The sequence below is a fragment of the Roseateles sp. genome, from assembly GCF_047654805.1.
Taxonomy (GTDB): Bacteria; Pseudomonadota; Gammaproteobacteria; order Burkholderiales; family Burkholderiaceae_C; genus Pelomonas.
In genome coordinates this window covers 4,314,870-4,430,212 of record NZ_JASGIV010000001.1, presented here as the reverse complement: position 1 = coordinate 4,430,212, position 115,343 = coordinate 4,314,870, and the positions used below count along the sequence as shown (strand labels likewise).

General features: G+C 67.7%; 80 protein-coding genes and 1 riboswitch (2 of these 81 cut by a window edge). Of the genes, 50 read left to right on the top strand and 30 right to left on the bottom strand.

The window, feature by feature from the left end:
• A protein-coding gene (locus QM732_RS19955) for a TRAP transporter substrate-binding protein (protein ID WP_415657837.1) crosses the window boundary here: on the bottom strand, positions 1 to 592 show its 5' portion. 422 nt of this gene lie to the left of the window's left edge; the window shows 592 of its 1,014 coding nt (coding positions 1–592); its start codon is at positions 590 to 592; its stop codon lies beyond the left edge, outside the window.
• A gap of 111 nt (positions 593 to 703) precedes the next feature.
• Here QM732_RS19955 and QM732_RS19950 point away from each other — a divergent pair, with 111 nt between their 5' ends.
• The 7 genes from QM732_RS19950 to QM732_RS19920 all read left to right on the top strand — a co-directional run bounded on the left by QM732_RS19950 (position 704) and on the right by QM732_RS19920 (position 7,291).
• The gene (locus tag QM732_RS19950) at positions 704 to 2,617 is read left to right on the top strand and encodes a sensor histidine kinase (RefSeq protein ID WP_415657836.1); all 1,914 of its coding nucleotides are present in this window, start codon (positions 704 to 706) and stop codon (positions 2,615 to 2,617) included.
• The gene (locus QM732_RS19945) at positions 2,610 to 3,230 is read left to right on the top strand and encodes a response regulator transcription factor (protein WP_415657835.1); all 621 of its coding nucleotides are present in this window, start codon (positions 2,610 to 2,612) and stop codon (positions 3,228 to 3,230) included. Before QM732_RS19950 ends, QM732_RS19945 begins: the two co-directional genes overlap by 8 nt.
• A gap of 295 nt (positions 3,231 to 3,525) precedes the next feature.
• Complete coding sequence (locus QM732_RS19940; RefSeq protein WP_415657834.1) at positions 3,526 to 3,927, top strand: GreA/GreB family elongation factor; 402 nt, start codon at positions 3,526 to 3,528, stop codon at positions 3,925 to 3,927.
• 78 nt (positions 3,928 to 4,005) lie between these two features.
• Positions 4,006 to 4,956, top strand: a complete 951-nt coding sequence (locus QM732_RS19935) for a hypothetical protein (RefSeq protein ID WP_415657833.1) — start codon at positions 4,006 to 4,008, stop codon at positions 4,954 to 4,956.
• Positions 4,949 to 5,878, top strand: coding sequence for a hypothetical protein (locus QM732_RS19930; protein WP_415657832.1), 930 nt, complete (start codon positions 4,949 to 4,951; stop codon positions 5,876 to 5,878). The genes QM732_RS19935 and QM732_RS19930 overlap by 8 nt, the downstream gene beginning before the upstream one ends.
• Complete coding sequence (locus tag QM732_RS19925) at positions 5,875 to 6,759, top strand: hypothetical protein (RefSeq protein ID WP_415657831.1); 885 nt, start codon at positions 5,875 to 5,877, stop codon at positions 6,757 to 6,759. Before QM732_RS19930 ends, QM732_RS19925 begins: the two co-directional genes overlap by 4 nt.
• 181 nt (positions 6,760 to 6,940) lie before the next feature.
• Positions 6,941 to 7,291, top strand: coding sequence for a hypothetical protein (locus QM732_RS19920; protein WP_415657830.1), 351 nt, complete (start codon positions 6,941 to 6,943; stop codon positions 7,289 to 7,291).
• A 64-nt stretch (positions 7,292 to 7,355) separates the two neighbouring features.
• Here the strand turns inward: QM732_RS19920 and QM732_RS19915 are convergent, their stop codons facing one another.
• The 9 genes from QM732_RS19915 to QM732_RS19875 form a co-directional block, all read right to left on the bottom strand.
• Positions 7,356 to 9,296 carry a serine hydrolase domain-containing protein gene (locus tag QM732_RS19915; RefSeq protein WP_415657829.1) on the bottom strand — a complete coding sequence of 647 codons (1,941 nt, stop codon included), beginning with the start codon at positions 9,294 to 9,296 and terminating at the stop codon, positions 7,356 to 7,358.
• 42 nt (positions 9,297 to 9,338) lie between these two features.
• Positions 9,339 to 11,126, bottom strand: coding sequence for a S53 family peptidase (locus QM732_RS19910; RefSeq protein ID WP_415657828.1), 1,788 nt, complete (start codon positions 11,124 to 11,126; stop codon positions 9,339 to 9,341).
• Positions 11,127 to 11,177: 51 nt separating this feature from the next.
• A riboswitch (cyclic di-GMP riboswitch) is annotated at positions 11,178 to 11,271 on the bottom strand.
• 138 nt (positions 11,272 to 11,409) lie between these two features.
• Positions 11,410 to 13,614 (bottom strand): molybdopterin-dependent oxidoreductase, encoded by a 2,205-nt coding sequence (locus QM732_RS19905; protein ID WP_415657827.1) that lies wholly within the window; start codon positions 13,612 to 13,614, stop codon positions 11,410 to 11,412.
• Positions 13,615 to 13,705: 91 nt separating this feature from the next.
• Positions 13,706 to 14,803 carry an esterase/lipase family protein gene (locus QM732_RS19900; RefSeq protein WP_415657826.1) on the bottom strand — a complete coding sequence of 366 codons (1,098 nt, stop codon included), beginning with the start codon at positions 14,801 to 14,803 and terminating at the stop codon, positions 13,706 to 13,708.
• 22 nt (positions 14,804 to 14,825) lie between these two features.
• The gene (locus QM732_RS19895) at positions 14,826 to 15,599 is read right to left on the bottom strand and encodes a LytR/AlgR family response regulator transcription factor (RefSeq protein ID WP_415657825.1); all 774 of its coding nucleotides are present in this window, start codon (positions 15,597 to 15,599) and stop codon (positions 14,826 to 14,828) included.
• Complete coding sequence (locus QM732_RS19890; protein WP_415657824.1) at positions 15,596 to 16,648, bottom strand: histidine kinase; 1,053 nt, start codon at positions 16,646 to 16,648, stop codon at positions 15,596 to 15,598. Before QM732_RS19890 ends, QM732_RS19895 begins: the two co-directional genes overlap by 4 nt.
• Entirely contained in the window at positions 16,645 to 17,742 is a 1,098-nt protein-coding gene (locus QM732_RS19885) for a sensor histidine kinase (RefSeq protein WP_415657823.1), read from the bottom strand. Before QM732_RS19885 ends, QM732_RS19890 begins: the two co-directional genes overlap by 4 nt.
• A gap of 97 nt (positions 17,743 to 17,839) precedes the next feature.
• Positions 17,840 to 18,223, bottom strand: a complete 384-nt coding sequence (locus QM732_RS19880) for a PilZ domain-containing protein (protein ID WP_415659421.1) — start codon at positions 18,221 to 18,223, stop codon at positions 17,840 to 17,842.
• Between the two features lie 42 nt (positions 18,224 to 18,265).
• Positions 18,266 to 18,697 carry a hypothetical protein gene (locus QM732_RS19875; protein ID WP_415657822.1) on the bottom strand — a complete coding sequence of 144 codons (432 nt, stop codon included), beginning with the start codon at positions 18,695 to 18,697 and terminating at the stop codon, positions 18,266 to 18,268.
• Positions 18,698 to 18,786: 89 nt separating this feature from the next.
• On the opposite strand from QM732_RS19875, the gene QM732_RS19870 reads away from it, so the two are divergent.
• From QM732_RS19870 to ltrA, 3 genes are all read left to right on the top strand, one after another.
• Positions 18,787 to 19,356, top strand: coding sequence for a DUF1134 domain-containing protein (locus tag QM732_RS19870; protein ID WP_415657821.1), 570 nt, complete (start codon positions 18,787 to 18,789; stop codon positions 19,354 to 19,356).
• Positions 19,357 to 19,474: 118 nt separating this feature from the next.
• On the top strand, positions 19,475 to 22,384 hold the full coding sequence (locus QM732_RS19865; protein WP_415657820.1) for an adenosylcobalamin-dependent ribonucleoside-diphosphate reductase: 2,910 nt from the start codon (positions 19,475 to 19,477) through the stop codon (positions 22,382 to 22,384).
• Positions 22,385 to 22,983: 599 nt separating this feature from the next.
• Positions 22,984 to 24,192, top strand: coding sequence for a group II intron reverse transcriptase/maturase (gene ltrA / locus QM732_RS19860; protein WP_415659420.1), 1,209 nt, complete (start codon positions 22,984 to 22,986; stop codon positions 24,190 to 24,192).
• On the opposite strand, the gene QM732_RS19855 is transcribed toward ltrA, so the two are convergent.
• Entirely contained in the window at positions 24,151 to 25,617 is a 1,467-nt protein-coding gene (locus QM732_RS19855; RefSeq protein ID WP_415654708.1) for an IS5 family transposase, read from the bottom strand. The two genes, ltrA and QM732_RS19855, sit on opposite strands and share 42 nt — an antisense overlap.
• Positions 25,618 to 25,888: 271 nt before the next feature.
• Between QM732_RS19855 and QM732_RS19850 the strand changes: the two genes are divergently transcribed.
• The 14 genes from QM732_RS19850 (at position 25,889) to QM732_RS19785 (ending at position 47,238) form a co-directional block, all read left to right on the top strand.
• Complete coding sequence (locus QM732_RS19850; protein ID WP_415657819.1) at positions 25,889 to 32,041, top strand: FG-GAP-like repeat-containing protein; 6,153 nt, start codon at positions 25,889 to 25,891, stop codon at positions 32,039 to 32,041.
• A gap of 97 nt (positions 32,042 to 32,138) precedes the next feature.
• Positions 32,139 to 36,164 carry an RHS repeat domain-containing protein gene (locus tag QM732_RS19845; protein ID WP_415657818.1) on the top strand — a complete coding sequence of 1,342 codons (4,026 nt, stop codon included), beginning with the start codon at positions 32,139 to 32,141 and terminating at the stop codon, positions 36,162 to 36,164.
• A 649-nt stretch (positions 36,165 to 36,813) separates the two neighbouring features.
• Positions 36,814 to 37,308, top strand: a complete 495-nt coding sequence (locus tag QM732_RS19840) for a hypothetical protein (RefSeq protein ID WP_415657817.1) — start codon at positions 36,814 to 36,816, stop codon at positions 37,306 to 37,308.
• On the top strand, positions 37,305 to 37,907 hold the full coding sequence (locus tag QM732_RS19835) for a hypothetical protein (RefSeq protein ID WP_415657816.1): 603 nt from the start codon (positions 37,305 to 37,307) through the stop codon (positions 37,905 to 37,907). The genes QM732_RS19840 and QM732_RS19835 overlap by 4 nt, the downstream gene beginning before the upstream one ends.
• A complete protein-coding gene (locus tag QM732_RS19830) occupies positions 37,867 to 40,251 on the top strand; it encodes a hypothetical protein (RefSeq protein ID WP_415657815.1) in 2,385 nt (794 codons plus the stop codon). The genes QM732_RS19835 and QM732_RS19830 overlap by 41 nt, the downstream gene beginning before the upstream one ends.
• Positions 40,248 to 40,754 (top strand): prepilin-type N-terminal cleavage/methylation domain-containing protein, encoded by a 507-nt coding sequence (locus tag QM732_RS19825; RefSeq protein ID WP_415657814.1) that lies wholly within the window; start codon positions 40,248 to 40,250, stop codon positions 40,752 to 40,754. The genes QM732_RS19830 and QM732_RS19825 overlap by 4 nt, the downstream gene beginning before the upstream one ends.
• Complete coding sequence (locus QM732_RS19820; protein WP_415657813.1) at positions 40,754 to 41,206, top strand: type II secretion system protein; 453 nt, start codon at positions 40,754 to 40,756, stop codon at positions 41,204 to 41,206. The genes QM732_RS19825 and QM732_RS19820 overlap by 1 nt, the downstream gene beginning before the upstream one ends.
• A gap of 28 nt (positions 41,207 to 41,234) precedes the next feature.
• Positions 41,235 to 41,696: a hypothetical protein gene (locus QM732_RS19815; RefSeq protein WP_415657812.1), complete on the top strand. Its 462-nt coding sequence runs from the start codon at positions 41,235 to 41,237 to the stop codon at positions 41,694 to 41,696.
• Positions 41,693 to 42,163: a type II secretion system major pseudopilin GspG gene (gene gspG / locus QM732_RS19810; RefSeq protein ID WP_415657811.1), complete on the top strand. Its 471-nt coding sequence runs from the start codon at positions 41,693 to 41,695 to the stop codon at positions 42,161 to 42,163. Before QM732_RS19815 ends, gspG begins: the two co-directional genes overlap by 4 nt.
• Before the next feature lie 13 nt (positions 42,164 to 42,176).
• A complete protein-coding gene (locus QM732_RS19805) occupies positions 42,177 to 43,403 on the top strand; it encodes a type II secretion system F family protein (protein ID WP_415657810.1) in 1,227 nt (408 codons plus the stop codon).
• Entirely contained in the window at positions 43,400 to 45,277 is a 1,878-nt protein-coding gene (locus tag QM732_RS19800) for a GspE/PulE family protein (protein WP_415657809.1), read from the top strand. Before QM732_RS19805 ends, QM732_RS19800 begins: the two co-directional genes overlap by 4 nt.
• A gap of 10 nt (positions 45,278 to 45,287) precedes the next feature.
• The gene (locus QM732_RS19795) at positions 45,288 to 46,130 is read left to right on the top strand and encodes a hypothetical protein (RefSeq protein WP_415657808.1); all 843 of its coding nucleotides are present in this window, start codon (positions 45,288 to 45,290) and stop codon (positions 46,128 to 46,130) included.
• Entirely contained in the window at positions 46,127 to 46,699 is a 573-nt protein-coding gene (locus QM732_RS19790) for a hypothetical protein (protein WP_415657807.1), read from the top strand. The genes QM732_RS19795 and QM732_RS19790 overlap by 4 nt, the downstream gene beginning before the upstream one ends.
• Before the next feature lie 338 nt (positions 46,700 to 47,037).
• Positions 47,038 to 47,238: a hypothetical protein gene (locus QM732_RS19785; RefSeq protein ID WP_415657806.1), complete on the top strand. Its 201-nt coding sequence runs from the start codon at positions 47,038 to 47,040 to the stop codon at positions 47,236 to 47,238.
• On the opposite strand, the gene QM732_RS19780 is transcribed toward QM732_RS19785, so the two are convergent.
• Complete coding sequence (locus QM732_RS19780) at positions 47,227 to 48,690, bottom strand: peptide MFS transporter (protein WP_415657805.1); 1,464 nt, start codon at positions 48,688 to 48,690, stop codon at positions 47,227 to 47,229. The genes QM732_RS19785 and QM732_RS19780 overlap by 12 nt on opposite strands.
• 284 nt (positions 48,691 to 48,974) lie before the next feature.
• On the opposite strand from QM732_RS19780, the gene QM732_RS19775 reads away from it, so the two are divergent.
• Positions 48,975 to 50,522, top strand: a complete 1,548-nt coding sequence (locus QM732_RS19775; RefSeq protein WP_415657804.1) for a methyl-accepting chemotaxis protein — start codon at positions 48,975 to 48,977, stop codon at positions 50,520 to 50,522.
• Here the strand turns inward: QM732_RS19775 and cfa are convergent.
• From cfa to QM732_RS19755, 4 genes are all read right to left on the bottom strand, one after another.
• Positions 50,512 to 51,672: a cyclopropane fatty acyl phospholipid synthase gene (cfa, locus tag QM732_RS19770; RefSeq protein ID WP_415657803.1), complete on the bottom strand. Its 1,161-nt coding sequence runs from the start codon at positions 51,670 to 51,672 to the stop codon at positions 50,512 to 50,514. The two genes, QM732_RS19775 and cfa, sit on opposite strands and share 11 nt — an antisense overlap.
• 92 nt (positions 51,673 to 51,764) lie before the next feature.
• Complete coding sequence (locus tag QM732_RS19765; RefSeq protein WP_415657802.1) at positions 51,765 to 52,706, bottom strand: 4-hydroxyproline epimerase; 942 nt, start codon at positions 52,704 to 52,706, stop codon at positions 51,765 to 51,767.
• Positions 52,703 to 53,617 carry a dihydrodipicolinate synthase family protein gene (locus tag QM732_RS19760; RefSeq protein ID WP_415657801.1) on the bottom strand — a complete coding sequence of 305 codons (915 nt, stop codon included), beginning with the start codon at positions 53,615 to 53,617 and terminating at the stop codon, positions 52,703 to 52,705. Before QM732_RS19760 ends, QM732_RS19765 begins: the two co-directional genes overlap by 4 nt.
• An 86-nt stretch (positions 53,618 to 53,703) precedes the next feature.
• On the bottom strand, positions 53,704 to 55,449 hold the full coding sequence (locus tag QM732_RS19755; protein ID WP_415657800.1) for a methyl-accepting chemotaxis protein: 1,746 nt from the start codon (positions 55,447 to 55,449) through the stop codon (positions 53,704 to 53,706).
• A gap of 140 nt (positions 55,450 to 55,589) precedes the next feature.
• Between QM732_RS19755 and QM732_RS19750 the strand changes: the two genes are divergently transcribed.
• Both QM732_RS19750 and QM732_RS19745 read left to right on the top strand, forming a co-directional pair.
• Positions 55,590 to 56,165, top strand: a complete 576-nt coding sequence (locus QM732_RS19750) for a hypothetical protein (protein WP_415657799.1) — start codon at positions 55,590 to 55,592, stop codon at positions 56,163 to 56,165.
• A gap of 30 nt (positions 56,166 to 56,195) precedes the next feature.
• Complete coding sequence (locus QM732_RS19745) at positions 56,196 to 56,690, top strand: hypothetical protein (RefSeq protein WP_415657798.1); 495 nt, start codon at positions 56,196 to 56,198, stop codon at positions 56,688 to 56,690.
• Between the two features lie 31 nt (positions 56,691 to 56,721).
• On the opposite strand, the gene QM732_RS19740 is transcribed toward QM732_RS19745, so the two are convergent.
• The 5 genes from QM732_RS19740 to QM732_RS19720 all read right to left on the bottom strand — a co-directional run bounded on the left by QM732_RS19740 (position 56,722) and on the right by QM732_RS19720 (position 62,046).
• Positions 56,722 to 58,230 carry a malonate--CoA ligase gene (locus tag QM732_RS19740; RefSeq protein WP_415657797.1) on the bottom strand — a complete coding sequence of 503 codons (1,509 nt, stop codon included), beginning with the start codon at positions 58,228 to 58,230 and terminating at the stop codon, positions 56,722 to 56,724.
• A 4-nt stretch (positions 58,231 to 58,234) separates the two neighbouring features.
• Positions 58,235 to 59,185: a Bug family tripartite tricarboxylate transporter substrate binding protein gene (locus QM732_RS19735; protein WP_415657796.1), complete on the bottom strand. Its 951-nt coding sequence runs from the start codon at positions 59,183 to 59,185 to the stop codon at positions 58,235 to 58,237.
• Between the two features lie 44 nt (positions 59,186 to 59,229).
• The gene (locus QM732_RS19730; RefSeq protein WP_415657795.1) at positions 59,230 to 61,230 is read right to left on the bottom strand and encodes a PAS domain S-box protein; all 2,001 of its coding nucleotides are present in this window, start codon (positions 61,228 to 61,230) and stop codon (positions 59,230 to 59,232) included.
• A 40-nt stretch (positions 61,231 to 61,270) separates the two neighbouring features.
• On the bottom strand, positions 61,271 to 61,702 hold the full coding sequence (locus QM732_RS19725; protein WP_415657794.1) for a globin family protein: 432 nt from the start codon (positions 61,700 to 61,702) through the stop codon (positions 61,271 to 61,273).
• Positions 61,703 to 61,848: 146 nt separating this feature from the next.
• A complete protein-coding gene (locus tag QM732_RS19720; RefSeq protein ID WP_415657793.1) occupies positions 61,849 to 62,046 on the bottom strand; it encodes a hypothetical protein in 198 nt (65 codons plus the stop codon).
• Between the two features lie 131 nt (positions 62,047 to 62,177).
• On the opposite strand from QM732_RS19720, the gene QM732_RS19715 reads away from it, so the two are divergent.
• The gene (locus tag QM732_RS19715; protein WP_415657792.1) at positions 62,178 to 62,900 is read left to right on the top strand and encodes a response regulator; all 723 of its coding nucleotides are present in this window, start codon (positions 62,178 to 62,180) and stop codon (positions 62,898 to 62,900) included.
• A 250-nt stretch (positions 62,901 to 63,150) separates the two neighbouring features.
• Here the strand turns inward: QM732_RS19715 and QM732_RS19710 are convergent, their stop codons facing one another.
• On the bottom strand, positions 63,151 to 63,660 hold the full coding sequence (locus QM732_RS19710) for a response regulator (protein ID WP_415657791.1): 510 nt from the start codon (positions 63,658 to 63,660) through the stop codon (positions 63,151 to 63,153).
• A 224-nt stretch (positions 63,661 to 63,884) separates the two neighbouring features.
• Here QM732_RS19710 and uvrA point away from each other — a divergent pair, with 224 nt between their 5' ends.
• The 3 genes from uvrA to QM732_RS19695 all read left to right on the top strand — a co-directional run bounded on the left by uvrA (position 63,885) and on the right by QM732_RS19695 (position 72,833).
• Entirely contained in the window at positions 63,885 to 69,506 is a 5,622-nt protein-coding gene (gene uvrA / locus QM732_RS19705) for an excinuclease ABC subunit UvrA (RefSeq protein ID WP_415657790.1), read from the top strand.
• Between the two features lie 6 nt (positions 69,507 to 69,512).
• Positions 69,513 to 70,022: a hypothetical protein gene (locus tag QM732_RS19700; RefSeq protein WP_415657789.1), complete on the top strand. Its 510-nt coding sequence runs from the start codon at positions 69,513 to 69,515 to the stop codon at positions 70,020 to 70,022.
• 162 nt (positions 70,023 to 70,184) lie between these two features.
• Positions 70,185 to 72,833 carry a S9 family peptidase gene (locus tag QM732_RS19695; protein WP_415659419.1) on the top strand — a complete coding sequence of 883 codons (2,649 nt, stop codon included), beginning with the start codon at positions 70,185 to 70,187 and terminating at the stop codon, positions 72,831 to 72,833.
• Positions 72,834 to 73,020: 187 nt separating this feature from the next.
• On the opposite strand, the gene QM732_RS19690 is transcribed toward QM732_RS19695, so the two are convergent.
• Entirely contained in the window at positions 73,021 to 75,870 is a 2,850-nt protein-coding gene (locus QM732_RS19690; RefSeq protein ID WP_415657788.1) for a protein kinase domain-containing protein, read from the bottom strand.
• A gap of 13 nt (positions 75,871 to 75,883) precedes the next feature.
• Positions 75,884 to 76,426, bottom strand: a complete 543-nt coding sequence (locus QM732_RS19685; protein WP_415657787.1) for an ECF-type sigma factor — start codon at positions 76,424 to 76,426, stop codon at positions 75,884 to 75,886.
• 37 nt (positions 76,427 to 76,463) lie between these two features.
• Between QM732_RS19685 and QM732_RS19680 the strand changes: the two genes are divergently transcribed.
• The 8 genes from QM732_RS19680 to QM732_RS19645 all read left to right on the top strand — a co-directional run bounded on the left by QM732_RS19680 (position 76,464) and on the right by QM732_RS19645 (position 90,788).
• On the top strand, positions 76,464 to 78,845 hold the full coding sequence (locus QM732_RS19680) for a PAS domain S-box protein (protein ID WP_415657786.1): 2,382 nt from the start codon (positions 76,464 to 76,466) through the stop codon (positions 78,843 to 78,845).
• Positions 78,846 to 78,888: 43 nt separating this feature from the next.
• Positions 78,889 to 82,998 (top strand): GAF domain-containing protein, encoded by a 4,110-nt coding sequence (locus tag QM732_RS19675; protein WP_415657785.1) that lies wholly within the window; start codon positions 78,889 to 78,891, stop codon positions 82,996 to 82,998.
• Positions 82,999 to 85,191 carry a response regulator gene (locus QM732_RS19670; protein ID WP_415657784.1) on the top strand — a complete coding sequence of 731 codons (2,193 nt, stop codon included), beginning with the start codon at positions 82,999 to 83,001 and terminating at the stop codon, positions 85,189 to 85,191.
• Positions 85,192 to 85,264: 73 nt separating this feature from the next.
• On the top strand, positions 85,265 to 85,606 hold the full coding sequence (locus QM732_RS19665; RefSeq protein WP_415657783.1) for an Hpt domain-containing protein: 342 nt from the start codon (positions 85,265 to 85,267) through the stop codon (positions 85,604 to 85,606).
• Complete coding sequence (locus QM732_RS19660) at positions 85,599 to 86,642, top strand: adenylate/guanylate cyclase domain-containing protein (RefSeq protein ID WP_415657782.1); 1,044 nt, start codon at positions 85,599 to 85,601, stop codon at positions 86,640 to 86,642. Before QM732_RS19665 ends, QM732_RS19660 begins: the two co-directional genes overlap by 8 nt.
• Positions 86,639 to 88,459, top strand: coding sequence for a cyclic nucleotide-binding and patatin-like phospholipase domain-containing protein (locus QM732_RS19655; RefSeq protein ID WP_415657781.1), 1,821 nt, complete (start codon positions 86,639 to 86,641; stop codon positions 88,457 to 88,459). The genes QM732_RS19660 and QM732_RS19655 overlap by 4 nt, the downstream gene beginning before the upstream one ends.
• Positions 88,456 to 89,079: a Crp/Fnr family transcriptional regulator gene (locus tag QM732_RS19650; RefSeq protein ID WP_415657780.1), complete on the top strand. Its 624-nt coding sequence runs from the start codon at positions 88,456 to 88,458 to the stop codon at positions 89,077 to 89,079. Before QM732_RS19655 ends, QM732_RS19650 begins: the two co-directional genes overlap by 4 nt.
• Complete coding sequence (locus QM732_RS19645) at positions 89,076 to 90,788, top strand: diguanylate cyclase (RefSeq protein ID WP_415657779.1); 1,713 nt, start codon at positions 89,076 to 89,078, stop codon at positions 90,786 to 90,788. Before QM732_RS19650 ends, QM732_RS19645 begins: the two co-directional genes overlap by 4 nt.
• Before the next feature lie 22 nt (positions 90,789 to 90,810).
• Here QM732_RS19645 and QM732_RS19640 read toward each other — a convergent pair whose 3' ends face one another.
• Positions 90,811 to 91,500 carry a response regulator transcription factor gene (locus QM732_RS19640; protein WP_415657778.1) on the bottom strand — a complete coding sequence of 230 codons (690 nt, stop codon included), beginning with the start codon at positions 91,498 to 91,500 and terminating at the stop codon, positions 90,811 to 90,813.
• A gap of 162 nt (positions 91,501 to 91,662) precedes the next feature.
• Here QM732_RS19640 and QM732_RS19635 point away from each other — a divergent pair, with 162 nt between their 5' ends.
• Positions 91,663 to 92,016 carry a hypothetical protein gene (locus QM732_RS19635; protein ID WP_415657777.1) on the top strand — a complete coding sequence of 118 codons (354 nt, stop codon included), beginning with the start codon at positions 91,663 to 91,665 and terminating at the stop codon, positions 92,014 to 92,016.
• On the opposite strand, the gene QM732_RS19630 is transcribed toward QM732_RS19635, so the two are convergent.
• The gene (locus QM732_RS19630) at positions 92,006 to 92,557 is read right to left on the bottom strand and encodes a DUF1415 domain-containing protein (RefSeq protein WP_415657776.1); all 552 of its coding nucleotides are present in this window, start codon (positions 92,555 to 92,557) and stop codon (positions 92,006 to 92,008) included. The two genes, QM732_RS19635 and QM732_RS19630, sit on opposite strands and share 11 nt — an antisense overlap.
• Positions 92,554 to 93,750: a M20 aminoacylase family protein gene (locus QM732_RS19625; RefSeq protein ID WP_415657775.1), complete on the bottom strand. Its 1,197-nt coding sequence runs from the start codon at positions 93,748 to 93,750 to the stop codon at positions 92,554 to 92,556. Before QM732_RS19625 ends, QM732_RS19630 begins: the two co-directional genes overlap by 4 nt.
• 49 nt (positions 93,751 to 93,799) lie before the next feature.
• Here QM732_RS19625 and QM732_RS19620 point away from each other — a divergent pair, with 49 nt between their 5' ends.
• From QM732_RS19620 to QM732_RS19585, 8 genes are all read left to right on the top strand, one after another.
• Complete coding sequence (locus QM732_RS19620) at positions 93,800 to 94,114, top strand: hypothetical protein (protein WP_415657774.1); 315 nt, start codon at positions 93,800 to 93,802, stop codon at positions 94,112 to 94,114.
• Between the two features lie 70 nt (positions 94,115 to 94,184).
• Positions 94,185 to 96,164, top strand: a complete 1,980-nt coding sequence (locus tag QM732_RS19615; protein WP_415657773.1) for a TonB-dependent receptor — start codon at positions 94,185 to 94,187, stop codon at positions 96,162 to 96,164.
• 149 nt (positions 96,165 to 96,313) lie between these two features.
• Entirely contained in the window at positions 96,314 to 97,747 is a 1,434-nt protein-coding gene (locus QM732_RS19610) for a circularly permuted type 2 ATP-grasp protein (RefSeq protein WP_415657772.1), read from the top strand.
• Positions 97,748 to 97,909: 162 nt separating this feature from the next.
• On the top strand, positions 97,910 to 98,845 hold the full coding sequence (locus QM732_RS19605) for an alpha-E domain-containing protein (protein WP_415657771.1): 936 nt from the start codon (positions 97,910 to 97,912) through the stop codon (positions 98,843 to 98,845).
• A gap of 9 nt (positions 98,846 to 98,854) precedes the next feature.
• Entirely contained in the window at positions 98,855 to 102,271 is a 3,417-nt protein-coding gene (locus tag QM732_RS19600) for a DUF2126 domain-containing protein (RefSeq protein WP_415657770.1), read from the top strand.
• Positions 102,272 to 102,359: 88 nt separating this feature from the next.
• A complete protein-coding gene (locus QM732_RS19595; protein ID WP_415657769.1) occupies positions 102,360 to 103,208 on the top strand; it encodes an alpha/beta fold hydrolase in 849 nt (282 codons plus the stop codon).
• Between the two features lie 104 nt (positions 103,209 to 103,312).
• Positions 103,313 to 106,039 (top strand): circularly permuted type 2 ATP-grasp protein, encoded by a 2,727-nt coding sequence (locus QM732_RS19590; protein WP_415657768.1) that lies wholly within the window; start codon positions 103,313 to 103,315, stop codon positions 106,037 to 106,039.
• Positions 106,036 to 106,986 carry a transglutaminase family protein gene (locus QM732_RS19585; RefSeq protein ID WP_415657767.1) on the top strand — a complete coding sequence of 317 codons (951 nt, stop codon included), beginning with the start codon at positions 106,036 to 106,038 and terminating at the stop codon, positions 106,984 to 106,986. Before QM732_RS19590 ends, QM732_RS19585 begins: the two co-directional genes overlap by 4 nt.
• On the opposite strand, the gene QM732_RS19580 is transcribed toward QM732_RS19585, so the two are convergent.
• Entirely contained in the window at positions 106,983 to 108,113 is a 1,131-nt protein-coding gene (locus QM732_RS19580; protein WP_415657766.1) for an ABC transporter substrate-binding protein, read from the bottom strand. The genes QM732_RS19585 and QM732_RS19580 overlap by 4 nt on opposite strands.
• A gap of 44 nt (positions 108,114 to 108,157) precedes the next feature.
• Positions 108,158 to 110,851, bottom strand: coding sequence for a CHASE domain-containing protein (locus tag QM732_RS19575; RefSeq protein ID WP_415657765.1), 2,694 nt, complete (start codon positions 110,849 to 110,851; stop codon positions 108,158 to 108,160).
• Positions 110,852 to 110,955: 104 nt separating this feature from the next.
• On the opposite strand from QM732_RS19575, the gene QM732_RS19570 reads away from it, so the two are divergent.
• A complete protein-coding gene (locus tag QM732_RS19570; RefSeq protein WP_415657764.1) occupies positions 110,956 to 111,501 on the top strand; it encodes a DinB family protein in 546 nt (181 codons plus the stop codon).
• A 12-nt stretch (positions 111,502 to 111,513) separates the two neighbouring features.
• Here QM732_RS19570 and QM732_RS19565 read toward each other — a convergent pair whose 3' ends face one another.
• Positions 111,514 to 115,050: an indolepyruvate ferredoxin oxidoreductase family protein gene (locus tag QM732_RS19565; RefSeq protein ID WP_415657763.1), complete on the bottom strand. Its 3,537-nt coding sequence runs from the start codon at positions 115,048 to 115,050 to the stop codon at positions 111,514 to 111,516.
• A 109-nt stretch (positions 115,051 to 115,159) separates the two neighbouring features.
• On the opposite strand from QM732_RS19565, the gene QM732_RS19560 reads away from it, so the two are divergent.
• A protein-coding gene (locus QM732_RS19560; RefSeq protein WP_415657762.1) for an Lrp/AsnC family transcriptional regulator crosses the window boundary here: on the top strand, positions 115,160 to 115,343 show its start. It continues 287 nt past the right edge of the window; only the first 184 of its 471 coding nucleotides appear in the window; it begins with the start codon at positions 115,160 to 115,162; its stop codon lies beyond the right edge, outside the window.

Sequence of the window (115,343 nt, the reverse complement as noted above, 5' to 3'; positions counted from 1 at the left end):
GCTCGGAGAAGGCCATCACCTGCGGGATGGCGCCCAGTGCGCGCATCTGCGCGTCCAGCACCTTGCTGGACTGGATCCGCATCTTCATGCCCTTGAAGTCCGCCACATGGTGCAGCGGCTTGTTGGCGCTCATGATGTGGAAGCCGTTGTCCCAGTAGGCCAGGCCCTTGATGCCCTTGGGTTCGAGCTTCTTGAACAGATCTGCGCCCAGCGGTCCATCGGTGAGGGCGCGGAAGGCTTCCGTGTCCTTGAAGATGAACGGCAGATCGACGACCTCGAATTCCTTGGCACCCAGCGGGCCGAACTTGGCCAGCGACGGGGCCAGCATCTGGACCGAGCCCAGCTGCAGTGCCTCCATCTCTTCCTTGTCCTTGTAGAGCTGGCTGTTCGGGTAGACCTCGATCTTGACGCGGCCGTTGGTGCGCTGCTCTGCCAGCTCCTTGAAGCGTTGCGCGCCCTTGCCCTTGGGCGTGTCGGGCGCCACCACGTGGCTGAACTTGATGACGATGGGTGCCTGGGCATGGGCGGCAAAGCCGGCCAGCGTCGACAGGGCGGCGACGGCGGAAGCGAGGACGAGACGGCGCAGGGCCATGATGTGTCTCCGAATGGTTGGTATGGCCTGGATTCTTCCGAGCGGCTGGCGCGGCGGGTAGTTGTGGAGTTCCACATTTCGCGCGGCCGACGCTCTTCTTAGACTCTGGGAATGAACCCGCGCGAGTTTCTGCACCGCTGCCTGTGGCTGGCCCCTTTGGCCCTGTCCCTGGCCTTCGTGCTGGGCGTACTGGCCTGGGTGCGCGCCAACGAGGCCGACGAGCAGGAGCAGCAGCGCCAGACGCTGATCTCCGACGCTCTCAGCACCGAGGCTCAACTGCGCGACCGCATCGCCGACGAGCAGCGCCACCTGCGCCAGCTCGCCGAAGCGCTGGTGGGCGAGACGCCCGGAGAGGCGGTGCTGGCTGCCCAGGCAGAGGTCAACGGAGGCCTGCGGCGGCTGTGGCAGTCGGTGACCTGGCTGGATGTGCGCAACCGCGTGTTGGCCGAGGTGTCGGGCCGTGGCGATGACGGGCGGCTGGATGACGGCCTGTCTCTGCACCTCACGGCGCCGGTCGGCAGCGAGGGCACGCTGGTGGTGCGCTATCCGCCGGCGCTGTTGCTCAAGCGCGGCGTGCCCTGGTGGCTGGCGCGCAAGTACGACGTGCAACTGGTCGACAGCGCCGACCAGGTCATTGCCTCCAGCACCGAGTCGCCGTTGCGCGCGGCCCAGGCGCCGCGGCCCAGCTACCGCGTCGCATTGACCGGCCCGCTGCGAGCCAGCCCGCTGACGCAGGAAGCGCTGACCGACGCTGCGCTGGAGCTGACCGTGCGCGACCCGGTCGTCAATGGCGTGCGGCCGCTGGCCTGGGTGTTGGTGGCTGGCTTCCTGCCACTGATCGCCGTGACGAGTTGGCTGCTGCGCCGCCAGATGCGCCAGGTGCAGCGCGCCGAAGTGGCCGGTCGTACCGAGGCCGCCTGGCGCCGCGCGATGGAGGATTCGGCGCTGGTGGCACTTCGCGCACGTGATTTCGACGGCCGGTTGCTCTACGTCAACCGCACCTTCTGCGACATGGTGGGCCTGGCGGCCGGGCAACTGGTGGGCTTGCTGCCGCCCATGCCCTACTGGCCGCCGGACGCTTTCGAGGAGATGAGCGAGCGCAACCGCCGCAACCTGGCGGGCCACGCGCCGCGCGAGGGCTACGAGGCGCGCTGGCAGCACAGCAGCGGCCGGCTGGTGGATGTGATGGTGTTCGAGTCGCCCCTGGTGGATGCCGGCGGCCGCCAGATCGGTTGGATGGGCAGCATCATCGACATCACTGAGCGCAAGCGCCTCGAGGACCGTGAGCGCCGCCAGGTCGAGACCCTGGCCCACAATGCGCGCCTGACCATGCTTGGCGAGGTCGCGTCCACGCTGGCCCATGAACTCAACCAGCCGCTGACGGCCATCGCCAGCTACGGCGCCGGCATCACCAACTCGCTGACCAAGCTCGGCGTGGAGGACGCCCTTGTGCTTGGCGCGCTGCAACGACTGGGCCAGCAGGCTGCGCACGCCGGCCGCATCGTCGCGCGCATCCGCGAGTTCCTGACCCGGCGAGAGCCCCGCCACGAACCCTGCGACCTGCACGAGGTCATCACCGCCGCCGTGGAGCTGCTCAAGCGCGACTGCCAGCGCCGCGGCGTCACTCTGGACGTGACGCTGGCGCCGGGCGTGCCGGCCGTGCTGGCCGATGCGGTCCTCATCGAGCAGGTCGTCATCAACCTCGTGCGCAATGCGGCCGATGCGCTGCAGGCGCGCGCCAGCGGCCGCCGCATCGCCGTCAGCAGCCGCGTGGCGGGCGACTTCGTGCGTGTGGACGTGCAGGACAACGGCCCCGGCCTGGCGGGGCGGCGCATCGAGCAACTGTGCGCGCCTTTCTATTCCACCAAGTCCGACGGCATGGGCATGGGGCTGGCCATCTGCCGCTCCATCGTCGAGGCGCACCAGGGCGTGCTCGACGCCAGCGATACGGCTGGCGGCGGCGCGCTGTTCTCCTTCAGCCTGCCCCTTAACCGCGAACACAACCGGGAGAGCGCGCATGCCTGAACCCCGCCTGGGCACCGTCCATTTCGTCGACGACGACGCTGGCGTGCGCGACGCGCTGACCTTCCTGATGCGCTCGCGCGGCCTGGACGTGCGCGCCTTCGCCAGCGGGCCGGCGTTGCTGGAGGCGCTGGACGGCGAGGGACCGCCCAGGGGCGTCTTCCTGCTCGATGTGCGCATGGAGCCCATGAGCGGTACGCGGCTGCATGACGAGCTGCTGGCGCGCCAGCTGAAGAACCCGGTGCTGTTCCTGACCGGTCATGGCGACATCCCCATGGTCGTGGAGGCGCTGAAGAAGGGGGCTTTCGACTTCCTTGAGAAACCCTACAGCGACAACGCGCTGGCCGACCGCATCGAGCAGGCGCTGGCGGTGGACGCCGCCATGCAGGCTGAAGGCGCCCAGGCGGCGGAGCGCAGTGCGCGGCTGGCCAGCCTGACCGAACGCGAGCGTGAAGTGATGACGCGCGTGGCGGCCGGCAAGCTCAACAAGGTCATCGCCGACGAGCTGAACGTTTCGGTGCGGACGGTGGAGGTGCACCGGGCACGCGTGTTCGCCAAGCTGGGGGTGAGGTCGGCGGCGGAGGTGGCGACCTTGCTGGCGGGCAAGCCCGGCTGAGGCCGCGCGAAGCCCCCGGGACATTTGACGGAATCCCCTTCCGTTTTAGAATGGGGCCATGTTCTGCCGCGCCATCCCAGCCACTCTCGACTGCTTCGCCCAGAAGCGGCTCCTGGCTGCGTGCATGACGTCGACGCTTCAGACCGGCGATGACTGCGCCCGTCCTACGGACGCAGATTCCTAAGCCCGGCGATACCCCCTCTTCCTTTTGCGCACCACTCCTATCGCCGGGCCCTCAGCCCAGCGCGATTGACGCTGCCTGCCATTCGCTGCGGCAGCCTGTCCAGGAGTTCCGATGCCCACCATCCTCAGCGGTGAGTTGCTACTCACCGAGCTCGACCACGCACGCCTTCTGAAGCTCAACGGCGGCGCGCTGCCCGCGCCCCTGCTCGCGCTTCTCGAGGACGCCAGCGTCGTTCCGTCGCCGGCCATCCCCCAGCACGTTGTCACCATGTACAGCCAGGTCGCCGTGTCGCACAACGACGGCGAGGCCCGCCAGAAGCTGACGCTCTGCTATCCCGGCGATGCGGAGCCCGTCGAAGGTTTCATCTCGGTGTTGTCCCCCGTCGGCGCGGCACTGCTTGGCCGGGAAGTTGGAACGACTGTCGCGTGGACCTCGCCGGCCGGCACGCAGCGGCGCATGACCATCGACGCCATCCTGTTCCAGCCCGAGGCGACCGGCGACTACTCGACCTAGTCGCGCTGCACCCTTGCGTCTTTCGCTGATCCGCGCGAGCCCGCTCGCACGGAGGCATGGCTTCGTCTGGACCTGACCGTGACCATCAAATTCGTATTGACCGTAGCGACGTTCTCCCAGGCCTCGGAGAACGCCGTCGAACGGGCAGCGGAGATCGCTGCCCATCATCGTGCCTTGCTCTACGTGGTGCACCGTCCCACGAGCGATGCGCGCCGTCCCTCCGACTTCCATTACCGCCTTTCGCTGAGATCGTCACAGCTTGAGCGGCGGCATGACATCGCGGTAAAAAACCCCGTCCTCAGCGAGGGGCGGCTGCTGCAGATGCTGGAGCGGGCCGCCCAGGAGATCGTCGTGGTCATCGACCGCGTGACGGCGCGCCAGCTCACGGCTGGGCAGGGGGTCGTGCGCAACCTGTCCGCGGGCCTGCTGCGGGGCAGCAGCTTCCTGGATGTGCAGGACTGTCCGATCCTGGTCGTCAACCGGCCCAGCGGCGAGCCGTACAAGGCCGCGTTGCTGCCCTACGAGACGGCCCAGGACGCCGAGCGTTCGGTGGCGCTCGCGCGGCAGGTGCTGGCGGGTGCAGCACGTGAGATGTTCTTTGTCGGACCGCAGCGTGCGGCCGCGTCGGCGAGTCTTCTGCGGCGCGAGCCGCTGCTCCAGAGCGAGTGGCCGCCACCAGGCTTGCGTACCCCGCAGGCGGAGCGGGTCGTGCACTCGAACTATCTGAGCACCCGGCTGAATCGCGCGATCCTGGCGTTCGACACCGCGAGCATGGCGCGCCGCATCACGAACCAGGCGAACTTCAGCGACACGGACCTGGTGATCGTGCCCTATGTCTCGCCCACGCTGGCGGAGCGGGTCCTGCGGAGCTCGCTCCGCGAGCGCCTGACCCGTGATCTGACGTGCGATCTGGCATTCCTGCCCGATCCCGATTGCCATCGAACGGCACCAGTGGCTTGCGCGCGCCTGGCGCAGGGCAATGTGGCCCTCTTTCCTCTGCCCACCCCCAAGGAGAGGCGCCATGGGTGAGGCGCGACGACACGACCCTGCCGAGGAGCTCGCGAGCCTGCCAGCAGCGCGGTCACCGCAGGTGGAATCCGTCGGGTCGGGGCCCAGCCTAGCCGGCCGGGTCATCCTGGTGATCACGAGCCCGGGCGTGGAGGAGAGCGGCTACCTGGAGAAGGTCGCCGCGCTGGCCCAGTTCAGCGGCGCCCGGCTGCGGCTGGTCGACTGCTCGAACCAGGTGGCGAGCTTCGACCTCCCTCTGGCAAGGCTGAAGCAGCGCGCCCGCCACCTGGGCCGGATGCTGGACCGGCCCGTCGAAACGGTGGACGCCGAGATACGGACACGTGAGGCACTGCGCGAGCAGGTCGAGGACTGTGCACTGGTCTGCATCGCGAGGTCGGCGCGCGCCTGGCACCCGGGCCCGAGGGAGCGGGACTTGCTGCGTACCCTGATCGCGCTGCGCGCCCGTCCCGTGCTGGTCATGGGCAGCGGCAAGCTGCGCGGGCAGGGCGGATACGCCAGCAGCCTGGTGCCTGTGTCCCTGGGGCCTAACTCGCCGGAGCTGTTGGCCTGGGCGCGCGGGCTTGCACCGCAGGCTTGGCTGGAGGTGCTGCACGTTACCGAGATCCAGGAGCACACGCGGCGTAGTACATGGGGAGCGCTTCACCGACGCCTGCGCGCGCTGGCCGGGGGACAGGACGAGGGCGCGCGAGGCGTGACCCACACCCTGGCCCACGGTGTCGTGCCGGACGTGATCGGCCGGCGCCACATCGGCGAGCGCCATGACCTGGTGGTGGTGGGCATCGGCTCGCGCAAGCGCTGGCTGCCATGGCCGACCCTGGCCCAGTACCTGGCGCGCTGGTTGAACGGCGACGTGCTCGTGATTCCGCAATCACCCGGGCAGGACAACACGCCCTTCAAAGGGCAATGGGGCTTCTGGACATGATGAACAACGCACTCAGGGTCGATGTGGACCGCACGCTGATCCGCGCCAAGCGCCCGTGCAGCGATGGCTACCGCTGGTTCCTGCGCCGGCAGGCGCCCATCAGCGATTACCAGACCTTGCTGGATGATCTGGTGGCGGCCGGCCGGGTGGGCGATGCCTGCTGGCTGCTCGACCAGCTGGGCCCCACCGACGATGTCCTGCACATCGACAACCTTGCCGCCGAGGCGCTGGTGTTCGCCGGCTCCATCCATTGCAGGGGCCACGTCGAGGTGTCTGGCCTGCTGAGGACCGGCGGCGACCTGCACGTGGGCGGCGGAGCCCAGGTGGGCGGCGTGCTGCAGGTCGGGCGCGAGCTGAAGGTGGAGGGTGGCCTGCGTTGCGAGGGGGCGCTGGACCTCGGCTCGGGGGCTCGCGTCGGCTGGAGCCTCGAGGTGCTGCAGCGCCTGGGCTGCCGCGGCGAGCTCCGCATCGGTGGCGCATTGGGCGTGGGTGAGGCGGTGGACGTGAGCGGCCAACTCACGGTGGGCGGCGATGTCACGGTGCAGGGTGATCTGCGCTGCGATGCCGGGCTGAAGCTCCAGGGCGATCTGCAGGTCGCGGGTGATGCGTTCATCGCCCGCGGCCTGGATGCCGCGGGCGCGGTCCAGTGCGATGGCCACCTGCGCGCAGGATGGGGCGTGCGAGCGTGCGGTGACATCCGTGCCGCGCGGGCAATCCGCGTCGGCGAAAGCCTGAATGCGGGCGGCGTCATTGAATCGGGACAGGACTACGGCATTTTCGCGGGACTTGAGGTCCCGATGGGCAGCTGGTCATCCTGCGCGTTCGTCAGGGCCGCGCAACGCCCTGACAGACTCATGAGCGGCGTCTGGAGCGACGAGTAGGGCGCGAAGGCCGGGCGCGCCATCGCGAGGCATTGCGGCGCGATGCGGGGCGTTCAGGCCCAGCACTGGGGCGCCGGACGCGCAAAAAAACCCTCCTGGGCCGGTTTTGAGGCTGGCATGGGGTTTGCACTAGGGATGCTGCCGAGGCGACTGGCCTCGGGAACCCAAGGAGTACCACACCATGAAGACCTGGACGAATCTGCGACCCCTCACCCTGACGGCCGCTCTGCTCGCATCGACGACGCTCATGGCGCCCGCGAGTGCCCAGGAACCCACCGTGCCCGCCGTCGCCGAGCGCGCCATGCTGCGTAGCGCCCAGGGCGAGTATCTGCTGGAGGATGGCCGCACGCTGAAGGTCCACGTCGGCGCACACCGCCTGGGCGTCAGTGTGGACGAGAGGCCGCTGGAAACCTGGCGTGCCGAGAACGCCGAGCTGCTCGTCAGCCCCGATGGCCTGCGCCGTGTGCGCCTGTATCGCAACGGCGATGGAACGGTGGACCGCATCGCGTTCGAAACGGACCGGATGCGCTGAGTGGTGTTGTTCGCGAAGGCCGGCGGCCGTGCCTGCCGGCCGGCCACCGCGATGTGAACCGGCCTTAGCGCGCCGCCACGAAGCGGTATTCGTGCTGGGCGTCTCGCAGCACCAGCGCCGCCGGGCTGGACTGGTCATCGCGCACCAGCTCGATGCCGGAGATGCCGGGGTCGATGGTGATGTAGCTCTGCGTGCCATCCTCGTTCTTGCGCAGCGCGACCTCGCTATTCCAGTGCGCGAAGGCAAAGCGCATCTTGCCGGCCTTGCGTTCGACGCGCATCGTGCCGAGGTCGGGGCTGCGATAGTGGGTGGCGAGCTTCTTCATCGCATCGGCCGGGATGGGCAGCGTCAGCAGTTCGCGCTGTTTGTCGGCCTCGGACTTGCGGTTGGCGATGGCAACCTTCAGCCGCTCATCGGCCTCGGGACGGCCGTCGAACAGGACCTCCAGCAGCTTGCGCTGCAGCGGACCCCGCAGCAGCAGGCCAGCGTCGGAGTTGGTCAGGATGGTCACGCCCGCGCCGTATTCGGGCAGCCAGATCATGTTGGAGTGAAAGCCCAGCATGTCGCCGCCGTGCGAGGCGACGGTGATGCCGTACTGCCGGTCCACGAACAGGCCCATGCCGTAGTTGACGTCCTCGCTGACCATGACCTGGGGCTTGTAGCGCTCGGCCCAGTTGGCCTCGCCGATCAATGGCTGGCCCTCTGGCGTCCTGCCCTTGTTGAGCTCCATCAGCACCCAGCGGCTGAAGTCATGGGGCGAGGTCCACACGGCACCAGCCGGACGGGCCGGGATGATGGTGTAGTTCAGCGCCATGCTGGCGCGACGCGTGCTGCCGTCGAAGGCGTCGCCGTGCGGCATCGCATGGTTGCCGCGCAGCGCCTTGGCGTAGTCGAAGGTCGTGCTCTTCATGCCCAGCGGGCCGAACAGCAGCTCTTGCATGGCCTCGTCGTACGCTGCCCCGATCTCCTTGCCGGGCTTGAGTGCGGCCGCAGCGACATAGCCGCCGGCGCCGACCATCAGGTTGCTGTACTGGAAGACCTCGCCGAACCTGCTGGTCGGCTTCATCGTGCCCAGCTGGTCGAAGGTTGACTGGGCTGGCGCCTTGCCACTGGCGAACAGCCACTCCAGGTCCTGGCGCGGCATGCCTGTGCAGGCACAGACGAGGTGCTTGATCTGCACGTTCTTGGTCACCTCCGGGTCGGCCAGGCGAAAACCCGGATAGGCCTCTGCGGCGGGCTGGTCCCAGCGCAGCTTGCCGGCATCCACGGCACGGGCGAGCAGGGCGGTCGTCATGGATTTGGTGTTGCTGGCCGCCATGAAGAGGGTGTCGGCGTCCACCGGAGCGGGCTTGCCCAATTCGCGCACACCCAGGCCGCCGGCCCAGACCAACTTGCCGCCATCGATGAAGCTCAGGCCCACGCCGGGGACGTCGAGCTTCTTCATGCCGTCGGCGACGAAGGCCTTGAGCTGCTCGATGCGCTCAGGCGTGAGCGGCCGTGCCGCCTTGCCGGCAAAACTCTCTCGCTCGTAGCCCTTGGGCCGCAGGCTCGCGAAGAACTTGCCGATGGGCGCGGCGCGCTTCTCCAGCGTGGCATCGGATGCCTGAAGCAACTGCACGACCCAGGCCTTGCCGTCGCCGGTGCTGGCGCGGCGAGCGACGGCCTGGATGGAGAGCTTCTCGTTGGGCGATGTCTCGTACTCGAAGACCTGCTGGTCCAGCCAGCCGTTGCGGGCTGGACGCAGTGTGGCCAGGCGCAGCGTGCGCTTGAAGCCGGGCTGCGCCATGGCCCAGGCCTGGGCGACGGCGTCGGCCGCATCCTTGGCAGACGCGAGGTCGATCGAGTAGATGCTGGCGTCGCCTTCGGGTGCCGTGAACTTCAGGACGGCGCCCCCGCCGCTGGCGACGAAGGCCTCTGGAGGCGAGTAGCTGTGGCCGGTGGAGGTGGTGTCGGCGTTCGCCGCGAAGGTGGCGGCCAGCAGGGAGGCAATCACCAGTCTGCGCATGCGGGGGCTCCTGGATGAGGAGCCTGCATGCTATGCCGGGGGTCAGGAGCTGCTGATGGTCACGGCCACCGTGCCCGTCGCCGTCTGCCCGAGGTTGTCCTTCAGTGTGATGACGAGGTTGCTGCGGCCGGCCACCGGCTTGGCCCAGATCACGGCGAGGCCGCTGCCGGTTGCTGAGAAGCTCATGCCGCTGGGGGCACCGCTGATGGTGATGCTCAGTGAGGTGGCGCCGGGCGCCGTGTAGCCGATGCTGCCGCTGAAGGCCTTGCCCGCGACGCCGCTCAGGCTGGTGGTCGTCAGCGTGGGGGCCCCGGTCGTACTGGCCACCGACCCGCTGCTGCTGGTGGCCGTGACCGTCGCACCGCCGAGGCTGGAAAGCAGGGCGTCGACGTTGGGTGTGCCCCAGCCGGTTGGCGTGTCATAGCCGGTCCTGGCCGCGCAGGTGCTGCAGCTGCCGTTGCTGCCGCTGACCACGTCCTTGAAGGCGCCCGCATACTGGGTCGGTACGGCGCCGATCTGCTGGTAAAGGGCTGCGTGAGGCTGGCCGAGCAGCGACTTGGACGCGGCGACTCGCATCGCATTGGCGACGGCCAGCAGGCCTGCCCATTGCGGCGTTGCGAGGCTGGTGCCGCCGGCGCTGACCCAGCGCACCGTCGTCGAGCCCGGCGCGATCACCGCGACGTACTGGCCGGTGTTGGGGTCCGCGTTGAAGGCCACGTCGGCGACGGCGCGCCTGGCGTAGCCGCCAATAGTGCCACTCTGATAGCTGGGCAGGGCCACGTAGGCACTGGTGCCGCCGCCAGTGCCAGTCCAGGTTGTCTCGCTGCGCGCGCCGCTGCCGGCGTAGGTCAGCGTCGTGCCGCCGACGGCGACGACCCGGGTCGACACCGAGGGCCAGGAAACGGCAGCGCCGTTGTCGCCGGTGGCCGCCAGATAGCTCATCCCGGCGGTGGCGAAGTTGGTGTCGTAGCTCGCCGTCCAGCTGCCCTCGGGCGCGCCGAAGCTCATGGACACGATGCCGGGGCCCATCTTGTTGGCCAGGGCGACTGCCTTGGACAGGTTGGCCACGCTGGCGTCCGGTGCCTCGATGAGGACCAGGCGGGCCAGAGGCGCCGTGGCATGGGCCCACTGCACGTCCAGTGCGATTTCCGTGGCCCAGCCGCTGTCGTAGGCGGGCGCGGTGGCGCTCAGCGTGCCTGCCGTCGTGCTGTAGGCGATGACCAGCTCGCAGCTACTCGCCGAAGCGGCTGCCAGCGGCAGGCTCGCCGTGGCTGCCAGCGTGCGCGAGCTGCATGCCGGCAGGCCGAACTTGGCGTTGAAGGCGGCCAGCTCGGCGGCGATGCTGGGATCGTGCTTGGCGTTGACGAGGTAGATGGTCTGGCCCGCGCCCAACTGGGCGGCCTGTGCGGCGCTGAGGCCGGCAAGACTGGCCGGAACAGCCGGCTGGCCATAGGCGGCGCGGATCTGGGCCGGCGTGTAGGTGGTGACCACCGTGGATGCAGCCATGGGCGCGGCTTCGCCGCCGCCCGAGGCCAGCGCGCGGGGGCGCAGCGCTTCGTCCAGGCGATCGCGCGTCAGGCCCCGGGTGGCGATGCCGGACCAGGCCATCGCGCGGTGTGGCGCTGTTCGGCCATCGGGCTCGTCGAGGTCAACGGCGGCGGTATGGAAGCTGGGCTGGGCCACGGTGGCTGCGCCTGGGGCGAGGTCCACGCTCAGGCTGACGGCCAAGCTGGCCTGAAGGGGCGGGCTGTCAGCTCCGCCACCGCAGGCGGACAGCGCCACGGTGGCCAGCAGGCCTAGATGCCAGGAGAGGGGGCGGATACAGCGCATGGCCGGGACTCTTCTCGCGAACGAGGGCTGCGCCGATCAGGACCTGCCGGTCCTGGCGGCCCCGCTGCCGTGGCGACTGCGATGCAGGCGCGGTAGGCCGGTGGCTTTGCGTCCCCGCCTTTCGACGGGTTTGCCCTCTGGGTTTGAAACGGATCCAGTCTAGGTGTTGCGAATCATTCCTGCGCGCCTCGTCGGAGGTGGTGCGTGATTTCTGACGCATCGGCAGGCTGCTGAAGGCTCAGCGTCAGTCAGGGTCGCGTCGTCGTCGCCGATACCGTCGCGCTCAGGCCGGAGCGATCTCCACGGCGACGCCGGACAGCACCGCGTTGCCGCTCAGTGGGTCGCGTGCCGCGTCGTCCAGTAGGGCGTTCATGTTGACGCCCGGGCGCTCGCGGGCCACGCCCAGCTGCACTCCGTCCAGGTCATGTCCCCAGCCATGTGGCAGGCTGACCACGCCGGGACTCATGTCGGCGCTGCGCTCCACGCGCGCCACCAGCTCTCCGACGGCACTTCTCACCCTGGCGAACTCGGCCAAGCCCAACTGTTCGGCGTCGCCGGGGTTGACCAGCAGCGTGCAGCGTTCCGGCCCCTTGGCGAGGACGGGCAGGTTGTGCATCCAGCTGTTGCCCGAGCGAGTGTCGCGGCGGCCGATGAGGCTGAACGCGGGCGCCGGCTCGGTCTTGACCTGGGCCAGGTCGGCCAGTACCGAGGATGGCGCCAGCTCCACCTTGCCGCTGGGCGTGCGCAGCAGCTCGGGGATGCGGGGCGTCAGTGCGCCCAGGTCCACGCCGCCGCCTTCCACCGTGCTGGCAGCCTTGACCTTGGCGAGGTTGAGACCGTCGGGCTTGCGGCCGAACTGATCGCCGTAGGGACCGGCGCGCAGTTGCAGGTCGATCAGTCGCTCCGGGCCGCGCCACGGCTGCAGCGCGGCGAGGACTGCGGGCGTCTGGTCGCCGGCGAAGCGGCGCACGTCGGCTTCCACGGCCTCGTCGTCGAGCTGCTGCACGTCCGTGTCGAGGCCGCGGCCCTCGAGGAGTGCGCACAGGCGAAGGATCGTCTGCCATTCCTGCGGCGTGCCGGGCGCGGCGTCGAAGACCGGGCCGGAGACTCTGGCGTGGTTGCGGTGGCTGAGTTGCGGGAAGGCGACGTCGAAGTGCAGGTCCTCCAGCGGCGACAGTCCTGGCAGGATGACGTCGGCGTGGCGCGTGGTTTCGTTGACGTAGATGTCCAGGCTCAGCATGAAGTCCAGTCCCGCCAGCGCCTTGGCAATGCGCGGGCCACCGGGAGCCGACAGCACGGGGTTGCTGGCGATGGTGATCAAGGCCCTGACCTGGCCCGTGCCCGGGGTCTCCATCTCCTCGGCCATGACCGTGATGGGCAGTTCACCGAAGACCTCCGGCGCGCCGGACACGCGGCTCCTGCGCCGGCCCGTCGTCACACCCTTGCCACTGCCAGGGCGGCCCTGCGTGTTCGGCGCGAAGGCTGCCGCCTTCGCGAACATCGCTCCGCCTTCGCGGTCGAGGTTGCCGGTCAGCACGTTGATGAGGTCCACCAGCCAGGAGTTCACCGTGCCGAAGCGCGTCGTGCAGGTGCCGATGCGCCCATAGACGGCGGCGCGCGGTGCGGCGGCCAGTTCGCGCGCCAGCCGGCGCTGGGCCTGGGCTGGGATGCCGCAGCCGGCGGCCGTGAGCTCGGGCGCAAAGGGCTGGAGGGCTGCGCGCGCAGCCTCCAGGCCGTTCACGTGCTCGGCCAGCCGGCCCATCTTGACGAGGCCCTCGTCGAACAGCGTGTGCGCGATGCCGGCCAGCAGCAGTGCATCGCCGCCAGGGCGTATGGCCAGGTGCTCGTCGGCCGCGGCGGCCGTCTCGCTGCGGCGCGGATCGACGACGACGATGCGTCCGCCGCGCGCGCGCATGGCCTTGGCCTTGCCGCGGTAGTCGGGCACGGTCCACAGGCTGCCATTGGACACCATGGGGTTGCCGCCGAGGATCAGCAGGTAGTCGCAGCGCTCGATGTCGGGCAGCGGGATGCTGAGCCAGTGACCGAACATCAGGCCGGCGCTGAGCTGCTTGGGCATTTGGTCCAGCGTGGAGGCGCTGAAGAAGTTGCCTGAGCCCGACGCCCGCACCAGGCGCGGGATGTAGGCCAGCAGGCTGACCTTGTGCGCGGCCGGATTGCCCGTGGTCAGCCCTACCGCATCGGCGCCATGCTCGCGCCGGATGGGCAGCAGGCGCCTTTCGATCTCGGCGAAGGCCTCGTCCCAGCTCGCCTCGACAAAGACGCCGTCGCGCTTGATCAACGGCACGCGCAGGCGGTCGGGGTCTTCGTGCAAGTCCTTCAGGCTCACCCCCTTGGGACAGAGGTAGCCTTGGCTGAGAACGTCGTTCTCCGCCCCGCGAATGGCGACGACCTTGTTGCCCTCGGTCTTCACTTCTAGCCCGCAACAGGCTTCGCACAGTGGGCAGATGCGGTAGTGGCTGGCAGGCATGGCGTGTCTCCTGGTCTTTCGGCGGATTCTCCCGGGCAGAGTGTGAGCTGCGCGTCAATCCGGCGACATGACCTTGCGGGTCATCGGGACCTCAGGTCGGCGGCGCACCGAGCCATCGTTGCAGCTGGCCCAGTACGGCGGCGTCGGTCTGCAGTGCGAGGTGCCCCAGGCCCGTGAACAGTGCAGTGTCGGAGAAGGCCAGGCGGCGGGCCGGCGAGCGATGCTGGCCCAGTGCGCTGGCAACAGGCACCAGGCCGTCGCCCAGCCAGCGTGCGGGCGGACCATCGGGTTGGCGGGCGGTGGTGGCGGCGACGGCGTAGCAGGCCACGCCGGCTGGCAGCGGCAGCACGCTGGCCCGGCCTGCATCGGCTTCGAGCAGGCTGGCTTGCGCCAGGTCGCGGATGCCGGCGCTGCGCCGGGCCGCCAGCCCGGCCAGCGGGCGCGAGTAGGCGCTGAGGGCCAGCAACTGCTGCAGCTGGTGGCCGCCGCGCTCCAGCGGCGCGCCCTGATGAGGCGTGCCCAGCGTGACGAGGCCGTGTAGCTGCTTGCGCCAGCGCCGTCGGCCGGCCAGGGCGATGGCGCTGCGCGCGACCAGACCGCCCATGCTGTGGCCGAGCAGCGTCAGCGGGCCGGGCACGTCGTCAAGCAACGCGGCCAGCTCGGCGCCGTTGCGCCAGATGGCGCGGCCGCTGTTGTAGCGCAGGCCCAGGGGCTGGTAGCCGAGGGCCGCCAGGGCTGCTGGGAAGTCGGCGCCTTTTGCGCCGGCATCGCGGCGCCACTGTGCCTCGTTCATGCACAGGCCATGCAGCAGCACGAGGGGCGGCCCGGTGGCGCCATCCACCAGCGGGCGCAGGCTCATGGCGGTGGCCAGCGGGTTGTCGGTCTCCTCAAGGTAGTCGCCCAGAACACCGTTCAGCGCCGCGAGCGCGGCGCTGGCGCGCTCGGGCCGGGCCTGGCCGAGCAGCGGGGCGAGTGCGCCAAGGGCCGCGTCCAGTCCGCCACCCACCATGCGGGTTACGCCGCGCACGCTGCCATAGACGAGGCCGGCGACGCCTCGCGTCCGAGTGCGCGGCGTCGTCAGCGGCAGCCGTGCGATCTCGGCATGCATGGCCTCGACGAGGTCGGTGACGCCGGTCGTGGCGGCGATGGCGAGGCGGCTGGCACCGCGCAGTTGCTGGACGCTTGGCATGGCCCAGTGTCGGCCACGGCGGCTACATCTGCCGGAACAGGTGGGCGCAGCTCTCCGCCACCAGCAGCGTCTCGCTGCCGTGCTTGAGCTTGATCTGCATGCGGCCGCGGAAGTCACGGCTCACGCTGGCGATGGCGTTCACGTTGACCAGGGTGGAGCGGTGGATCTGCCAGAACTGCTGGGCGTCGAGCTCGTCGATGAGTTCCTTCAACGGCTTGCGGATCAGCGCCTCTCCGTCTTTCAGCGCCAGCCGCGTGTACTTGTTGTCGCTCTGGAAGAACATGACCTCGTCGACGGTGATGAGGCGCAGCGTCTGACCCACCGAGGCGTTGATCCAGCGCAGCGGCGCGCGCCCGCCCGAAGGTGCGGCGGCCACGGGGCGGACGGCGAGCTGGTCCAACACGCCGCCGAGCGGGGCCGGAGACTGTCCCAGCCGAGCCTTCAGTCGCGAGATGGCCGTGAACAGGCGCGCGCCGGCCAGCGGCTTGAGCAGGTAGTCCACCGCGCCCTGGTCGAAGGCCGCGATGGCGTACTGGTCGTAGGCGGTCACGAAGACGACGTGGGCACGGCCTCCGACCTGGCGGGCGACGTCGATACCGGTGGCGCCGGGCATCTCGATGTCGAGGAAGAGGATGTCGGGCTGGTGCCGGTCCAGCAGGCGCAGCGCCTCCAGGCCATCGGCGGCCTCGCCGACGACGCTCAGCTCGGGCCAGAGCCGGCCGAGCTGCTCGACGAGTTCGCCGCGCAATGCGGCTTCGTCCTCGGCGACCACTGCGGTGGGTGCAATCAGGCTCATGACGGGAGCTCCAGGATGAATTCGGTGCGGCCCCCACCGCTGTGACACAGCAGCTTCGCGCCCAGCACGGCAAGACGCTCGTGCAGCGACGCGAGATCGGCGTCGTCGCTGCACAGGCCTTCCTGGTCGAAGCTCAGCGTGATGCGGCCATCGGCGCTGAGCCAGCAGCGCTGTGGATGGCCCAGGCGCACGGCGCGCTGCACCAGCGGCAGCAGCAGCATGGGCGGCAGCGGCGTGGCGCCACGCGCGCCGAGTTCGCATTCGAAGGCGGGCGGCGTGCCGCCGAGGTCGCGCAGCAGGTCGAGGTAGCTGGCGATCAACTCCGCCTCGCCGCCCAGCGTCGCGCCCGCGTCGCGCAGCCGCGGCAGTGCCACGCGCAGATGGCGGATCAGTCGCTCCAGCCGTGCGCTGGCGTCGGGGTCCTGGCGGCTGTAGGCCTGCTCGACGGAGACCAGGGCGTCGAACAGCAGCGCTGGGTCGACCTGGGCCTGCAGCGCGGCCAGGCGCGCGGCCAGCGCGTGGCGGCGCAACTGGCTGTGCTCGCGCAGCAGGTCCTGGGCCGCCTGATCCTGGCGACGGCGCAAGCTGCGGAATTCCAGCACGCCGACGATCATCAGCGCCGGCATGAAGACCCATAGCGTGTCGCCTATGACCGCCGTCGGGCGGAACATCATGCAGCGGGGCTTCCCATGCGTCTGGGCGTAGATGTCGCACAGCGACGGCCATGGCAGGGCGGAGGCCAGCGGATAGATGACGGCCATGGCCAGGACCGAGCCTGCCGCCGTCGCCGCGACCAGCCGCCAGCGCCGACGCGGGTGGACCGGGCTGCTGCGTGCGGCCGGCAGCCAGCACAGCAGCAGCACTGCACAGCTGACCAGTGGCAGGCTGATGTGGCGGGCGAGCACCTGGGGCAGTTGGTCACCGACGCGCAGCTCCAGCAGCGAGGTCAGGTCGATGGCAGCGAACAGCAGCGCCGCACTGGCGAATACCCCGACCTCGCTCGCGCGCAGCGAGCGCCAGGAGCGCAGCACATGGCTCACGAAGTTCATGCCAGGGCCTCGGCGGGCAGGCGCACGCGGGCAACCACACCGTGCGGATGGGCCGCTTCCAGTTCCAGCGCTGCCGCGTCGCCGAAACGGGCCGCCAGCCGCGCCCGCGTATTGGCCAGGCCCACGCCCGCGCCGCCGCTGGCTGTGCCGAAGCCCTGGCCGTTGTCGGCCACTTCGACGGTGAGGCCGCCGTCCGCCGTGTGGTCGGCGCGGATCTCGATGCGCCCGCCCTCCGGCAGTGGCGACAGGCCGTGCTTGATGGCGTTCTCCACCAGGGTCGGCAGCACCAGCGTGGGCAGGCGGGCTTGCAGCAGTTCGGGCGGCGCGGCGATGTCGAAGGACAGGCGTTCACCCATGCGCATCTGCAGGATGGCGAGGTAGTGGCGTACCAGCTCCAGCTCGTCGGCCAGCGTCGACTCGTGGCGGCGCATGCCGGGCAGGGCTGCGCGCAGGTAGGCGATCAGCGCCACCAGCATGTCGCGGCCCCGTCCAGGCTGGGTTTCGTACAGCCGCTTGACGTTGGCCAGCGTGTTGAACAGGAAGTGCGGCTCGATCTGCGCGTTCAGCGCCGACAGCTGGGCCTCGGTCTGCTGCGTCTTGAGCGCCTCACGCTCGCGGAACAGTCGCGTCAGTTCCTCGCGGCCGGCGCGTTGGGCACGACTGACGAGCAGCAGCGCATAGGCCATGCCGCCCAGCACGGCCCACAGAGCGATGGTGGACACCACCCAGCCAGCTTTGAGCCGTGTGCCAGGGTTGTCCATGGTCGCAGCCTGGTAGCGCAGGAAGGTGCCGAGGGCCGCGCCCAGGCCCACGGCACCCGCCTGGACCACCAACGCCACGGGCAGCCTCCAGCGCCGCCTGGCCAGCAAGGCCTCGGCTAGCGCCACCATCAGGAGCAGCGACAGACCGGTCAGCAGGCACTGACGGCTGAAGCGGACCAGGTCGAACAGCGCGGCGCGCAGGCCGTCGTCGCTTTCGCCATACCAGGTCAGCGTGCGCGAGATGGCATAGAGCAGGCAGAAATAGTAGACGCCCGCCAGCATGCGCAGATTGCAGACGCGGCGAAAGGCTTGCAGCGGGCTGAGGTCCTCCATCCCGGCATTTTCGGCGGGTGGGCGCTACCGAGGGCGGGATGCGACGAAATCCGCAATACAAGGCGCCAAGCCCGGTATCGCAGCCTCGGCGGCCGGTTCAGCCGAGGTGGGCTGCGGCAATCAGTGCCTTGAGCTCGCGTTCCGAGGCCTCGGGGTCACCGAGGTTGACCTCGATGAGGCGGCGCAGATGGGTGATGGACTCGAGATCGATGCTGCGGCACTGCACCCCGGCATGGCTGCCCTCGACGTGGGCGAGTTCACCGGCCATCGCGATGACCGGGTCGTCTGGCGCGCCCCCCGCCAGGGGCAGCTTGACGAGGCAGGGCATGCCGACCTGCGGTGACAGGCCTGGAGGCAGTTGCAGCAGCACGCCCTTGAGCGAGATGTCCAACACCTGGCAGCCCAGGCGCTCCTGGGTGGTGATCAGCTCGGCACCGGATGCAAATGCGACACGGGCGAATTGGCGGCGTTCGGTGCTGATGATGGTCTCCGTCGGGCTGGCCGTGGGGTGGTCGGCACTATCCTAGACGAAGGGTTCGAGCTCGGCGCCGCTGCCGAACACGGTACTGTGCTCGACGGCTTGCTGCAGCCGCTCGGGAGCCAGCGAGGCCAGGCCCATGGCTTCCAGCATGAACCAGGAGGCTCGCAGGAAAGCGATGGTGTCCTCGCGGGTGCCGTCTGGGCTGGCGGGCGGAGCGTCCCAGTCGCGCTCGGAGGTCTCGCGCGGCGCGACGACGGCCGGCCGATGCGCCCGGGCCACGCGGGCAAGCAGCTCGCGCGTGTCCACCGTGGCGCTGGGCGCGTCGATGAGCCGCACGAGGTCGCCCAGCTGCTGCTCGGCCGCAGCTGCCAGCAGTCGTGCGGCCTGGTCGGCGCCGCCAGCGAGATACAGGCCGGCCGCGAGGTCGACGTATTCGAGGGCGGCCGACAGCCGCTGCAGGTCAGGGTTCGACATGACGGGCAAGTCTAGGTTGTGTGCAGGGGCAACGGGCGGCCAAACTTCACACTCCATTGTTTATGCTGGCCCCACAAGGAGTGCCCATCATGCTTGATCGCCGCCACCACCTGCAGCAGCTCGCTGCCCTCGCCGCCGCCACTGCCCTGCCCGCCGTCGCCGCGGACGACAAGGACAGCACCTACGACGAGGACTCCATCCTGAAGGCCGCCACGGACTTCTTCGGCCAAACCACCGAGGGGCTGGCCAAGGTCATAGAGAAGGCCTTCAAGGAGCAGGGCCGTCCCAATGCCTACGTGAAGGGCGAGGAAGCCTCGGCCGCCATTACCGTGGGCCTGCGTTACGGCGAGGGCGAACTGCTGATGAAGGGTGGCGGCTCGTCCAAGGTCTACTGGGCCGGCCCGTCGATCGGCTTTGACCTGGGCGCCAATGCCTCCAAGGTCTTCACGCTGGTCTACCACCTGCCCAAGGCCAGCGCCATCTATCAGCGCTTCCCCGGCGTGGACGGCAGCCTGTACTACATCGGCGGCGCGGGCATCAACTACCAGCGCCTGAAGGGCATCACGCTGGCGCCCATCCGCCTGGGCGTTGGCCTGCGCGCTGGCGCGAGCGTGGGCTACATCCACTACCGCCGCGAGAAGAGCATCAACCCCTTCTGACCCGGGCGGCGTTGGTGTCTGCGCTCCATCAAAGCGCGCCGCAAACCCGGCTGGCAAGCTCACCATTCGCCTCGGCAAAGGCGTAGACTGTAAATTCATCCAGTATTCGAGGCCCATCGTGAGCACCACCGCCGACCTGCCCGTGCAGGACATCTCCAGCGAAGTCCTGATCGAGAAATACGCCAAGGGCGGCGAGCAGACGCCCGACGAGTTGCGCGAGCGTGTCGCCCGCGCGCTGGCACAGGCCGAGAAGCCGGCCGACCGCGCGCGCTGGGCGGCTGCCTTCCTCGAAGCGCAAAAGCGCGGCTTCGTGCCGGCCGGCCGCATCATGTCCGCGGCCGGTACCGAGCTGTCGGCCACGCTGATCAACTGCTTCGTGCAACCCGTGGGCGACTCCATCGCCACGGCCGAGGACGGCGTGCCTGGCATCTACACCGCGCTGACGGAGGCCGCCGAAACGATGCGCCGTGGCGGTGGCGTGGGCTACGACTTCAGCCGCATCCGCCCGGCCGGCGCCTGGGTAGGTTCCACGCGCAGCCATGCCTCCGGCCCCATCAGCTACATGCGCGTCTTCGACCGCAGCTGCGAGACGGTGGAGAGCGCGGGCAGCCGCCGCGGTGCGCAGATGGGCGTGCTGCGCTGCGACCATCCGGACATCGAGGCCTTCATCCACGCCAAGGACGAGGGCGACCTGCGCAACTTCAACATATCCATCGGCGTGACCGATGCCTTCATGGAGGCGGTGCAGGCCGATGGCCAGGTCGAGCTGGCGCACCGCGCCCAGCCCAGCGCCGAGCAGATCGAGGCTGGCGCGTACCAGCGCGGCGACGGCCAATGGGTCTATCGCAAGGTGCGTGCTCGCGAGCTATGGGACCAGGTCATGCGCTCCACCTATGACCACGCCGAGCCGGGTGTGCTGTTCCTGGACCGCATCAATGCCGACAACAACCTGCACTACTGCGAGACCATCGCGGCCACCAACCCGTGTGCCGAACAGCCCCTGCCCCCTTACGGCTGCTGCTGCCTGGGCTCCATCGACCTGACGCGCTTCGTGCACGATCCCTTCAGTGCCAAGCCCGTGTTCGACGACGTCGGGTTCGCCGAGGTCGTCGCCGTGGCAACGCGCATGTTGGACAACGTGCTTGACGTGACGCCCTGGCCGCTGCCCGCGCAAGCCGCGGAGGCCGGCAACAAGCGCCGCGTGGGGCTGGGTTTCACGGGGCTTGGCGACGCTCTCGTCATGCTCAATCTGCGCTACGACACCCAGGAGGCCCGCGACATGGCCAGCCGCATCAGCGAGGTCATGCGCGATGCAGCCTATGCGGCTTCCAGCGACCTGGCCGCCGAGCGTGGCAGCTTCCCCCTCTTCAATGCAGACCTGTACCTGTCCGGCGGCAGCTTCGCGTCGCGCTTGCCGCAGGGACTGAAGGACAAGATTCGTTCGCAAGGCCTGCGCAACTCCCACCTGCTGTCCATCGCGCCCACCGGCACCATCAGCCTGGCCTTTGCCGACAACGCCAGCAACGGCATCGAGCCGGCCTTCTCCTGGACCTATACGCGCAAAAAGCGGCTACCGCAGAGCGAGGGCGGTGGATTCAAGGAGTACCAGGTCGAGGACCATGCCTGGCGCCTGTACCGCCACCTGTTCGGCGCCGATGTGCCGTTGTCAGACGCCTTCGTCACGGCGCTGGAGTTGAGCGCAGCCGACCATGCGGCCATGGTTGCGGCGGTGGCGCCGTACATCGACACGTCCATCAGCAAGACCGTCAACGTGCCGGCGGACTATCCTTACGAGGACTTCCAGGATCTCTACGTCCAGGCTTGGCAATCCAAGCTCAAGGGACTGGCCACCTACCGGCCCAACAGCGTGCTGGGTTCGGTGTTGTCGGTAACGCCCGAAGTCAAGCAGCCCGAGCCGCTGCGCGCGGAGGTGGACGGCACCAATCAGCGCCTGAAGCTGGAGCGCCTTCCCCAGGCCGTCGTCGCCTCGCTGCGCTGGCCCAGCCGTCCGGAGATGCCCGGCGGCAACCCGGCCTGGAGCTATCTGATCCAGCATCCGCACGGCGACTTCGCGCTCTTCATCGGCGAGCTGCCGCTGGAGGGGCCGGATGCCGGCCTGTTCGGCCGCAACCTGCCGTTCGAGGTCTGGGTCAATGGCGCCGAGCAGCCACGCGGCCTGTCGGCACTCGCCAAGACGCTGTCCACCGACCTGCGCACCAACGATGCGGCCTGGCTGCGCCTCAAGCTCGACGCGCTGGCCACCGTGGCCGAGGAGCGCGCCTTCGAGATGCCCATGCCGCCGGGCGGCGAGCCGCGCCTCTTTCCCGGCGTCGTCGCCGCCACGGCGGCCGTCATCCGCTGGCGCTGCGAGCAACTCGGGGCGCTGGGCGAGGGCGGCGCCACGCCGGTCGTCGACGCGATGTTCAGCCGCAACGAGCCGCGCACGGGCGTGTCCGGCACGCTGGCCTGGGCCGTCGACGTGGACAACCCGGCCACCAACGAGCAGTTCACGCTGACGCTGAAGGAGGTGGTGCTGCCCGCGCCAGGATCTGAAGGTTCGGGTGGCACGGTCACGCGCCCCTGCGCGATGGGCTTCTCGGGCAACTATCCCAAGGCGCTGGACGGTCTGGCGCGGCTGCTGTCCCTGGACATGCGCGTCATGGACCCCGGCTGGATCGCGATGAAGCTGCGCAAGCTGCTCAACGTCGGCGAGCCGCTGGGCCATTTCATGGCGCCGGTGCCGTCACTGAACGGCGAGCGCCGCCAGCAGGTCTGGCCTTCGACGGTGGCCTATGTCGCGCGGCTGGTCATTCACCGCTACGCGATGCTGGGCATCCTCGACGAGGAGGGCCAGCCGCTGACCGACATGGGCCTGTTGCAGACGCCGGCGCCAAAGCTTGCGGCCGTGGCGGGCTCGCTGCAGCTACAGGCCGGCAAGCCCTGCCCGGAATGCGGCAACGCGACGATGATCCACAAGGACGGCTGCGACTTCTGCACCGCGTGCGGGTATGTGGGGCAGTGCGGGTAATGATCTTCGTCGTTGAAACGGAAGCGAGTGTCCGGGACCCCATAAGCTGCAAGTTGGACCCCATAAGCTGCAAGTCCGGACTCCATAAGCTGCAAGCTTTTCAGGGTGGCCGAGGGTCCCAGCAGCAGAAATAACAGCCCGCCGCGGCTTTTTCAAAACCAGGCCGTCAGCATTATTTTGCTGACGGCCTTATTTTTTGTGCGCCCAGCATGGGCGCACTCCTACGGGTGCAAGTCCCGTCGTAAGTTGATCACGACGAACGAAGCGAAGCGCAACTGCGTGAGGGCGACCGAGCGTGGGAAGGAAGCGTGGAGCGCAAACCGCGAGCCGATGAACAAGAACCGCATAGAAGGCGCTGCCGAGCAGGGCGAGCGGGCTGAAAACCGCGAAGCTCTCGTGATCAAGGCGAGGCGGCGTAGATGCGGCGGTTGTGCGGTGAAGGAGCGCGTGCCTTACCTGGGGACGCCTCGCCTTATGGCTGAAAGGCCGACGGCGCTGCCGGAGCGAGGTCTCAGCAGAGGTCGTAGTAGCTGGGTAGCGGGGCCGCCGAGGCCGCCAGCGAGAGGCGAAGGACCGAACGGGAGTGAGTGACCAAGGACGTGGGAATGCCAAAGGCCATGCGTCAGATGCCGGCAGCGTCCGGGCGGGTAGGCGTAGCGCACGGTGAAGCCGGGCGTGATCCTGCCAGTGACGAAGCCTGCGGCCCGTCCCATGAACACCAGGGCACAGGGTCGGCAAAGCAGACGGTGGGGGCTGGCACCCTGCTGGAAGCGGCGCTGACGAGAGAGAACCTGCAAGCGGCCTGGAAGCGGGTCAAGGCCAACAAGGGCGCAGCGGGCGTGGACGGGCTCGACATTGAGCACACCCAGCGCCTGCTGCAAACGAAGTGGCCGCAGATCCGCCAAGAGCTGCTGGCGGGGCGATACCGGCCATCGCCGGTACGGCGGGTGATGATCCCCAAACCGGACGGCAGCCAGCGCGAGCTGGGCATCCCGACGGTGACGGACCGGTTGATCCAGCAGGCACTGCTGCAAGTGCTGCAACCGCTGATCGACCCCAGCTTCAGCGACCACAGCCACGGGTTCCGCCCGGGCCGGCGAGCGCACGACGCGGTGAAAGCCGCGCGGGCGTATGTCCAGTCCGGCAAGCGCGTGGTGGTGGACGTAGACCTGGCGAAGTTCTTCGACCGGGTGAACCACGACATCCTGATGGACCGGCTCAAGAAACGCATCCCGGATATGGCCGTGCTGCGGCTCATCCGCGCGTACCTGAACGCCGGGATCATGGAGGGCGGGGTCAAGGTGGATCGAGACCAGGGCACGCCGCAAGGCGGGCCACTGAGTCCGCTGCTGGCCAATGTGCTGCTCGACGAGGTGGACAAGGCACTGGAGGCGCGGGGCTACAGCTTCGCGCGCTATGCCGACGACGCCAACGTCTATGTGGGCAGCGTGAAGGCCGGCGAGCGGGTGATGGCGTGGCTCAGGAAGCTGTACGGCAAGCTGAAGCTTCAGATCAACGAAGCCAAGAGCGCGGTCTGCAGCGTCTTCGGACGCAAATTCCTGGGCTACACGCTGTGGGTGGCTAAGGGGCGCGAGGTGAAATGCAAAGTGGCTCACAAGGCCCTGAACAACTTCAAAGCGCGCATCCGGCAACTCACCGGCCGCTCAGGCGGGCGCAGCATGGCGCAGGTGGTGCAAGGGCTGCGGCCCTATCTACTGGGTTGGAAGGCGTACTTCGTCGGCCCTGCAAATTTCTATTCCACCAACTCAGCGCAGCGTGAAGGCGAGCCGGTGATCGATGGCCGTTGATCGGCCTGAGGCGGTCGCGGAGCGATGCAGGGCCAGCCAGGCCAATGCAGCGAGGCTGCGCAAGTACAAGAGAAGGGCCGCCAGGCCCAGACGCACGATGGCACGCAGCAGCCAGCGGATGTTGAAGCCGGCCGCGCACAGCACGGCGTGCAAGGCGTCGCCCTCGCTGCCCTTGAGCCAGCAGCGATGCATCCCGTTGTCGTGCTTGGTGTGGCCGATCACCGGCTCGATCGCCTGACGACGCTTCAGCCAGCGGCGCTGCGTGTTGGTCAGCGTCTTGTGCTTGCCGCGATGGATCACCTGCACCGGCGCGACCTCGTGATCCACGCCGCGGTAGCCCAGATCGACGATGGCCGTCGTGGGCTTCACACCGAGGTCCTGCAGCAGCACCGTGGTCTGCTCGATTTGTGCGGCCAGGGTGTGGCCGTCGAACGGGTTGCCGGGGAAGCTCCTGGCGCCCACCATGAGGCCTTGCCTGTGCGTCACCGCCAGGCTCACCTTGCAGCCGAACTCGTAGGGTTGGCGGGCCTTGCCCTTGCCGATGCACTCCGCCTCCGGCGCGTGCAAGGCGTAGAGCTTGCCCTTGTCGTGCGGACGCTGTGTGCGGATGCGCTCGGCCCGCTGCAGCCAGATGTTCAGCTGATCCTGGGCCTGCTGCGGCAGCGTCACCATCTTGCGCTGCACGTCGCGCAGCAGCGCCCCGAGGATCGTTCGCTGGCGGCGCAGCACGCGCTTCAAGCGCTTGAACTGCTTGGCGTGGGCATAGCCGGCCGCGCGCCGGCGCAGCGTCTTGCCCTCGCGCTGATGCGTCTGCTTGAGCTGCAAGCCCGCGCGCTGCGCCAGCCGCGCGATCTTCTCGCGCGCCACCTCCAGCAGCCGGCTGTCGGTCGGGTGAGCGATGGCCTTCTCCTGCACCGTGCTGTCGACGATCACGCGCTCGAACTCCGCGGGCCGGATCGCCTTCATGCCCACGGCCGCCTCGATCGTGGACTTCAGCAACTGCTCCACGCCGGCCTCGCCGAGCACCCGCCGGAAGCGCCCGATCTGCGTCGCGTCGCAGGGCAGCCGCGGTTCGAAGTACACCTGTCCGCTGAAGAACTGGAAGTACACGTCCTGGGCCCAGCGCTCGACCACCGACTCGTCGCTCTCGCCATAGGCGTGCTTCAAGTACAGCAGCGCCACCATCAGCCGGATCGGCAGCCGTGGGCGGCCACGCTGGCTCACGCCGGCTCCGGCCACCGCCAGTGTCGGGCCGAACAGGTCGGTGTCCTCGATCACACGGCCGGAGCGATCCTGGTGCGCGAACAGCGGCGCCAGCGACGCCTCGATCTGCGCCCACGGCATGCGCGTGGCCAGCACCGCCAGCGCGTGGCGCATGTCGATCATTTGCTCCAGGCGCGCGCGGAAGAAGTCGTCGGTGGCCATCGGCGGTGGTCTCCAAACTCCCAGGAACTGCGCGTCATTGCAACGCAAACTGGGAGTTCGGACTATCGGCGATCACCCGCAATGCCAGTGTTCATGCGGGTTCCAGGCGTTTTGCAGGCCTGACTAGGTAGTTCCCTGGTGAGTAGGTGAAATCTCCCATGTATGGAGCACATGCGTCTCACTGAAAATCTGGTTAGCATGATCCGCAATAAGTCGATGCCTAGGCGGAGGTGAACTCATCTCAGCTATGCACGAAGCCGAGGGAGTTGAGATGCCCAAGCGACGCCTGGCGCGATTCGTGCGCCGTGGACTGGTGTGTTCTGCCGTTTTGTTGAGTGGTTTGGTCGCGGGGCCGGGCGCCGTGGCCCAGGTGGCCGTGGGGGACGGCGGGACGCCGAGTTACAGCCAAGCCATTGCGGTGCCGCCCGGTGTTGGGGGGATGACGCCCAAGCTCAGCCTGCTTTATGCGGGCGGTGGCGTGAACGGTCCCCTCGGGCATGGTTGGAGTGTTCAGGGCTTGTCCGTGATCACGCGGTGCGCGGCGACGCTGGCGCAAGACGGCAAGACGGCTGGGGTTGCCTATGTCGCAAGCGATAAGTTGTGCCTGGACGGGCAGCGGCTGATTCAGACCGATGAAGCCGGGAGCGCAACGCCCATCGGTGGCAGCAACGCGGTGGGCGTGCCGGTCACGGCACAGGTCAATGATGCCCAAGGCCTGGGAGCCAATGTCTATCGGGAGTTCCGTACGGAGAAGGACATGTACGCGCGCATCCGCGCGTACGGCTATGCCAATGGCGACTCGACTGGCGCAAGCGGGCCGGCCTACTTCAAGGTGTGGACCAAAGCCGGCCTGGTCTACGAATACGGTGACGCCTCGGCCAGTCCCGCAGCGACAACGGGTCTGATTGCGCCACCTGGCAAGGCGCCCATGGCCTGGGCTGTGGCGCGCATCAGCGACACCCTGGGCAATGCCATCGACTTCAAGTACGAGCAACGAGACGTGCCCTGGGGGAGTGGGCCCACATCTGGCTCGCCCACGGCTGGGCACGAATGGAACATCCGAGAGGTTCAGTACAGCGGGAACAAAGTCGTCTTCAACTACGACTTGGATACGCAGGGGAACGACGCACGTACAGACAAATCCGAGGCTTACCAGCAAGGCCGCAAGAACGTCAGCTTGCGCCGCCTGAAGTCGATCACAACCTACGTCAACAGTCCGACCACGGCGTTGGGGGCGAATGGCGGCACGGCGGTTCGCACCACACAGCTGACGTATGACTACGGCCCGGTGACCGGGCGAAGCCGGATCGTCAAGATCCAGGACTGCGCCGGCGGCCCGAGCAGCACACGGTGCCTGCCGGCCACCAACCTCACCTACACCGCGGGCACCAGTGACGGCTACCAGCCCAATTCCACTTTCGCCTCCAGCAACCTGGCAACGCAGGATCTGCTCGGCAACGGCACTTATGGCGCATTGACCGGTGACTTCAACGGTGACGGCAAGACCGACATCCTTTATTGGTCAGACACCCCGTCCAACAACAAGCTCTACACCAGCAATGGTGATGGCAGTTTCTCGACATCGTCGGCGTTCAATATCAAGACAGTCAATCTCTTCAAGAGCGACGGCTGCTACTACACGATTGCGGCGGACTTCAACGGGGACGGCATTACCGATCTGCTGCGGGTGATGCGAGCCACCTCCACCAGCAATACCAATGTGTCGTGCGGCACGCCGCTCACGCAGTACCTGTATCTGGGCAAGCCCGACGGCAGCTTTACCAGCGTGAGCTTGCCCAGCGGCATTGACTTCACACAAACCGCAAGCGTCAAGACGCGCCAGTTCAACTGCTCGTCTCCAGCCTCGACGAACTACGTCCCGGGTTGTCAGGAACCCGGAGACACCTACCTGGGCACGGTCCAGACGCCCGGCGCCAACTTCCACCTGATCGACGTCAACGGCGATGGCTACCTGGACATTGTCACTACGCAGTTGCCCGGCTACAGCCGGACGATGACCATCCCGAGTGAAGCCACGCAGTGCGCCAGCATCATTTGCACGCGCGTGTATCTGGGCAGCGCATCCGGTGTCTTCACCGAGTTGACGACCACCAACCTGGCGCACCACAGCGTCTACGGCGCCCCTGCGAGGGGCTACTACGACTACTTCCGCAAGCCTTACGTGCTCGATGTCAATGGCGATGGCTTGGCCGATTTGTTGGTTGGCACCGGCTTGTGGACATCCCAAGGAAACGGAGACTTTGCCGCGCCGTCTGTTGATGCCAGCACTGCTGGATGTGCCACTGCGATCGATTTCAACGGTGACGGTCGCGGAGATTGCATTTACGGATGGGCAACCCCGAGTGTGCAAACACTGACGGTCGGCGACGGTACGCTCGTTCCATCCAACACAGCCTCCTTCAATCTGACCTCTGCAGGGCAAGAGTTGCTCGTGACGAGCAATGCGTTTCCGTTCCCACAAAGCGTAGGCACCATCATTGCCGACTTCAACGGTGATGGCCGACAGGACATTCTGCGCTGGAAAGACGACGCGACGCAGAATGCCCTTTACTTGAGCAACGGAGACGGCAGCTTTGCCACGGTTGCCAACTTCAGTTTGACCGGTGTCCAGCTGCAGAACAGCAATGGCACGGCCAATGCGCTGCTGGGCGACTTCACGGGCCGCGGCTCCGTGGAGATCCTGCGACTGCAGACAGTGGGCGGCACCGCCACCAACCGGCTCTTCGTCAAAACCGATCCGACGCCTCCCGATCTGCTGGTCAGCGTCACAGGTCCCTCAGGGCTCACGTCCCGGCTGTACTACGTCCCACTGAGCAACTCGGCCGCGGCCGGGGCGCTCCCTGCCAACTCGGCGAGTGACCTCAACCTCGGCCTTCGCTACCAGAGCGATCTGGGCCAATCCGCGTATGCCGTGACCGACGCCGTCGATCTGAGCATGCCCATGTACGTTGTGGCCACGCAGGTGGACGACACCGGGGTGGGCAGCAGCACCGTCACCACGGAGATGAGCTACCGAGGCTTAAAGGCAGATCGCAAAGGCCGCGGCATGCTGGGCTTTCGTGAAGTGCTGCGCCAGCGCACGGGCGCCGACGGCACGCCGTTGACAGTGGACACGACCTACGTACAGACCCACCCCTACACCGGTGTCGCAGCCAGCACCTCGACCTACCGCAGCAAGCTTAACGCCATCTCCGCGTCGACCTTGCTCAGCACCACAAGCAACGCCTACTGCGATCAAGGCAACGCCGCTGCTGCATCTGCCAGCGCCAACTGCCCTGCGATCGGCAAGGTCGCCCGACCGTATCTGTATCAGAGTACCGAGGGCGGCCAGGATCTGGCCGGCGTGGCACTGCCCACCGTGGTCACCCAGAACGTCTTTAATGGCACAGGTGATCCGGCCACCATCAGCGTCACCACGACTGGGACGACTGCCGGTGTTGCGCAGACCTTCACCAAGTCGGTGAGCAACACCTACTACACGGACAACACCAGCTGCAGCAACTACCAGACCTGCTACTGGATCCTCGGGCGCCTGAACCAGGCTACCGTCACGAACACCGTGCCCAACAGCTTGGCCAGCATCCCCAGCAGCGCTGGCACCGGCCCGTATGCGAGTGCGACCTCGGGCTCGGGGCCTGCCGTCAGCAGCCCGCTGAACCTGGTGCTGAGCAACTGCTCCAGCACCACACCGACACTCAGCCCAGTGGCGGCTTCGTACCAGTGCCAACTGGGTAACAGCGGCACCGCCAATGCCACCAACCTGAGCTATGCGACGAGCTCGGCAGCCCTGGTCATCAACGGGCCGGCCAGCTGTGCAGCTAACACCACGAACTGTGGCACGGTCACGATGCAGACATCGGCTGTTGCAGGCGCCTACACGGGCTACTTCACGGTCTCCAGCGCGGGCGCTACCATCACCAGCACCAGCGTACCGTTGACGGTCACCGCCCCCAACGGGTTGGGCGTGAGCGCCGCGAGCTTCAGTCCCGCAACTGTTACAGCCGGCACCAGCAGCACCTTCAACTGGAGCACGACCAACGCCGCGTCGGCCAGCGTGAGTTGCGCAGGCACCGGCGTGACGGTGACCGGCACTGCCACAGGCACTGCCGGCAACATCACGGTCGGGACCACGGTGGCCACCACAGCCGCCAATTGCACCGTCATCGCCACCGGCGCCAGCGGCGCCATGGTCAGCGGCAGCGCCGACCTCGCGATCGCGCCAGCAGGTAACGTGAGCGTCACCTCCGCCAGCTTCAGCCCGGCCAGCGTCTCGGCAGGCACCAGCAGCAGCTTCAGCTGGAACACTGCCAACGCCGCCTCGGCCAGCGTGAGCTGTTCTGGCGCTGGCGCCACGGCGACTGGGTCTGGCACGAGCGGTTCCATCAGCGTGGGCACCAGCAGCGCGGGCACGGCGACTTGCACGGTGACGGCTGCCGATGCGGCCGGTACTACCGCGACCGGCTCGGCCAACCTCACGGTGAATCCTGCCACGGCACCAAGCATCAGTAGCAAGGGCTTCAGCGCGGCCAACGTCACCGCGGGTGGCTCCTCGACGTTCAGCTGGAGCGTGAGCAACGCAACCAGCAGTTCGGCCAGCTGCAGCGGCGCGATCAGTGGCAGCGGTAGCGGCACGGCCACGGGCGGCAGCTTCACGACGACGGCGGGCTCCAGCGCTGGGACGGGCACCTGCATCGTGACGGCAACCGGCGCTGGTGGGACCACCACGGGCTCCAGCACCATCGAGGTGGTGCTCGCGCCGAGCACGACCGGTGCTGGCTTCAGCCCGGCGACGGTGACTTCAGGGGGGACGTCGCAGCTGTGCTGGAACTCGGCGAACACCACGCGCACGACGGTCAGCTGCACGTCGCAGTACACCTACGGTTGGGACAGTGTCCAGAATGGTCAGGTTTGCAGTCCGTCAAATACACAGACGTTCGGTACGGGTTTGGGCAGCTGCACGATCACCAGCTACAACGCAGCAGGGGCTACGACCACGACGAGCGCAAGCATCAATGTGGTTGCAGCTCCGAGCGTGAGCAGCGCATCGTTCAGCGCGAATCCCGTGACGGCAGGCGATGCGCCAATCTTCAGCTGGAGCACTGTCAACGCCGCCTCGGCCAGCGTGAGCTGTTCTGGCGCCGGCGCCACGGCGACTGGGTCTGGCACGAGCGGCTCCATCAGCGTGGGCACCAGCAGTGCGGGCACGGCGACTTGCACGGTGACGGCTGCCAATGCGGCCGGCACTACCGCGACCGGCTCGGCCAACCTCACGGTGAATCCTGCCACGGCACCAAGCATCAGTAGCAAGGGCTTTAGCGCGGCCAACGTCACCGCGGGTGGCTCCTCGACGTTCAGCTGGAGCGTGAGCAACGCAACCAGCAGTTCGGCCAGCTGCAGCGGCGCGATCAGTGGCAGCGGTAGCGGCACGGCCACGGGCGGCAGCTTCACGACGACGGCGGGCTCCAGCGCTGGGACGGGCACCTGCATCGTGACGGCAACCGGCGCTGGTGGGACCACCACGGGCTCCAGCACCATCGAGGTGGTGCTCGCGCCGAGCACGACCGGTGCTGGCTTCAGCCCGGCGACGGTGACTTCAGGGGGGACGTCGCAGCTGTGCTGGAACTCGGCGAACACCACGCGCACGACGGTCAGCTGCACGTCGCAGTACACCTACGGTTGGGACAGTGTCCAGAATGGTCAGGTTTGCAGTCCGTCAAATACACAGACGTCCGGTACGGGTTTGGGCAGCTGCACGATCACCAGCTACAACGCAGCAGGGGCTACGACCACGACGAGCGCAAGCATCAATGTGGTTGCAGCTCCGAGCGTGAGCAGCGCATCGTTCAGCGCGAATCCCGTGACGGCAGGCGATGCGCCAATCTTCAGCTGGAGCACTGCCAACGCCGCCTCGGCCAGCGTGAGCTGTTCTGGCGCCGGCGCCACGGCGACTGGGTCTGGCACGAGCGGCTCCATCAGCGTGGGCACCAGCAGCGCGGGCACGGCGACTTGCACAGTGACGGCCGCCAATGCGGCCGGCACTACCGCGACCGGCTCGGCCAACCTCACAGTGAACGCAGCCGTCTCTGTGCCTTTTTCGGTTTCAGGTCCTTCGGCGACAACCTGGACATTCAGCAACCCTAACTCGACTGTGCAGACCATCACCGGGTTGCGTCTGCAGTTCGGATGGAATGGAGATCCGATGGGGGCCGGGCTCAACGGCGGCACCTGTTCGGTGAATGGCACCGTAGCCCCGGGTGGCAGTTGCACAGTGATCGTGTATGCACCGGCTTCGGATTGCACGCAGAACAACTACAGCGTTGCCCCTGTGTTGTCGACTGCCGCCGGCTCTACTGTGGGCAGTTCATTGAACCGGGATGCGCCGGCAAACAGCATGTGCAACTGAGCAAGCGTGAGGCAGATCGCCAGGTGAGCGAGCCAAGAGAGCCACGAAGCAGCGCAGATTCCGACGGCAATGGCGGAGAAGCAGGGAGAAGGCAAAGATGAGCAGAAATTACTGCGGCACCATAAACCAGGGCGTCAGGTTCCTGTGGCGATCCTCGTTGCTTGGATTGGTTGTGCTGCTTTTCGTGGCTCATGCCTCGGCACAAGTTCCCTCAAACATCTACAGCTACAGCCGCACGAGCAGTTTTGTGTACTACGGCGTGGGCGATGGCGCCAAGGCGGGGCTGCTCAAGAGCGAGACGATTGAGCCGAACAACGCGCAGCTGTGCGTGATCACGACCTACGACTACGACGCCTACGGCAACAAGACCAGCGCCACGACGGCCAACTGCGTCGGTGCCACGGGTCGGGCGCTGTTCACCACGCGCACGAGCACCAGCACCTTTGCCGCGGTGACCAGCCAGCCCATCGTCGTCAGCGGCGGCACGATCAACGTGGCTGTGCCTGCGGGCCTATTCCCCTCCAGCAGTGCCAATGCACTGAACCACACCGAGACCAAGACCTACGACCCGCGGTACGGCGCGCCCCTGAGCCTGACGGGTCCCAACCAGCTCACCACCAACTGGAAGGTCGACGACTTCGGCCGTGTGACGCAGGAGACCCGTGCCGATGGCACCCGTACCGTCACGGCCTACTGCACGCTGGGCGGGCTTGGCCTGGACACCACGGCCAACAGCAGTGCGTCCAACGGTGACCCGCTGAGCTGTCCCAATGGCAGCGCCGATGCGCCGGCTGACGCCGTGGCGTTCGTGCACACCGAGCCCTGGGATTCGAGCAACAACACGATCGGCCCCTTCGTGCGCGTCTACAAAGACCGCATGGGTCGGGACGTGCGCAGCGTCACGCAAGCCTTCGACGGCTCGGCCCAGGCCTCGGGCAAGGCCGGTGCACTCGTCTACAAAGACACCGTCTACAGCCCCTACGGCGCCAAGAGCATTGAGACCCAAGCCTACTTCGCAGGCCGCGGCAGCTCGACCACCAGTGGCGGCAACGACGTCGGCCTGAGCCAGATCGTGGTGGACGTGCTGGGGCGCCCCACCACCGTCTATGTGGCCGACCCCAACGGCGCAGCGGGGACCCAGAGCATCGGCAACTATGGCAGCCGGCGTGTGGCGCAGACCACCTACGCCTACAGCGGCCTGGCCACCACCACCACCAACGACAAGGGCCAGACCCGCAAGGAAGACAAGAACGCGCTGGGCGAGCTGGTGCGCGTGACGGATGCCAGTGGTGCCACGCTCATCCACCAACGCGATGCCTTTGGCAACCTCGTGCAGACCAAGGATGCGCTGGGCAATCTCACCACCCTGACCTACGACTACCGCGGCCGCAAGACCAAGCTCCAGGACCCTGACACCGGCACCTGGAACTACGACTACGACGCCTTGGGCCAACTCGTCTGGCAGCAAAGCCCCAACCAGCTGGCCCAGGGGTCTGAGACCACCATGGTCTACGACGTGCTGGGGCGCCTGACCAGCCGCGGCGAGCCCGAGTACATCAGCACCTGGCGCTACGACACCAATGCCGATGGCAGCTCCTGCATGAACGCCAATGCCAACCAAGGCAAGGGCAAGCTCTGCCAGAGTGGCACCAGCAACGGGGTGAGTCGCCAGTACGTGTACGACAACCTGGGGCGGCCCACCAGCAGCCGCACCAGCATCACCAACGGCCCCAGCTTTGCCAGCAGCGTCAGCTACGACGGCCAGGGACGCGTGCAGACCCAGACCTACCCCACGGGTGTGCAGGTCGGCTACAGCTACACCACGCAGTTGGGCTACCTGGAAAAGCTCCAGCTCAACACCCCGGCCACGGTGGCGCCGCTCCCCAACGCGAGTGGGCAGGCCGCAGCCGGCACCAGTCTGGCGGCCGGTACGGTGCTGTGGCAAGCCCAAGTGGTGGGCGCCTGGGGCAAGGTCGAGCAGCAGCTCTACGGCAACGGCATCGTGAACCGAGCGGCCTTCGAGGCTGCCACCGGCCGCATCACGTCACTGACAGCAGGGGCCAACAACAACGTGCTCGCCCAGACCTACACCTGGGACAGCCTGAGCAACCTGCAGAGCCGGCGTGACGACAACGGCGACGGCAACACTGGCGCTGTCAACGAGACCTTCAGCTACGGTGACAGCCTGAACCGCCTCACCGGCTACACCGTCAGCGCACCAGCCATCCCCAACCTCAGCCGCAGTGTGACGCTCCAGTACAACGCGCTGGGGATGCTGCTCTACAAGAGCGACGTCGCGAACTACGCCTACAACGCCCAGGGTGGCGGCGCGGGCAGCAATCCCCACGCGCTGCAAAGCGTGGCCGGTGTGCTCAACACCACCTATGGCTACGACGCCAACGGCAACCTCATCAGCGCCAGCACCGGCAAGTACCGCAGCCTGAGCTACACGAGCTTCAACCTGCCTGACGGCGGCGCTGGCCTGCAGGGCGTGAACGGTCTGCCCAAGTACAGCTGGCAGTACGACGAGAACCACGCTCGCATCCGGGAGACCCACCAGGACAGCAGCGGCACGCGCACAACCTGGTATCACCACCCGGACAACAAAGGGGGACTCGCCTTCGAGAGCGAGGTCACACCCAACGGCACAGTTAGCAACCGTCACTACCTGAGCGCGGGCGGCCAGGTCATCGGCGTGCTGGTGCGCACCGGCGCGCTGCCAACCCTGAGCGCCAGCCAAACCACGCCGCCGACCGTGGCTAGCGTCACCTTCGTGAAGGTCGAGTACTGGCACAAGGACCACCTGGGCAGCCTTATCACGACGACCGACCACGCCGGCGCCGTGACCCAGCGGTACGCCTACGACCCCTTCGGCAAGCGGCGATACACCAGCGGCACCTACGACCCGTTCGGTGCGCTGATCGTGGATTGGGTGAGCAACCAAAACGCGGGAACAGACCGCGGGTACACGGGCCACGAGCAACTCGACGACGTCGGCATCGTGCACATGAATGGCCGCCTGTACGACGCCAACTTGGGGGTCTTCCTGCAGGCCGACCCGTTCATCCAGGATCCCTCTAACCTGCAGAACTACAACCGTTACGGCTACTGTTTTAACAATCCACTCACTTGCACTGATCCCAGTGGATTGAGCTTCTGGACGTCGTTCAGAAATGCCTTCTATAAAGCGGCTGCAGCATACATCTGCGGCCCATGGTGCGCTGCGGCGGTTGGTGCCTACCAGGGGTATCAAGCCGGTGGCTTCAAGGGTGCCATCGTTGGCGGTACAACGTCTTACATTGGAGCCGCGTACGGCGGTGACTTTACGCCAGCGCAAGCAGGCTTCTATGCGGCGGCGTCGGGGTGCGTAAATGCGGCTGCTGCCGGGGGAAAGTGTGGACAAGGTGCGGTCGCGGGGCTCATCACTTGGGGAGCCGGCGGTGACAGCACTAGCTTTTCGGGCTTTTTGACCTCAGCGGCAGCGGGGTGTGTCGCGAGCAGGGTTACTGGAGGGCGTTGTCAGGACGGCGCTGGAAACGCTGCGGGCTCGTGGCTTGGAAATTGGGCGGCGCAAAAAGTGATGCCGATAGCCAGCAAGTACTTCGAGGACGGTGATTCACCCCAATCAAAAAAGACTTACTACTACAAACTACCTCCTCCTGAATTGGAGGGCCCACCACTTTCGTTGGCTAACGCAAAAGCTCAACTTCAAGAGACGATTAAGTTAACTGCAGAGTTGATCCCCATGTTTATCGATCAGTGCAAGCAGTGCTCGTCGGAGTCGTTTTCAGAAATGGTCTATAGTTACATAGATGCGAAGCCGCAGGACATAGATCCTAGATTTAGCGAAGGAGTTCATGCGGTATATGGCTGGGGCGGACCCGGAACAGCTTTGATGTTTTCCACATTCATCCAGCCTGCGGGTGGCTTTGTGACAATGGTGGGCACCGTATTTCACGAATACGTACATTCCTTTGCGGAAAATGAGGCGATGGTTGCAAATGCGACGGCGGCCGAAAAGGCTATGCCATATTCAAGTCGTCCTTGGGAAAGCCATGCGTTGCAGCTAACCGATAAATTCATACAGAAGTTCTATTCGGTCATCCGCGAGCGCCTAAAGTAGCGGGGTTTGTAATGATCAATGCTCCATTGCCATCTTTTTTGCTACTAACCGCGGCATTATTGGCGCCGCATGATTTGAGGGCAGATACTATCTTGTATACTGACCGCATTGTCATCAGCTTTGGCGAACGAAGTTCAAGACTCGAGCGCGATGAGCAAAAGTCAATTAGGCGTATGATTTATCGCGCTGACGCTTTGTGTGACAAGCGGCACAGACATGCTGCCCGGGTATTCGTCGTGTCTCCTCGGGTCGACGCTCCAGCATCCGGTCTCATGGAGGCGCGCGTGAATTCCGCGGCGGCCGCCGTCTTAGACTCTTGGATTCTCGGCGAAAATATCATCGTTGATTCTGTTGGTGCTGAGGAGTTTTCTGTAAGGTTTTTCAACAAAGAGCAAGCGACGGGTGTAGACAAGATAGGCCTCGAACTGGTTTGTTCGCCTTCGCATTAATGCGATAGGGATGTTGTGCGCAAATTTGCACGAATCGTTTAGGCTGTTTTGTCTACAAACTTCCCTTTATGCCTAATGCTTTGCGCGTGAAGCGACCAGATATACTTGCGCTCCTCGCGATCAAGAGGCGAACCGAGGAGCGAGCCTTCACACGGTTTGGGTTGTTGCCGCCGGTCCAACGCCGACGATTGGCGGCCTCTATGCTCGCCGTCTATATCTCTTTGGTCGTCTTACTTGGTGTTGCCTTGTGGGATGAATCGCGTGGTCGCGAGGAAATTGAATTCCAACGCTGGGCGCTTGAACGGTCGGAACTGCAGGGTGAGATGTCTAGGCAGTCGCTAACGCGTAGCTTGGCAAGTCAACTTCCCGAGCGGATAGATGCCGGCATTATTCTGATAAGGGTTCAACGGCTTGCTGCAGAAAACGGCGTCGTGCTAATCAACCTCGCACCCTCCAAAGATGCCGGTCGAGCCTTAGTAGCCGGCCTCGACCAGCAGATCTGGGATCTGCAATTGAGTGGCAACTACCCGAACGTGAAAAGCTTCTTGGCCCAACTGCTTGCTCAGTCCCCCGAGCTTTGGCTGACCCACCTGGAATTGAAGGCAGAAGGCGCTAGTGTCCTCGCCCAGGTCCGCCTGCAAGCATGGAGCATCGAGAAGTCAGCCGAGCCAGCGCACTCTAGGGCGACGCAGTGAGAACTGGTCTGCGTTGGTCGCTCGGCGGGGTGGTATTGCTGACCATGGCGGTGCTGGCCTTCACGGATGGCATGCCATCACCGCTGCCGCAGCCCCTGATTCCCGCGTCGGCTCGTGCGCGGATTGCTTTAGTTGACCGGCTTGGTGAGTCGCTGCCAACGCGGAGTGCCACTGTCGCAAAATCTGCCGCTTCGCGCTCAACAGCCAAGACGGCGCTGGCCATTGGGCAAGCGCCCGACACCCTGGTGCGGCAGGTGCTGAGCAGCGCTGTCCGTGATCCTTTCCGTACTTTTCAACCGCCCGCTGCGTCCTTCGCAGCAATGCCTGCGCCGCCTCTAGTGCCAGCAGCGGCTGCTGCTGCTTCAGTGGTCGTGCCCGCCATGACCTATCGATACCTGGGCCAACTCACAGACCCCGATGGCAAGCGGCTCATATTGATCACCAAGGGTGACAGGGAGGTCACCGTGTCCAGAGGTAGCCCGCTCGACGACGGGTTCAGCGTTGCGGACATCCAGAAGTCCCACATCACCATCGTGCACCTCGCCACGAGCACGCCTTTTGAAATTCGCATTCCTGAATCCGATGAGGCGACTCGCTGATCTTGAGACACCGTTTCGCCTCGTCACCGTAGGCCTTTGCGCGTTGATGGTCACGGGCTGCGCCGTGGACCAACGACAGCGCCGCCTGGCCGAAGATGCAATCGCCGAGGGCCGGCTTGAGGAAGGCATGACCGATCTAGCACGCGCGCGATCGCAGCGGCCAGATAGCGTCACGCTGAAAGTGGGTGAGCTCTCTCTGCGGACACAGCTCATCGGTGAACTCATCGACAAAGCCCGCGCCGCGGAGTCCGCCGGCCGTTTTCAAGAAGCCAGTGAGGCCTTGCAGCGTGCGCTGGCTCTGGATCCGGCCAACAGCAGAGTCCAAGAGCGCCTCACCAGCCTCGCGCTAGCGGTGACGCAGAAGGAAAAGTTGGACCAAGTCGATGCGCTAGCCTCAGCCGGAAAGTCTGCCCAGGCACTGGCGCTGGCCGAGCAGGCCTTGCGAGACACGCCTGCCCATGCAGGACTTCTGGCCGCACAGCGCGGGCTCCGTGCCAAGCAGCGCGAACAGGAAATCGCATCGTCCCAATCGTCGTTGGCTGAGAAGCGCCCCATCTCTTTGGATTTCCGGGATGCCAGCTTGCGCACGGTGTTGGATGTGGTGTCTCGCAACAGTGGCCTGAACTTCGTGCTTGACCCTGCTGTGAAGCCCGAGATTCGGGTCACGGTTTTTCTGAAGAACACACCCGTTGAGGAAGCGCTTGACCTGCTGGTCAACACCCATCAGCTCGCCAAGAAGGTCCTCGACAGCAAGACCGTTCTCATCTACCCAGCCACCCCTGAGAAGCAAAAGGAACACCAGGAGCAGGTCGTCCGGGTGTTCTATCTCGCCAACGTCGACGTGCGCGCCGCCAGCAACTTTCTGAAGGCCATGCTGCGCGTGAAGGACCCCTATGTAGATGAGAAATCGAACGTCTTGGCGTTGAGGGATTCCAAAGAAAACATCGTGCTGGCCGAAAAGCTGCTGGCCGTGTTCGATGCGAACGAGCCGGAGGTGCTGCTCGATGTCGAGGTGCTTGAGGTCACAACGAATCGGCTGCTGCAATTGGGCGTGAGCCCGCCGACAACCTTTTCGCTCACGCCGCTCCCGACGACGCCGATCACCACGGGTCAGACGAACAGCGGCTCATCAGGATCGACTGCGACCGGCATCACGCTGTACGACCTTTTGCGCAACCTGGACAGCCGGCATGTCCAAGCCAGCATTGGCGGCATCGCCGTCAACGCCAAGAGTTCGACGGGAGATGTCACTACGTTGGCCAACCCGAAGCTGCGGGCTCGCAATCGCGAGAAGGCCAGCGTCATGATCGGCGACAAGATCCCGGTGGTCACCTCAACAATTGGGACCGGCGGCTTCGTATCAGAAAGCATCAGCTACCAGGACGTCGGCCTCAAGCTCAATGTGGAGCCCACGATCTTTCCCAACGACGAGGTGGCCATCAAGATGGCACTCGAGGTCAGCACGCTAGGGGCGGCGGTCAAATCAAGCGGCGGGAGCACCGCTTACCAAATCAGCACTCGCAACGCCACGACGGTGTTGCGCCTGAAGGATGGCGAAACCCAACTGCTGGCTGGCCTCTTGAGCCGCAATCGCGAATCCAGCAAGACCGGCTGGCCTGGGCTGAGCGAGATTCCGATTCTCGGGAGGCTCTTTGCTGACCATCAGGACGTCAACAACCAAACAGAGTTGGTGCTGGCCGTGACGCCTCGCGTCCTGCGAAACGTGCGTCAACCGTTGGCCCACGAGGCAGAAACATGGGTGGGCACCGAGTTGTCGCCGCGACTTCGGCCGTATGGCGGGTTCAACGTCGCGCCGTCCGCGGAAGAGGCATCCCCCAAGGCCACTGCGCAGCCGGGCGCGGAAGCACGCCAGGCGGGATTACCCAGGCCCTCAACGCCCGCTGGCGAGCCCGTGACACCTGGAGGCGTGTTCAAGCTGCAATTGATGGGACCTGCCCAGGTCAAGTCGGGGCAGATCTTCGATGTCCAGCTGACCCTCGAGGCGTCATCGCCCATGCGCGGGTTGCCTGCGGAGGTGAGCTTTGACACGACCCGGTTCGGCTTCGTCGACGCCCTGGAAGAGCCCTTCTTCAAGCAAGGCGATGCGGAGACCAAGTTTTCCAAGACGATCGACGCCAGCTCCGGCCGGGTCACGCTGGGTGTCATCCGGATCCAGGCCACGGGCGCACAAGGCCAAGGCAAGGTGGCCACCTTGCGGTTGAAGGCCTTGGACCCGAGCGACGGTGCAGAAATCCGCGTGACGCGCGCAACACCGCTATCCCTGGATGCGCCGGCGCCCGCTCAGCCGCTGCCTGCCCCGCTGGTGGTCAAGGTGCTGCCATGACCTGCTGCGCCTCAGACCGCCGGTACCGGAGATGCCGTGGGCACGGCTTCACCGTTGTAGAGCTCCTGGTCGTCCTGACCGTGATGGCGGTCCTCGCATCGATGGCTATGCCGCTGGCTCGCATCGCAGTTCAACGGGAGCGTGAGCAAGAGCTGAAGGTCGCGCTGAGGGAGATTCGCGCGGCGATCGACGCCTATCAAGTGGTTCGTGGCGCCGGCTCTGGCGCTGCGACGGAGGGCGTTTCCCTCTGCCCGCCATCGTTGATCGCACTGACACAGCTCATGCCGGACCCGCGCCCGAGTTCCGGCGGGCAAATGATCCGCTTCTTGAGACGAGTACCTCGCGACCCTTTTGCAGACCCCCAATTACCTGCAGAGCAAACATGGGGCTTGCGTAGCTACCTTTCAGAGGCCAGCAAGCCCATGCCGGGGGCAGATGTCTATGACGTCTACTCGTTGTCGCAGCAACAGGCACTGGACGGAACGTGGCTGAAGGACTGGTAATGCAGATGACCACCTCACGCCCAGGCGTTCAGCTCAGCGGCTTTACCGTCATCGAGATACTGGTCGTGATGACGGCAATCGCCCTGCTGTTGAGCGTTGCGGCGCCTCGCTACATCCAGCATATTGATCGCAGCCGTGAGGTCACGCTTCGCCATGACCTCAAGGTGATGCGCGATGCCATCGACAAGTTCGCCGCGGACAAGGGGCGCTACCCATCGACACTGCCTGAACTGGTTGCCCTGGGCTACCTGTCGAGCATCCCCGTCGACCCGATGACGGGCAGCGCTGTGACGTGGTTGACTTCGCCGCCCACGGCAGCCTTGGTGAGCTGGCAGTCTGGGATGCCGCCCACGGTGCCTGCGCCCGAGGGGGCTGCCCTGGCTGGCGTCGGGGACGTTCACTCAACGGCGACTGGCCTTGGTTCTGATGGAACGCCGTATGCATCGTGGTGAAGTGAAGCGCCGTATGAATGGATTCACCATGCTGGTCGTTCTGGGCATGGTGGCGCTGGCTTCTGCTGGGCTGTCTCTGGTCGGCTCGCGCTATACGAAGCAAGTGCAACGAGACAAGGAACAGGAGCTGCTGATCGTGGGGCGCATGTATGCGGCCGCCTTGCAGCGCTACTACGACTCGGCGCCAGGCAACCTCAAGCGCTATCCCAAGACCCTGGATTGGCTGGCGCGAGATCCCCGTTTTGCGGGCGTGGTACGCCACATGCGCAAGGTCTACCCAGACCCGCTTCAGCCGGACAAGCCCTGGGGGCTTGCCTTCGACAGCAATGGCGGCATCGTAGGGGTCTTCAGCGTCAACTACGCCCAGCCGCTTGGCCCCGCATCCCCTCTGGCCCCCGTCGCCAATGCCCGGCGCTACTCGGACTGGTTATTCCTTGCCGACCCCAAACTGACCAACTTCACGCTTTCGATCACAGGAGCCCCGCCATGAGAAGCTTTCAACTTGACCAGCAATTGCAGCGGGATCGGCCAGCCCCACAAAGCCGGTTGCGCGGCTTTACCTTGCTGGAGATGCTGGTGGTCATTCTGATCATTGGCCTGCTGACCGGCATCGTGGCGCCTCGCCTGCTGGGTCAGATGGCGACCTCGGAAATCACGGCGGCTCGCGCTCAGTTGGCTGCCATCGACAAGGCCTTGCAGGCCTTTCGGATCGACAACAAGCGCTTTCCTACGACGCAAGAAGGTCTGGCGGCGCTGACGATCGCCCCGTCGTCTGCGCCTCAGTGGGCCGGCCCTTACCTCCAGAGTGCTGTGGGCAACGACCCCTGGGGCCAGCCCTACCAGTACGCGTTCCCGGGTCGGCCTGGGCGCGACTACGACCTGTACAGCTCCGGTCCGTCCAAGACGGGCGCGGCTGACGGCAGTGGCGGCGCAGTTTTCCTGAACTCTGGCCCCTGAAATTCCGCCGCGCATGGACTTCACCGCCAAGCTGTTCGATCCGAACTCCTGCCAGGTCCAGGAGCGACAGGTCACGGCTGCTTCGGCTCGTGAGGCACGTTCGAAGTTGGAGTCCGAGGGGCTGACAGTCCTGGCGCTGAACGCACTGAAGGGCTCTGCCGGTGAGGTGGCGGACGCGGCAGGGGCCAAGCTCACAACGGGAAGCTCCAAGGACCAACGGCTCGACGTGGCTTGGTGGTGCCGAGAGTTGCGCACTCTGCTCGCGGCTGGCATGACCGTCGTCGAAGCCTTGGACACGCTCAGGGCCCAATCGCCTGGTGGCTTTCGTCGGCTGGTGCACCGGCAATTGGTTCACAGCCTGCAGTCTGGCATGTCGCTGTCCCTCGCGATGGCCTCGACCGGTGCGTTTCCTGCGGTACTGACAGCTAGCGTCAAGGCCAGTGAGCGTACGAGCAACCTGATCGATGCACTGGATGACTACCTGCGGTATCACGAGCTGCTGGACAACCTGCGCCGCAAGGTGATCAGTGCGGCGATCTACCCCACGCTCGTCTTCAGCCTGGGCATGACGATCACGTTCTTCCTGCTGGTGTTCGTCATCCCGCGTTTCGCTCAGGTGTATGCCAACCGACCGGGTTCCGTCGGGCCAGCAACGAAGCTCCTGCTGCAGTCGAGCAGCCTTTTGCACGATCATTTTCCTGTGGCGATGGCGATGTTTGCGGCGCTTGCCATGGGTGTGCTGTGGGCGTGGCGGCGTGGTTGGGTGCCATTGGCCATTCAATGGATAGCCGACCGCATTCCGTTGCTGCAACAACAGTTGCGTGAGCTGAGCTTGGCCAAGCTTTACCAGGCCATGGCCTTGATGACCCGGGGTGGATATGCGTTGGCTGAGACGATTGAGTTGTGTGCAGGTCTGCAGATCCATCCGGCACTTCAGCTCAGGCTTCGCGCCGTGCGCAGCGATCTGGTTCACGGGCGCCGCGTATCGGCTTCGTTGCGCGCTGCGGGCCTGACCGATGAGGTGACGACGAGGCTGTTGGCGGTGGGTGAACGGACAGGCAACTTTGATCAGATTCTTCAAGTCATTGCGAACCGGCATTCGTCCAACTTCACCCTGTTCGTTGAGAGAGCCACAAGGGTTGTGGAGCCGGTCATGCTGTTTCTGGTGTCCGCCCTCGTGGGATCTGTCGTGCTGCTGATGTACATGCCGGTGTTCGATATTGCGAGCACGATCCGATGAGCCAGACGAGCGCCTTCGACCTTGCCACTCTGAACGCGGGCACCCCTGCGCACCAGCCCGCGCCACCGCGTGAGGTCACCGTGGCAGAGGTTCGGCGAGCGATCAGACAAGCCCGGCGAGAGCGCAACCCGGGTGAGACGGTGTTGGATCGGCTCTTGCTGCTGTTCGGGCCGCAGGACGCGGAAGACATCGACCCCACAAGGAACCTGCCTCCCGTGGAGTTGGCGGCGCTGTTGCTGTCCGCGAGCGGCGTTCAGGCGGCCTTCGATGATGAGGCCCATCAGCTGTGGCTCAATCATCCTGCGCTACGTGAACTGGTAGCGGTCGGGATGGTGCCTTTGAAGCATGGAGGGAGCGAGGCGCTGTGGGTCGGCGCTGCCGACCCATGGGATGCCGATGCCAGCGCGCAGGCGACGGCTGCGCTCCGCGCTGAAACCTTTGCGGCTTTTGTGGCCCTGCCAGCGCGCCTGCTCCAGCCGTGGCTCAATGCCGCGGCGGCGAAGCTGAACGCTCTTGAGCGCGAGCCCACTGGGAGGACGGCTGGGCGCGCTGCAGCCTTGGAGGGCGGGGAGTCCGCCTCTTCACCGTTCGGCCGCGGCATTCGTGCGGCTCCCGGCGATGACGAAATGGACCGCCTCGAAGCCATGGAGGGGTACGGCTTTGATCAGGGCATTGTGGTCATGGAGGAAGACCACCAGCCGGCGGAGGTCGTCACCTTCGTGAACCAGGCGCTCCACTCCGCCTTCCTCGCTGGGGCCAGCGATGTGCACTTTGAGTACAGCCGTGCGGGGATGACGGTCAAACTGCGCCAGGACGGTGTGATGACCTACCACTCGTCCATCGCGGGCATGCAGCGCGCCGAAGAAGTGATCTCCAGAATTAAGGTACTGGCTCAACTCGATATCACTGAGCGGCGTGTGCCGCAAGATGGCCGATTCCGGTTTCGCTTCGCCGGCGGCGAGCTGGATCTGCGCGTGTCGATCATGCCGAGCGTCTTCGGCGAGGATGCCGTCCTGAGATTGCTGGACAAGGCCCAGCTGAGGTCGACGGATGTCGCCGTGTCGTTGGACTTGCTCGGCTTCGATGAGCAGAGCGTCCAAGCCATCCGGAACTTGTCTGAACTGCCGCACGGCATGATGCTGATTACCGGACCCACGGGCAGCGGTAAGACGACGACGGTCTACGGGATCCTGTCGGAGGTGAACACCGGCGACGAGAAGATCATTACCATCGAAGACCCCGTGGAGTACGAACTGAGTGGTGTGCTCCAGATCCCAGTTAACGAGAAGAAGGGCCTGACGTTTGCGCGCGGTCTGCGATCGATCTTGCGTCATGACCCGGATCGCATCCTGGTCGGTGAGATCCGAGATGCGGAGACGGCCGAGATTGCTGTGCAATCCGCGCTGACGGGCCATCAAGTCTTCACGACAGTGCATGCGAACAGCGTGTTTGACGTGACCGGACGGTTCAAGCACTTTGGCCTGGACATGTTCGGATTCATGTCGGCGCTTAACGGGGTCATCGTTCAACGGCTTGTGCGCCGCGTTTGCCCGCACTGCGTTACAACACGCGTTCCCAATGCCCGTGAAGCCGAGTGGCTCGGCTTGATGAAGCGGCCGCTAGATCGCGTGCCAGCCGGTGTGGGTTGCACTGAATGTCGACAAACAGGCTACCGGGGCCGGCTCGTGATCGCGGAGGTGCACCGGGTGGACGATCGTTTGCGTGACCTCGTTACGTTGAATGCGCCGGTTTCCCAACTGAGAGAGCACGTGATGCAGGCAGGCGTGCTGTCCCTTGCCGAACAGGGCGCTCGCCTGATCGCTGACGGATTGACAACTACGGAGGAGATCAAGCGTGTCGTCGGCTGGTACTGAGGTCCGCCCTTTGGATGTGCTGCTGGGCAAGACCAGCTGGTCGGTTTGCAGAGGCGATGAGTTGCTGCATTCAGAATGGGGGCTCGCGCCAGCCGACACGCTGCGGTCGCTGACGGAATGGCTGCGTACCGGCGCTTCTGGCAAATGGTGGAGGCGAACGCCGCTCACGGTTTACCTGACTGGCGGTATCTGCCGGCCCTTTCTGCTGCCGGAGTTGCCGCCGTTACGCAAGGCTGAGCAGCGCCTTGCGATTGATGCGGCCGCCAAGGCGCGCACCGGACTCACGGAGCCGTTGCAGGTCTGGCTTTCGCCGCTGCTGTCGGGCGGCGCAGACGGCGCCCGGAAACACCAGTTCGGCGCGGTGCTGACCCACAAGGACTTGGCTGATCTTGTGGCAGCGTTGCGGCGAGTGAGGCGTATGCGTCTGGCGTCGATCCAGCCGGTTTGGTCGCTCGCCTTGGAGGTGTCGGTGTCAGCCTCCAGCGTCGAATCGAACCCACTCGATCTTCTGCTTGTGCAAGACGCTGATGCCATCACGTTGCTGGCCGGCGCACCTCAGTCGGAGGCCGAGTCCGATGGGCAGGCAAGTGGGTTCGCTGCTGCACTGACCGTTGACGGTGCGCTGGATGCATCGGGGCAGCGCAATGCCGTGATGCGCCTGGTGTCCGGTCTGGAAGTCGAGCCCATGAACACGGTACTTATGCGCTTTGGTGAGATGGACATGGAGCGGCCCACGCAGCCTCACGTTTCAGCGGGTTCCGCTGAGCTTGTATCGGTTGGGCCTGTGCCCCTTCAAGCGCTGCTGAGCGTGCAATCACTCGATCTGGAGCGGATCACGGAGGTTGTTGCGTGAGACCGCTGAAGATCGACTTCCGACCACGCTTTCCGTGGCGCGCGGCGGCCCTGTGGGCAGGTGTCGCCATATTGATGATGGTTGCTGCCTGTCTGGGTTGGGCAACTTGGCAAGTGAGGGCCGAAGCAGCGCAATTGTCCCGCGCGAATGCGGAACTGGAGGTGAATATTGCCCTGCTGAAGGCAAGGAGGCAGGCCGAGCTTGTCCCGCCGCGTTATGCAGAAGCCATCAGTGAGTTGGTGGCCATTGCGCAGTTCCCGCTTGATGCTGCACTAGGAGTGCTCGAACGCATTGATGTGCCTGGGGCGCGAATTGCCTCGATCGACATCAATGCACTGGAAGGGACGGGAAGTGTGGTCGTGGAGGCGTCATCGGCTGAAAGCTTGCAGCTATTTCTCGAGGGACTCGCGGCACAGCAATCCCGACCACGATGGGAGCTGCAGTCCGTAAGCTCTGTAAAGAAAAAATCAGGCGATTTACAAATCACCGGATCCGAGGCAAGCACAAGCGGCAACTTCGATTTGGGCGGTCATTCGCTGAGCTACCGTGCTCAGATTAACTTTAGGTGATCCTCAGCTATCGAAGAAGTTGAAGATTTGCGGTGCTCGGCCGCCCGGCGGGTACGGCATCAACGTGGTGAGAGGGCACCGTCGGCGAGCGGCGCGTGGTCTGCCCCCACTCAATTCGAGGCTTGCAGCTTATGCGTAAATTGCGGTCGATACTTGCAGCTTATGGGGTACGGTGCTTGCGGCTTATGGTGGGAGCATTGCCGCCAAGTTGTTGATTCATATGAGCATCGACTTGCAACTTATGGCGTCAACGCACAGGTTCGGAGGACGACGCCATTCGGCACTGCGAGGGCCTGGATGTCGAAGCGGCGGTCTGGCTGTTTTGGGACGATGCGGGCATGCCGTTGAAGGCCGAGTTTTCGGTGCCCAACAGGCGTGGCCTCTTCAAGGCCACCAACGGGGTCTACTCGCTGGCGCCTGCATCGGAAGACCACCAGCCCCCCCTCATCGAGGCGCTGGAGGAGGTGTTGAATTTCGATGCGCCGGCGCCGTTCGACTCTGCCGCGGGAGTTCTCGCCTATTTGCGCTCACGACGCTGATCCGTCGATCAATCGCCTCAACCAGGGCCTCAGCCAGAACATCACGGCCCCGGTGATGAGGCTCCCCACCGCCAGTTGTGTGAACAGCGTTGCATAGGCGGGGTTAGTGCTTAGCGGCGAGCCGTCCACCGGCTGCGCGACGACGCCCGAGAAGTCGCCAGCGAACAACGACGCAAGGCCCGTCACCAACATCCAGCTGCCCATCATGACGCCCTGGTACTGGCGTGGCGCCAGCCGCCCGATCATGGCGTAGCCCACCGGCGAGATCAGCAGCTCGCCGACCGACTGCAGCACGTAGCTGAGGAACAGCCAGAAGAAGTCCGCACGCCCGGAGACCGGGTCGGCAAGGTGGATGCCCAGCGGCAGTGCGAGGAAGCCCAGGCCCATCAGCACGAGGGATGCCGAGAACTGCATCGGGATGTCCACCGGCCAGCCCCTGGCGCGCCAGCGCGCGAACACGGCTGCCAGCCAGGGGCCGCCGATGACGATGACCACCGTGTTGATGTTCTGCACCCATTGCGGCGCGATCGGCACGCCGCCGATGTTCATCCATACGTTGCCTACCGCGTACATCTGCAGCCCGCTGGGCGCCATCTGGTAGAGCGACCAAAACACCAGCGACCCCAGCGTGAGTACGAGATAGGCCTGCATGCGGCGCTTCTCGGCGGCCACCGGATGGCGCACCGTCATGACGACCAGCGCAATGCCCACCGCCGCACACAGCGCCTTCATGCCGATGGCTGTATCTCCAGGATGCTGCAGCAGCCAGGCCAGCAGCGGCACCAAGCCAACGAGCACAGCGATGCCGACGGCGAAGCGGCCCCAGAAGCTGGATCCACGACGTTGCGACAGCGGCGTGTCTCGGTCCGCCAGTGTGCGCCAGAACACCAGCGCCAGGGCTATGGCCATCGCGTTGCCCAGCGTGGCGAACCAGAAGATGGTGCTGTACAGCTCGTCCAGCTGATAGTGGCCCGCCACGGTGAAGCCGATGAAGAAGCCCACGTTCATGCCGGCGTAGTTCCACAGGAAGGCGGCCTCTCGGCGGTCGTCCTCCGGCGCGAAGCGCTGCGTGAGCATCATGTTCAGGCAGGTCACGTTCAGGCCACTGCCGGTCAGGAACAGCGCGAGGCCCCAGTACAGGCCGGCCAGGCTGCCACCGGCGATGGCACCACAGCCCAGCACCTGCAGCCCCATGCCGCCGACGAAAAGGTTGCGGTTGCTCAAGTAGCGCCCGCCCAGGTAGCCGCCAAACAGGTGCAGCCCGTAGTTGAAGGCGCCGAACAGACCCATCATGAGGGCCGCGCCTTCGCTGTTGAAGCCCATGCGTCGGGTGGCGTACAGCACCAGCGTGGACTGCAGCACCGCGAAGCCCAGCGTCGCGAAGACCTGGATCATGAACAGCACGGCAGACCCTTCGGGAATGCGCGCCTGGAGTTGTCTGAGTCGGCTCATGGGGCGGCGATTGTCGCGAGGCCGCGGGGCGCTCCGCCTTCGTGTCATCCCGTGCATGCACCACGCTTGCCCCTGCCGACTTCAGGGTTATCTGGATTCCTTTCATGGAAGTTGCCAAAGAATCCGCCCCCCTCCGGCGGACTGTCGTGCCCCGGATCCTGTCGGCCCATCCATCTGCCGACACCAGCTGGCTCGCATCTTGCGATGTCCCATCACCGGGCTCGCCGACGTGGCGTGCCATTTCCCCATCGCCCCACAAGGGCATGTCGAGAAAAGAGGTCCTGATGTCTTTCCTGTCCAACCTTCGCATCGCCAGGCGTCTTGCCCTGGCTTTCGGCATCTGCGTCGCGCTGCTGTGCGTGGTCAGCATTCTTTCGGCGACCTCGCTGTCGACGATCAACGAATCCCTCAGGCTGATCACGGCCGATCGTTTCGTCAAGGTGCAGCTTGTCGGTCACGTCAAGGACGAAGTCAACCTGCAGGCCCGCATCGCGCGCAACCTGCTGATCTTTGACCAGCCCGCAGACCGGGCGCGCGAGCTGCAGCAGATGGAGGCGTCACGGGCAAAGACCGGGCCGATCCTCAAGCAGCTCGACGGCATGATCGACAAGTCCGGTGCCGGCTACCAGAAGCTCGGCGAGGTGTTCCGAACGCGCGACCTGTTCGCGACCGAGCTGGAGCAACTGCTCAAGCTTGTGCGTGACGAACGCACGGACGAGGCACGCAGCCATCTGACGGAACGCATGCGGTTGGCTCAGCTGGACTACCTGAAGATGCTGGACCAACTGGCCGGCCACCAGGGGGAGTTGATGAACCTGGCCGCCCGAGAGGCGGATGAACTGGTCAGGTCCAGCCGGCTGGAAGTGCTCGTGCTGACGGTGCTGGCGGCCATGGCGGCTGCCACCTTCGCCTGGTGGGTGGCTCGCTCGATCACGCGCCCGCTGCAGGCGTCGGTGCAGGTGGCTGAAGCTGTCGCGCAGGGCGACCTGGGCTCGCGCATCAGCGCGACCACGCGCGACGAGACCGGTCAGTTGATGGGTGCGCTGGCTCGCATGAATGCCCAACTCGTGGACATCGTCAGGCAGGTGCGCGACAGCTCGGAGTCGATCGCCACCGGCACGGGCCAGCTCGCCACCGGCAATGCGGACCTGAGCCAGCGGACAGAGGAGCAGGCCAGCAATCTCGAGGAGACGGCGGCGACGATGGAGCAGCTGACCGCCACGGTGAAGCAGAACGCCGAGACCGCGCGTGCCGCGACGGAGATGGCCACCGGCGCGATGGACGTGGCCACGCGCGGCGGTGAGGTGGTGGGCCAGGTCGTGCAGACCATGGACCGTATCAGCGAGGCCAGCCACCGCATCTCGGACATCATCGGCGTCATCGACGGCATCGCCTTCCAGACCAACATCCTGGCGTTGAACGCGGCCGTTGAGGCGGCGCGAGCCGGAGAACAGGGGCGCGGCTTCGCGGTCGTTGCCGGCGAAGTGCGGCTGCTGGCGCAGCGCAGCGCCGAGGCTGCCAAGGAAATCAAGACGCTGATCAATGCCAGCGTGGAGACGGTGGATTCAGGCGGCCAACTGGTGGCCAATGCCGGCCGCACGATGGATGACGTGGTGCAGCAGGTGCGCCAGGTGCATACGCTGATCGGCGAGATCAGTGCCGCCAGCCGGGAGCAAAGCGCAGGCATCGACCAGGTGGGCGATGCCGTCATGCAACTCGACCAGGTCACGCAGCAGAACGCCGCGCTGGTGGAGGAGGCCGCCTCCGCGGCCGACAGCCTGAAGCAGCAGGCTCAGCGGCTCAACGGACTGGTCGCCACCTTCAAGTTGTGAGGCTCCCCGGCCGCACCGAGCGGTAGACCGCGCTGCGTTCGGGCCGGCTCAGCACCAGTTGCCAGAGCTGGCCCTGGCGCGAGCGGAAGAACCCTGCACAGCTCAGCAGGTAGTAGCGGAACATGCGGCGGAAAGCCTCGTCGTAGTGGGCGGCGAGTCGGGGCCAGGCGGTCTCGAAGCGATCTGCCCAGCACATCAGCGTGCGATCGTAGTCGGGGCCAAAGTTGTGCCAATCCTCGATGATGAAGCGCCCCTCCAGCGCGCTGCCGAGCTCTGCGGGGGAGGGCAGCTTGCCGTTTGGAAAGATGTAGCGCTCGATCCAGGGGTCGGTGTGCGGCGCGCGGCGATCCACGCCGATGGAGTGCAGCAGGAACAGCCCTTCGGGCGCCAGCAGGCGGCGCGTGGTGTCGAAGTAGATGGCGTAGTTCTTCAGCCCCACGTGCTCGAACATGCCCACCGACACGATCTTGTCGAAGCTGCCTTGCAGCGAACGGTAGTCCTGCAGCAGCAGAGTGACGGGCAGCCCGGCACAACGCTGCTCGGCCAGCGCAAGCTGTTCCTTGCTGATCGTCACGCCGGTCACCGTCACGCCATGCCGCTCTGCCGCGTAGCGCGCCAGCCCGCCCCAGCCGCAGCCGATGTCCAGCAGCGTCTCGCCGGGCTTGAGCTCCAGCTTGCGGCAGATCATTGCGAGCTTGTGCTCCTGGGCTTGTTCAAGGTCTTGCGCGTGCTCCCAGTAGCCGCAGGAATAGATCATGCGCGAGTCCAGCATGGCCTCGAACACGTCGTTGCCGACGTCGTAGTGGCGTTCGCCGACCTGGTGGGCGCGGGCTACGCTTTGCAGGTTGAACAGGCGCTGGCGCAGGCTTTCCAGCAGCAGCCCGAGCCGGGCCGCGCGCGGCGCCGTCCGGTCGAGGTCGGTGCGCAGCAGGCGCTCGAACAGCATGTCCAGGCGCTCGCAGTCCCAGTCGCCGTCGACATAGGCCTCACCAGCGCCTAGCGACCATTGCGTAAGCAGCCGCCGATACAGGCGCGAGTGGTGCACCCGCATGTCCCAGGGACGTGTGCCGTTGAAATGCACATCGGCGCGCGCCAGCATCTGGCGCAGCACAGCCGGCGGTTCGAGGTTGAGGGCGGGCAGGGACAACATGCGCGGCAGGGCTCGAGCTTGCAGTCAAGTTTGCCTGTGCCTGCCCACCCGTGTCGTCGCAAGTTGTCAATGCCCTCGATAGCGGCAGTGCATCAGTTGCCGGGCAGGCCCCAGCCGAACGGGTCACCTGGAGCGATCAGCAGCGTCGCCTCGGCGCTGATGAAGGCGCGACCTCGGATGGTCGGCACGATGCTGGACCCTTCCTTCTCGTACCAGCCTTCGAAGACGCTGCCGATGACGCTGGCCTGTCGCCAGACCTCGCCGGCTGCGAGCCGGCCCGCCGCGGCCAGGCAGGCCAGCTTCGCGCTGGTGCCGGTGCCACAGGGCGAGCGGTCGTACTGGCGGCCGGGGCAGAGCACGAAGCTGCGCGAATCGGCTAGTGCCGGGTCGGCGTCACAGAACAGCTCGACGTGATCGATGATGGCGCCGTCCGCGCCGCGGTGGCCCTGCTCGTGCAGGGCCTGGCCCAGCATCGCGGCGTAGTCGGTCAGCGCGGTCACGTGGGCCGGTGCGACAGCCTGGCCGTGGTCGGAGCACAGGAAGAACCAGTTGCCGCCCCAGGCGATGTCGCCACTCACCGTCTGGCCGGTTGGGAGTGCCACCTGCACGCCCGTTGCCAGGCGGTAGGACGGCACATTGCGCACACTGACCCGGCCGTCCGCATGCAGGGTCGCGCGCACGGGGCCGACCGGCGTTTCGACCACATGTTCGCCCGCAGCGATGCGACCCAGGTGGGCCAGAGTTTCGATCAGGCCTATGGTGCCGTGGCCGCACATTCCCAGGTAGCCGGCGTTGTTGAAGAAGATGACGCCAGCGGCGTGTGCCGCGTCCTGCGGCTCGCAGAGCAGGGCGCCGACGAGGACCTCGCTGCCGCGCGGCTCCAGCAGCGTTGCGCGGCGATAGGCGTCGTGCTCGCGGGCCAGGCGTTCACGGCGCTCGGCCATTGAGCCACGGCCGAGATCGGGAAAGCCGGCGACGACGACACGCGTCGGTTCCCCGCCGGTGTGGGAGTCGATGATCTGGATGCGCTTCATGCGACGGAGCGGCAGTGCTCGGGCCGCGTCGCCAGGGCGACCTTCACCAGCGCCTCGACGTGCTCGCGCTCGGCGCCGATCAGCGGCAGTCGGGGGCGGCGCATGTGCTCGGTGCCCACGCCCACCAGCGCGTCGATGAGCTTGAGGTTCTGCACCAGCTTGGTCGACACGTCCAGGTGCAGCAGCGGCGTCATCCAGCGGTAGAGGGCGCGCGCCTCGTCCCAGTGGCCGGCCTGCATGAGGTCAAAGAGCGCGACCGTCTCACGCGGGAAAGCGCAGCCTACGCCCGCGAGTAGCCCGTCGCAGCCTAGCGCCAGCCCCTCGAAGGCGAGGTCGTCCACGCCCATGAAGAGGCGATAGCGCTCGCCCAACAGGTTGCGCAGGTCGGTGATGCGGGTCACGTCGCCGCTGCTCTCCTTGATGGCGGCGACATGGTCGCAGTCCGCCAGCTCGGCGAAGTGCTCGGGCCTGAGGTCCACGCGATAGGCCACGGGGTTGTTGTAGACCATCAGCGGCCGCTGGGCCGCCTTGGCGAATGCGCGCACGTTGGCCATGGCTTCGCGTGCGTCGGCCACGTAGATGACGGAGGGCATGACCATGTAGCCCGAGACGCCCAGCGCGTTGGCGCCCTCGATGAAGCGCAGCGCCTCGCGCGTGCTGGTTTCTGACACCGTGGCCAGCACCGGAACGCGGCCTCCCGACGCGTCCAGCGCGCAACGCGCAACAGCCAGCTTCTCGTCCAGCGCCAGCGTGCTGGCCTCGCCCAGCGATCCGCAGCAGACGACGCCGTGGATGCCGTTGCGGATCTGGTAGTCGATGTGGCGCGCCGTACCCTCGAAATCGAGGCTCTCGTCGGCATGAAACTTGGTCGTGACGGCGGGGAAGACGCCGCGCCATGGAACGGTCTGCATCACTGGGCTCCTCGTTGGGTGGCCCATGTTCGCTCATCAGCGCCGCTTTGCGCGGCGCTGATGCACGGCTGTCGTGCGGGCTGGCGCTAGAACGCCGTCCACTCTTCGTCTGAGGAGGCAGCGGCAGGGCCGCCTGCTGCCATCGCTGTCATCGAGGCTGTCGACGCCACCGGCCCCGCGACCTGCGGGGGGCGGGGCCTGGAGGCTGTCTTGGCCGGTGCTCTGGCGACGATGGCGGGCCTGCGTGTAGCCGCCGTCTCGGCCGGCCCGGGTGGCGGGGTTGTCGCGTCCAGCTTGAAGGACGCCACAGCTTCGGCCAGCTGGCGGGCCTGCACGCGCAGGCTCTCGGCCGCGGCGGCACTCTCCTCCACCAGGGCTGCGTTCTGCTGGGTGACCTGGTCGAGCTGGTTGACGGCCTCGCCGATCTGGCCGATGCCCTTGCTCTGCTCGTGGCTGGCGGCGCTGATCTCGCCGATCAGGTCGGCGACGCGGCGCACCTGGCCCACCACCTCACCCATGGTCCGACCAGCCTCGCCGACCAGTGCATTGCCGGCTTCCACGCGCTCAACGCTGGCGCCGATCAGCGCCTTGATCTCGCGCGCCGCCTGGGCGCTGCTTTGGGCGAGTGCCCGCACTTCACCCGCCACGACGGCAAAGCCGCGGCCCTGCTCTCCGGCGCGGGCTGCTTCCACCGCTGCGTTCAGCGCCAGGATGTTGGTCTGGAAGGCGATGCCGTCTATGGTGCCGATGATGTCGACGATCTTCCTGGAGCTGGCCGTGATCTGCTCCATCGTGTCGACCATCTGGCCCATGACCTGGCCGCCGCTCTGGGCCACTTCGGCAGCGCTGCCAGCCAACTGGGCCGCCTGGCGGGCCGTGTCGGTGTTGTGCCTGACGGTGGCGCTCAGTTGCTCCATCGATGCGGCAGTCTCTTGCAGGCTGCTGGCTTGTTGCTCGGTGCGCTGGCTGAGGTCGGCATTGCCCTGTGCGATCTGGCCGCTGGCGGTGGCGACGCTGTCGGCATTGCCACGCACCGTACCGACGATGCCGACGAGCGCGTTGTTCATGCGCTGCAGCGCGCCGAGCAGTTGGCCGGTTTCGTCGCGACGCTGGGTGGCCAGCTTCAGTCGCAGGTCGCCGGTGGCGACGGTCTCGGCCGCAACGACGGCCTGACGGATGGGTATCACCACCGAGCGCGTGATCAACAGGGCCAGCGCCGCACCGATGGCGATGGCGGCACCCGCAGCGACCAGTACCGTGACGGCTGCAAAGTTCACCCGGTGGTCGGTGTTCTTGGCCGCGTCAAGCATCAGCTCCTTCTGGAAATCGATCAGCGTCTCCAGCGCTGTCAAATAGCGCTGCTGGAGCGGCCGGGTTTCGCCCAGCAGCAGGTCCCGAGCGGCATCCGTCCCCCCCTTCAGGCCCAGCTCGATCACGCGCTGCACGGACGCGTTGTACGGCGGCCGCGCATCGGTCGCCGCTGCCAGCAGCCCACGCCCGCGCTCGGACTGGATCGTGGAGTCGAGCTTCTGCAGCAGGGCGGTGTTCTGGGCACGCGCGTCTTCGATGGTGGCGAGTTCCTTGCGCTGGGCGGCTGCGTCGTGCAGCAGCACGACATTGCGCACTGCGCGCGCAATGCGGTTGAGGTTGTCCTTGACCGAGTGCAACTGCTCGACCTTGACGAGACGGTCCTGCACCATGTGTGCGAGTTCGTCGTTGACACGGTCCAGCTGACTGCGGGCGTATAACGCAAGCAACACGCTGAAGGCGATGGAGACTGCGAAGGCGAGTCCGAGGCGCAGGCCGATGCGCAGGTCGGTGAGCAATTTCATCTGCTTCTCTCCCTGTGACAGGGCGGCAACACGCTGTTGCCGCTGCCAAGCCGTTGTGGCGAGGCAAGTCTGTGCCATTCTGTCGGCATGGCGCAAGACCTCTCCTGCGGTTGCGCTGCCGACGGAGATGGAGTACGAGCATGGGAGCTGAGTCGAATCTGACCGAGAAGGTGCTGGCCTTGGTGGTGCAGCCGCCCGAGTCCGGCTGTGCGCCCAGTTCCCGGCCGCGCGATGCAGCGGAGCGCGCAATCGACGGTGCGGCGAGCAAGGCGGCGCTGGCCGCCGGCACGTTGGCACTGCCACCCGGCCCGTTGGGCTGGGTCACCATCGCGCCGGAGATGCTGGCCGTCTGGCACATCCAGCGCCAGCTGGTCGCAGACATCGCGGCGCTCTACGGGCGCAGCGCCGAGCTCGGCCCGGCGCAGATGCTGTGGTGCCTGTTCCGCCACACGGCCGCGCAGGCGCTGCGCGACCTGGGCGTGCGCGTTGGCGAGCGCGTCATCGTGCGCCCGGCCGCCCAGGTGCTGCTGCAGCGCGCGGCCGAGGCGGTCGGCCTGCACATCGGTCAGAAGGCCGCGAGCTGGACGCTCTCGCGTTGGGTGCCGCTGGTGGGGGCGGCGGGCGTCGGCGCCTACGCCTGGTGGGATACCCGCCAGGTCGGCCGTGCGGCTCTGCAGCTGTTCGAGCAGGAACAGGTGATCGACAACCCTGTGTAAGCTGTGCATCCTGGCGTTGATACTCGGCCGATGCAATTGCCGCCCATCCTCGACATCGAAGCCTCCGGCCTGGGCCGCGGCAGCTATCCCATCGAGGTTGGTTTCGTCGCCGCAGATGGCGGGCTGTTCTGCGGCCTTGTGCGGCCTGAGCCCGGTTGGCAGCACTGGGACCCCGCTGCCGAGGCCTTGCACGGCATCAGCCGCGAGCTGCTGCTGCGGCATGGCCGCACGGCCGCCTGGATGGCCGAGCAGCTCAACGAGCGCCTGGCAGGGCAGACCGTCTACTGCGACGGCTGGGGCCAGGACTATCCATGGCTGGCCCGGCTCTTCGACGCTGCGGGCCGGCGGCAGAGCTTTCGTCTGGACGACCTGCGCCGGCTGCTGAGCGAGGCCGAGGCCCAGCGCTGGCGTGGTGTCACCGAAGCCGTGCGCCAACGCGAGCAGCTCACCCGCCACCGTGCCAGCAGCGATGCGCGGGTGCTGCAGTTGGCGCTGGGCGAGATCAAGAACGGCGTGGCGGCCTAGAGGGCCTTTGCTGCGGCAGCGCCAACTGGCCCTAGTTCCCGAACAACCCGGCCTGCTGCTCGCGCAGCAGCTTCTTCTGCACCTTGCCCATCGCGTTGCGCGGCAGCTCCGCCTGCACGATGACGTGCTTGGGCACCTTGAAGCCGGCGATGCGAGCCTTGAGAGTCTGGATCAAGACCTCTGGGTCGGGCCGGCTGCCGCCACGCGGCGTGACGACGGCGACGACGGCCTCGCCGAAATCCGGGTGCGGCACGCCGATGACGGCCGATTCGCCGACGCCGGGCAATTCGTTCAACAGGCCCTCGATCTCTGCCGGATAGACGTTGAAGCCGCCGCTGATGACGAGATCCTTGCTGCGGCCGATCAGGGTCAGGTAGCCGTCCTCGCCCACGCGGCCGACGTCTCCGGTCTTGAACCATCCGTCTGCGGTGAATTCCTCGGCCGTCTTCTCCGGCATCTGCCAGTAGCCGCTGAAGACGTTGGGGCCGCGCACCTGTACGTGGCCGATCTCCTCCGGTGCGCACGGTGAGCCATCGTCGCGCACGATACGCAGCCCCACGCCGGGCAGCGCCGGGCCGACGGTGCCGCCGATGCGTTGGCCGTCCTCCGGCCTGCAGGGGTTGGAGGTCAGCATCAGCGTCTCGCTCATGCCGTAGCGCTCCAGGATCAGGTGGCCGGTGCGGGCCTGCCACTCGCGCCAGGTCTCGATGAGCAACGGCGCCGAGCCGCTGATGAAAAGGCGCATGCGGCGCGTGTCGAGCTGCTTCTCCTGGAGCAGGCGCACATAGAGCGTGGGCACGCCCATGAAGACCGTGGCCTCGGGCAGGCGGGCTGCCACCGCTGGCGCATCGAAACGGTTGAACCACAGCATGCGGCTGCCGTTGAGCAGCGCGCCGTGCGAGGCGACGAAGAGGCCGTGCACGTGGAAGATGGGCAGGGCGTGCAGCAGCACGTCGCCGGGCTTCCAGTCCCAGAAGTCCTTCAGCGTCTGCGCATTGGAGAGCAGGTTGCCATGGCTGAGCATGGCGCCCTTGCTGCGCCCGGTGGTGCCGCTGGTATAGAGGATGGCAGCGAGGTCGCCGCTGGCGCGCGCCACGGGCAGGTGTTGGTCGCTCATCTGCGCGGCGCGCTCCAGGAACGTGCCACTGCGGTCGTCGTTGAGCGTGAAGACCCAGCGCACGCCGTGCTGGAAGGCCAGCTTGCTGACCCAGCCGAAGTTCCGGCCCGCGCAGACGACGACACCCGGTGCTGCATCGCTTATGAAGTGTTCCAGCTCGCCGGACTGGTAGGCCGGGTTCAGCGGCAGGTAGACGTAGCCGGCGCGCAGCACGGCGAGGTACAGCAGCAGCCCTTCGACGCTCTTGTCCGTGTGCACAGCGATCCGGCTGCCGGCGGGCAGGTCGAGCCGGCCCAGCCAGTTGGCAAGCATGGCGCTGCCACGCTCCAGGTCTCGCCAGCTGTAAAGCGCGCCGTCGGCGTCGATGGCGTTCGAATCGAGATCGGCCGGGAAGCCGGCGCGAAGTGCGGAGTACAGGTTCATGCGTTCAATCCAGCTTGGCACCCGAGCGCTTCACCACTTCCGCCCAGCGCCTGATCTCCGCGCTGACGAACTGGCCGAAGGCATCGCCGTAGAGGTTGGGGGTCTCGGCGCCCAGGCCGTGCCAGATGTTGCGGATCTCCTCGCTGGCATAGGCCTTGCGCAGCTCGGCCTGCATCGTGGCCACGGCCTCCCTGGACGTGCCCTTGGGTGCCCACAGGCCGTACCAGGTCGACACCTCGTAGCCGGGCACGCCGGCCTCCGCCGTGGTCGGCACGTCGGGGAATCCGATGGCACGCTTGGGTGCTGCCACCGCCAGCGCCTTGATGCGGCCGCCCTTGATGTGTGCGGCTGATGAGCCCAGCCCGTCGAACATCAGGTCCACCTGCCCCGCGATCAGATCCTGCAGGGCCGGGCCGGCGCCACGGTAGGGGATGTGGGTGATGAAGGTCTGCGTTTGCAGCTTGAACAGCTCGCCGGCCAGGTGGTGTGAGGTGCCGTTGCCGGCCGATGCGTAGTTCAGCCGCCCCGGCCGGGCGCGCACCGTGGCCAGCAGGCCTTTGAGATCACTCACCGGCACCTGGCCCGGATGCACGACGACGACCTGGGGCACGCTGGCCAGCAGCGCGACGGGGATGAAGTCATCCTCCAGCCTGTAGTCCAGCTTGGGGTACATGGAGGGGGCGATGGCATGGTGCACGGCACCCATGAAGAAGTTCGTGCCGTCCGCGGGCAGCTTGGCCGCGAGGCTGGCGCCCACCGTGCCGCCGGCACCGCCCTTGTTGTCGATGATGAGCTGGCGGCCCATCTGACGGGTCAGCAGCGCAGTCAGTGGTCGGGCGAAAGCGTCGGTACCGCCTCCGGCGGGGAAGGGCACGATCCAGGTGAAGGGCTTGGTGCCCTGTGCCTGCGCCAGCCAGGGGCTGAGCAGGGCGGGCAGCAGCGTGCGTCGCTTCATCGGGTTGTCTCCGTCGGTTTTGTGCGGCGATTATGGGTAGCGGTTCAGGGCTGAAGCAAAGTCGTGATGCGGCCCAGCAGCTCCTGCCGCGAGAAGGGCTTGCTGAGGCTGTCACAGCGCGCCTCGCTCAGAAACTGGCGGGCAATGGGCGACAGCGTGTCGCCGGTGACGAAGAGCATGCGTCGCGCCAGGGACGGGTGCCGGGCCCTGATCTCGCGCCAGAGCTGGGCGCCGTCGATGTCGGGCATGTGCAGGTCGCTGACGATGGCGTCGAAGCGTGCCTCGGCCAGCATGGCCAGGGCCACTGCGCCTGACTCGGCCGTCATGACCTCATAGCCGGCGCCACCCAGCATCTCACCGATGAGGTCGGCGATCTCGGCCTCGTCGTCGACGATGAGCACGCGGGCGCTGCATTCCTCGGTCGCGGCAAGCGGCATCGGTTCGGTCTCGGCACGCTCGGGCTCGCCGCTGACGGGCAGTTGCAGGCAGAAGCAGGCGCCGCCATCGAGGGCTTCGTCATCCTGCACCGTCAGCTCGCCGCCGTGCTCGCGCGCAATGGAGCGCGACACGGCCAGTCCCAGTCCGGTGCCGACTCCCTCGCTCTTGGTTGTGAAGAATGGCTCGAAGATGCGCTCGCGCAGCTCGGCCGCGATGCCCGGGCCGTTGTCGCGCACGCGCAGCCAGACGCGTGGTGTGCGGCGGCGGTCGCCATCGGTCATGGGCGCGACCCCGGTGGAGACGGTCAGGCGGCGACCGAGGTCGCGCGCTCCCAGCGCCTGCTGGGCGTTGACGATGAGGTTGAGCACGATCTGGCCGATCTGGTCGGCGTCGGCCCTGACGTGCGGCAGGCCGGGCTGCAGCTCCAGCACGACGGCGATGCCGTGGCTGCGCAGCACATAGCCCAGCATGTCCACGGCGGCCGCGGCAAGGTCGTTCAGCGCCACCTCGCTGCGCTTGGCGGGCCGGCTGCGTGCCATGTTCAGGAAGGTGCGAACGATGCGGCCACAGCGCTCGGCTGCATCGAAGATGCGCTGGGCGTCGGCGGCGCGCGGGTCGCCGCTCATCTTCTCGGCCAGCAGCGCGGCGCGGCCCATGACGATGGACAGCGGGTTGTTGAGCTCGTGGGCCACGCCCGCCAGCAGGCTGCCCATGGCCGTCAGCTTCTCGCTCTGGCGCAGGGCCTCGCGCTGGCGCTCGATCTCGCTCTGCGCGATCTGGCGTTCCGACAGGTCGAAGAGGGAAGCCGTGTAGAAAGTCTGGCCGCCGACGGCCGTGCGCCACAGCAGCATCTCGACGGGGAATTCGGTGCCGTCGGCGCGCAGCGCCGGCATCTCCACGCGCCGGCCCATGACGCGCTGCTCGCCGCCGGCCGTCACGCGGGCCATGCCGGCCTCATGCGCGGCGCGCAGCCGTGGCGGGATCATGACCTCGGCCACCGAGCGGCCCACGGCCTGCTCGCGGGCGATGCCGAACATGGCGGCCGCCGCCGGGTTGAACTCGACGACGTGGCCGGTCTCATCGGTGGAGACCAGTGCAGCCATGGCGTTGTCGAAGATGGAGGACTTCAACGCCTCGCTGGCCTCCAGCTCGGCGACCTTGGCCGACAGCGCGGCGTCGCGCTGCTTGAGTTCGGTCAGGTCCAGGCTCATGACGATGGTGGACTGCGGCACGCCGCCCCGAATGTCCACCGGGACCAGATGCTCACGCATGTAGCGCCGGCCCGCACCCGCGAGCTCGGTCCAGCCTTCCCACGCCACCGTCTGGCCGCTGGCCAGGCGCTCTCGCACGGCACCGTAGCCCGCGTAGGCGGCCGACCCGATGATGCGGGCGATGGGCTGGCCCAGCACCTGCTTGGGATGCAGGCCGGTGAATGCAAAGAACTCCTGGTTGGCCCAGACGAAGCGTTCCTCGACGTCGATGACGACGACGCGTGCCGGTACGGCCTCCAGCAGCTGTGACAGCAGTGGCAGAGTGACCTGCAGCACGCTGCCGAGGTCGCCGACACCGGCGCTGGGCGCGGGATGAAGATGGAAGGTCTCAGTCATTCGGCTCGCTCCCTGAAGGCGCGGCCGATGATAGTGATGCTCAGGCTGCGAGGGACTGTTCGCCAGCCATGGCGCCTTGTTGCATCGTGCGGGCGACATGGCCGTACATCGTCGTCCAGGCCTCGCGCACCTCGGCCGTGAAACCGTCGCCCAGGCCGGCGGCCAGGGTGTCCAGCAGGGCCGCGCCGACACTGGCGTAGTGGGCCTCGGCGACGCCGTAGCCGGCGTGGCGCTGGCCGAGCTTGAGCAGCACGGGGTCGAGCGAGTTCGGGCGGTCCAGCAGCGCGATGGCGGCGCCCAGCATCTGCATCAGGCGCGCGCCCTGCTCGCGCATGTCGCGGCCACGGAACAGCGCGCGCAGGTCCGGATCGCGGGCGAACAGCTGGGCGTAGAAGGCCTCAGCCACCGTGGCGGCCAGGGGTTCAAGCGGCTCGAAGCTGTTGCGGATGAGGTGGATCTGTAGCGGTGTCATGGCGTAGCTCTTCGGATGTTGATGGTGTTGACGGGCATTGCGAGCAGGGCTGCTTCCCCGCCGGCTCGCCCCGGGTGAAGCGCTTGCGGTCGCTCCAGCAAGCAGTGCCGTCCCCTTGGGGGGTAACGTGCCCGCTGGACGAGCGGTCAGCGCAGGTATGCGTCGGCCACGGGGGCGAACACGCACAGCAGCGGCAGGGCCGCGATGAGGCGCTCCAGCGGGTGCCAGCCGGGGGCGGATTGGGCAGGCTGGTCCTCGAGGTCTTCGGCGAAAGCCTCGCTGCGGTAGGTGATGGCCTGGGCATCCGGCCAGTCGGTGTGAGAGATGAGGTGGTGAAAGTTCATGGCGGTCTCCGGTGGGAATGCCGCCACTGTCGGCCGCTGCGGTTTCAGTGCCACTTCACCGGGCGGCCGCTGTGTTGCGTTTGTTTCAGCGCCACGCCGGTCAGCGTGTGTCCTGCCTATCATTCGTCGCCATGCAGGACAACACCGCCCCGCCCACCGTGCTGATCGTCGACGACGAGCCCGAGTTGCGCGCGCTGCTGGCCGAGTATTTCGTCCGCAACGGTTTCACGGTCATGCTGGCCGAGAACGCGGCCGTGGCGCGCGCGCAGGTGGCAGAACGCGTTCCTGACGTGGCGGTGCTGGACATCAACATGCCGGGCGAGAACGGGCTGTCGCTGGCTCGAGCGCTGCGCGAGAGCCATCCGCGCCTGGCGGTGCTGATGCTGACGACGGCGGGCGAGGCCATTGACCGCATCGTCGGCCTGGAAGTCGGGGCGGACGACTATGTCGCCAAGCCCTTCGAGCTGCGCGAGCTGTTGGCCCGTGTGCGTGCCGTGCTGCGCCGTCTGCAAGTCACGGCTGCACCGACAGTGCCGGGCGATCCGGAGCGCGTCGCTTTCGGCCTGTGCGCACTTGACATGGCCCGCCGCCAGCTCTTCGGCGCGGATGGCGCGGAGATTGACATCACGGCTGCCGAGTTCGACCTGCTGGCCCTGTTCGCCCGCCACCCCAACCGCCCGTTGAACCGCGACCAGATCATGGAGCAGGCTCACAACCGGGGCTGGGACGTGTTCGACCGCAGCATCGATCTGCGCGTCATGCGCCTGCGCCGCAAGGTGGAGCGCAATCCCGACAAGCCCGAGGTCATCAAGACGGTGCGCAACGTCGGCTACGTCTACGTGCCGGCCACCTGACTGGCATCTTCGCGCCAGCAGTGCACTGCGCGTGGGCAGAGCGCCGGGCCGCTCCCAGGCATGGTCGTCAGGCGATGTGCTCGGGACGGGAGGCTGCTGGCCTCGCCCGCTCCTTGGGGCGCGGAGCCGGGCTTGAAACGCACGACCGGCGTGTTGCGCTCACCAAGTAGCTGCGGCATTGCCGCCGCGCGGTCTGCAAGACCAGCCGGTTGTGTCGGCGTTCAGCCGGCGCGAGGCCAGACGAGGGGCTTCAATGCTCCGGCAGCTTCAGCCAGCGCTGCAGCCGCGTGCGCAGTGCAACGAAGTCCAGCGGCTTGGTCAGGTGCTCATCCATGCCGGCTTCCAGGCTGGCGGCCACATCGGCGTCCAGCGCATGCGCGGTCAGCGCAAGGATGGGGAAGGCCGGCAGCCGGCCCTCGCGCTGCTGGATGCGGATGCGGCGGGCGCATTCCAGGCCGTCCATGCCGGGCATCTGAATGTCCATCAACACCAGATCGGGCGCGGTCTCGGCACAGGCCGCAAGGGCTTCGATGCCGTTCCTTGCCAGGCGGGCCTGTACGCCCATCAACGCAAGGAACTCCAGCGCGACGACCTGATTGATGTGGTTGTCCTCGACGAGCAGGACCTGGGCTTGGCGTTGACCCCGGGAGACCCCGCTCTCGTCCGGTTCAGGCGTGTCAACGCCTGCCCCATGGGCGGCGGCGTTCAGCCAGAACGGCACCAGCACCGGTGCTGGCTGTGGCAACCACGACTTGTCCATCCCGTGTCCTCGATCGGTTTGTTCTTTTGTAGGTCCCAGGCGGACCGTGGGCCATTGTTGCCGCAGCCGCCGCCTCGCGCAACCGCATGTCCCCACAAATCCGCCGAGGCATGGCCGCTCTTGCGGCCCGAGCGACGGCCGTCATCGGTCGCGTGTGCTGACAGTTTTCGTCAACCTGCATCCCTACACTGCTCGCCTTCGTCGTTTTGGCCCCTTACCCAGCAATGTCTGACGGTCTGATCCGCATCCGAGGCGCTCGGCAGCACAACCTCAAGAATCTCGACCTGGATCTGCGTACCGCGGAGCTGACCGTCGTGACCGGCCCCAGCGGTTCCGGCAAGTCCAGCCTGGTGTTCGACACCCTGTACGCCGAGGGCCAGCGCCGCTATGTCGAGACCTTCTCGGCCTACGCGCGCCAGTTTCTGGACCGCATGGACCGCCCCGCCGTCGACAAGGTGGACGGCGTGCCGCCCGCCATCGCCATCGATCAGACCAATCCAGTGCGCACCAGCCGCTCCACGGTGGGCACGATGACGGAGCTGAACGATCATTTGAAGCTGCTTTATGCGCGGGCAGCGGAGTTGTTCGATCGCAAGACGGCGCTTCCGGTCAGGCATGACACGGCGCAAAGCACTTATGCGGAGCTGATGGGGCGCGCGGCCGCCGCGGACCCCAGGATGGTGCTGAGCTTCCCGGTCGAGCTGCCGGCCAACACAACGGCCGAGCAGGTGCAGCAGTGGCTGTCCGCCAGCGGCTTCACGCGCGTGCAGGGCGAGCGCGAAGTGGAAGGTAAAAAAGTGTTGGACGTGGTGGCCGACCGCTTCCGTATCTTGGGTGCCGACAAGCAGCGTGTGATGGAGGCCATCGAGCTCTGCCTGAAGCGTGGCGGCGGCCGTGTGAATGTTCACGTGGGGGACGACGGCGGCACGCTCTGGCGGTTCTCCACCGGCCTTCATTGCCCTGAAAGCGACCTTCGCTATGCCGATCCGCAACCGGCATTGTTTTCCTTCAACTCGGCCTTCGGCGCGTGCGACAGCTGCCGCGGCTTCGGCCGCGTCATCGGCGTGGACCTGGGTCTGGTCATTCCGGACGAGCGCAAGACGCTGCGCAACGGCGCCATCAAGCCCATGCAGACACCGGCCTGGAAGGACTGCCAGGACGACCTGCTGAAGTACGCCGGCGAGGCCGGCATCCCGCGCGACACGGCGTGGAAGGAGTTGAGCCCGGCCCACCGCGAATGGGTCATCAACGGTACGCCCAACTGGAACGGCAACTGGAACAAGCAGTGGTACGGGGTTAAGCGCTTCTTCGACTACCTGGAGAGCAAGGCCTACAAGATGCACATCCGCGTGCTTCTGTCCAAGTACCGCAGCTACACCGAATGTCCGGCCTGCCGCGGTGCGCGGCTCAAGACCGAGGCGCTGCTGTGGCGTGTCGGCTCCAAGGCCTTGTCGGACGCAGCGCTGCCAGCCGGGCAGCGCTTCCTGCCTGCAGGGGTGGACTGGTCGCGCGATCAGCTCGAAGCGCTGCCGGGCCTGTCCCTTCATGACCTTATGCAGCTACCCATCCAGCGCCTGCGCGACTTCGTCGATGGCCTGCAACTGCCCAGCACCATGCTGGACGAGGCGCTGAAGCTGCTGCTGGACGAGATCCGCCACCGCAGCCGCTACCTCTGCGACGTGGGCCTGGGCTACCTGACCCTGGATCGCCAGAGTCGCACGTTGTCCGGCGGCGAGGTGCAGCGCATCAACCTGACGACGGCGCTGGGTACCTCGCTGGTCAACACGCTGTTTGTCTTGGATGAGCCCAGCATCGGCCTGCACCCGCGCGACATGGGCCGCATCAACCAGGCCATGCTGCGCCTGCGTGATGCCGGCAACACGCTGGTGGTCGTCGAGCATGACCCGGCCGTCATGCTGGCCGCGGACCGCTTGATCGACATGGGTCCAGGCCCCGGCGAGCGCGGCGGCCAGATCGTCTTCGACGGTACGCCCGAGCAGATCCGCGCGGCGGACACGTTGACCGGTGCCTACCTGGGCGCGCGCAAGCACGTAGGCATGGGGCTGAAGCGCCTCGTCGAGGAGAGCACGCCCAGGCTCATCCTTGAAGGGGTGCGTGAGCACAATCTGAAGGATGTCCACGTCGAGTTCCCGCTGCAGCGCCTGGTCGTCGTGACCGGCGTCTCCGGCTCGGGCAAGAGCACCCTGATGCAGGACGTGCTGTATCCGGCGCTGGCGCGCCAGTTCGGCAAGGCCACCGAGGCGCCCGGCGCGCATGAGCGTCTGCTGGGTGCAGACCATCTCGCCGACGCCGTCTTCGTCGACCAGTCGCCCATCGGCAAGACGGCGCGCTCGAATCCCGCAAGCTATGTCGGCGCGTTCGACGAGATCCGCAAGCTGTTCGCCGACGCACCGCTGGCTGTGGAGCGCAGCTACAGCGCCGGCATGTTCAGCTTCAATGCCGGCGACGGCCGCTGTCCAACTTGCGGCGGCTCGGGCTTCGAGCATGTGGAGATGCAGTTCCTCAGCGATGTCTACCTTCGCTGCCCGGACTGCGACGGCAGGCGCTTTCGCGCCGAGATGCTGGACGTCAAGCTGACGCTGAAGGGGCGTGACCTGAGCGTGTCCGACGTGCTTGAGCTGACTGTCGCCGAGGCGGTGACCTTGTTCGGCGAGCACCGCGCCGTGGTGACCAAGCTGCAGCCCATCGTCGACGTGGGTCTGGAGTACGTGCGCCTGGGCCAGCCGGTGCCCACGCTGTCAGGCGGGGAGGCCCAGCGCCTGAAGCTGGCAGGATTCCTGGCCGAGGCCGCATCGAACCCGCGCTTCGGCGTCGCCAAGAAAGGCACGCTGTTCCTGTTCGACGAGCCGACCACGGGATTGCACTTTGACGACATCGCCAAGCTGATGCGCGCGTTGCGCAAGCTGCTTGCCGCCGGGCATTCGCTGATCCTCATCGAGCACAACCTCGACGTCATCCGGGCGGCCGATTGGCTCATCGACCTCGGCCCCGAAGGCGGCGAGGGCGGCGGCGAGCTGGTCTGCGTGGGGACACCCGAGGCGGTGACCCAGCACCCCACCTCGCACACGGCGGCGGCGCTGCGCGACTACGCACTGCATATGGATCGCCCGGCCGTCGTCGTGGAAGAGGGCCGGCCGCTTCAGTCGGTCGTGCGCGCCCGACGTGCTGCCGACGAGGCCATCAAGATCGTCAATGCCCGCGAGCACAACCTCAAGGGGCTCAGCGTCGACATCCCGCGTGGCAAGTTCAACGTCGTGACCGGCGTGTCGGGCTCGGGCAAGTCCACGCTGGCCTTCGACATCCTGTTCAATGAGGGGCAGCGTCGTTACCTCGAGTCGCTGAATGCCTACGCGCGGTCCATCGTGCAGCCAGCGGGGCGGCCCGAGGTGGATGCTGTCTGGGGCATTCCTCCCACGGTGGCGATCGAGCAGCGCCTGAGTCGCGGCGGCCGCAAGAGCACGGTGGCGACGACTACCGAGGTCTGGCACTTCCTGCGCCTGCTCTATGTGAAGCTGGGCGTGCAGCATTGCGTCAACGATGGCGCGCCGGTGCGACCGCAGAGTGTAGAGAGCATCGCGGCCCAGCTGATGCGCGACTACCGCGGCCAGCATGTGGGCCTGCTCGCGCCGCTGGTGGTCAACCGCAAGGGCGTCTACACGGACCTCGCCAAATGGGCCAAGGGCCGTGGCCATACGCATCTGCGCGTGGACGGCGAGTTCCTGCCTACCAGCCCATGGCCGCGCATCGACCGCTTCAAGGAGCACACCATCGAGCTGCCGGTCGGCGACCTGGTCGTGTCGCCGGACGGGGAGGCGGAGCTGCGCGAGCTGCTGGCCAAGGCGTTGGACGCCGGCAAGGGCGTGCTGCATCTGCTCGGTCCCCTGGATGGCCTGAACCTGGAAGACGGCGCGACCGGCGCCGGCGTCGGCACGGTGAAGGTGTTCTCCACCAAGCGCGCCTGCCCGGTCTGCGGCACCAGCTACCCCGAGCTGGACCCCCGGCTGTTCTCCTACAACTCCAAGCATGGCTGGTGCACCAGCTGCGTGGGCACGGGCCTGAGCCTGACGCGCGAGCAGCGCAAGGCGCTGGACGACAGCGTGCAGGCCGACGACAACCGTGGCCGCGAGCAGAGCTTCCCGTCGGAAGAGGCCGAGGTCGAGGGCTTGACCGACGCCGTCTGCCCGGACTGCCATGGCACGCGGCTGAACCCGACGGCGCGTTCCGTCGAGTTCGAGGACCAGGGCATTGGCGACGTCGCGGCCTGGAGCGTGGGCCAGGCCCGCCAATGGGTGCAGGGCCTGCGCCTGGAGGGGCGTGATGCCGATATCGCCCGCGACGTCGTCAGCGAGATCCTGGGGCGCCTGGAGTTCCTCGAGGAGGTGGGCCTGGGCTATCTGACGCTGGACCGCGCCGCGCCCACGCTGTCAGGCGGCGAGGCTCAACGAATCCGCCTGGCGGCGCAGCTCGGCAGCAATCTGCAGGGTGTCTGCTATGTGCTGGATGAGCCCACGATCGGCCTGCATCCGCGCGACAACCAGATCCTGCTGAAGGCCTTGTCGACACTGGGCGACAAGGGCAACACGCTGGTGGTCGTCGAGCACGACGAGGACACCATCCGTCGTGCCGACCACATCATCGACATCGGCCCCGGTGCCGGCAAACGCGGCGGCCGCGTCGTGGCCCAGGGCACGGCTGCAGAGCTCGCCCTGCAGCCGGAATCGACGACCGGTCGCATGCTGGCCAAGCCGCTCATCCATCCCTTGCAGGAACGCCGCGCGGTCGCTCCCGACGCGCCCAAGCTCGTCGTGCTGAATGCGGCGCTTCACAACCTGCAGGGCGTGACGGTGGATGTGCCGCTGCACCGCCTGGTGGCCGTGACGGGCGTATCCGGCTCCGGGAAGTCCACGCTGGCGCGAGACGTGCTGTTGGCCAACATGGCCGTTGCAGTGCCGCTGCGCAAGGCACCGGCGAAGTGGATGGGCTGCGACGGCATAGCCGGGCACGCGCAGGTGGACCGGGTTCTGGAGGTCGACCAGACCCCCATCGGCAAGACCCCGCGCTCCTGTCCGGCCACCTATATCGGTTTCTGGGATGCCATCCGCAAGCTGTTCGCCGAGACGCTGGAGTCCAAGGCGCGCGGCTATGCGCCAGGGCGCTTCAGCTTCAATACCGGCGAAGGGCGCTGCCCAGGCTGCGAGGGCCAAGGCATGAAGACCATCGAGATGAGCTTCCTGCCCGACGTGAAGGTGCCCTGCGACCAGTGCCACGGCCAGCGCTTCAACCCCGAGACGCTGGGCGTCAGCTGGCGCGGCAAGAGCATCGGTGATGTGCTGGCCATGGAGGTGGACGAGGCGGTGGAGTTCTTCGCCGCCATGCCTTCCATCGCGCATCCTCTGCAATTGCTGAAGGACGTGGGCCTGGGCTATCTCACGCTGGGCCAGCCGTCGCCCACGCTGTCGGGCGGCGAGGCGCAGCGCATCAAACTGGTGTCCGAGCTCGTCAAGGTGCGCGACGACGTGACCCGCCGCGGCCAGAAGGCACCGCACACGCTGTACGTGCTGGACGAGCCTACCGTGGGTCTGCATATGGCCGACGTGGAGAAGCTCATCCGTGTGCTGCACCGGTTGGTGGCGGGCGGGCATTCGGTGGTCGTCATCGAGCATGACCTGGACGTCATCGCCGAGGCGGACTGGGTGCTGGACCTGGGGCCGGAAGGCGGCGATGCCGGCGGCCGAGTCGTCGTGCAGGGCACGCCCGAGCAGGTAGTGGCGAACGGCAGTCACACCGGCGAGGCGCTGCGGCCTGTGCTTGCGCGGCGAGCTTGATCCCTGATGCCGGCTGGCGGTGACTTCGGTTTTTCCGAAGGCCGGCTGCGGCTCGGCGGTGTGGTTCGCGATGCGGCGCTCCAAGACACTGAGGGCCTGTTGGATGGCTGGAGGTTGCGCGTGGTGTTTGTCGTTGGCTGGGCCGTGGTGCTGTTCCTGCTGGCTATTTGGTCTGGCCTCGCGATGGCCGCGCATGCGCTGCTGGTGGCTATGCTGTCGCACGCAGGCACCATGGGTGCTGGCGACTGGAGCCTGCCTGAATCATTGACGACCTGGCTGCCCCAGCCCTTGGCGGGATGGCTGCTGGCGGCTCTGGAAACGCTGGCGCCGCAGATCCAGTCGCTCGTTGGTGCATTGCCGATGCTGGCCAGTGGCGTTGGTGTCCTGGCTTGGGCGGTTTGGGGGCTGGGTGCCCTGTTGCTGCTTGGTGTCGGCCTGGCCGGGCATCTGGCGGTGGTGCTGTGGCGCAGGACCACGCGGCCCTCGGCACAGCAACCCGTCGTCGTGCCCGGTTGACGACCTCGCGTTGCTTCGCCCGGCGGCAAGTCGCGCCATGAGGTCTGGCTGCTGCCGTTCCGACCGCGCGCAGCCGTGACGAATGGAGGGAGTGTGGTGTTTCCCTAGAATTCGCCGCCCCTAACCCTAGGGGGCGAATTCAGGAGACCCCCCTTGAAGCCCGTGACCTTCGCTGCCGTCGGCAGCTTGGCCCTTGCCCTGGCCTTGTCGGCCACCCCGCCGCTGCAGGCGCAGACGCCTGCCGCCACCGTCCCCACCCTCGAGCAGATCTTCCGCGCCGAGCCCTATCGCAGCGAGGCGGCCAAGGAAGCAGCCTTCAGCCGTAGCGGTCGCTACCTGGCCTATCTGTGGAGCCCCTTCGGCGAGCCCGGAACCGACCTCTGGGTGCACGACACCAGGACCGGCAAGACCCAGCGAGTCACCTCGCCGCAGGTGATGGCAGCCTTCGAGGCGCCCGAGGACATGGAGCGCTTCGACAGGAAGCTCAAGCAGCGCCAGACAGAATATGCCGAGCGCCAGGCCCGCGAGGTGGCGCAGCAGGCCTATCTGCGTGGCGAGAAGGTGGACCTGTCGCAGTGGGAAACCGCGGCCATCGAGACCTTGAAGAAGGAGCTGGCCGAGAAGAAGGCCAAGGATGAGGCGCAGAAGGCAGCCGACAAGGCCGAGGCCGATGCCGAGAAGCATGCGGCGGCCGTGCTGGCCGCCAAGCGTGCCGGCAAGCCTGCGCCGGCTCCTGCCGCTGCCGCTTCCGCGCCGGAGAAGAAGGACGACAAGGACAAGGAGCTCTGGGAGCTGCGCGACGAGCTGAAGAAGAAGCTCGCCCGGGACAAGCTCAAGCCCGCCGATCTCTACCCAGGCCCGGCCCAGTTCGCATGGGCGCGCAAGGCCGATGAGCTTGTGTTCCAGTACCGCGGCGGGCTCTACCGCTGGAAGGCGGGCGACAAAGCCCCGACGCCGCTCGTCGCCACTCAGCGCGAGCTGCGCCTGATGGGCTACACAGCCGACGATGGCGGCGTGCTGTACACCGACGAGACCCGCGTGCTGCGCATGGGCTTCAAGCAGCCCGGCGTGCAGGTCGTCAATCGCGAGCTGATCCACCCGGACGACGAGCAGAAGAAGTACCGCATCTCCGAGACCGCCATCAGCGAGGACGGGCGCTGGATGTCGCTGCTGGCCAGGGCCCCGCTGAAGACGGCTGACGACAAGCCTGCGCCATCCGGACGCCAGGTCGAGATCATGAACTACAGCGAGCGCTGGGCCACGGCCAAGAAGGTCAACCGCGAGGTGTCCGACGACAAGCGCACCCAGCCGCCACTGGCCCTCTACGTCCGCCAGGTGCCATCGGGCGCCTCCGATGCGCCGCGCAAGCAGCCCGCGCCGGTGTTCACGAACGCGGGCGGCGATGTCTGGTTCGAGATGAGCGACGTGGCCTGGGCGCGCGACGGCAGCCACTACGCCTTCACGACCTGGGAGCGCGACAAGGAACTGCTGCGCGTCTACATCGGTGCGGCTGATGAAGGCGCCAAGCCCGGGATGGTGCTCGAGCGCCGCGGCGACGTCGGCCACGAGGTGGTCAACGTCATCAAGCCGCGCTTCACGCCGGATGGCAAGACGCTGGTGCTCATCCTCGACGAGTCCGGCTGGCGCCAGCCTTGGGCTATCGACGTGACCAGCAAGGCGCTACGTCAGCTGGTCAAGGGCGATTTCGAGGCTCACCAGATCGCCGGCTTCACGCCCGACAGCAAGGCCTTGTTCGTGCTGGCCAACCAGGGCGACTCCGCGGCGATGAATCTGCTGCGCGTGGACATCGCCAGCGGCACCATCCAGGCCCTGGGTGCGGCTGGCGAATTCCACCGCGCCGCAGTGGCCTCCGAAGACGGCCGTTGGGTCGCCGCCAACGCTGGCAACTGGGCCCAGCGGCCCGAGCTCAAGCTGCTCGCCGCCGACGGCAAGGAGACGTCGCGTACGCTGACCGACAGCAGTGACAAGGCCTGGGCCGAACTGAAGCTGCTGCAGCCCGAGCGCTTCAACTACGCCAACCGTCATGGCGACCGCATCGAAGGCTATGTCTTCAAGCCGACTGGCTGGCAGGCCAGCGACAAGCGTCCTGCCATCGTCTACGTCTATGGCGGCCCGTTGAACGACCGTCACATCGTCGAGGTCGACAGCTTCCAGAACACCGCCTACCTGTTCGGCCAGTACATGGCCGCGAAGTACGGCTACGTGACCGTCGCCGTGGACCCGCGCGGCCACAGCAACTACGGCCGCAAGTTCTCCGATGCGAACTGGGAGCGAGCCGGCGAACCCCAGGCCGAAGACCTGGAAGACCTCGCCAAGCTGATGCCTGCCCGCTTCGGCGTGGACGCCCGCCGCATCGGCCTGAACGGCTGGAGCTTCGGCGGCTTCCAGACCCAGTACACGATGTACACGCGTCCCGACGTGTTTGCCGCCGGCATTGCCGGCGCCGGCCCGACCGAATGGGAGAACTACAACAGCTGGTACAGCGGCCGCACCATTGGCAAGGCCACCGATCGCACCAAGCCCGTGCTGCGCAAGTACTCGCTGCTGCCACTGGCCAAGGGTTTGAGGAAGCCCCTGCTGCTGGTGCACGGCATGCAAGACCCCAACGTGCTCTACCAGGACACCGTCAATGTCTACCGCGAGCTGGTCGATTCGGGCAAGGAGTCCCTTGTCGAGCTGTTCCTGGACCCGGACGGCGTTCACGCCATGGGTGGCGTCGTCAAGCCGGCCGGCTGGCACCGCAAGTACGAGGCCTTCTGGCTGCGCAATCTGGGCCGTGCTGGCGACTGAAGCTCCTCACCCACATGCGCTGCGCTGAACGCGAGTGTGTCTGATCGGTCTGGCAGGGCGCGCCGTGGCTCACGCCACAGCCTTGCGACAGGCGCATCAGAGCAGCGGTGGGTTTGAGCCGCAAGCGGCCTCAGCCTGGGCGGCTTGGGGTGTCTCGGCACCTGGCCCGTAGGTCCCGGGGCCCTCGTCAGCGGGTTGCCAGCGCGGCATCAAGCCGCCGCAGCGGCGCCTGGCGGTAGTCGGCCGCCCAGGGCCGGGCAGCGAAGCTGCGGCGGGCCAGGCCGGCCTCGCGGCGGGCCAGTTCAGTGTCGCCGCGCGCCAGCGCGCAGACGCCCGTGAGGGCATGCAGGCGGGCGAGGTCTGTGTCCAGCGGATCGTCGCGCGTACGCGCGGCCAGCGCCAGGCTGGCCTGCAGGTCGGCCAGACCTGCGCCATGCTGGCGCAGCGCGCAGCGCGCCTCGCCGCGCAGCGCCAGTGCGAGCTGGCTGTCATAGAGGCTGACGCGATCGTCGGCTGCCGGAATCGGCAGGGTTGCCGGCAGCGCCGCCAGGGCGTCGGCAGCGCGGCCCGCGTCGAGCAGCACGCGGGCGTGTGCGACCTGCACCATCTGGGCGTAGCGCAGCGGGTTGGCCGTGCCCTCGCCGCGCACGGCCGGGAAGTCCGGCGCCTGGGCGAGCAGGTCCAGGGCCTCGGCGGCCCTGCCGCCTGCCGACAGGTTGGTGGCGGCTGCCGAGTACTGGAAGGCTGTCAGCGGATGGCGCGCATAGCCGCCATCGATGCGGGCTTGCAGCGCAATGCGGTAGTAGCGGTCGGCGTCGGTGTGGCGTCCAAGCGCCTCGTAGATCTCGCCCAGCGTATGGCCCAGGCGCAGGCGCTCTGGCGGCGTGCGCGCATCGACTTCCAGCGCGACGCGGCTGCGCTCGATCAGCGGCAGCGCGGCTCCGATGTCGCCGCGGCGGGCGAGCACGCTGGCCTCGGCCAGGTCCAGTGGCGCCGTCACCTCGTCCGGCAGCGCTTCGCCACGGGCCGCTAGGCGCTCGCGGCTGGCGCGTATGGTCGCCAGCGCCGCGTCTGCATCGATCTGGAAGTAACCGGTGTAGCGCGCCGTAGCCATGCGTGCGGCGACGAGGGCCGCACGCACCGCATGGGCACCGCCCAGGCGCTCCAGTGTCGCCAGGGCGGCGCCAAGCTGGGCCTGCAACTCGCGCGACTGCCCAGCGCCCAGCAATGCGTCCGCCGCCGCCAGCCGCAGCGCGACGACGTCCAGTGCATTCGGCCCGGCCGCCGTCAGCGCCGTCGCCGCCGCGCGCTGCAGCAGCGGCAAGGCCTCGTCGCGGCGGTTCTGGGCCAGCAGCAGGCGGCCGCGCAGCGACTGCGCCCAGGCTGTCTCCAGCCCGGATCGGCCTGGCGGCAAGCCGGCTTCGATGGCGCCGAGCAGCGGCTCCGCCTCGGCGAAACGGTGGCGGGCGACGAGGCTGCGCACCCGCAGCAGTTCGGCCTCGGTGTTGCCGGGCTGCAGGGCCAGTGCCTGCAGGGCGGAAGCCTCGGCGGCGTCAGGCGCGCGGGCGTCCAGCTGGGTGGCAGCCAGTTGACGCCAAGCCTGGGCCTGCTCGGCCGGCGTGGCGCCGGCCTCGCCCAGCGCGGCGAGGCGGCGCTGGCCTACGTCGGCTGCGAGTCGCGGCGCGCCCATGTCGGCCAGCAGGTGACTGAGCCCGGCATACATCTCGGCGCGTACGGCTGGCTCGAAGCGCGGCTCGATGAGGGCGGTGCTGCGCGCCAGCAATTCGTCGGCGGTCTGGGAGGCAGCGGAAGCCGGTTGCTGCAGCTTGAAGACTTCGGTGACGAAGGCGCGCGCGGCCCGTTCGCGCTCCTGGGCGGCGGAGGCGCGCTGGGTCTGCACGATGGCGACGGCGGCGCCCAGGCAGAGCACCGCCAGCACGCCGGTCGCTGCCGTCACGGCGCGCCGGTGGCGGCGCCCGGCCGGCCCCAGGCGCCGGGCCTCGCCTTCCAGCGCAGTGGCGAAGGCGGCGGCCCCGGCCGGGCGTCTCGCCGGGTCGGGTGACAGCGCGCTCAGCACCAGTGCGTCCGGCCCGTCGCGCAGCGCCCGGCGGCGCGCGGGGTCGGCGCAATGCTGGCTGGGCGGCAGCAGCGGGGCGTCGGCGCGCGAGCCGGTCGCGCCGCCTGGCCCATGTGGCAGCTCACCGCACAGCAGTTCGTAGGCCAGCACGCCCAGCGAGTAGACGTCGGAAGCTTCGCTGGGCGGCGCGCCCGCGAGCTGCTCCGGCGCGGCATGGGCCGGCGTCAGCCCTGCCGACGACGGCGAGCTTGCCGAGGCGGCCGGGCCGGCGCGCAGCGTCGCGACGCCGAAGTCCAGCAGCCGCGGCGTGCCGTCGGCTGCGACGAGGACGTTGCCGGGCTTGAGGTCGCGGTGGATGACGCCGCAGGCGTGCGCGTGGGCCACGGCGCGAGCCACCTGGGCCAGCAGCGTCAGTGTGGCCGGCACGTCCAGCGGTCCGCGCTTGACGTGCCGGTCTATGGTCAGGCCGGCGACGTACTCCATGGCCAGGTAGGGCCGTCCCTGGGCGTCCACGCCGGCGTCGTAGAGGCGGGCGATGTGGGGATGCTCCAGGCGCGCGACGATGCGAAGCTCGGCGGCCAGGCGTTCGGCCAGCGAGGCGTCGGCGCGGCGTGAGCGGCGCGGCAGCTTCAGCGCCACCTTGCGCTCGTAGACACCGTCTGCCCGCTCGGCGCGCCAGACGCTGCCCATGCCGCCCCGGCCGATCTCCTCGATGAGGCGCCAGGGGCCGACGAGCTCGCCGGGTACGGCCGGCGCCGCGTCCGCCATCCGCGGCAGCGTCGCGAGCCCGTCGCCGTCGTCCAGGCGGTCGTGGTCGCTCAGCATGCGGGTCAGCTGCTCGCGCCAGCGTGGGTTGTCCAGGCCGGCCAGCCACGCGGAGCGCGCACCGACCGGCATGGCCAGGGCCTCGTCGAGCAGGGCGCTCAGCGCGGCGATGTCGGCGGGGCTCAGGCTGGCCATGGGTCGACCTCGGTCAGCGCAGCAGCGCGAGCAGCAGCAACCGCGCCTTGTCCCAGTCGCGGCGCACGGTGCGTTCGGTCAGGCCAAGAACCTCGCCGATCTCGGTCTCGGTATAGCCACCGAAGTAGCGCATCTCGACGACCTGGGCCAGGCGCGGCTCAGCAGCCTGCAACGCGCCGAGGGCGTCGTGCAGCCGAAGCACCTCGTCCGCCTCGGCTGGCAGGCCAAGCTCGACGGCAGTGTCCAGCGTCAGCGCGTCGCCGGCACGCGGACGGCGCAGCGTGTCGACGATGAACTCGCGCATGACTCGTGCCGCATGGGCGAAGAACTCGCGCCGGGTCTCGGGCCGCAGACGGGTACTGCGGGCCAGGCGCAGATAGCTCTCGTGCACGAGCTGGGTCGTGTGCAACCCACCAGCATGGCCGCCGCCGTCGCGCAGCCGGGCGCTGGCCAGCTCGCGCAGCGCCGGGTAGGCGGTCGCGAACAGCGCGTCCTGGGCGCCGGGCTCGCCGGCATTGACGCGGGCAATCAGCGCGTCGACATCATCCTCATGCATGTCGGCATCTTGCCAGCCATGTCATAAGCTTCCGACCATGGTGATCCCGCCCCCGCCGCCCGATGAAGACCGCCGCCTCGCGCGCCTGGCGGCGCTGGCCGTCATGGACAGCGCGCCCGAGCCGCTGTTCGACCACCTGGCCGCCCTGGCCGCACAGATCTGCGACACGCCCGTCGCGCTGCTGGGCCTGCTGGATGAAAAGCGCCAGTGGTTCAAGGCAGCGGTCGGCTTCGGCCGCAGCGAGACGCCGCGCGGGTTGACCTTCTGCGCCCACACGTTGCTGGCTGACGGGCTGTTCGAGGTCAGGGACGCACGGCAGGACGCGCGTTTCGTCGACCATCCCGACGTGCTGGCCAGCCCACCGCTGCGCTTCTACGCTGGCGTGCCGGTGCGCCTGGATGACGGCAGTCATCCAGGCACGCTCTGCGTCGTCGACTACCGGCCGCGCGAGCTGACCGAGGCCCAGCGCGAGGCGCTGACCCGTCTCGCCGACGCCGCTGCCGAGGCGCTGATGATGCGCGAGCGAGCCCTGCAGAGTAGCGATCCGGCGACCGCCGAGCAGTGCTTCGGCGTGCTGGCCGAGACGGCGCCACTGGGCGTCTTTCGCACCGATGCCTTCGGCCACTACATCTACACGAATGCGAACTGGCAGCGCCTGTGCGGCCTGTCGGCTCAGGCCGGCCTCGGCGAAGGCTGGGCCGCGACGCTGGCGTTGCAGGATCGCGCCGCCGTGCTGGACCACTGGCGGTGCAGCGTCGAGCAGCGCCAGCCCTTCGAGATGCGCTACCGGCTGCGCCTGGGCGGTGGTCTGCGCCAGGTCTGGGCACGCGCCAAGCCGCTGCTGGCACCTGACGGCGTTCTGCGCGGCTTCGTCGGCATCGTCGAGGACGTGACAGACCGCATCAGCGCCCAGCGCGAGCTGCGCGACAGCAAGGCCTTGCTTGACCGGACCGGTCGCGTGGCGGGCGTTGGCGGCTGGAGCCTGGACCTGCAGACCCAGGAGCTGGTCTGGAGCGACCAGACCTGCCGCATCCATGACCTCGAGCCCGGCCACCGGGCAACCCTGCAGGAGGGCATCAGCTACTACAAGCCCGAGGCCCGTCCGGTCATCGAGGCCGCCGTGCAGCGCGCCATCCAGCATGGTGAGTCCTGGAGCCTGGAGCTGCCCATGGTGACGGCTCGTGGCCGCGAGATCTGGGTGCTGGCACAGGGCCAGGTCGACTGGCAGGACGGCGTGCCGGTGCGGCTGGTGGGCGCCTTCCAGGACGTCACCGAACACCATCGCGCTGCCGTCGAGCTGGAGCGCAACCGCCAGCGTCTGCGCGTGCTGTACGAGTCGACGCCGGCGTTGATGCACTCGGTCGATGCCGGTGGCCGCGTGCTCAGCGTATCCGACCGCTGGCTGGAGCGGCTGGGCTACGAGCGAGCCCAGGTCATCGGCCGGCTCGTGGACGATTTCATGACGCCAGAGTCCGCACGTCAGGTGCGGGAGGTCTATCACCCGGCGCTGTGGCGCGATGGCCAGATCGGTGACTGCCCGGTGCAGCTGGTCTGCGCCGACGGGCGTTTGCGCGACGGGCTGGTCTCTGCCGTGGCGGAGTACACCCCCGATGGGCAGCCGCTGCGGGCGCTGGCGCTGGTGAACGACATCACCGAGGACCTGCAGCGCCGCGCCGAGCTGGCCCATGAGCAGCGCATGCGCCGCCGCACAGAACGCCACGTGCAGGAGCTGGACCAGCTGCTGCGCGAGCGCTCCGAGATGCTGGATGTGCTGGCCCACGAGGTGCGCCAGCCGCTCAACAACGCAAGCGCGGCGCTGCAGAGCGCCGCCGCCAGCCTGGCCGGTCGTGGCGAGCGTCAGGCACAGGAGCGGCTGACGCGGGCCCAGGCCGTGCTGGGTACCGTGCTGGCCGGCGTGGACAACACGCTGGCCGCCGCCAGCCTGCTCGCCGGCGGTGGCCGCATCACGCGCGAGGACACGGACATCGACACCTTGATCGCCGTGACCATCGCCGATCTGCCACGTGAGCAGCGCGACCGCGTCGTCGTCAGCCGGCACACGGCCACGCGCACGGCGCTGATGGACATGAGCCTGCTGCGGCTGGCTCTGCGCAACCTGCTGTCCAACGCGCTGAAGTACGCCCCCGGCGTGAGCCCGGTGACGCTGCACGTGATGGACTTCGACGAACCCCCGGCCCTGCAGCTGGAGGTAGCCGACGCCGGGCCCGGCATTCCACGTGAACTTCTGCCGCGGCTGTTCAACCGCGGCGCGCGTGGTGGCAGCGGGACCGAATCGGGGCACGGCCTGGGCCTGTACATCGTGCGCCGCGTGATGGACATGCATGGTGGCAGCGCGGAACTGTTGCGTACCAGCCCATTGGGGACGGTCATGAGGCTCACCCTCCCACAGGCGGACTAGGGCCGACTAGACTCCCGGCGCCTCAGCTTCGCTTGTCCCCGCGATGCCCATGCGCCCCGATGCCGCCGTGCTGGAGGAGTTGGCCGACCTGGCCTGGTCGGGCCAGCATCAGCGCCTGATCGATACCAGCGCGGCCTGGTGCGGCGAGGGACGGGTGCTGGAGCTGCGCGCCGAGAGCTTCATTGCGCTGGGCGATCTGTCCGCCGCGGCCGAGGCTGCCCAGGCTCTGGCCCGGCTGTCCGGTCGCCGCCCGGCTTGGCGGCTGCGAGCCCGTCTGGCGCTGGGCGGGGTGCAGATGCGTCGCGGCGAGCTGCTGCCGGCCATCGCCACCGCCGAGGCTGCGCTTGCCGGTGCCGGTGCCGAGCCCCTGGACCGTGCCTATGCACTGGCCTTGCTGTCCGAGGCGCAGTGCCGTTGCCAGCGCGAGCCGGCGCTGGCGCTGAGCCGCGTGCGCGAGGCGGCAGCGGTGTTCGCCGCCGCGGCCAAGCCGGTGCCCCAGGGGCGCTGCGGCTACGTCGAGTCCCTGCTACTGGGCATGCTGGGGCGAGTGGCCGAGGCCCGTGCGGCGGCCGAGGGCGCGCTGGCGCTGGCGCTGGCCAGCGGCGACCTGCTGGGCCAGGGCAATGCCCACAACGCGCTGACCTTCAACAACCCGGACCTGGCCGACTGCCTGCGCCTGTGCAAGCTGGCACTGGCGGCGTACGCCTCCGCCGGCTACGCCGAGCGTCAGGGCACGGCCATCCACAACATCGGCAACCACTACGTCACACTGGGCCTGAACCGGCGTGCGCGCCGCCACTATCTGGCCGCACTGGCGATCTGGCGCCGTACCGGCGCCACGGCGCTGCTCCCCTACACGCTGACGGCGCTGGCGCGGCTGGACCTGGAGGCCGGCGCGCTGGCTGGTGCGCGCGCCTATGCCGACGAGGCCGAAGCCCTGGGCCTGGCGCGGCAGAATCCCGGCTTTCGCTCCGAGGTCGCGCGGCTGCGTGGCGAGCTTGCTTTCGCGCAGGGCGACGCTGTCGCCGCGGCGGCGAGCTTCCGTCTGGCGTTGGCGCACTCGCCGTCGGCCGCTCAGCGCATGGCAGATCTGGGCCTGGTTGCCTGGGCGGAGCTGGGCGCCGGTCGCCTGCATGCCGCGCTGGAGGCCAGCGGCGAGGCGGCACGGCTGCACGCCGGGCAGGGCCTGGCTCCTCTGGAAAACCTGGATCTGACGGCGTTGTGGTGGCGGCGCTGCGAGGCGCTGCGCGCGGCTGGCCGCGGCCGCGAGGCTGGCGTGGCGCTGGGCCGGGCTTACCGCTTCCTGTGCCTGCGCCTTGCCGGGTTGTCCGACGAGGGGCTGAGACGCAACTCCGTGGCCAAGCGCCCGGTTGCGCGCGCCGTCGTGCTGGCCTGGCTGGCCGGCGGCGGTCGTGCCCGCCATCTGCACGGCGCGGCGCTGCTGGATGAGCGCTTTGCCCGTCAGGTGGACGTGGGCTTGCGCCTGGCCGAGCTGGCCTCGGGCGCAGAGCTGCATGAGTTCCTCGTGGACGAGTCGGCCGAGATCAGCGGCGCCGAGCGCGTGCTGCTGGTGCTGGAGGACGGGACCGGGCACCGCCACATCGCCAGCCATCTGCTGCCACAGGGCGATGCCGGCGGCGAGGCTGCCCTGCTGGCCGCCGTCTCGCCCTGGCTGGATGAGGCTCGCAGCAGCCGCGCCGCAAGCCTGCGCATCGGCCCCGCAGGCGCACTGCCCGTACAGCAGCGTTCCTGCCTGGTGGCGCCGCTGATCGCCGAGCGCGAGCTGCTGGGCTACCTCTACGCCGACCTGGACGGCGCCTTCGGCGCCTTCCGGCCGGCCGATCGCGACCTTCTGGTCATGCTGGCAGCCCAGGCAGCCGTCGCGCTGGCCAACCTGCGGCTGCGCGAGGGCCTGGAGCAGCGCGTGGCCGAACGCACGGCCGAGCTGCTGGCCAGCAAGGCTCAGGTGGAGCGTCGCGTGCAGGAACTGGCGATGCTGAACAGCCTGCAGCAGAGCCTGTCGCCCGAGTTGAGCTTCGAGGCCATCATCCAGCGTGTCGGTGACCGGCTCTGCGAGCTGCTCAAGACCCAGGACATCGGTATCCGCTGGCACGACCCGGCCACCGGAATGAATCACTACCTCTACGAACGCGAGCACGGCCTGCCCATCCAGCTGCCGCCCGAGCGGTCGACGCCGGACGGGCCCTTCGAGCGCATGCGTCGCACGCGCCAGCCGCTGGTGTGCCGCAACCTGGCCGAGATCCGTGCAGCCGGCCTGCTCGCGCTGCCGGGCACCGACCAGTGCCGCTCGTTCGCCAGCGTGCCCATTGTTGGCAGCGATCAGGTGCTGGGCGCCATCCTCGTCGAGAGCTACGAGCGCGAGGACGCCTTCAGCGAGGCCGATGTGCGCTTCCTCAGCACGGTCGGCGCCAGCGTGGGCGTGGCGCTGGAGAACGCGCGGCTGCTCGACGAGATCCGGCGCCGCACGCGGGAGAGTGCGGCGCTGGCTGAGGTGGGCCGCGAGATTTCTTCGACGCTTGACCTGGCGACGCTCATGAACCGCATCGCCGTCCATGCCAAGGAGTTGCTGGAGGCTGACAACAGCGCCATCTTCGTGCCCGAAGAGGAGGGTGTCGGGGCGCGGCGCTATCGCGCCATCGTTGCCGTCGGCGGCTACGAGAGCGAGGTGCGTGACGCCGTCGTCACGGCTGGCGAGGGCATCATCGGCTCGCTGATCGCCAAGGGCGAGCCTGGCGTCATCAACGCGACGCGCGACGATCCGCGTGGCATGCGTATGGCGGGTACCGCCGAAGACCCCGACGAACGCATGATGGTGGCGCCGCTGCGTGCCGGCCAGCGCGTGCTGGGAGCACTGACGGTCTGGCGCCTGGGTGGCCAGCCATTCCGGCGCGGCGAGCTGGACTTCCTTGTGGGCTTGAGCCTGGCGGCATCGGTAGCGATGGAGAACTCGCGGCTGTTCGGCGAGGCGCAGGCCGCCAAGGCCGCAGCCGAACAGGCCAATGCGGCCAAGAGTGCCTTCCTGGCGACCATGAGCCACGAGATCCGCACGCCCATGAACGCCATCATCGGCATGAGCGGCCTTCTGCTGGACTCGGTGCTGGATGAGGAGCAGCGTGACCACGCCGCCACCATCCGCGAGGCGGGCGAGGCGTTGCTGACCATCATCAACGACATTCTGGACTTCTCGAAGATCGAGGCCGGCCGCATGGAGATAGAGAGCGCGCCCTTCGCGCTGCGAGACTGTGTGGACGCCGCCATCGATCTGATTGCGCCGCGAGCCCGCGAGAAGGGGCTGGCGCTGGCCGTGGACCTGGCGCCCGCAGTGCCGGCCGGCATCCATGGCGACGTGGCCAAGCTGCGCCAGATCCTGCTCAACCTGCTGTCCAACGCGGTCAAGTTCACAGAGACCGGTGGCATCACCGTCGAGGTGGACGCTACGCCGGCCGAAGCAGGCGTGGAACTGCGATTCCAGGTGCGTGACACTGGCATCGGCCTGACCGACGAAGGCCTGTCGAGGCTGTTCCAGAGCTTCAGCCAGGCCGACGCGAGCACCTCGCGAAAGTATGGTGGCACAGGCCTGGGCCTGGCCATCAGCCGGCGCATGGCCGAGCTGATGGGCGGGCGCATGTGGGCCGAGAGCGACGGACCCGGCCATGGCGCGCGCTTTGGCTTCACGCTGCACGCTGCCGTGGCGGCCGACGTGCAGCCGGGGCCGCGCCGCCAGCGCAGCCAGCCGGTGGCGGTGCAGAACCTGGCCGAGCGCTATCCGCTGCGCATCCTGCTGGCCGAGGACAACGTGGTGAACCAGAAGCTGGCGCTGCGGTTGTTGCAGCAGATGGGCTACCGGGCGGACCTGGCGGCCAACGGGCTGGAGGCGATCGCGGCCGTGCAGCGACAGGACTACGACCTGGTGCTGATGGACGTGCAGATGCCGGAGATGGACGGCCTGGAGGCTTCGCGGCGCATCGTTGCGGCTGGCGAGCGACCGCGCATCGTCGCGATGACGGCCAATGCGATGCAGGGCGACCGCGAGGTCTGCCTGGCCGCCGGGATGGATGACTATCTCACCAAGCCCATCCGCGTCGACGAGCTTGCGGCGGCCCTGCTGAGAACGACGGCGAGGGAGGCCTGAATGACACCGCACAACGAGGGCGCGGAGATCCACGAGGAGCAACTGATCGCGGTGAGGCTGCAGATCCTGGCCGACAACATGCGCGCCGGAATGGCGGCCGCGCTGCTGGTGCTGCCGTTGCTGGCGGCAGCGCTGGCCTATGGCGGCGGGCTGGACCGGCCGCGCTTCCTGGCTTGGGCCGTCGCGGTGGTGGCGCTGGTGGCTGTCTTCTACGGCTTGCTGCTGCCGCGCCACCGGCCCTGGGTGGCTGCCGGCCGGGCCCGCGACTGGCTGCGCCTGCAGTGGGGCTTCCACCTGCTGCTGGGCCTGACCTGGGGGCTGGCAGGTGCACTGTTCTTCGAGCCTACGGTCATCCGCCTGACCACGCTGCTGGTACTGGCGCTGGGCATGTTCGTCAGTTGTGCGACCGCGACGGCCGTGTTGCTGCCGCTTGCCTACGCCTTCATCCTGCCCTGCGCGCTGCCCTTCCTGCTCAGCTGCCTGGCGGCCGGTGTCGAGCTGGCGCACCTGTTCGGCATGACTGCATTGCTGATCATGCTGTGTGCGCTGGCCTATGCGCATGTGTTCGCCAAGGCGCTGACCAACTCCATCCGCATGCGCTTCGAGAACCAGCGGCTGAACGAGGCGCTGACCGAGCAGCGCGTGCGCGAGCGCACTGCGGTGCTGGAGGCGGCGAGCGCGCACAAGTCGGCCTTCCTGGCCACGGTCAGTCACGAGATCCGCACGCCGATGAACGCCATCATCGGCATGAGCGGCCTGTTGCTGGATTCACCGCTGAGCGCCGAGCAGCGCGACTACGCCGCCACGATCCGGGACAGTGGTGAAACGTTGCTGACCATCATCAACGACATCTTGGATTTCTCCAAGATCGAGGCTGGTCGCATGGGCATCGAGCAGCATCCCTTCGAGCTGCGCGACTGCATCGAGTCGGCCCTGGACCTGATGGCCGTGCGGGCGGCAGAGAAGCGGCTGGAGCTGGCCTTCGAGCCGGAGACGGAGCTGCCACAAACGCTGCTTGGCGATGTGACACGGCTGCGCCAGGTTCTGCTCAACCTGCTGTCCAACGCGGTCAAGTTCACCGAGAGTGGGGAAGTCGTTGTCAGCGCGAGACTGCAGGCTGGCGAGCTGCATTTCGCTGTTCGCGACACCGGCATCGGGTTGACACAGGAGGGGCGCTCGCGCCTGTTCGCCAGCTTCAGTCAGGCCGACAGCAGCACCACCCGCAAGTATGGCGGTACGGGCCTGGGCCTCGCGATCAGCAAGCGTCTGGTGGAGCTGATGGGAGGGCGCATGTGGGCCGAGAGTGACGGTCCGGGCTGCGGCAGCTGCTTTCGCTTCACGTTGCCGGCCGTGGCGGGTGCCGCGCCGCAGGCGCCACGGCGAGAGTTCATCGGCACCCAGCCGGCGCTGAAAGGGCGGCGCATGCTGGTGGTCGACGACAACGCCACCAACCGTCGCATCCTCGCGCTGCAAGCCGCCAAATGGGGTATGACCGTGCGCGACACCGAGAGCCCGCTGGAAGCCCTGCAACTGGCCCTGGCCGAGTCCTTCGACCTGGTCGTCGTCGACATGCACATGCCGCACATGGACGGCCTGGCGCTTGCCCGCCGGCTGCGTGACCTCAAGCCCGAGTTGCCAAGGGTGCTGTTCACGTCGCTTGGCCGGCGCGACGTGGAGGAGGGATTGTTCGCCGCAGTCATGATGAAGCCGCTGCGCCAGAGCCAGCTCTTCGACACCTTGGTGACGGTGTTGCACCACGACGCCGCCCATGTGCCCGAGCCTTCCGTGGCACCGCGTCTGGACTCGCAGATGGCCGCGCGCCATCCGCTGCGCGTGCTGCTGGCCGAGGACAACGCGGTGAACCAGAAGCTGGCGCTGCGCCTGTTGGGGCAGATGGGCTACCGCGCCGACGTGGCGGCCGACGGCGTCGAGGCCGTCGAGTGCGTGCAGCGCCAGCCCTACGACCTGGTGTTGATGGATGTGCAGATGCCCGAGATGGACGGTCTGGCGGCTACCCGGCTGATCGTCGAGCGCCTGGGTGAACGACGGCCGCGCATCGTCGCGATGACGGCCAACGCGATGCAGGGCGACCGCGAGGCCTGCCTTGCGGCCGGCATGGATGACTATCTGACCAAGCCCATCCGCGTGGAAGCGCTGGTACAGGCCTTGCAAGACACGGCGCCGCGGTCATGATGACGTGCCTTGGATCGGCAACCGATGGATGTGCAGGGAAGCGCCGGGACGCTGCGGCGCCAAGGAGGAGCCCATGGCGGTGATCGACGAACAGGTGTTTGCGGCCCTGGTGGACAGCGCCGGGGCGGATTTCATGCCCGAGCTGATCGACTCCTTCCTGGAGGACGCACCGCAGGGCCTGGCGGCGCTGCGCGCGGCGCTGGCGGCGGGCGACGCCGTGGCCTTCCGGCGCGGCGCGCATTCGCTGAAGAGCAACGGCGTGACCTTCGGCGCCATGGACTTTGCCGACGCGGCACGGGAGCTGGAGCACACGCCGCTGGCCGAGCTGGGTGTGGCGGCCGCGGCCCGCGTGCAGGCACTGGACACGCTGTTCGAGGCCGTGGCTGCAGCGCTGAAGGAGCGCCGCCATGCGTGACCGCAGAGCCAAGCGCGCGCGCATCCTGCTGGTCGAGGACAACCGCGTCAACCGTTTGCTGCTGGCGCGGCATGTGGAGCTGCTAGGCCACCAGGTCGAGATGGCGGAGGACGGCCTGGCCGCGCTTGCGCGGGTGCAGCAGGAGGCCTTCGACCTGCTGCTGGTGGACATCCACATGCCGGGCATGGGCGGCATCGAGCTGCTGGAGCGGCTGCGAGCCAGCCCCGAGCTCAGTGAGCTGCCGGTCATCGTGACCTCGGCCGTCGAGGGCCTGGACAGCATCGTGCGCTGCATCGAGCTGGGCGCGGAAGACTATCTGCACAAGCCGGTCAACCTCGTGCTGCTGAAGGCGCGCATCAATGCAAGCCTGGAGCGCAAGCACCTGCGTGACCGGCAGCGCGATCTGGTGCGCCGCTTCGCGACCCGGGAGGTGGCCGAGGAGCTAGAGGCCGAAGGCTTCGCCTTGGGCGGCCGCAAGGTGCAGGCTACGGTGATGTTCTGCGATATCCGCGGCTTCACGACGCTGGCTGAGTCCCAGCCTCCCGAGGACATCATCGAGCTGCTCAATACCTATTACACGTTGATGTTCGCGGCCATCAACGGCCATGGCGGTGTCGTCAACCAGATGATCGGAGACGGCCTGATGGCCATCTTCGGCGCGCCGCAGCCGCTGCAGGCGCCAGGGCGATGCGCCGTGCAGGCGGCGGCCGAGATGATCGAGATGGTGGCCCAGTTCAGCCAGGAGCAGCGCGCCGCGGGCAGGCCCGAGATCCACATCGGCGTGGGCATCGCCAGCGGTGATGTTGTGGCCGGCTACACCGGCACGCGCCAGCGCGCCACGTACACCTGTATCGGAGACACGGTCAACGTGGCAGCCCGGCTGGAGCAGCACACCAAGCAGGCCGGGCGCGAAGTGCTCATCGATGCCGCTACCCGCGCCCAGCTTGCTGATGTGCTGCCCTGCGAGCCGCTGGGGCCTGTGCAGTTCAAGGGCAAGACGAGTTCGGTCGACGTGTTCGCGCTGGTGCTCGCATGACCGGCGGTTACCACGACCGCTTGCTCGGAGAGCTGCTGGCCCGTGCCTTCGGCGAACTGGACGCGGCCACGCTGGGGCTGCTGCGCGAGCAACTGGCCTGGGTGGAGGTGGCCGGCGGACAGACGCTGATGCGCCAGGGCGAGGCGGGCGACTCCATGTACCTTTCGGTCAGTGGGCGTCTGCGTGCGTACGTGGGCCAGGACGGCGAGGCACCACGCATGGTGAGGGAGCTGGGACGCGGGCAGGTCATCGGCGAGATGAGCCTCTACACGGATGCGCCGCGCTCTGCCACTGTCGTGGCCATCCGCGACTCGCTGCTGGTGCGCCTGGACAAGGCGCAGTTCCTGCATCTCGTAGAGCGCCATGCAGGGATTGGCATCGCGCTGACGCGCCAGATCGTGCACCGGCTGCAGACAGAGCATGTCGCCGCGCCGTTTGCCGCGCCTGTCGTGCAGACGCTGTTGCCCATCACGGCGGGCGTGGACCTGGCCGGTTTCGCCCGCGGCCTGTCGGCGCAGCTGGGGCGCTTCGGGCGGGCCTGCGTGGTCGACGCTGCGGCGGTGCGTGCGGCAGTTGGCGATGGTGGCGATCACTACCGGGAGGTGTCGCTGTGGCTTGACGAGGTCGAGTCTGCCCACGACTTCGTACTGCTGCTCGCCGACGACGCGCCGACGCCGTGGACGCGCTGCTGCTGCCGCCACGCCGACGAGGTGCTGCTGTTGGCCGATGCGAATTCCGCGCCGGCCGTGCATGCCAGCGAGACGCAATGCCTGGTCGAGCGGCCGCCGCGCACCGAGGCTGCCGAGATCCTCGTGCTGCTGCACACGACCGATGCGCCGGCGCCGCGCGGCACTGCGGCCTGGCTGGCGCGCCGGCCGGTGGCCGAGCATTTCCACGTGCGGCCATCGCAGGCCGGCGACATGGCGCGCCTGGCCCGGCTGCAGGCGCGGCGCGGTGTAGGCCTGGTGCTCGCCGGCGGCGGCGCGCGCGGCTTTTCCCACCTGGGCCTGTTGCGCGCGCTGCAGCAGCACGGCGTGGAGATCGACTGCGTCGGCGGCACCAGCATGGGCTCGGTGATGGCGGCATTGGTGGCCTGCGACCAGCCGCTGCAGCGCGTCATGGATGTGTCGCGCGATGCCTTCAGGCGAAATCCGACCGGCGACTTCAATCTGCTGCCACTGATCTCGCTGATCCGCGGCCGGCGATTGCGCGCCAGCCTGGACCGAGCCCTCGGCGCGCTGGTGGGCGCCCGGGCCGGCATCGAGGACCTGTGGAAACCCTTCTATTGCATCGCCACCAACTACTCCCAGGCCAGCGAAGCCCTGCTGACCCGCGGCCCGCTGGAGCAGGCGCTGCGGGCGAGCACTGCGATCCCCGGAGCGCTGCCACCCGTTGTCGTCGACGGCGACCTGCTCTGCGACGGCGGCAGCTTCAACAACTTCCCCGTCGACGTGATGCGGGCGCGGCGCGGCATTGGCCTCGTCATCGGTGCCGACCTGAGCCTGCACAAGGCCCGCAAGCTCGATTTCGACGAGGTGCCCGGTTCCTGGGCACTGCTGCGCGACCGGTTGCGCCCGCGCGGCCGGCGGCGCTACCGGCTGCCCGCGCTGTCGGCCTATCTGCTGAACGTGACCATCCTCTACAGCAGTTCGCGCCGCCGCGCCGCGCAGGCTGCCTGCGATGTCTATTTCAACCCGCCGCTGGAGCGCGTGGGCCTGCTGGCCTGGCAGCGCTTCGACGCCATCGTCGAGCAAGGCCATGTCCATGCCGAGGAGGTGCTGGCCCGTCCCGAAGTCCAAGCCCTGCTAAAACCATGACCGACACACTTGCCACTGCTCTCGGCCTGATCGGCGCTGCGCTGATGCTGGCCAGCTACCTGATGAAGAGCATGCTGCCGCTGCGCGTCGTTGCGTTGACGGCTTGCTGCTTCCTCGTCGCCTACGGCGCACTCAAGTCGGCGCTGCCGACGCTGCTGCTCTACGGTGCATTGGTGCCCATCAACATCAAGAAGACGCTGCAGATCAGGAAGCTTGTCAAGGCCATAGAGAACGCGCGTGCCGACACGCCTGCCTCGGAGTGGCTGCTGCCGCACATGCACCGCCGCAGCGTCGCGACCGGTACCACGCTGTGGCGCAAGGACGACGTGGCGACCGAGATGCTCTACCTCGAGTCCGGCACGCTGCGCCTGGTGGAGTACGACGAGACACTGCAGCCCGGAGCACTGGTCGGCGAGATCGGCCTGTTCGCCCCCGACAGACGTCGCACGCTGACACTAGAGGCCACGAGCGACTGCGTCGTCTACAGCCTCACGGCGGAGGAGATGGCTCTGCTCTACTATCAGAATCCCAAGCTCGGCTTCCATGTCATGCGTCTCATCGTCGCCCGGCTGATGCACGACGTGCAGCGCAGCCATCCCGCCACGTCCTCCGAGGCATGAGGGGCCCGCTCAGCCTGCGCAGCCAGCTCAGCCTGGTGCTTGGCGGACTGTCGCTGGCCATCCTTGCCCTGGTGGGTGGCTACCTCGGCAAGGTTGCCACCGACGAGCTCTACACGGCTCAGCAGGCGGCCGTGCGCGCGACCGCGCAGTCCGCAGCTGAGCTGCTGGCCGCCCAGCTGCGCGACCGCGAGCGCGAGATCAAGCTGCTCAGCGGCGCCCCTCAGCTCGTCGAGGGACCTCTGGACGGCAGCCGCGTGCGCAACGCGCTTGAGCGCCGTGCGGAGCTTCACGACGAGTTCGCCTGGGTGGGCGTGGCTGACCCCGACGGCAAGGTGCTGCAAGCCACGGGCGGAATGCTGACCGGTGGCTCGGTTGCCCAGCGCGGCTGGTTCATCGCTGCACGCGAGCGCGTCTACGTGGGGGACTTGAATGACGCCCAGCCGCTGGCCGCCCTGCTGCCGGCTTCGCCGGGCAGCGAGCCGGCTCGCTTCATCGATTTCGCCGCGCCTATCCGCGATGCAGAGGGGCGGTTGCTGGGCGTGGTGGGGGCGCAGGCGCACTGGAACTGGATCACCGGCGTCGTGGAGAGTGTGACGCGCCGGCAGAAGCCTGGCGGCGGCATCGACGCCCTCATCATCGACCGCGAGGGCCGGGTGCTCTACCCCGAGGCGATGGCGGTGGCCCAGGCCGGCGGTGAGCTCGTTCTGCCCAGGGCGCTGGCCAATGGGCGCTTCGAGGGGCTGCTGCGCTTCGGTGACGGTCGGGACTACCTCACCAGCGAAGCGCCGCTGCTGACGCGCACCAATGCCGAGCTGGGTTGGCGCATCGTTGCGCGCCAGCCCATGGAGCTGGCGCTGCGTCCGGTGCGCGATCTGCGGCGGGAACTGGTGCTGCTGGGCGTCCTGGCGGCGGCAGTGCTGACGCTGGCGGCCCTGCTGCTGGCGCGGCGTGTCAGCAAGCCGGTCGAACGGCTTGCGCGCATTGCCGAGCGCGTGGAGGCCGAGCGCCGTATCCCCGAGTTCCCCGTCGAACCTGCCTCGCTGGAGTTGGCGAGGCTCAGCAACGCGATGAGGTCGATGGCGCAGTCGCTGCTGGAGACCGAACAGGCCTTGCAGAAGACCAATGCGACGCTGGAGGCCCAGGTACGGGAGCGTACCGCCGAGTTGCAAGCCGCCAATGCGGCGTTGGAGCACCTGGCCACCCGCGACCCGCTGACCGGCCTGCACAACCGTCGCAGCCTCGACGCCCGGCTCGCCGAGGCGCTGGCGCTGGATCGTCGCTATGGCGCCGCCAACGGGCGTGTGCACGGACTGCTGCTGATCGACGTGGATCATTTCAAGCAGGTCAACGACGTTCACGGCCACCCGGCCGGTGACGCCGTGCTGCGCCGGCTGGCGCAACTGCTGCAGGCGACGCTGCGCATCAGCGACGTGGCTGCCCGCTTCGGCGGTGAGGAATTCGCGGTGCTGCTGCCGGAGCTGGGCGGGCCGCTGGAGGCGGTGCAGGCGGCTGAGAAGATCCGTGCAGCGGTGCAAGCCGAGACCTTCCATGGGGTCGGTAGGCTGACTGTCAGCATTGGCGTCAGCCTGGCGGTGCCGGAGGATGCCGATGTGCGTTCGCTGATCGCCCGTGCCGATGCCGCGTTGTACGAGGCCAAGCGCGGCGGCCGCAATGCCGTCGTGTTGAAGGAGAACGAGGCTGCGGCCTAGCGCCGCGCAGCCCTCGATGGGCTCAGATCAGCTGCAGCGGCGCCCGGAACACGTAGCCGACGCGCGACTTGCTCTGCAGCGGCACCAGGGTGGGCGTGGCGCGCTCGATGCGGCGGCGCAGCCGGTAGATGGTGGCCGACAGGCCATCGTCGGTCTCGCCTTCGGCCACTTCGCGGCCAAGCTTGTTCAGCAGGGCCTCACGCGTGACGGGCTCGCCGTTGGCCTGGGCAAAGCACTCCAGCAGCTGGCGGTCGGCTTCGCTGAGCTGGATGCGCGTGCCGTCCGGCACAACGAGTTCGCCGCTGGCTCGGTCCAGTTTCCATACGGCGTCGGCCGCCGAGGGCTTGGCGACTCGGCGCTGCACGGCGGCGATCGCCAGAGACACCTGCTCGAACTGCACCGGCTTGACGAGGTACATGTCGGCGCCAGCCGTGATGACCTCGCGGAAGACTTCGGGCCCGAGGCGGCCCGACACGACCACGACCCCGGCATCGGTGCGGCGGCGCAGGATCTTGATGAGCTCCACGCCGTTGACGCCGGGCAGCATCAGGTCGACGAGATAGAAGTCGAAGGAGAACGCGTCCGGCGAAGCAAGCAGGGCATTGCTGTCGTCGAAACGGCTGACGGCGATACCCTGCTCCAGGAGGAACTGGGCCAGGAATTCCGAATACTCTGCGTCGTCGTCGATGAGGGCAAGGGTCTTGGGCTGCATGGCGGGCGTGGGCTCGAGAGCAACCGAGGAGTTTGCCGCATGACAGAGCCGTCAGCATGCTTTCAATCGCCCTTATCGCGTCGAATTGCGCGGTCTTCATGCCATAAATGATTGACAACGGCCCGGCGCGGTGTGAAATCTGCAATAAACGGGAGACAAGCGATGGACGAAATCCCCCAGGGCGCGGCGCTTGATCCGCTGGACTGGCTGCTGCCCGGTCATCGTGCCGCGCCGGCGGATGCGCTGCGGCGCATCCAGGCGCTGTGCGCCGCCTGGCCCGACCTGTATGCAGCGATGTTCGTCGTGCTGGCCGCTCACCAGGAGTTGCCGAGGGACATGCTGGCCGCGGCAATCAAGCAGTTCCGCAGCGACCTCGACGCCTACACCCGGGAGGACGTGGTCGGCCTGCTGACGGCGATCTGGAACGGCGGGCGCAGCGGCTTTGATGCGGTGCTGCGCACGCGCGCCAACTCGCCCAGGAAGGGCGCCGGCGGCTTCTCCTGGGTCAAGGAGTAGGCTTCTTCAGGCCCAGCGCAGCCCAGCCTTCGTGGCCCAGGCGGGCCAGCGTGTCGAGGTTGTTCTCGTAGATGGAGGCCGTGTCGGGCATGGACTCGACGGCGCGTTCAATGCTCTCCTCGCGCAGCAGGTGCAGCGTGGGGTAGGGCGAGCGGTTGCTGTAGTTGGCGATGTCGTCGGCTTCGCTGCCCTCGAACTGGTAGCCGGGATGAAAGTCGGCGATCTGCAGGACGCCGTCGAGCTTCAGCTCCTCGACCAGGGCGTCGGCAGCGTCGAGGAAGTCGTTGAAATCCAGGAACTCGGTCAGCACGTTCGGATGAATGAGCAGCGTCGTGTCGACGTCCTCCGGATCGGCGCGGTTCAGCGCCAGCAGTTCGCGGGCGAGGTCTTGCAGCAGTTGCTCGGGCTCCTTTGCGTCGCTGACGACGTAGCGGATGCGCTCGTTGACGTGAACGGCCTTGGCGAACGGGCACAGGTTCAGGCCGATGACGGCCTTGACGACCCAGTCGCGGGTGTCGGAGATGATCTGATCGTGGGTCATGGTTTGGGTGTGTTCAGCCACTGTTCGGCCATCTGCACCCACATCGAGCCACCGAGCGGAATGAGGTCGTCGTTGAAGTCGTAGCTGGGGTTGTGCAGCGTGCATGGCCCCATGCCGTGGCCGCCGATGCGGTGCTCGCCGTCGCCGTTGCCGATCAGGAAGTAGCAGCCCGGCTTGTCCAGCAGGTAGTAGCTGAAGTCCTCGGCGCCCATCGTGGGCTCGAACTCCTGTACGTTGTCGGCGCCGACCATGTCGGCCAGTACGCGGCGCACGAAGTCGGTTTCGGCGGGGTGGTTGATGGTGGGCGGGTAGTTGCGGTGGAACTCGAACTCTGCCTTCAGCTCGAAGGCGCCGGCCAGCTGTTCCGTCATGTCCTTCATGCGGCGCTCCAGCAGGTCCAGCAGCTCCAGCGTGAAGGTGCGTACCGTGCCCTCCATGACGACGGAGTCGGGCACGACGTTGGTGGCCTCGCCGGCGTGGATCATCGTGACCGAGATGACGCCAGGGTCGATAGGCCGCTTGTTGCGACTGATGATGGTCTGGAAGGCCGACACCAGTTGGCAGGCGGCCGGCACGGGGTCCAGCCCCAGGTGCGGCATTGCCGCGTGCGAGCCCTTGCCGCGCAGGGTGATCTTGAACTCGTTGCTGCTCGCGAATACCGGGCCGGTCTTCACCGCGAACTGGCCGGCCTTCATGCCAGGCCAGTTGTGGGCGCCGAACATGGCCTCCATCGGGAACTGCTCGAAAAGGCCGTCCCTGATCATCTCGCGCGCGCCGCCGCCACCCTCCTCGGCAGGCTGGAATACCAGGTAGACCGTGCCATCGAAGTTGCGATGCGTGGCCAGGTGCTTGGCGGCGGCCAGCAGCATGGCCGTGTGGCCATCGTGGCCGCAGGCATGCATGCGGCCCAGGTAGCTGCTGGCGTGCGGGAACTGGTTGCGCTCCGTCATCGGCAGGGCGTCGATGTCGGCGCGCAGGCCCACGGCGCGGCTCGACGTGCCGTTCTTGACGATGCCCACTACGCCGGTCTTGCCCAGGCCGCGGTGGACGGGTATACCCCAGTCCGTCAGCGCCTTGGCGATGACGTCCGCGGTGCGCTCCTCGTGGAAGCAGAGTTCGGGGTGCTTGTGCAGGTCGCGGCGGATAGCCGTGATCTCCGGCGCGTCGGCCAGGATGGTGTCGATGAGCTTCATGACGGGGTGACTTCAGGCTCTGTAAGAGGCCGAGTTTAGGATTGCGGCCGTGAACCTGCGTCGCAATGTCCGAAGCTGGCTGTTCTGGCTGGCCCTGCTGCTCCCTATCGCGCAAGCGGTGGCGGGGGTGCACGCGCTGTCGCACGCCACTGGCGACCGCCAGGACGAAGGCATCGCCCATCTGGTTCACTGCGATCTCTGCCTGACCGCGGCCAACCTGGCCGGCGGCGCTCCGGCTGCCGAGCCAGGCCCGCTGCCGGCCTGCGATGCGGTCGAGGCGCGTGCCACCGCACGGCACGACGCCATCGTCGAACGCGCCGCCGACTGGCGCCCCCCGGCCCGCGCGCCGCCCGCTTCCGCCTGAATTCCAAGCCCTTTCCCGCGCCGTCGTCGACGCAGCGCGGGCCCGTGCGTTTTCTTGCGGAAGTTTTCTCATGCGTTCCTTTGCGCTGGCGCCGATCGCGGCCGCCTGTTTCCTCTCGCTCGCCGCCCAGGCGGACCCCGCCCCGGCCGAGGCCCTCGACAAGGTCGTCGTCACCGGCAACCCCCTGAAGAGCCAGGTGCTGGCCCAGCCCAGCGATTCGCTGGCCGGTGACCAGCTTGTGCTGACCCGCGCCGCCAACCTCGGCGACACGTTGCAGGGGCTGGCCGGCGTGGCGGCCACCAACTTCGGACCCAACGCCAGCCGGCCCAGCATTCGCGGCCTGGACGGCGATCGGGTGCGCATCCTCAACAACTCGGGCGCGTCGGTGGATGCGTCCAACCTCAGCTTCGACCACGGCGTGGCCATCGACCCGCTGGTCATCGACAAGGTCGAGGTGCTGCGTGGCGCCGCAGCGCTGCTGTACGGCGGCAATGCGGTGGGCGGCGTCGTCAACACGCTGGACAACCGCATTCCGCGCGTATTCACGCCGGGCCTCAGCGGCGCGGCCGAAGTACGCCTGGGTGGTGCGTCGCGGGACAAGAGTGGTGCCGTCGTGCTGGACGGCGGCAGTGGCCAGGCTCATTCCGGCTTCGGCTGGCACGTCGACCTGGCCGGCCGCGACGCCGGCGACCAGATCGCACCTCGCTTCGACAGTGACGGCGAGAGCCGCACCAGCGTACGCAACTCCGCCGCCCGCAGCCACGGCGGCGCGGTGGGCGGCTCGGTGTTCTTTCAGGGCGGCTTCGCCGGTGTGTCGGTGGACGACTTCCACACCAACTACGGCACCACGGCTGAGGAGGATGTGACCATCCGCATGCAGCGCCAACGTCTGGCCACGGCCGGCGAATGGGCCACGCCGGACGGGCCTGTTCACCGCATCAGCTGGCAGCTGAGCCGCAATCGCTACGAGCACACGGAAATGGAGGGCGACGCGGTAGGAACGACGTTCAAGAGCACTGGCACCGATGGCCGCGTCGAGATCGAGCACGCCGCCCTCGGCCCCGTGCGCGGTCTGTTGGGGGTGCAGACCGAGTCGCTGGACTTCTCGGCACTGGGCGAGGAGGCCTTCGTGCCCAGCACGCGCACGCGCAACACCGGCGTCTTCTTGCTGGAGCAGGCGAAGCTGGGCGGCGCGGACTGGTCGGCCGGCGCGCGCATGGAGCGAGTGACGGTGGAATCGGACGGCGGCGAGCGCTTCGGCGATGCGCAGTCGCGCCGGTTCCGGCCGCTGAGCCTGGCGCTGAGTGCCGTCTATCCGCTCTCCGAAGCCTGGAGCCTCAGCGCCAACCTGAACCGCACCGAGCGTGCGCCGGCCTACTACGAACTGTTCGCCAACGGGTTGCACGTGGCCAGCGCGGCTTTCGAGCGCGGTGACGCCAGCCTGGGCCTGGAGAAGTCCAAGGGCCTGGATGTGGGCGTGAAGTGGGAGGGCGACGGTAGCCACGTGCACGTCAACGTCTATGAGACCCGCTTCGCCAACTACATCGCGCTGCAGGCCACCGGCGAGATGGCCGACCACGACGGGGAAGAGGTACCGGTCTACGCCTTCCAGGCGGTACCGGCGCGGCTGCGCGGCGTGGAGATCGAGGGGCGCTGGCAAGTCAGCCCGGCGCTTGCGCTGCTGAGCCAGCTGGACGCCGTGCGTGGCGACAACCGCGCCACTGGCGAGCCGCTGCCCCGCCTGGCGCCGCTGCGCGCCATGCTGGGCCTGGAAGCCAAGCAGGGCGACTGGACGGCAAAGCTGGAATGGCGCGGCGCAGCCCGCCAGACTCGCGTCGCCCAGTTCGACACGCCGACGCCGGGCTACGGTACGGTGCGCGTGTCGGTCGCTCGCCAACTGCGCTGGGGCCAGACGGACGCACTCTGGTACCTGAAGCTGGACAACCTCGCCAACAAGCTGGCCTACAACGCCACTGCGGTTCCCACCATCCGGGACTTGGCGCCCCAGCCGGGCCGATCCGCCAGCACGGGCCTGCAGATCAGGTTCTAACGCGGGAAACCGAGGCCCCGGTATAAATCCGGTGCCTCGGCGCCCCGGTGGCGGGCATTCTGCACTCGAGCAGTGCCAGCGCGCACCAGAAGCCGCCGCCTCCCGCGGGCGCGGAACTTGCGTCGCTGGTTCTGGGAACAGGAGCGATGATGCAGACCGCCTTTGACGAGATGAACGCCGCGGGGGCCATAACCCGCGCGCATTACGAGTCCTACGCCCGCTGGCTGGCCGACCAGCCCGAGTCGCTGATGCGCGAGCGGCGCGAGCAGGCCGAGCTGATCTTCCGGCGCGTGGGCATCACCTTTGCCGTCTACGGCGACAAGGATTCAGGTGAGGGCACCGAGCGCCTCATTCCTTTCGACCTGATCCCGCGCGTCATCCCGGCGTCAGAATGGACGTCCATGCAGGCCGGCCTGGCCCAGCGGGTGACGGCGCTGAATCGATTCATCCACGACGTCTACCATGAGCAGGAGATTCTGAAGGCCGGCATCGTGCCCGCCGACGAGATCCTGAACAACGCCCAGTTCCGCAAGGAGATGATGGGCGTGGACGTGCCTGGCGGCGTCTACAGCCACATCGCTGGCGTCGACATCGTGCGTGCTGGCCATGCCGACGGCAGCGGTCAGTACTACGTGCTGGAGGACAACCTGCGCGTTCCCTCGGGCGTGAGCTACATGCTGGAGAACCGCAAGATGATGACGCGGCTCTTCCCCGACCTGTTCGTGCAGCACCGTATCGCGCCGGTGGCCCACTACCCCGACCTGTTGCTGGACACGCTGCGCAGCGTGGCGCCGTCGGGCGTTTCCGATCCCACCGTGGTTGTCATGACACCGGGCATGTACAACTCGGCTTACTTCGAGCATGCCTTCCTCGCGCAGCAGATGGGCGTGGAGTTGGTGGAAGGCCAGGACCTGTTCGTCGATGGCGGCTTCGTCTACATGCGCACCACGCGGGGGCCGAGGCGCGTGGACGTCATCTACCGCCGCATCGACGATGACTTTCTGGACCCTCAGGTGTTCCGCGCCGACTCGCAGCTGGGCTGCGCGGGCCTGGTAGAGGCCTACAAGGCTGGCCGCGTGACACTGTCCAACGCCATCGGCACGGGCATCGCGGATGACAAGTCCATCTACCCCTACGTGCCGAAGATGATCGAGTTCTATCTCGGCGAGAAGCCTATCCTGCAGAACGTACCCACCTATGTCTGCCGCGAGAAGGAGGATCTGGCCTACACGCTGGCCCATCTCTGCGAGCTGGTCGTCAAGGAAGTCCACGGCGCGGGCGGCTACGGCATGCTGGTCGGGCCGGCAGCAACCCGGGACGAGGTGGAGGCCTTCCGCGCCCGGCTGATGGCCAACCCCGGCAACTACATCGCGCAGCCGACACTTTCGTTGTCCACCTGCCCGACGTTCGTGGAGAGCGGTATCGCGCCCCGTCACATCGATCTGCGACCCTTCGTGCTGTCGGGGGCATCGGTGCGCATGGTGCCGGGCGGGCTGACACGGGTCGCGCTGAAGGAGGGCTCGCTCGTGGTCAACAGCAGCCAGGGCGGCGGGACCAAGGACACCTGGGTCCTTGAGGATTGAGGGAGGACCGATCAATGCTGTCAAGGACCGCAGACCATCTTTTCCGGCTGAGCCGGTGTGCCGAGCAGTCCGGTCGAGTGCGTAGCGCTCGGGGCGAAGCCTCAACACGGCGGCGCGCGACGGCGCGCGCGGCGTTTTCGGCCAACGAACCGGAGTCCAAGCATGCTGTCTAGGACTGCTGACCATCTGTTCTGGCTGAGCCGCTATATCGAGCGGGCCGAGAACACGGCCCGGATGCTGGACATCGCCTACCAGACCTCCCTGCAGCCCCAGTCCGCCGACGAGTCCGAGCAGACATGGCGCAGCCTGGTGTCCATCTCCGAGCTGAACGGCCTCTACGGTGCCAAGTACTCGACGATCAACAGCCGCAACGTCATGGAGTTCATGGTGGCCGACGAGAGCAACCTCTCGTCCATCTTCAACTGCCTTCGCGCTGCGCGGGAGAACGCGCGGGCCGTGCGCGGATCTCTCACGACCGAAGTCTGGGAGACCATGAACCAGACATGGCTGGAGTTCCGCCGCCTGCTGCGCGAGGGTGCGCTGACGCGCGATCCTTCGCAGCTGTTCGAGTGGGTCAAGTACCGCAGCCACCTGTCGCGAGGCGTGACGGTGGGAACCATGCTGCAGGATGAGGCTTTCCACTTCATCCGCATCGGTTCCTTCCTGGAGCGGGCGGACAACACGGCGCGGCTGCTGGACGTCAAGTTCTACCGTCAGGACGACACCGGCACGGAGCGCGACGCGGCGCGCGACTTCTACTACTGGTCGGCCGTGCTGCGTTCGGTGTCCGGCTTCGAGATTTACCGGAAGGTCTACAGCAACGTCATCCAGCCCGACAAGGTCGCCGAGTTGCTGATCCTGCGCGCCGACATGCCTCGCTCGCTGTCGCACTGCGTGACGCGCATGCTCGCCAACCTGAAGCGCGTGGCCAACGCGCAGTCCGGCGAGACGCTGCGTCGCGTCGGCCGGCTGGAGGCCGAACTGGCCTTCGGCCGCATCGACGAGATCCTCGCCCAGGGCCTGCACCCCTTCCTCGACGGCTTCCTCGCCGAGGTCGCCGATCTTGGCAACGGCATTTCCAGAGACTTCCTCGTCTGAGGGCTACGCATGGCCATCCACGTCGCGCTCAAGCACGTCACCCGCTACAAGTACGACCGCCCGGTCAGCCTCGGCCCGCAGGTCGTGCGCCTGCGCCCGGCGCCGCACTGCCGCACGCCGGTGCTGTCCTACTCGCTGCGCATCGAACCTGACAACCATTTCGTCAACTGGCAGCAGGACCCGTTCGCCAACTACCTCGCGCGGCTGGTGTTCCCGGAGAAGACGACCGAGTTCACCGTCACGGTGGACCTGGTCGCAGAGATGGCGGTCTACAACCCCTTCGACTTCTTCCTGGAGCCGCACGCCCAGACTTTCCCGTTTGCCTACGACGAGGCGCAGCAGATCGAGCTGGCGCCCTATCTGCAGGTGGAGGCCGCAACGCCGCTGCTGGCCGACTATCTGAAGGAGGTCCCGCGCAGCGAGCGGGCCACCATCGACTTCATCGTCGACTTGAACCAGCGTGTGCAGAACAGCGTGTCCTACCTGATCCGCATGGAGCCCGGCGTGCAGACGCCGGAGGAGACGCTGGAGAAGGCCTCCGGTTCCTGCCGGGACTCCGGCTGGCTGCTGGTGCAACTGGCTCGCCACCTGGGCCTGGCGGCGCGCTTCGTGTCGGGCTATCTGATCCAGCTGACGCCCGATGAGAAGGCGCTGGATGGGCCCAGTGGCACCGAGGTCGACTTCACCGACCTGCACGCCTGGTGCGAGGTCTACCTGCCTGGCGCCGGCTGGATAGGCCTCGATCCCACGTCCGGCCTGCTGGCTGGCGAAGGCCACATCCCGTTGGCCGCGACGCCCACTCCCGGCAGCGCGGCGCCCATCAGCGGCGGGGTCGACAAGAGCGAAGTCGAGTTCAGCCACGAGATGAGCGTCACGCGCATCTACGAGTCGCCGCGCGTGACCAAACCCTACACCGAGGCGCAGTGGGCCGAGGTGCTCAAGCTCGGCGAGCGTGTGGACCACGAACTCGTCGCCGGCGATGTCAGACTGACCATGGGGGGCGAGCCCACCTTCGTCTGCGTCGATGACCGCGACGCGCCTGAATGGAACACCGAGGCGCTAGGCCCCACGAAGCGCGTCTACGCGCAGCAGCTGACGCACAAGCTGCGCGATGAGTACGGCCAAGGCGGTTTTCTGCATTTCGGCCAGGGCAAGTGGTATCCGGGCGAGCAGCTGCCGCGCTGGGCCCTGTCCATCTATTGGAGGGCGGACGGCCAGCCTTGCTGGCGCAATCCGGACTGGTTTGCCGACGAGCGTGAGGGCCACGCCTACACCAGCGAGCACGCCAAGACCTTCATGGCGGCGCTGACCCGGCGCCTGGGCCTGCCGGACACCCACGTGCAGCCTGGCTATGAAGACACCTGGTACTACCTCTGGCGTGAGCGCCGCCTGCCGGTCAACGTCGACCCCTTCGACTCACGCCTTGACGACGAGCTGGAACGGGTGCGCCTGCGCCGCGTCTTCGAACAGGGCTTGTCCCATGTCGTCGGCTACGTGCTGCCCATCCGACACGCCGGCACACCGCCACTGGGTGGCAGCCGCTGGCAGACCGGCCCCTGGTTCTTCCGCGACGAGCGCCTGTACCTCTACCCTGGTGACTCGCCCATGGGCTGGCGTCTGCCACTCGACTCGCTGCCCTGGGTCAGCAAGGGCGACTACCCCTATCTGATCGAGCAGGACCCGTTCGCGCCGCGCGGCATGCTGCCCGCGGCGGCTGCATTGCGGGTGCAGACCTTGGGCGTCACGTCAGCCGGCCCGACGCCGGGCCTGCGCCCGGGCGCAGCTGCGCTGGGCGGGCTGGGCGGCGTGGGCGGCAGCCACCTGCCGGGTGCGGGCGAGGTGCCCCAGCGCTTCCAGAGCGCCGGCGGCCTCACGCGCACAGCGCTCTGCGTCGAGGCCCGCGACCCGCGCCGCGCCAACGGGCCCAAGGCCGAGGGACAGGGCGAGGCGAGCGGCGTGCTCTATGTCTTCATGCCGCCGCTCGAGAAGGTCGAGCACTACCTTGAGCTGCTGGCTGCGGTGGAAGCCGCCTGCGAGGACACCGGCTGCAAGATCGTCCTGGAAGGTTACCCGCCGCCGCGCGACCCGCGCCTGAAGTTGCTGCAAGTCACACCCGACCCCGGCGTCATCGAGGTCAACATCCACCCGGCCCACAACTGGGGCGAGCTGGTCCAGCACACCGAGTTCCTGTACGAGGCTGCGCGCCTCACCAGGCTGTCGAGCGAGAAGTTCATGATCGACGGTCGCCACAGCGGTACCGGCGGCGGCAACCACTTCGTGCTTGGCGGTGCCACGCCCAGCGACTCGCCCTTCCTGCGCCGACCCTCGCTTCTGGCGTCGCTGCTGGCCTACTGGCACAACCACCCGTCGCTGAGCTACCTCTTCAGCGGCCTGTTCATCGGCCCCACCAGCCAGGCCCCGCGCGTGGACGAGGCACGCAACGACCAGCTGCGCGAGCTGGAGATCGCGCTCGCCGAGATCCACAAGCTGGGCGACGACGCCCCTCCCTGGCTCATTGACCGCGCGTTACGCAACGTGCTGGTGGACGTGACTGGCAACACCCATCGCAGCGAGTTCTGCATCGACAAGCTCTACTCGCCGGATTCGTCCACGGGGCGGCTCGGCTTGCTGGAACTGCGCGCCTTCGAGATGCCACCGCATGCGCGCATGAGCATCGTGCAGCAGTTGCTGCTGCGGGCGCTGGTGGCGCGCTTCTGGCGCCGGCCCTATCGCGCGCCGTTGGTGCGCTGGGGTACCGAACTGCACGACCGCTGGCTGCTGCCGTACTTCGTGCGAGAGGACTTCGCCGACGTCATGCAGGACATGGCCGAAGCAGGCTATTTGCTCGACGCCGAATGGTTTTCGCCGCACTTCGAGTTCCGTTTCCCCAAGGTCGGCGAGTTCGCCTCGCGTGGCGTGCACGTGACGCTGCGCGGCGCGCTGGAGCCCTGGCATGTGATGGGCGAAGAGGGTACGGCCGGCGGCACGGTGCGCTACGTGGACTCATCACTGGAGCGGCTGGAGATTCATGTCAGCGGTCTGGTCGATCCACGCCACCGCATCACCGTCAACGGCCATGCGCTGCCGCTGCAGCCCACCGGCCGCGTCGGCGAGTTCGTCTGCGGGGTGCGTTACCGCGCCTGGCTGCCCCCGTCAGCGCTTCACCCCACCATTGGCATCCACGCGCCGCTGACCTTGGACCTCATCGACACCTGGCAGCAGAAGTCCCTTGGGGGCTGCCGCTATTTCGTCGCTCACCCGGGCGGGCGCAACTACGCGACGCTTCCCGTGAATGCCTACGAAGCCGAGAGTCGGCGCCTGGCGCGCTTCGCGGCCATCGGCCACTCGCCGGGGTGTGTCGAGGTGAGGGAACCGCAGCGCAGCCTCGAGTTCCCGTTCACCCTGGACCTGCGCAAGGCAAACTAGAAGGAAACAACGCCCCCCACGCCCGCGCTGCGAGCTCCCCCCTTGCGAGGGGAGTGGCCTGTGGCCGCTGGCGGCGGGCATCACCGACATGCTCATCGAAATCCAGCCTGGCGTCCGCCTCTTCGTCGACATCGAGGGCCTGGGCCACGAGCCGCAAGGCCCCGTGTTGAACCAGAAGCCCACCCTCGTCCTCATCCACGGCGGGCCTGGCTTCGACCACACGGGCTTCCGGCCCTTCTTCAGCCGCTTCACGGACCTCTGCCAGATCGTCTACTTCGACCTGCGCGGCCATGGGCGCAGCGATCCGCGGCCGGCCGAGGAATGGGTGCTGGACGTGTTCGCCGACGACGTCGTGCGGCTGTGCGACGCGCTGGGCGTCGTGAAGCCCATCGTGCTGGGCCAGAGCTTCGGTGGCTTCGTCGCACAGCGCTATCTGGCACGCCACCCGGCGCATCCGGGCAAGGTCGTGCTGTCCAGCACCTCCCACCACTTCGGCCTGGAACGCAAGATCGAACGCTTCGGCGCGCTCGGTGGCCCCGAGGCGGCAGCAGCCACGCGAGAGTTCTGGGAGAACCCGGGCCCGGCGAGCTGGGCGCTCTACGAGAAGCACTGCCGCCACCTCTATAACACCCGGCCCAAGAACCCCGATGCCGGTGGTTGGATGATCTTCAAGCCCGAAATCCTGTTCACGCACACGCGCACGGAGCTGCCCGGCATGGACTTGACACCCGGCCTGGCACGGGTGCAGTGCCCGGTGCTGGTGATGGCCGGCGAGGAGGATCCCGTCACGCCGCCGCAGGATGCCGAGGAGATCGTCGCCGCGCTGCCCGCGCCCTGGGTGCAGTTCGAACGCTTCCCAGGTGTCGGCCATGGCCCCTGGCGCGACGATCCCGAGGCCGCGGAGCGTGTGTTGCGCGCTTTCCTCCAGGACCGCTAGCGCCTCCGGCGTCGCGGCACCCGCCAGGCCCCGTCGGGGCGCTTGCTCGACAATGCTCTTTCCGCCCCCTTCGCGCCGCATGACAGCCCCGACCCGCATCGCCCATGTCTGAGCTCACCCCCAGCCAGTGGAGCCTGCTGCCCGACGAGCCTGATGAAGCGCTGGTGCCGGACCCGCTGGCGCAGGCGCTGTCGGCCGCGCTGCGCAGCCGCGACGGCCACTTCTACGAGCTGACGGGCAAGGTCAACCGGCCCGGCGAGCCGCAGGGCGGGCTGGCAGAACGTTGGCAGCGCTTCTTCTCAGCCGGCGGCGCGGCGGGCTGGCAGGAGCTCAGCGCCAAGGCGTTGCGCGTGCAGCGCCGAGTGCTGGAGGACGGCGCCAGCTACAACGTGCATAGCGACGCGCCGCCGCTGCCCGGCCAGGGCGGCCGGGACGGCGCGCCGCTGGCCCGCCACTGGCCGCTGGAGCTGCTGCCCATGCTCATCGAGCCCGGGGAATGGCGCGGCATCGAGGCCGGCATCGCTCAGCGCGCCCGGCTTCTCAACGCCGTTATGGCCGACACCTATGGCGAGCGTCGCCTGCTGCAGCAGGGCCTGCTGCCTGCCTCGCTGGTGCTGGCCCACCCGCAGTACCTGCGCGCCATGCACGGCAGCCAGCCGGCGGGGGCGGTGCACCTGCATGTGCTCGCCTTCGACCTAACGCGCTGCGCCGACGGCCACTGGTGGGTGGTGGGGCAGCGCACGCAGGCGCCTTCCGGACTGGGCTACGTGCTGGAGAACCGGCTCATCATTGCCCAGCAGTTCCCGGAGGCCTTCCGCCAGATGGCCGTGCAGCGCTTGGCCGCGAGCTACCGTGACTTCATCCAGACCCTTACACGGCTCTCGCCCGCTGGCGAGCGCAGCCGCGTCGCACTGCTGACGCCGGGGCCGCGCAACGAGACCTACTTCGAGCAGGCCTTCCTGGCACGCTACCTCGGCATCACGCTGGTCGAGGGCGCCGACCTGACGGTGCGTGCCGACAAGGTCTACCTCAAGACTCTGGCCGGCCTGGAGCGCGTGCACGTGCTGCTGCGCCGTGTGGACGACACCTGGCTGGATCCGCTGGAGCTGCGCCCTGATTCCATCCTCGGCGTGCCAGGGCTGCTGCAGGCGGCGCGTGCTGGCGAGGTCGTCATCGCCAACGTACCGGGCGCCGGCTGGCTGGAGAGCCCGGGCCTGTCGGCCTTCTGGCCTGGCGTGGCTGAGAGCCTGCTCGGCGAGACTCTGACGTTGCCGGCCATCCAGAGTTGGTGGTGCGGCGAGGAGAGCGCATGGCGCACGCTGCGTCCGCGGCTGGCGGAGTTCATCGTCGTGCCCACGTTCTCGGCCAGCGGCACGACGCGCAGCTTCTCCCCCATCGTCGCGGCCGAGCTGACCGACGAGCAGCTCTGGCAGCTGGCCGCGCGCATCGATACCGACCCCACTGCTTACACGCTGCAGGCGCGCGTCAAGCCCACCAAGCAGCCGGTCTGGACGCGTGGCGCACTGGAGCCGCGTGTGGCCGTACTGCGCGTGTTCGCGATGACCGATGGCCAGGGGGGCTGGACGGTGCTGCCCGGCGGTCTGGCGCGCGTAGCGCCGCGGCGCGATCCGCTGGCGGACGCATGGCTGTCCATCCAGCGCGGCTCGCTCAGCGCCGATACCTGGGTCATGACCGACGGCGAGGTCGATGCGACGACGCTGCTGCCCCAGCCCCTGCAGGCCGCCGACCTTGCGCAGGTGCACTGGACCGTCACCAGCCGCGCCGCCGAGAACCTGTTCTGGCTGGGCCGTTACACCGAGCGCGCCGAGAACAGCGCGCGGCTGGCACGCCACGTCATCGAAGCCAGCGTCATGGTGCGTCGCGGCGCCATGCCGGCGCCCATGTTGCCGCTGCTGGATGCCCTGGCGCGCCGCCACGGCCTCGTCGACGCCGATGCGCCGCGCGTTGCAGACAATCCGGGCGGTTTCGAGCGGGCGCTGCTGACTGCCCTGCTGCCCGCCTCCGGCGTCACCAGCGTCGGTTGGAACCTGCGTGCGCTGCAGGGCTGCGCCCAGGCGCTGCGCGAGCGGCTGTCGCCAGAGGCCTGGAGGCTGATCCACGAGACGGCAGCGCAGTTCGAGCAACACCTGCGCGCCGTGCTGGACCGCCCCGGCCCGGCACCCATGACTGACGTGCTCAACGTGCTGGCCCGGGCCGACACCCACCTGGCCGCCATCACCGGCGCCCAGACCGACCGCATGACGCGCGATGACGGCTGGCGGCTGCTGTCCATCGGCCGGCAGATCGAGCGCCTGTCCTTCCATGCCGAGGTGCTGGCGGAGGCCTTCGAGCAAGGAAGCGCCGGGTCGCCCGAAGTTCCCTTGACCCCGCCAGGGGATAAGCCGGGCACAGGACAGGCCCCGGGGCAGGTGCAACCTCTGGCCCTCACCGAGGACGGCTTCGTGCTGCTGCTGGGTGTTTTCGACTCCACCATCACCTATCGCGCGCAGTACCAGGCGCGCCGCGAGGCGCCGCCGCTGTTGCACCTGCTGGTACACGACACCGACAACCCGCGTTCGCTGGCATGGGTGGCGCGCACGCTGCGCGACCGCTTCGCCAAGCTGGCCCGCCACGATCCCGGCTGGGCGGCCGACGTTGCCGCCGGGCTGCCCGTGCCCGAGGCCTGGCCGCTGGCAGAGCTGGCCGCACCGGGGCCGTTCCTGGTCGAGCACCTCAGGCGCGCGGCCGCGCAGGCGGGCGAGCTGTCCAGCCTCATCAGCCAGCGCTATTTCGCCCACGTCATCGGCGCGGAGCAGCGGGTGTGGCAATGAACGTCAGATTGGCCGTCCACCACGTCACCGAGTACACCTACGAGGACGCGGTGGAGTGGGCCTACCACGCGGCCTGCCTGACGCCGCGCGACACGCCCTGGCAGCGGGTCAGTGGCTGGCAACTGGACATCACGCCGTTGCCAGACGGCTGGGGCATCGAGGGCCTTGAGCTGGACACGGCCGAATTGGCCCGCCACCTGCGCTGCGACCCCTGGGGGAACCGGCACTTCAGCTTCGGCCATGCGCGCATGCACGAGAAGCTCGTTGTCGACAGCCGCTTCATCGCAGAACTGCAGGAGCGCCCGGTGCCCGACCCGGCGCGCGGACCGGACTGGGAATCGGTCGCCCAGGGCCTGCACTACCGCGCCGGGCGGGCACTACAGGAAGCCGACGAGTTCGCGCTGGCCTCGGCCTATGCCATACCGGACGAGGCCCTGGCAGCCTATGCCCGCCGTGCCTTCACGCGCGGCCGCACGCTGGCCGCGGGAGGACTGTCGCTGATGCGCCAGATCCATGCAGACCTGCGCTACCTGCCGCAGAGCACCACGGTCGCCACCCGTGCGGCGGACGCATTGGCACAACGCAGCGGAGTCTGCCAGGACTTCGCCCATGTCTTCATTGCGGCGTGCCGTTCGCTGGGCCTGGCAGCGCGCTACGTGTCGGGCTATCTGCTGACCCGCCCGCCCGAGGACGGACCGAAGCTGGTCGGCGCGGATGCTTCGCATGCCTGGGCCGAGCTGTGGTGCCCCGAGCAGGGCTGGTTGGCGCTGGATCCGACCAACGCCATGCCTGCGGGCCTGGACCACGTGACGCTGGCCTGGGGACGCGACTATGCCGACGTGGCGCCGCTGCGTGGCGTGCTGCGTGGCGGCGGCGTGGCGACGCTGCGCGTGGCCGTGACGGTGGAGCCCTGGGCCGGTGGCGACGCAGCAGGCCCAGGTGCCTAGCGCCTGACCTTGCCGTCGCCCGTCAGCATGGACAGCTCCACGAAGCTGGAGCCGACGTGCCGGTTGGGAGAGAACTGCAGCCGGTAGCCGCGCGATTCGTAGCCCGACAGCGTCTCCAGCGCGGCGACCAGGCCATCGCGCGTTGGTCGACCGCCCAGGCGGCGCAGGCCATCCACGACGACGCGCGCCGCCAGATAACCCTCGATGCTGGTGTAGTTGGGCTCGGCCTTGGCGTCCAGGCGCAGCAGGGCCTGCTGGTAGTCGTTGACGAGACCGGCTGCGGTGCCGAAGGGCGAGGGCATGACCTGCGAGACGACGACGCCAGCCGCATCCTTGCCCAGCTCATCGGCCAGAGCCTGGGTGCCAACGAAGGAGACGTTGTAGAACTGCCCGCCCCAGCCGGCCTTGCGGGCCCCACGGATGAAGGCCGCGCAGCTCTTGTAGGCGCTGATCTGCACGATGGCCTCGGGCTTGGCAGGCAGCAGGGCCTTGAGCGCGGCGGCCACATCCACGCTGTTGCGCTCCACGGTGGCGACGGCCGCGGGCTGCAGCCCGCGCTTCTCCAGGGCCCGCTGCACGCCCTTGAGGCCGGCCTGGCCGTAGGCGTCGTTCTGATGGAAGACGGCGATCTTCTTCAGGTCCAGCTGGGTGAGCTGCTTGACGATGAGTTCGGTCTCGTCGTAATAGGACGCGCGGATGTGGAAGACCAGGCGGTTGAAGGGGTCACGCAGCGACTCGGCGCCGGTGAAGGGCGCGATGAAGGGCATCCTGGCAGCTGTTGCCAGCGGCAGGGCCGCCAGCGAGGTGGGCGTGCCCACATAGCCGAACAGGGCGAAGACCTCGTCGTGGATGAACTTCTCGGTGTTGGCCTTGCAGCGCGCCGGGTCGTAGCCGTCATCCAGCGTCTTCAGCACGACAGGCAGGCCGCCCACCCCGCCGGCGGCGTTGACGGCCTCGAAGTAGGCTCGCGCGCCCAGCTGCATCTGCAGGCCCAATTGGGCCGCGGGGCCGGTCAACGGCACGGACTGGCCGAGCACGATGGCGCGCTCCTGGGCGCGGGCAGCTCGGGCAGCCGGCAGGGCGAGGCCGGCCAGGGCGAATTGGTTGAAGCGACGACGGGTCTGCATGGACCCATGATGCCCTGGCGGGCGGCCGGGCGCTGTGAACTAAATCAGCTCCTGCTGGTGCTTGTGCTTGGGCGTCCGGCGCGTTTGTTAGCAAACATTGCTTCGTCTGCGCGGCGCATCAGCGTTTCCGGCGTGCGGCCGTCGGCCGGGAAATGGGCCAGGCCCAGGCTGCTGCCGACGGCCACCGGCTCCCCCGACGCCAGCGTGACGGGCTGGCACAGCGCATCCAGCAGTCGGTTCAGTACCGGCTCGGCGTCGGCTGGCGCCTGCTGCGGTGTCAGCAGCACGACGAACTCGTCGCCACCCAGGCGGGCCACCGTGTCACTGGTGCGCAGGCCGGCGTGCAGCCGGGCGGCCACGACCTTGAGGACCTCGTCCCCAGCGTCATGGCCGTGGGTGTCGTTGATCTGCTTGAAGCCGTTCAGGTCGAGATAGGCCAGTGCGAAGACATGGCCCATGCGCTCGGCGGCGGCGATGGCCTGCTTGAGGCGGTCGGCCAGCAGCATGCGGTTGGGCAGGCCGGTCAGCCCATCGTGCAGGGCCGCGCGCTCCATGCGCGCCTCATGGGCCTTGCTCTGCGTGATATCCACCATCATCCACAGCGACTCGACGCCGCTGCCGGGCAGGTCGACGCCCGACAGGTCCACCCAGATGGGCGAGCCGTCCTTGCGGCGCATCTGCAGTTGGGTGCGGAAGCGCCCGCCGGCCCTAAGCTGCGGGTAGGCCAGGGCGCCCAGCGTCTCGTAGGAGGTGTCATCGAGGTAAAGCTGCCGTATCGGCACGCCGAGCAGCTCGCCGTCTGCATAGCCGAAGATGCGTTCCAGCGCATGGTTGCGCCAGATGGTGTGGCGCCCGCGCATCTTGGCCATGCCGATGAGATCGCTTTCCAGCATGGCCTCCTGGTCCAGGGTCAGCTGGTGCAGTTGCTGGCGGATGTGGTGCGTCTCGCTGATGTCGAACATCACCGAGCGGCTGCGCAGGTAGGTGCCGCTGGCGTCGTAGACGGCCGTGGCCGACAGGCTGACTCGGCGCGTCTGGCCATGGCGGCCGGTGATGTCGAATTCCAGCCCCGAGACCCGGCCCTCGCGCATGAAGCGCGGGAAGGCTTCGTTGAAAAGGGCGCGGCCCTGGTCGTCGAAGAAGTCGGCCGGGCTGGCGCGACCGACCAACTGCGCAGTCGTGCAGCCCAGCCAACTCAGGCCCAGCGCGTTGATCTGCAGAAAGCGGCCATTGCCGTCCAATGCGTAGTAGGCGCAGGGCGCGTTGTCATAGAGATCCTGCAGGCTCTGCCGCGCCTCGTCGGCCTGGGCTTGCAGGGCCTTGCGTGCCGTGATGTCGGACTGGACCAGCATGAAGCCGGTGAGTGCGCCGCCGTCGTCGAGCAGCGGCTGGATCTCGACATCGACCCAGTAGTCGCGGCCGTCGCGGGCGCGATGCATCAGCTCCGCCTTGCAGCCCATGCCGACGCTCATGGCCTCGCGCATGCCGTGCACGGTGTCGGCGTCGGTGAGCTCGGAATGAAGCAGCTCACCTGGCTGGTGGCCCAGGGCCTCGGTGCCGGTGTAGCCGCTCAGGCGCGTGAAGCCCTCGTTGACCCAGACGATGCGGCGCTCGGGATCGGTGATGAGGACACCATTGGTGGTGTGGCTGGCAACGCGCGCCAGGCGCGCGAGGTCGGCCGTCATGTCGCGCGCCATCTGCTCGGCGCGTGCCCGGCCGCTGGCCAGCAGATAGACCGTCACGGCCAGCAGCAGGCTCAGCAGCGCGCCGCCCAGCTCCAGCCCGATGCCGGACAGGCCCAGCAGCGTCATGGCGGCGCCATGCGTCAGCGCGGTGTCCAGCATGAACTCGCGACCGGCGACCGTGAAATAGAGCGTTTCGGCCGTCGGGTCATCCACCAGCGTGTAGGTGGAGGCCTCGTCGGACGTCAGGACATGCCCCCGGCGCACCGCCATCAGCGGTTTGAACTCGCCATCACCGGTGCTGGCCGACAACTTCAGGTCCAGCAGCGCCGCCGCCGGCTCGGCCACGCCTCGCAGCAGATCGTTGGCCACCAGCGGTGCGCACAGCACACCCTGCAAGGCCATGCGGCGTTGCTCCGGCGAGCCCGGGTCCAGCCCCTGCCGGTAGACCGGCACCAGCAGCAGGAAGCCCGGGCCCTTCAGCGGGTCCTGCACCAGGCGCAAGGGGGCGGAGAGCGTTGCCTCGCCGGTATCTATGGCTCGTTCTATGGCCTGACGTCGCACCGGGTCGGCGCCCAGGTCCATGCCCCAGGCCGGGAAGTTGCGCGAGAAGGGCGCGATCTGCGTGACGACGTAAAGCGTCTCGTCACTGCCCGAGCCGTGCACGCCGAAACCCGCGGCGCCCTGGCGCTGGCGGGCGGCGACGAAGGTGCCCAGGTCGCGGCGCGCCACCCTCTCGATGAAGCCGAAGCCGCGCACGCCGGGAAACTCCACCGGCAGGTCGCGGGACTCGACGTAGGCGTCGAAGGCTTGGCGGCTGAACCTGCCTTCCAGAGCGGCCAGGGCACCGCGCGCGCCCTTGAGCCCGTAGACCGGCATCGTCAGCCGCTTGATGACGTCGCTTTGCAGGCGCTCGACCTGGCGTTCCTGCAGGTTGTGCGCCTCCGCGCTGGCGCGCTGCTGCTGCCAGACGACGGCGCCGGCCGTCAGCGCGAGGCCGATGGACAGCGCCGCAGTCGCCGCCACCCAGGCAGTCGCACTGACCATCTTCGGCATGATGAAACGGGCTCTCTTCTCTTCGGCGTTGCGGACCATTGAAGCATGTCCGGAGGGCGGCGTCATCCATCGTCGGTGGCGCCGGCCGCGCACAATGGAGCGCCATGGACCTCTTCCTCACTCAGGCGCGCGCCAACTGCCTTGCCAACCGGCGTCTGCTGGCCGCCGTGGGCTCGCTGTCCGACGCCGATTTCCATGCGCCGCGCACGAGCTTCTTTCCCAGCCTCGCGTTGACGCTAAATCACATCCTCAATGTGGACCACTACTACATCGCCGCATTGCATGGCGATGCGGCGATGCGCCACATCTGGGCGCGTTATGTGCCGGCCCGGACGGCGTCCGAGCTGGCGACGCGACAGGACGAGAGCGACCAGCGGCTGATCGCCTTTTGCGCAACGCTGCGCGCGGGCGACGAGGACCGCATCGTGGCTTTCGACCGTGGTGCCGGTTTGGAGGCCGGTCCGCGCGAGCCGTTGGGGCGAGTGCTGGCTCACCTGTTCATGCACCAGACCCATCATCGCGGACAGGCGCACGCGATGCTGGCCGGAACGGCGGTGAAACCGCCGCAGCTGGATGACTTCATCCTGCTGGGCGACAGCGTTCACCGCGGCCGCGACATGGCCGTTCTGGGTTGGCAGGAACCGGTCTGAGCCGGGGCCACCTCAGAGCTCCGCCACGCCCTTGACGCGCACGGGCATGGCCATCGGCTGGGCGGGGACGTCGGCCACACGGCCGTGGAAGCGGTCCAGCAGGACCTGCCATTGCTTCTTCACCGCCACGACATTGGCGTGCTTCACGTGCCCGTAGCCGCGGATCTTCTCCGGCAGGCGGGCCAGCTCGACAGCGGTGTTGAGGTTGTCGGAGTTCAGCGAGGCGAGGATCTCGTCGACCAGCTTCTCGTAGTCATTGATCAGTTGGCGCTCCATGCGCCGCTCCTCGGTCCTGCCGAAGATGTCCAGCGCGCCGCCGCGCAGACCCTTGAACTTCGCCAGCCACTTGAAGGCCGTGAAGGTCCATGAGCCCAGCTCGATCTTCCTGGCGCGGCCGTCGGCGCCGGGCCTAGCGATCAGTGGCGGCGCGAGGTGAAAGCTCAGCGACTCCCAGTTCTCGAACTGCTCCTTCATTGCGGCCATGAAGCGGCCGTCGGTGTACAGGCGCGCGACTTCGTACTCGTCCTTGATGGCCAGCAGCTTGGCGTAGTAGCGGGCCACGGCCTGCGTCAGCCGCTGACCCTTGCCGAGCTGCGCCTCGACGGAGCGAACGCGGTCGACCAACGCCCGGTAGCGGGAGGCGTAGGCGGCGTCCTGGTATGCGGTAAGGAAGCTGGCGCGGCGCTCAATCAGGCCGTCGGCGCCGTCGAGCTGATCGAAGTTGAAGAGCTTCACGACGTTGACGTCGCCGGCCAGGCGCTGGATGGCATCCGGTGCCGCGATGGCCAGGCGGCCGAGCGCGAACGCGGTCTTGTTGGCTTCGGTGGCGACGCCGTTGAGCTCGATGGCGCGCATCAGCGCGGCCTCGCTGACCGGAACCAGGCCGCGCTGCCAGCAGGCGCCCAGCATGATGATGTTGCTGGGCAGCGTGTCGCCCATCAGGCGCTGCGAGATGTCCTGTGCGTCGATCGTGTCCAGCGCCCCGTGCTCGCCGACGGCAAACTTCATCTTGGCCAGCAGCGAGCCGCCTTGCAGCGAGGCGTCTGGGTTGCGCACGAAGCCTGCCGTCGGCAGTTCGTGCGTATTGGCGAGGATGACGGTGCGGCCGGCCTTGACCGTGCCAAGGGCATCGGGAGAGGCACCGACCACCATGTCGCAGGCCAGCAGCACGTCGGCTTGTTGCGTGTCAATGCGCACCTGGTTGAGCAGGTCCAGCGTCGGAGCCACGCGCACGAAGCTCAGCACCGCGCCGCCCTTCTGCGCAAAACCCATGAAGTCCAGCACGGATGCCTGCTTGCCCTCCAGGTGCGCGGCCATGGTGACCAGCGCGCCGACCGTGACGACGCCGGTACCGCCCACGCCGGTGACCAGCATGTCGAACGGCCCGGTCCAGTCCCATGCCGCGGGTGGCTGGATGGCGGCAATCTCGCGGGCCAGGTCTTGCGCCGTGTAGCTGGCGCCGGCCTTCTTCTTCAGTACCGGCTCGTGCACCGACACGAAGCTGGGGCAGAAGCCGTTCACGCAGGAGAAGTCCTTGTTGCAGCTGCTCTGCTCGATGGCCCGCTTGCGACCCCAGTCGGTCTCGACAGGTACCACGCTGAGGCAGTTGCTCGCGACGCCGCAGTCGCCGCAGCCCTCGCAGACAGCCTCGTTGATGAAGATGCGGCGCGGCGGATCCGGGAATTCCTTCTTCTTGCGGCGGCGGCGCTTCTCGGCTGCGCAGGTCTGGTCGTAAATCAGCACCGTCACGCCTTCGATATCCCTGAGCTCGCGCTGAACCGAATCCAGCTCGCTGCGGTCGTGGAAGGTGGTGCCGGCGGGGAACAGGCCGTGATGACCGTCGTACTTGGCCGTGTCGTCGGAGACGATCACCAGGCGCTTCACGCCCTCGGCCTCGACCTGGCGGGCGATCTGCGGCACGCTGGCCTGGCCGTCCACCGGTTGGCCGCCGGTCATCGCGACGGCGTCGTTGTAGAGGATCTTGTAGGTGATGTTGGCTCGGGCCGCGATGGCCTGGCGGATGGCCAGGTAGCCCGAGTGGTAGTACGTGCCGTCGCCCAGGTTCTGGAAGACGTGCTTCTCCTTCGTGAAGCGGCTGTGCGCCGCCCAATCCACGCCCTCGGCACCCATCTGGATCAGGCCTGACGTGCCGCGCTCCATCCAACTCGCCATGAAGTGGCAGCCGATGCCGGCCAGCGCACGCGAGCCCTCTGGCAGCTTCGTGGAGGTGTTGTGCGGGCAGCCTGAGCAGAAATAGGGTTGGCGGCGCACCGTGTCGGCGGCGTTGGAGAGCAACTGCGGTGTCAGGAAGTCGACGACCAGATGGCGTCGGTCCAGCGCTGGATTGAGCCGCGCCAGCCAGTCTGCCACCGTGCCCATGATGCGGCTGGGGCGCAGTTCGCCCAGGGCACTCAGCACCGGGCAGCCGTGCTCGTCGGTCTTGCCGACGACGCGCGGGCGCTGGAAGTCGGGCAGGTGGTACAGCAGCTCCTTGACCTGGCGCTCGACGACCGGGCCCTTCTCCTCGATGACCAGCACATCGGTCAGATTGGCGCAGAACTCGGTAATGCGGGTGGGCTCCAGCGGGTAGACCAGGCCCACCTTGTAGACGCGCACGCCGGCTGCGGCCAGCGCGTTGGGGTCCAGGTCAAGCCGGCGCAGCACCTCCATGAAGTCATAGTGCGCCTTGCCCACCGTGACGATGCCCAGCGTCGCCGCGGGACTCACGACGATGTGCTTGTCGATGCTGTTGACCCGGGCGAAGGCCTTCACGGCGTCGATCTTGTGCGCTAGGCGTGTTTCCAGCTCCAGCGACGGCAGGTCGACCGAGCGGATGTGCAGGTTGGTTGGAGCCGTGTAGTCGACGGTGTACTCGAAGTCCAGCGGCACGGCGTCCAGGTCCACCGTCATGCCGCTCTCAACGACCTCGGAGATGGCCTTGAAGCCGACCCAGGCACCGGAAAAGCGCGACAGCGCCCAGCCATACAGGCCGAACTCCAGGTACTCGGCCACGTTGGCCGGGTGCACCAGCGGCATGCTCCAGGCCTGCAACGCCTGGTCGCTCTGGTGTGGCGTGCTGCTGGACACGCAGCCGTGGTCGTCGCCGACGACGACCAGCACGCCGCCTTGCGTGCTCGTGCCGTAGACATTGCCATGCTTTAGCGCGTCGCCCGAGCGATCCACCCCCGGTCCCTTCCCGTACCACATCGCGAACACGCCATCGACGGTGCGCTGCGGGTCCAGCGCCACGCGCTGCACGCCGAGACAGGCCGTGGCGGCCAGATCCTCGTTGATGGCGGGCAGGAACTCGATGTGCGCCGCGTCCAGGAACTTCTTGGCCTTCCACAGCTGCTGATCCACCATGCCCAGCGGCGAGCCGCGGTAGCCGGAGACGAAGCCGGCCGTGTTCAGTCCCGCGCGCTCGTCCTGCTTCTTCTGTGCGAGCAGCAGCCGTACCAGGGCTTGCGTGCCGGTCAGGAAGACGGCGCCGCTGTCGGCCGCGAGGTTGTCGCTGAGCTGGTAGGGGCGCAGGGCGGTGGTGTCGGCCATGGTGTCTCCTTGGGGCGAGGAATTCTTCCCCCGCGGGGCGGGAAGAACTTGCCTCAATGCCGGAGGATTGCCTGTGAAGTGAGATGATTCCTCTCAAAAGAGGCGAAGAATGGAAATGTTTGAGCTCGATCGTGCCAGCCTGCAGATCCTCGAGGCCCTGCAGACGGACGCGCGGCTGTCCACCCAGGCCCTGGCGGACAAGGTCGGCTTGTCGGCCACGCCGGTGTGGCGGCGCGTGAAGGAGATGGAGGAGCGCGGAGTCATCCGGGGCCAGGTCGTGCTGGTGGACCGGG

Coding starts and splice junctions, on each gene's coding strand:
- QM732_RS19730 (WP_415657795.1), bottom strand. CDS start 61,230: ATGACTGAGACCTTCCATCTTCATCCCGCGCCCAGCGCCGGTGTCGGC.
- QM732_RS19680 (WP_415657786.1), top strand. CDS start 76,464: ATGGTGATCCCGCCCCCGCCGCCCGATGAAGACCGCCGCCTCGCGCGC.
- QM732_RS19715 (WP_415657792.1), top strand. CDS start 62,178: ATGCAGGACAACACCGCCCCGCCCACCGTGCTGATCGTCGACGACGAG.
- QM732_RS19925 (WP_415657831.1), top strand. CDS start 5,875: ATGATGAACAACGCACTCAGGGTCGATGTGGACCGCACGCTGATCCGC.
- QM732_RS19580 (WP_415657766.1), bottom strand. CDS start 108,113: ATGCAGACCCGTCGTCGCTTCAACCAATTCGCCCTGGCCGGCCTCGCC.
- QM732_RS19740 (WP_415657797.1), bottom strand. CDS start 58,230: ATGAACCTGTACTCCGCACTTCGCGCCGGCTTCCCGGCCGATCTCGAT.
- gspG (WP_415657811.1), top strand. CDS start 41,693: ATGAGAAGCTTTCAACTTGACCAGCAATTGCAGCGGGATCGGCCAGCC.
- QM732_RS19870 (WP_415657821.1), top strand. CDS start 18,787: ATGCTTGATCGCCGCCACCACCTGCAGCAGCTCGCTGCCCTCGCCGCC.
- QM732_RS19720 (WP_415657793.1), bottom strand. CDS start 62,046: ATGAACTTTCACCACCTCATCTCTCACACCGACTGGCCGGATGCCCAG.
- QM732_RS19815 (WP_415657812.1), top strand. CDS start 41,235: ATGCTGGTCGTTCTGGGCATGGTGGCGCTGGCTTCTGCTGGGCTGTCT.
- QM732_RS19630 (WP_415657776.1), bottom strand. CDS start 92,557: ATGACCCACGATCAGATCATCTCCGACACCCGCGACTGGGTCGTCAAG.
- QM732_RS19785 (WP_415657806.1), top strand. CDS start 47,038: ATGCCGTTGAAGGCCGAGTTTTCGGTGCCCAACAGGCGTGGCCTCTTC.
- uvrA (WP_415657790.1), top strand. CDS start 63,885: ATGTCTGACGGTCTGATCCGCATCCGAGGCGCTCGGCAGCACAACCTC.
- QM732_RS19775 (WP_415657804.1), top strand. CDS start 48,975: ATGTCTTTCCTGTCCAACCTTCGCATCGCCAGGCGTCTTGCCCTGGCT.
- QM732_RS19650 (WP_415657780.1), top strand. CDS start 88,456: ATGACCGACACACTTGCCACTGCTCTCGGCCTGATCGGCGCTGCGCTG.
- QM732_RS19665 (WP_415657783.1), top strand. CDS start 85,265: ATGGCGGTGATCGACGAACAGGTGTTTGCGGCCCTGGTGGACAGCGCC.
- QM732_RS19645 (WP_415657779.1), top strand. CDS start 89,076: ATGAGGGGCCCGCTCAGCCTGCGCAGCCAGCTCAGCCTGGTGCTTGGC.
- QM732_RS19820 (WP_415657813.1), top strand. CDS start 40,754: ATGCAGATGACCACCTCACGCCCAGGCGTTCAGCTCAGCGGCTTTACC.
- QM732_RS19700 (WP_415657789.1), top strand. CDS start 69,513: ATGCCGGCTGGCGGTGACTTCGGTTTTTCCGAAGGCCGGCTGCGGCTC.
- QM732_RS19875 (WP_415657822.1), bottom strand. CDS start 18,697: ATGTCGAACCCTGACCTGCAGCGGCTGTCGGCCGCCCTCGAATACGTC.
- QM732_RS19940 (WP_415657834.1), top strand. CDS start 3,526: ATGCCCACCATCCTCAGCGGTGAGTTGCTACTCACCGAGCTCGACCAC.
- QM732_RS19825 (WP_415657814.1), top strand. CDS start 40,248: ATGACCTGCTGCGCCTCAGACCGCCGGTACCGGAGATGCCGTGGGCAC.
- QM732_RS19945 (WP_415657835.1), top strand. CDS start 2,610: ATGCCTGAACCCCGCCTGGGCACCGTCCATTTCGTCGACGACGACGCT.
- QM732_RS19690 (WP_415657788.1), bottom strand. CDS start 75,870: ATGGCCAGCCTGAGCCCCGCCGACATCGCCGCGCTGAGCGCCCTGCTC.
- QM732_RS19670 (WP_415657784.1), top strand. CDS start 82,999: ATGACACCGCACAACGAGGGCGCGGAGATCCACGAGGAGCAACTGATC.
- QM732_RS19615 (WP_415657773.1), top strand. CDS start 94,185: ATGCGTTCCTTTGCGCTGGCGCCGATCGCGGCCGCCTGTTTCCTCTCG.
- QM732_RS19635 (WP_415657777.1), top strand. CDS start 91,663: ATGGACGAAATCCCCCAGGGCGCGGCGCTTGATCCGCTGGACTGGCTG.
- QM732_RS19855 (WP_415654708.1), bottom strand. CDS start 25,617: ATGGCCACCGACGACTTCTTCCGCGCGCGCCTGGAGCAAATGATCGAC.
- QM732_RS19915 (WP_415657829.1), bottom strand. CDS start 9,296: ATGCGCAGACTGGTGATTGCCTCCCTGCTGGCCGCCACCTTCGCGGCG.
- QM732_RS19905 (WP_415657827.1), bottom strand. CDS start 13,614: ATGCCTGCCAGCCACTACCGCATCTGCCCACTGTGCGAAGCCTGTTGC.
- QM732_RS19950 (WP_415657836.1), top strand. CDS start 704: ATGAACCCGCGCGAGTTTCTGCACCGCTGCCTGTGGCTGGCCCCTTTG.
- QM732_RS19565 (WP_415657763.1), bottom strand. CDS start 115,050: ATGGCCGACACCACCGCCCTGCGCCCCTACCAGCTCAGCGACAACCTC.
- QM732_RS19920 (WP_415657830.1), top strand. CDS start 6,941: ATGAAGACCTGGACGAATCTGCGACCCCTCACCCTGACGGCCGCTCTG.
- QM732_RS19685 (WP_415657787.1), bottom strand. CDS start 76,426: ATGCATGAGGATGATGTCGACGCGCTGATTGCCCGCGTCAATGCCGGC.
- QM732_RS19895 (WP_415657825.1), bottom strand. CDS start 15,599: ATGAGCCTGATTGCACCCACCGCAGTGGTCGCCGAGGACGAAGCCGCA.
- QM732_RS19735 (WP_415657796.1), bottom strand. CDS start 59,185: ATGAAGCGACGCACGCTGCTGCCCGCCCTGCTCAGCCCCTGGCTGGCG.
- QM732_RS19840 (WP_415657817.1), top strand. CDS start 36,814: ATGCTCGCCGTCTATATCTCTTTGGTCGTCTTACTTGGTGTTGCCTTG.
- QM732_RS19800 (WP_415657809.1), top strand. CDS start 43,400: ATGAGCCAGACGAGCGCCTTCGACCTTGCCACTCTGAACGCGGGCACC.
- QM732_RS19655 (WP_415657781.1), top strand. CDS start 86,639: ATGACCGGCGGTTACCACGACCGCTTGCTCGGAGAGCTGCTGGCCCGT.
- QM732_RS19930 (WP_415657832.1), top strand. CDS start 4,949: ATGGGTGAGGCGCGACGACACGACCCTGCCGAGGAGCTCGCGAGCCTG.
- QM732_RS19660 (WP_415657782.1), top strand. CDS start 85,599: ATGCGTGACCGCAGAGCCAAGCGCGCGCGCATCCTGCTGGTCGAGGAC.
- QM732_RS19845 (WP_415657818.1), top strand. CDS start 32,139: ATGAGCAGAAATTACTGCGGCACCATAAACCAGGGCGTCAGGTTCCTG.
- QM732_RS19725 (WP_415657794.1), bottom strand. CDS start 61,702: ATGACACCGCTACAGATCCACCTCATCCGCAACAGCTTCGAGCCGCTT.
- cfa (WP_415657803.1), bottom strand. CDS start 51,672: ATGTTGTCCCTGCCCGCCCTCAACCTCGAACCGCCGGCTGTGCTGCGC.
- QM732_RS19600 (WP_415657770.1), top strand. CDS start 98,855: ATGGCCATCCACGTCGCGCTCAAGCACGTCACCCGCTACAAGTACGAC.
- QM732_RS19610 (WP_415657772.1), top strand. CDS start 96,314: ATGCAGACCGCCTTTGACGAGATGAACGCCGCGGGGGCCATAACCCGC.
- QM732_RS19585 (WP_415657767.1), top strand. CDS start 106,036: ATGAACGTCAGATTGGCCGTCCACCACGTCACCGAGTACACCTACGAG.
- QM732_RS19780 (WP_415657805.1), bottom strand. CDS start 48,690: ATGAGCCGACTCAGACAACTCCAGGCGCGCATTCCCGAAGGGTCTGCC.
- QM732_RS19900 (WP_415657826.1), bottom strand. CDS start 14,803: ATGCCAAGCGTCCAGCAACTGCGCGGTGCCAGCCGCCTCGCCATCGCC.
- QM732_RS19710 (WP_415657791.1), bottom strand. CDS start 63,660: ATGGACAAGTCGTGGTTGCCACAGCCAGCACCGGTGCTGGTGCCGTTC.
- QM732_RS19885 (WP_415657823.1), bottom strand. CDS start 17,742: ATGGAGGACCTCAGCCCGCTGCAAGCCTTTCGCCGCGTCTGCAATCTG.
- QM732_RS19890 (WP_415657824.1), bottom strand. CDS start 16,648: ATGAACTTCGTGAGCCATGTGCTGCGCTCCTGGCGCTCGCTGCGCGCG.
- QM732_RS19765 (WP_415657802.1), bottom strand. CDS start 52,706: ATGAAGCGCATCCAGATCATCGACTCCCACACCGGCGGGGAACCGACG.
- QM732_RS19625 (WP_415657775.1), bottom strand. CDS start 93,750: ATGAAGCTCATCGACACCATCCTGGCCGACGCGCCGGAGATCACGGCT.
- QM732_RS19605 (WP_415657771.1), top strand. CDS start 97,910: ATGCTGTCTAGGACTGCTGACCATCTGTTCTGGCTGAGCCGCTATATC.
- QM732_RS19640 (WP_415657778.1), bottom strand. CDS start 91,500: ATGCAGCCCAAGACCCTTGCCCTCATCGACGACGACGCAGAGTATTCG.
- QM732_RS19805 (WP_415657810.1), top strand. CDS start 42,177: ATGGACTTCACCGCCAAGCTGTTCGATCCGAACTCCTGCCAGGTCCAG.
- QM732_RS19755 (WP_415657800.1), bottom strand. CDS start 55,449: ATGAAATTGCTCACCGACCTGCGCATCGGCCTGCGCCTCGGACTCGCC.
- QM732_RS19750 (WP_415657799.1), top strand. CDS start 55,590: ATGGGAGCTGAGTCGAATCTGACCGAGAAGGTGCTGGCCTTGGTGGTG.
- QM732_RS19745 (WP_415657798.1), top strand. CDS start 56,196: ATGCAATTGCCGCCCATCCTCGACATCGAAGCCTCCGGCCTGGGCCGC.
- QM732_RS19575 (WP_415657765.1), bottom strand. CDS start 110,851: ATGCCGAAGATGGTCAGTGCGACTGCCTGGGTGGCGGCGACTGCGGCG.
- QM732_RS19850 (WP_415657819.1), top strand. CDS start 25,889: ATGCCCAAGCGACGCCTGGCGCGATTCGTGCGCCGTGGACTGGTGTGT.
- QM732_RS19590 (WP_415657768.1), top strand. CDS start 103,313: ATGTCTGAGCTCACCCCCAGCCAGTGGAGCCTGCTGCCCGACGAGCCT.
- QM732_RS19910 (WP_415657828.1), bottom strand. CDS start 11,126: ATGCGCTGTATCCGCCCCCTCTCCTGGCATCTAGGCCTGCTGGCCACC.
- QM732_RS19570 (WP_415657764.1), top strand. CDS start 110,956: ATGGACCTCTTCCTCACTCAGGCGCGCGCCAACTGCCTTGCCAACCGG.
- QM732_RS19595 (WP_415657769.1), top strand. CDS start 102,360: ATGCTCATCGAAATCCAGCCTGGCGTCCGCCTCTTCGTCGACATCGAG.
- QM732_RS19675 (WP_415657785.1), top strand. CDS start 78,889: ATGCCCATGCGCCCCGATGCCGCCGTGCTGGAGGAGTTGGCCGACCTG.
- QM732_RS19760 (WP_415657801.1), bottom strand. CDS start 53,617: ATGCAGACCGTTCCATGGCGCGGCGTCTTCCCCGCCGTCACGACCAAG.